A 100,893-nucleotide genomic window follows, 5' to 3' on the forward strand; every position below is an offset into this window, starting at 1 on the left:
AATAAAGGCAGCTTACTTGAATTAGGGAGCTTCAAAGGTGCTTTCACAAATCGGTTTATACCTTATTCCGACGACATTACGTGTGTCGAAGCGTCTGGTGTTGCCATGGCGGAAGCGAAACAAAAACTAGGTAATAAAGTAAATTTCATCAATGCTCTCTTCGAAGATGTTAATTTGCCGAAACGCTATGACAATATCGTATTGACCCATGTGCTGGAACACTTGGATGATCCTATTCGGGTACTGAAACGCATAAATGATGAGTGGTTAGCCGCCAATGGTCGACTGTTTTTAGTATGCCCAAATGCCAATGCCCCTTCTAGGCAGATTGCGGTAAAAATGGGCTTAATCACTCATAACTCGGCGGTCACTTCTGCCGAGAAAGAGCATGGGCACCGTTGTACATATACCCTTGATACCTTAGAAAGGGATGCTGTTGCTTCTGGATTACGGGTTGTTCATCGCTCGGGGATTTTTTTTAAGGCCTTGGCCAATTTTCAATGGGATCGCTTATTGCAGACAGACATCGTCTCCGATGATTATCTGGAAGGGTGCTATAAGCTCGGACAGCAATACCCAGATCTATGTTCAAGTATTTTCTTAATGTGTGAGGCAGGGAGTGGAAAATGACGATAGTTACCCGGCAATGACGTAAATCGGTTTGGGCTTTCTGAGCACTTTTTAGCCTCATTGGTCTGAGCGCAATTGGTGTAATCAGAACCCTTGGTGGAGGCAACTAAGATGTCGGCGAAGGGTGGTGACCAGTTACCGGTTGGGATATTGAGCGTTCGGAATGAGAATAGTAAAAAATACAGATATAGATATTTCAGAATCAAAGGGCAGCGAGCGCTTATTGCTCATTTTTTGTGCCGTCAGCACTACGTTTATTTTGGGTTGGTTGCTGAAATACAGCCGCTATGGGTTTGATTTTACGGATGAAGGTTATTATCTCGTCTGGATTTCCAATCCGTTCATGTATGGCTGGTCTACCACGCAATTCGGATTTTTATATCACCCACTTTACTGGCTACTGAATGGGAATATTGCGGCGCTGAGGCAGGTCAATATACTTATTACCTTTTGCTTGGCCTGGTTCTTAGTCTACGTTCTTTTTAAGAAGCTTGCGCCCAGTGGCTCATCGAAAGCACAGCGCTTAATCTTATCGGCAGGCTTTGCGACAGCCTCGTTAGTTTTCGTTGTCCCGTGGCTGCCTACGCCAAGCTACAACAGTCTTGCTCTACAGGCCTTGTTAGTGGTGGGGACGGGCTTATTATTGGCAGAATCTACCGCAACTCGTTCAAGTGTCGTGGGATGGATAGTGATTGGTGTTGGAGGTTGGCTTGGCTTTATGGCCAAACCCAGTACTGCGGCTGCGCTCGGCGTTTGTGTCGGCTTATATGCGCTGTTAGCTGGGAAATTAAACGCACGCCTGGCTTTTCTTTCATTGGTGTCAGCTTTCCTGCTGCTGGTGTTAAGCGCATTTATTATCGATGGGTCGATTGCTGGATTCATTGCCCGTTTGAAAATGGGGGCTGAACTTGCAGCACTTTCGGGTGCCGGCTACTCATTTGATCAGATAATGAGAGTAGATGACTTTCAATTAACTAGTTCAGAAAGGCCATTTTTGATTTTCATGGCTGTCTTTTCCTTTTTTGCCGCCTATTTCTTGGGTATGGCACGCCAGTCAATCAGGATTGTGGGGTTTGCGCTCTCATCTGTGCTTTTTATTGCAGTGATTGTTTTTGTCCTAGGTGTGAAGCCTACAAGCCTCCACTTTGGCCAATTTTCTGGTCTGACGTTTTGGGCTGTCCCGTTTTCGGCGCTAGCGCTCGCATTGCTATCGTCTCGGCAAAAGCTATTTTCTGATGTCCCGGTGTCACACTGGGTGCTTGCATTGGCGTTTCTTGTGTTTCCCTATGTCTACGTATTCGGCAGCAACGGAAATTATTGGCAATGGGCTAGCCCCGCCGCCATATTTTGGGTGCTTTTGGGCTTGATTGTGATTGCGTCCCTCGTGCCAAATAAAATAACATTTGCGATGCTTGTTCCGCTGGTTGGGGCCACTCAAGTTATTGTTACCTTGTTGCTGCAAGCAGGTTTCAACGCGCCATACCGGCAACCGCAGGCGCTACGATTAAATAGCCATCTTATTGACGTGGGAATGCCGGACTCGTTTCTTATGTTTTCCGAAGGGTATGCCAACTATATTAATGATGCGATCGAATCGGCGAAGCTAGGCGGCTTCGTCTCGGGAACTCCAGTTATTGATTTCACCGGCCAGTCGCCGGGGCTTTTATATGCTTTACGTGCGATAAACGTTGGATACCCTTGGATAGCGGGTGGATACCCTGGTAGTGCTAACGTTGCGAAGAGAGTGTTGCGTCATCTTCCTTGCGCAAAAGTTGTGGATGCGTGGTTGTTATTGGAGCCCAATGGGCCGCGCGCTATTTCTACAGATTTGCTTGACGATTTTGGGGTTTCTGTGCCGACGCACTATAAAGTCGTGGCGACATGGAAGACAGCAAAGGGTGCGGGAGGTTACCCGGAGCAACGTATTCAACAACTAGCCAAGCCAATTGGGCCAAGAGAGGTCGCTTTGCAGGCTTGTGACGCCGTACGAGGACACGGACGATGAACTGGCCTAACAACAGGATGAGTTACATCCGCACTGTTCCGTTGGCTATTGTGTGTGCGCTTCTATGCGCGACAATTTCTGTTGTCCTATGGGAAGCGAATCGTGGGCTTGCAATATTGGGCGATGAGGGCACTTATTTTTTAGCTGCGCGTTACCCAAGCGAAATCCAACAGAATGTATCGGCTGTTTTTTCATTCACAGGTGCTATGTTTCGTCTTGTGGATTATGACCCAGCTCTTTTTAGAGCATTGGGAGTGGTGTTGGTCCTCTTTTCTTCTTTTGTTTTCTATATTGGCTTCCTGAAGATAGTGACTGCGCTGTACCCTACAGCAATAAATATTAAATTTCTAAAATTTTATTCACTATTCTTTATAGCCACGGGCGGCATTTTACATTATCAATGGTCCTATCTTACGCCTAGCTATTACACTTTAACGGCCATTACCCTGAATCTGTTCTGCGGATTAGTTCTTTTGGGCTTGGTGTATTTGGAAGAAAAAAAGCTGACACTCGCGTATTTAGTGAGTGTTGCGGCTGGGTTCGTTTTCGGGTATACCCTTTTTTTTAAATTTACGACTGCCATGCCTTTGTTTTTTATGGCGATGATCCTAAGCTTGCTATGGAATAGGGTTGATTTCCCGCTACGAAGGCGATTCCTAATTGCTATGTTGCTCGGGTTTTTATTTTGGCTTGCTTTCTATTTTATTTTTGAACAAGCGCCCGTGCAGACATTTGAAATGTTTAAAGAGGGATGGCGTCTTTATCAAACACTTACTCTGCTTTATGATCCCGTAAAAAGGCTGTTAGCATACCTTGTGGATCTTTGGGTCTTACTTTATACCGCCATATTTTATTATTGGCCGTGTTATTTAATTCTTGTTTCAGGAGTATTGATTAAATACCGCTATAGAGAATTTAAAGACCCCGCTAAGCTATATACGTTTTCGTTTTCGTTTTCGTTATTGTTGACTTGGCTCGTTGTAATTGTCGCTTTGGTTGTGTCTTGGCATGACGGTGTGTTCGTTGATGTGTCTGATCGGCTGAAATCATTCCCGATCAATGGCCGAACCTTGTCTTATTTGGGATTTGAGCTTGGGTGGCTCTTGTTGCTAGGTGCCGTATATGTCTTTAATTCACCTCAAAGGAAATCCAAGGGCAACAATTTCACACATACTGGCCTACTGTGCTTGTTCTTGTTTTTAGCACCTATTGCGGGTTCGCTGGGAACCTCGAACCCTCTTTATAATGTCATCTCGTTTTATGCGGTTCCATGGTTTGGTGTCATCTATCTTTTGCTCATTTTACTGACCCTACATTATGGCAAAAGCTCAGCCTTGCTTGTCTTTGTGGTTGTGACAATGTGCGCATATATTTCCAGCCAAGTGATTCAAGGTAGTGTTTATCAGCCCGCGCAAATAAAACCTAGAACCTTATTCGAGCAGTCGATTGCTACATCCGTTGGTGATCCACCCTTCACGCTGATGCTTGATCGTGAAACGCATAATGTCATCCAGCAGCTTTCACTGGCTGCCAGGGCTAATGGATTTGTACCGGGCGGCGATATCATCGGCTTTGATCGGGTAGCGGGCCTTGTTTATGCCATGGGTGGCCGGTCTCCCGGGCATCCGGTCTTTCCATGTTGTTTTAGCGCAAGCTACAATAAGTACAGCGAAATAGCACTGAAGTTTTCGGATCTAGCTAGGCTGAAAAAAGCATTCATTTTGCTGGATGTGAAGCCCGGAGATCCGATTCCGGCCATATTGGCCAGCGCGGGTATTCACTTTCCTGACGATTATCGGCTAGTGGGAAGGGTGCAAGGCGTCGGGCATGTATTCTTGCTATATCGGCCAGTTAAAATGTAATTCGCGGGCCACTTTAGCGTCCCCAAAAATTAACGATGTTTTTTGCTTGACAGGATGACCAGATGAAAATTTCCTTTGTGATCCCTGTATATCACAACGAAGGTGCTATTTCCAAAACTCATGAAAAGATAAAATCAATATTTTCAACAGAGTTGGATCAGCACGAGTACGAAATTATTTTCGTGGATGATGGCTCGACAGATGGCTCGTTGCGTGAAATATTAGACGTTAGGGACACTGACGTGCACGTAAAGGCGGTAACGTTCACTAGAAATTTCGGTCAAATGGCCGCCATGCTAGCGGGCTTCAAAGAAGCCTCGGGAGATGCCATCATCAATATTTCTGCAGACTTGCAGGACCCAGTTGAGCTGATCCCGGAGATGGTGCAAAAATGGCAAGCTGGTTCGGAAATCGTCATTTGCCACCGGTCGGGGAGGGAGGACTCCCTCTTTTCGAAGCTTTACTCTTGGCTAGCTTATGGTGTGTTGCGCTTGGCGCTTCCTCAAATTCCGCCCGGGGGGTTCGATTTTGTACTGATGGATCGAAAAGTAATGGACGCGTTTAATTCCATTGATGTGCGGCATAGGTTTTTTCAGGGAGATTTGCTCTGGACTGGCTATCGAACCAGCTTTATTCCTTATGTCAGGCTGAAGCGAGAAATTGGAAAATCTCAGTATAACTTTTCCAAAAAGTTAAAAAATTTTTTGGATGCGGTTTTGGATGCGTCCAACTTGCCGATACGGCTCATTTCATTACTTGGGGTAGTAACGTCCTTTCTTGGCGTACTTTATAGTGCAAGCATCGTTTTCAGCTGGATGCGCGGTGAAACGCCATTCGCGGGGTGGGCTCCAATTATGATTGCGATTTTATTGGTGGGCGGCCTTATTATGGTGATGCTTGGGGTCATAGGTGAATATGTTTGGCGTATAAATGAAGAGGTACGGAAGCGTCCGAACTATGTTATCAGGGACAAGTTCTAATTGCTTATATGCTCATTGGGAAATTTTTTGAAAAATATTAGAATTGAATTCTCAAAGTTCACGATAGTAGGCGGTGTGAATTTTGTTTTTACGTTTGTTCTTTTTTATTTTTGCCTTCGAATTATTAAAATAAATTATCTTGTGGCGATAGTGCTTGTTTCGTTAGCCGGAATGGTTCTAACCTATTATCTTAATCATGTCTGGGTTTTTAAGCCCGAGCAAGAAGTTAGGTTTAAGGCACGATTTTTTAAATATGTCGTAGCTGGGTTTTCGTCAATTGGCCTGAATGTTGTTTTGTTGCATTATGTTGTAGTGGAAGTGGGGTTTGATCCATTTTTTGGCCAATTAGCGCTTATACCATTGATAGTTATATTTAATTTTTCGACCGCAAAATTCTGGTCTTTACGTAGCGGTTCGAGCTAAGAGCGTGATTTTGGTAGGACACCATCACAAGGGCATTATGATAAAGTTTGTTAAACTACGGCATTCAGGTCAAATCATTTTCTAATCTCAGCTGTTAACTTTCAATGAAAAATTTCGCTCTTATCGGCGCTGCTGGTTATATTGCTCCGCGCCACATGCAAGCCATCAAGGCTACTGGTAACGACCTGGTCGCGGCCATGGATCCCAACGATTCTGTGGGCATTATAGACAGTCACTTTCCCGATGCCGACTTCTTCACCGAGTTTGAACGCTTTGACCGCCACATCGACAAGTTGCGCCGCGCCAAGCATAGCAAGCGTATCGATTACATTTCCATTTGCTCACCCAATTATCTTCACGATTCGCACATGCGTTTTGGGTTGCGTTCGGGTGCTGATGTCATCTGCGAAAAGCCTCTGGTACTCAACCCGTGGAATATTGACGGTTTGCAGGAAATCGAACGCGATACGGGCAAAAAGGTCAACACCATTTTGCAGTTGCGTGTTCATCCGTCAATAGTGGCCTTGCGCGAAAAGGTTCGGAACTCGCCGCGCACGACGAAGCACGAGGTTGACCTAAGCTACATTACCTCGCGAGGCCACTGGTACTTGCAGTCCTGGAAGGGCGATTTAAAGAAGTCGGGCGGGATTGCTACCAATATTGGCGTGCATTTCTTTGACATGCTGCACTTTATCTTCGGCGAGCTGCAAGACAATGTAGTGCATTATTCGTCCGATACCAAAGCTGCCGGTTATCTCGAATACGAAAATGCGCGTGCGCGCTGGTTCCTGTCCGTTGACGTAGCTGATGTGCCCGACGCCCAACGTGCGGCTGGGCAGCGTACCTATCGGTCGATTACCGTAGATAACGAGGAAATCGAGTTCTCAGGCGGATTCACTGATTTACACACTCGTACCTATGAAGAGATTCTTGCGGGCCGCGGATATGGTCTAGAGGCTAACCGCACAGCCATTACGGCAGTCGCTACCATCCGCAATGCACAGCCGATAGGGTTGAAGGGTGATTATCATCCGTTCTTAAAGCGTGTCAGCAAATAACAGACGGAGTATTGGCTTGAGCTATTACCAGCACCCAAGCGCTATTGTCGATGATGGCGCTCAGATCGGGGAAGGTTCTCGTGTGTGGCATTTCGTTCATATATGTGGTGGTGCACGCATTGGTAAAGGCGTGTCTATGGGGCAGAACGTATTTATCGGCAATAAGGTTGTAATTGGCGATCATTGCAAAATCCAGAATAATGTGTCGGTTTACGACAATGTTACCCTGGGAGAGGGCGTATTCTGTGGCCCTAGTATGGTATTTACAAACGTTTATAACCCGCGTTCTTTGGTTGAGCGCAAAAACGAGTATCGCGATACCTTGGTGAAAAAGGGGGCGACCTTGGGGGCCAACTGCACTATTGTTTGTGGCGTGACTGTTGGCGAGTTCGCCTTTGTGGGTGCAGGGGCAGTGGTGAATGAGGATGTGCCCAACTACGCGCTAATGGTTGGCGTGCCAGCTAGGCAAATCGGCTGGATGAGCGAGTTTGGAGAGCGGTTGGATCTACCATTAGCAGGCTCGGGTAATGGGGTGTGTCCGGCTACTGGTACGCTATATGAGCTTGTAGACGGATTATGTCGCCGCGCCAGCAATTAAAGCTATTGCGCGGAAACAGCTTTGTTCGATCTGTTGGGGTGCTGGCCGGCGGCACTGCATTTGCTCAGGCAATTATGGTTCTCATTTTGCCAATTGTTACCCGTTTGTACACTCCAAGCGACTTTAGCATCTTGGCTGTATACGTGTCGTTGGCAGGAATTATTTCTGTTGCGGCGTGCTTGCGCTTGGACATAGCAATTCCAATGCCGAAATGTGAAGTCGATGCGATCAATTTGTTAGCTCTGTCTTTGTTGCTTGCTGGATTGATATCGGTGATTGTTGCTATACCTGTCGTTATTGCACCGAAGCAGATCGCGAATCTATTGGGGCAACCAAAAATTAGACCATACTTGTGGCTGTTGCCGATTGGGATATTTCTGGCGGGTAGCTATAGTGCATTGCAGTTCTGGGCTACACGGCAGAAGAACTTCACGATTATCGCGAGAACGCGTATGTCTCAAGCACTTGCCGCCGCCTCAGCCCAGATAGGCATGGGTTTGGCTGGCTTCTCACCACTAGGATTAATCGTTGGCCAAGTGCTTAACAATGGCATGGGTGTAGCCGGCCTTGGTCGAAAAATAGTATCCAATGATAAGGAGCTTCTGAAGGCGATTAGTCTTTCTGAAATGCGCCGCATGTTTAGTCGGTACGACAGATTTCCTAAATATTCAGCCATGGAAGCGTTAGCTAATAGCGCCGGGGTTCAGTTGCCGATGATCTTAATTGCCTCTGTTGCCATAGGTCCCGAGGCGGGATTTTTGGCATTGGCTATGCAGGTTATGCAGGCTCCTATGGCCCTTATTGGCAACGCTATCTCACAGGTCTATTTGTCAAAAGCTCCCGATGAGCGGCGGATGGGTTCATTAGGAAGTTTTACCACTACTATTCTCGGCGGGCTGTTAAAAACAGGAGTCGGCCCCTTGATTTTTGCGGGTATCGTTGCGCCCGACGTATTCGCTGTGGTATTTGGAGCTGAGTGGCATCGGGCTGGCGTATTGGTGGCGTGGATGACGCCTTGGTTTATTGTACAGTTTCTAGCGTCACCAATATCTATGGCATTGCACGTTGCTGATAGACAAGCAACTGCTCTCGTTTTGCAAATATTTGGTTTTTTTGTGCGGCTGATATCTGTGCTTTTAGCTGTTTATTTTTTTAAGGCATTTATTGCTGAAACGTATGCGGTGTCGGGTGTTATTTTTTACTCAGTATACCTTGCAATAGTGCTTCGCTCAGTTTCGGTTCGATGGACGGATCTGGCCCTTCAGCTGAGACGCAGTGGAATATATATTATTGGTTGGTGCATATTGGGCCTTTTATGTCAGTTGGCCATAAATGTTGTTATCCGGATAAGTTAGGGATAACACTGGTAATGGTATGCTGGTATGGATATGAAATTGAGCATTTCGAGTTTACCCACGCTTTGTGAGTGATTTTGGATGTCTTTGTTTTATTTTAATGAAAAATCTTTATAGTTAAAACTATGCAATTTATCGATTTGAAAAAGCAATATCAATTATTGCGTGAACCGATTAACGCTCGCATCCAAAAAGTCTTGGACCATGGTCAATACATTATGGGACCTGAAGTCCAAGAGTTAGAAGCGGTATTATCCGGCTACACTGGCGCCAAGCACTGTATTACAGTCGCATCTGGTACCGAGGCTCTCCTAATGTCTCTGATGGCCTTAGGCGTCGGTGCCGGTGATGAGGTAATTACGACGTCGTTTACCTTCGTTGCGACTGCTGAGGTCATAGTGCTTTTGGGCGCTATTCCTGTGTTCGTTGATGTGGAACCGGACACATGCAACATAGATGTTTCACAGCTAGAAGAAAAAATTACCCCGCGTACGAAAGCGATCATGCCGGTGTCCCTTTACGGGCAGTGCGGTGATATGGATGAAGTAAATGCCATTGCGTCTAAGTACAGGATTCCCGTAGTCGAAGATGCTGCTCAAAGCTTTGGCGCCACATATAAGGGACGGCTAAGCTGCAATTTATCGACTTTAGGGTGCACCAGCTTTTTCCCAAGTAAACCGTTGGGCTGTTATGGGGACGGGGGTGCCGTATTTACGAACGACGATGGTCTTGCACAGTCTCTGCGGGAAATTCGAGTCCATGGCCAGTCTTCACGATACTATCATACGCGGGTGGGTGTGGGTGGGCGGATGGATACCCTGCAATGCGCTGTCGTCTTGGGGAAATTTGAGCGTTTCCATTGGGAGATTGAGCAGCGAATAAAAATTGGTGCCCGCTATAAAAATATGCTGACAAAACTGTCGGGCCGTCTTGAAACAGTTGCTGTGCGACCAGATCGGACAAGTGTATGGGCGCAATTTACGGTAATGGTTCCCGATCGTGATGCGGTCATTAGGAAATTGAAAGACGCCGGTATCCCAACGGCAATCCATTATCCACGCCCCATTCATTCACAGCCTGCGTATGCGCATTTGCACGAAGCCGGGGTTGCCCCTGTGTCGAGTGATTTAGCTGCACGGGTATTCAGTCTGCCGATGCATCCGTATTTGGATGGCGAAATGCAGGATAGCATCGTCCATGCGTTGGGACAGGCGGTCGCATAAGTATGTTTGCTGAAAATGACTTGTCATTGCATTGAAACGTTGAAGTTTAACTGCGAGTTTGTAGATGTGGCATGGGTTGCGGGAGCTATGTAATTATTATAGGCGGGTTGTATCTTAATATCTTACTAAACTATTTATCGAACTAATACGAGCAGCTTCCTTCCGCTTATTTGAAAGTTTGGGAATTAATCTTGGCTAGAAAGAAAATATTAACTGTAGTGGGTGCAAGGCCTCAGTTTGTAAAGGCTGCTGTGGTAAGTCGTGCTCTAGCAGAATGGGGTGAAAATCAAGAGGTGCTTCTCCATACAGGGCAACACTTTGATGACAACATGTCGGCGATTTTTTTTGATGAGCTTGGAATCCCTCCCCCTACCTATAATCTTGGTATAGGAGGCGGTAGTCATGCGGCTAATACAGGGCGCGCAATGGAGGCTATCGAGCGGGTAATTAACGTTGAGTTGCCCGATTTCGTCCTTGTGTACGGAGATACGGATTCGACTCTTGCCGGAGCTCTGGCAGCAGCAAAACTCTCTGTGCCGATAGCGCATGTCGAGGCTGGCTTGAGGTCTTTTAATCGCCGGATGCCAGAGGAGATAAATAGAGTTCTCACCGATCATCTCTCGGCTGTATTGTTTGCGCCATCAGAGGCGGCGGTTATGAATCTTAGTAACGAAGGAATTCGAGGGGAGCGGGTGAGGTTGGTGGGGGACGTAATGTTCGACGCAGTCAAGTTGTTTGGAAAAATAGCTGAACAGCGGTCGAGTATTTTGGATCGGTTAGAGTTGCAAAAAGGCGGCTATATACTCGTTACACTGCATCGACAAGAAAACGTCGATGACCCAAAGCGCTTAGCCTCTATTATTCAAGGACTCTCACGTAGCCAGAGGCCTGTGGTGTTTCCACTGCATCCCAGGACTCGAAAACGTATTACCGAGTTTGGGATTGAATTGGATTCCCCTATACGGGTAATTGATCCAATAGGATATTTGGATATGATGTTACTAGAACGGAATGCCAGGGTAATTGCTACAGACAGTGGGGGTGTGCAAAAGGAGGCCTATTTTCATGGTGTCCCTTGCTTGACGTTACGTGACGAGACTGAGTGGGTTGAGCTTGTTGATATTGGCGTTAATCGGGTAGTGGGAGCCGATTCCAATGCTATAGGAAAGGCGCTGTGTGAGCATGAATTCGATTTTGCTCCTACCAATATTTACGGATCTGGGGTGTCGGCAGAGGAAATAGTTGGTTATATGATGCGTGCGATGAATAATGATTGAAACGAAACCGGCTAACAACATAGTGTTCCTTGTGCATTACTTCCCGCCCATCAATAGTTCGGGAGCAAAACGGGTGGAGGCAATGGCCAAGTATTTTGTGCAAGCAGGCCGAACCGTTACGGTTGTGACAACACGGAAGTCGGCAGCGGACGGTGCCTTTACAGAATTATTTCCCACAGGTGTGAATGTCTTGGAACTCGATTGGCTTGGACGTGTTGGCAAGTCAGTTGCGGGAAACAATGCCTACGAGCCGATGTATACAGGCAAGCCCAGTATAAAAAGGAGGATCAAAGGATTAGTAATGCGGTGGTTTGGGCAATTACCGGATCCCCGCCTCCCATTTGCCTTCGGCTTTCTTAGCCCATTTCTTGATCCTGCTGCCCGCCGTGCCCTTCGGTCTGCAAGCATCATAGTCGGCTCCTGTCCGCCATGGCCGATGCTGTTAGCAGCCCTGTTTGCCCATTGGCGTTTTCGTAAGCCAATTGTTTTGGATTATCGTGACCATTTTGGCGATTGTCATGAAATGCCGGGTTCAAAACGCGCGAAGTTCGTGGAACGATATGTGGATAAAGCATTGGCTATTAGGGCAGATGCCTTGGTTACTATTTCCGAGCCGATGGCCAAGTACTATTCACAATACAATCAGAATGTTACTGTGATTATGAACGGCTACGACTCAGATGCCTTGGCCGAAGCGAAACGCAGTTGTGGCTGGAGGCCACGGGAGGAAGGCCATTCTTTGGTCGTTCGATATTTTGGAATTATTTCTCCAGGCCGAGTGCCGAGAAATTTTCTATTGGCACTTTTTAAAACTCAGCAAGGAGGAAGATGTGACGTGGGTGCGGTGCGATTCGAGTTTTACGGAAACTGTGCCGTGCTTGAGAACGCTTTAAGAGAGAACTACCCATCCTTGCTCCCCATGTTTGTTTTTCACCCTGCGGTACCTTATAAGCAAGCGCTACAATTAATGGTCAGTTCCGATTATCTTATTTTTTCCGAGACCTCATCTAAAGATTCTCTGAGTGCCCAAGGTATCTTGACCACAAAATTATTTGAGTATATTGGATCCGGACGTCCCATAATCGCCGATATTGATCCGACTACCTTGGCAGGCTCGACAATTTTAGCTGCCGGTAATCATCATTTCGTTTCAGATCGAACTGAAGATTTTGAACATCTTCTCCTAGGCGAAGAGTTTTGGAAGCCAGCCTCTCCCATAGTTAGCTCTTTTGGGATGACACTATCACGTGCATTACAAGCGCAGCAATATCTGCATGTATTGGATTCCCACTGTAAAGGAAGCTAGTCTAATTCACCCGTAATCGTTCTCGCTGTGGTAAAAAATTTCCAACATATGGATAGGCTTGCCATTATTACACCTTAAAGTATACATTGTGGTTTTTATGAGTATGGTGGAAAAATTGTTACGCCACAAATTGCTGGGATTTTGGTCCCTGCCAGTTTTCATTATCTTTTTTATCATACCTCAAGCGTTCTTCGCTGCGCTTGGCTATGGTGATTATTTGTCTTTATTAATTCTCATCATTGCGCTTGTATCAATAGGTGGGTATTTATTTGGGGGGGGCATAGCACTCAGTATATTTCGAAAACGTATTTTGCATATTGATGGATGGCGGTCGATTATTTTTCATTTTCTTTTATTTCTATATTTATTTTCATATCTTTGTTTGTATATGAAATATGGTGGCGTGCCGTTTATTGATATGCTCGTTCGGGGAGGGAATTCCGACTTGATGCGAGCGGATTTCTATAAAAATCAGGAAGGGGTCTGGAAAGTTTTAACTTATTTCATATCAATTCTCAGTAAAGGTTTTCTCCCATTTGCAATAATAATTCTTTTTTGCATAAAGCGTCGAGTAAGTTTCTACCTCTACTTATTTGCATTTACGTTTATTTCGATTTCGGCGCTAGAGAAAGCTCCCGTGGTGTTCACTTATATCCCACTGCTATTGTTTACTTTTTTCAACGGGTACAAGAAATCGTTCATTATGTTTTCTTTTATAGCGGTCTTGGGATTTTCGTCAGTCTCGTTCGTAGCGCTTGGAAGCGATTTGGCGTTAAATGGAAATATTCAGGAAGGCCCAACCTATCTCGTTAGTTCAACGCACTCCGAGTCGCCTAAGCATGCACTATATACCCCTGCCCTTCCTGCAACAAAAATCAATGTTTCTTTGGCGGACGAGAAGAGCTATCAATTTTTATTCTATAATTTAGATAGTGGTAACAAAGTTGAGTACCTTATTAATAGGCTGATCTGGATCCCTTATGTTACGGTCTATGATACGGTATTGTATTGGCAGGAGAATTACAAGGGGTATGTATTTTTCTCCGTTAACCGCTATCTATCTATGTTGTTTGGCGATCGTTTTGCGGATCTTGAGAGACAGGTTTTTAGATTCCAGTTTGGCTCAGGAGAGGATACAACGGGCAATGCAAATGCGTCTTATATGGCTGAAGCGTACGTTGGATTTGGATTTCCGGGGATTATTATTTTTTCGTTTTTAATAGGAATGATTTTTGGTGGCACAGTAAGGACAGGAGTGTTGCCATTTATATATTCATTGCCAGTTATCGCTTTGGGGCTAATTAGCGCTTCGTTACTATCGACTCTCTTCAGTGGTGGGCTAATATTTTTTGTGATTTTTGTTTTCATTTTTAGCACACGCTTAAACCCGAATTCTGCGAATTATGCACCCAGAAATGAAATGCGATCCGAAATATAGCATTTTCTACACACAAATCAACTCCCAGACGGAAAAACCTAGTAATGAGCAACGATAACTATCGAATTTGTACCCATTGCATAATGGATACCAGTGATCCGAATATTGGTTTTGACGATCGAGGGAGGTGTGATTATTGTGTCAATTTCGAGCAGAATATTTTACCCGCTTGGCATACGGATCAGAGAGGTGAGAGTGAGTTGCTAGGGATAGCGGAAAAAATAAAAGCACAAGGCAAAGGAAAAGACTTCGACTGTATTATTGGGTTAAGTGGTGGTTTGGATAGCTCATATTTGACGTATGTTGCAACAAAAAAAATGGGGCTGAGACCTCTTCTTTTCCATGTTGATGCGGGTTGGAATACTGATCAGGCCGTTGGTAATATCGAGAAGCTTGTCGATGGCTTGGGGTTGGATTTATATACTGAGGTTATCAACTGGGAAGAGATGAAAGATTTGCAGGTCGCTTTTCTCAGATCACAAATTGCTGATCAAGATCTGCCACAAGATATTGCGTTCTTCTCCATGCTGTATAAGTTCGCGAAGGCGCATAAAATAAAATATGTTTTGACTGGCGGTAATTTTTCGACTGAATGTTGTAGGGAGCCAGAGGAATGGGGTGGCTATCTGGGTATTGATAAAACCTTAATCCACGATATACACAAGAAATTTGGTAAACGTCCTCTTAAAACATTTCCAATCGTCGACATACTGACTTATAAGCTTTACTACAAATATATTTTGGGTATGGAGGTCGTCAGGCCCCTGAATCTTGTTCCCTATATAAAAGAGGAAGCCGAAAAGGAGTTAGGGGAGCTTTTTGGTTGGCAGAAATTCCAGCATAAGCATCATGAGTCTCGATTCACTCGTTTTTACGAGGATTATTGGCTCCCTCGCAAATTTGGGTATGAGAAGCGGCGTGCTCACTTTTCCAGTCTTATCATGACAGGGCAAATGTCACGAGAGGACGCGTTGGTTCGTATCTCTAAGCCGGAATTGGATGAGCATTTTCTATCGCAAGAGTTTCGGTATGTGGCTAATAAGCTTGATTTATCTGAGATAGAGCTTCAGGAAATTTTCGAGGGTGAGAATAAAACATATAGAAATTATAAGAATAAGAAGTTTTTGATTGGGTTGGGTGCTTCGGTTATGCGATGGATAGGTTTGGAGAAGAGGTTCTTCAGGTGATAACAATCATTGATTATGGCTTAGGTAATATTTCTGCTTTCGTTAACACATACAAACGGTTGAATGTGGCTGTATCCGTTGCCAAAACTTCGGGCGACCTTATGGGTGCTACTAAGCTTATTCTGCCTGGCGTTGGTGCTTTCGACTACGCAATGTTACTTCTTAAACAATCCGGTATGCATGACGCCGTTAATGAGTTGGTAACTAGGCGGAAGGTGCCTGTCCTTGGGGTTTGTGTTGGCATGCAAATGCTTGCTTCTTCGAGTGAAGAGGGTTACTTACCCGGCTTGGGATGGATACCAGGCAGAGTGAGGAGGTTTGATGTGTCGTTGTTGCCTTATAGCACTCACTTGCCCCATATGGGTTGGAATGATGTTAAGCCGCTGGGTAGTACATCATTGTTTGCCCATCTAGAAAAGGACGCGCGTTTTTATTTTTTGCACTCGTATTATTTTGAGTGCGAACAGCGTCAAAATGTCTTGGCGCAAACCATATACGGCGACAGTTTTACCTGTGCAGTGAATCATGAAAACGTGTACGGTGTACAGTTTCACCCTGAAAAGAGCCACCATTTTGGCGCTCAGTTGCTAAAAAATTTTTCGGACTTATAAGCGTGCTGCGACCGAGAGTTATTCCATGTTTACTAGTTAGTGACAAAGGCCTAGTAAAAACCGTTAAGTTTGCGAATCCGAAGTATGTTGGGGATCCCATCAACGCGGTACGAATTTTCAACGAAAAAGAGGTCGACGAGCTTATTGTCCTTGATATTGACGCTACGGTTAACGGTGTAGGGCCGGATCTTAAAATGATAGAAAGGCTTGCTGCCGAGTGCCGGATGCCGCTTTGTTATGGCGGTGGGGTTAAAACGGTGGAGCAGGCAAGAGTCATTGTGGGTTTGGGGGTTGAGAAAGTAGCGATTAGTTCAGCAGCGCTTGATAACCCACAGTTAGTGGCTGAAATAGCCAAGGAGTTAGGTAGTCAAAGTGTGGTTGTGGTTTTAGACGTCAAGAAGAAAATGTTTGGGGCCAAGTACGAGATTTGGACGCACAATGGGAAGGTAAATACCCACAAAGGTCCCGCCGAGTTTGCAAAAAAACTGGAGGCACTTGGCGTTGGCGAAATTGTGCTTAACTCGATAGATAACGATGGGGTCATGAAAGGTTATGACATGGGCCTAGTGCAAGGGGTCAGAAGCGTGACTACCGTACCCATGTCGATTGTGGGTGGGGCGGGTTCCTTGGCCGATATCGGTGCGCTGATAAAGAAATTTGGCATCATAGGGGCTGTGGCAGGAAGTTTTTTTGTATTTAAGGGGGTTTATAAAGCTGTCCTTATAAGTTATCCAAGCCCAGTGGAAAAAGAAAAGCTTATTCTTTCTTCATGCCCTCACATTTCCAGTAACTGATGTTATTTAGAATAGGTAAACCATGTTGGAAACTAGTGCGAAATTGTTAATTACGGGAGGGACAGGCTCGTTCGGTAATGCCGTTCTTAAGCGATTTCTTAATACGAACTTGGCTGAAATTCGCATTTTTAGTCGTGATGAAAAGAAACAAGACGATATGCGTAGGCACTACTCTAGTTCGAAGATCAAGTTTTATATTGGCGATGTGCGTGATTACCACAGCGTTCTCAACGCGACTCGTGGGGTCGATTACGTCTTTCATGCCGCTGCGCTAAAGCAAGTACCTTCCTGTGAATTCCATCCTATGGAAGCGGTAAAGACGAATATCCTTGGCGCAGAAAACGTGTTGGAAGCTGCTGTTCAAAACAGTGTAAAGCGTGTGATTTGTCTTAGTACGGACAAAGCAGTCTATCCGATTAACGCCATGGGCATTTCCAAAGCCATGATGGAAAAGGTTATGGTTGCTAAATCGCGTAGCGCCGACGACAGTAAAACGATTATCTGCGGTACTCGTTACGGTAACGTTATGGCCTCGCGAGGCTCGGTCATACCTTTGTTTGTCGAGCAGGTTCGTGCCGGTATTCCGCTGACAATTACCGACCCGCACATGACACGCTTCATGATGACGTTGGCGGATGCCGTTGATCTGGTTTTGTACGCGTTTGAACATGGTAATAATGGGGACCTGTTCGTACAGAAGGCGCCGGCTGCTACAGTTGAGACTTTGGCTAAAGCATTGACGCGCTTAATGGGTAAATCCGATCATCCAATTAATATTATTGGCACTCGCCACGGAGAGAAGTTATACGAGGCCTTACTGAGCCGTGAAGAAATGGCTTCAGCTGAAGACATGGGTGCCTACTTCCGTGTGCCCCCTGATTTGCGCGATCTGAATTACGGTAAATACGTTGAATATGGCGAGGAGAAAATTTCGCGTAGCGAAGATTACAATTCGCACAACACTCAGCGTCTGGACGTCGCAAGCATGGAACAATTATTACTTAAACTTGATTTCATGCGTGCTATTCAGCGTGGCGAGCGCGTAGCGCCTGAGGAGTGATCCTATGAAGGTGCTTATTACGGGGGCGGATGGTTTTGTTGGGAAAAATCTGGTCGCGCATTTGTCTGAGCGTGATGATATCGATGTATTCAAGTTTACGCGTGCAAACAGCATAAATCAGCTTAATGATTGGCTGCCTCAGGTCGATTTTATTTTTCATTTGGCGGGGGTAAACCGTCCATTGGATCCAGTAGAATTCGAAACGGGTAACGTGGACTTTACTCGTACACTTTGCGAGGCGATTGCTGCTACAGGCAACCCAATCCCTGTTTTATATACATCTTCCAGCCAGGCGGAATTGGACAACCCCTATGGTGTAAGCAAATATGGCGCTGAACGAGCCTTGCTTCGACTTGCCTCGATTAGCGGCTCAAAGGTGCATTTACTACGTTTACCCAATGTGTTCGGAAAATGGGCACGCCCCAATTATAATTCGGTGGTTGCTACCTTTTGTCATAATGTAGCGCGTGGCCTTCCTATCCAGATTAATGACCCGTCCGCCAAAGTTACACTAGTTTATATCGACGATGTGATTGCACATTTCGTTGAAGCAATGGACGGTAAGGTTGCTGGAGATAGTGCGATCGCGGTCCAGCCTCAGTACACCATAACGGTGGGTCAGCTGGCTGATCAATTGGCCGTTTTTCGTGATAGCCGGACCACATTGGTTACTGATACGGTCGGAATTGGTCTGACGCGGGCGCTTTATGCCACCTATATAAGTTATCTACCGCCCGAGCGCTTTTCGTATCAGGTACCCAAGTACAGCGACCCGCGAGGCGTATTTGTAGAAATGTTAAAGACCCGGGATTCTGGGCAATTTTCTTTTTTTACTGCACATCCAGGTATTACGCGCGGCGGCCACTATCATCATTCAAAGACAGAAAAATTCCTGGTTATAAGGGGTAAAGCGCGCTTTGGATTTCGTCATATCGTAACGGGTGAATCTTTTGAGCTTTGTACATCTGGCGAAACTCCGGAAATTGTGGAAACAGTGCCAGGCTGGACTCACGACATTACGAATATAGGTGAAGGTGAAATGATTGTGATGTTGTGGGCCAACGAAATTTTTGATCGTGCCCGTCCTGATACTTATGCGTGCCCGGTGTGAAATGAAGAAAATGAAAGTAGCTACTGTGGTGGGAACCCGACCGGAGATCATTCGGCTGTCGAGGGTAATCGCCAAACTGGATCAGTATTGTGATCATGTGCTAGTGCACACAGGGCAAAATTATGATTACGAGTTAAATGAGATTTTTTTCCAGGATCTAGGTATACGCAAGCCCGACTTTTTTTTAAGTGCTGCCGGTGCTAGCGGCGTCGAAACCATAGGCAATGTCATCATTGCTGTGGATAAAGTATTGGCCGATATACAGCCGGAAGCTCTATTGGTACTGGGCGATACCAATAGCTGCATGGCCGCTATCTCTGCTAAACGGCGGAAAATCCCGATTTTCCATATGGAGGCTGGCAATCGTTGCTTTGATATGCGCGTGCCCGAAGAGATTAACCGTCGAATAGTTGACCATACGGCTGATATAAACCTGACCTATAGCGATATTGCGCGCGAATATTTATTGCGTGAGGGCTTGCCGCCGGATAGGGTGATTAAAACGGGTAGCCCGATGTTCGAAGTGCTTGACTATTATCGTGAGGGTATTGATGGGTCAGATGTTTTGAGCCGTTTGGAACTTGAAGACCGTAAATTCTTTGTGGTTAGCGCTCATCGCGAGGAAAATATTGATTCGGATAGAAATTTTCTTAAGTTGGTTGATGTGCTCAATACGGTCGCTACCGAATATGATTACCCGATCATTGTTTCGACTCATCCGCGCACTCAAAAGCGTATTGATATGTTGGGTGTTCAGTTTCACGAACATGTACGTTTGCTTAAGCCGCTGGGATTCAAAGACTATAACAAGTTGCAGGTAACGGCCAAGGCAGTGCTCTCCGATAGCGGTACTATCTCTGAAGAGTCTTCAATCCTTAATTTTCCCGCGCTGAATATTCGTGAGGCGCACGAACGTCCCGAAGGTATGGAAGAGGCGGCGGTAATGATGGTGGGGCTAGAGACCGAGCGCATTATGCAGGCCTTACAAGTTCTTGATAGCCAGCTTCGTGGTGAGGAGCGTTCTTTGCGTTTGGTAACTGATTACAGCATGCCGAATGTTGCCGAAAAGGTCGTGCGAATTATTCATAGCTATACTGATTATGTGAATCGAGTAGTTTGGAAAAAATAAATTGAAAATAGCTTTAGTGACACAGTATTTTTGGCCTGAGTCCTTTGTTATTAACAATCTGGTTAAAACGTTGGTGATGCAGGGCCATACCGTCGAGGTCTTTACGGGTAAACCTAATTATCCCGATGGTGCTGTTTTTCCTGGCTACATAGCACATGGCTGTATTAATGAGTCTTTTGAAAGTACGATTCCGGTGCATCGGGTACCGTTGCGTCCACGAGGGTCTGGTGGCGCCAAAAATCTGTTTTTGAACTATTTATCTTTTGTCTTTAACGGGCTGTGGTATTTTCCGCGAATGTTCAAAGGGCACTCGTTTGATGTGATTTTTGTATTTACTTTATCACCGATCACTTCGGTTATTCCGGCGATTTATCTAAAGTGGAAGCTTAAAAAACATCTAGCGATCTGGGTACTGGATCTTTGGCCAGATAGCTTAAGTGCAACTGGGTTTATTCGTAATAAATTTATATTATGGATGGTGGGCTGCTTGGTACGTGGTATTTACGCATGTGCCGACACCATTTTGGTGCAGTCGTATGCTTTTATAACATCTGTGTCGCGTTACGCTAATCCGGACAAGCTTGTTTATTACCCCAGCTCTCATTTGGATGTGGGTATACAGCCTCTGGAAAATACTAGCGTACCAACTGAATTGTTAGCTATGCTGAGCAGTTGTTTTTGCCTTGTTTTTGCGGGAAATCTGGGAACAGCACAGGCCGTGGAAACGTTGGTCGGTGCTGCTATGCGTTTAAGCCATTTGCCGGACTTCAAGTTGGTGCTGGTGGGCAGCGGAAGTATGTCAAATTGGCTTGAGCAGCAGAAGGCAGAGCATGGCTTGGAAAATTTGGTGTTGGCTGGGCGCTTCCCACCGGAAGACATGCCACAGTTTTTTCAACGTGCTAAAGGGCTGTTAGTGTCCTTGAGACGGGCCGAGATATTTGCTCAAACCGTACCGGGAAAGGTTCAGTCGTATTTGGCCGCGGGCCGGCCTATTATTGCCTCGCTGGATGGCGAAGGCGCCCGTATTGTAGATGAATCGGGTGCGGGGCTGAGCTGTCCTGCTGAAGATATCGAAAAGCTGGTGGCTTGTATCGAGCGTCTGTATAACTTATCGCCGGTAGAGCGGGAGTCTATGGGCCACGCGGGCCGTGCTTATTTTCTTGAACACTTTGAAATGACTAAGCAAAGTCAACGGTTGATCGAAATATTAGAAGCCCGGATTAGTCAATAGGTCCCGTTTAGTAAGGCATGGTAGTGGATATACTGTTCCCGGCTTGTTTGATAGCGTATTTGGCTGTTTTGGCTTTGTCTATTTACGCATTTAAATAAGAATTATTTTTTGGAACACGCTTATGACGCTGTGGTGGCTATTTATTAGTGCGGCCGGCATTTCTTTGGTTTTTACTGGTGTCATTCGTCGCTATGCACTGGCCCATAGCGTTATGGATATACCTAATGAGCGTAGTTCTCATACCGTTCCTACCCCTCGGGGCGGGGGTGTGGCCATTGTTGTTAGTTTTTTGTTTTTGCTTATTTCTCTGGGCGCTGCCGCATATGTTGCTTGGGTTTATGTATTAGCCTTGCTCGGCACGGGGGCATGGGTCGCTTTTATTGGCTTCTTAGACGACCGGGGCCATATCCCGGCAAAGTGGCGTTTGTTGGCCCATTTTGTCGGGGCCGCGTGGGCTCTGTATTGGCTAGATGGTTTGCCATCCATTGCGGTTTTTGGCATAACGCTAAATTTGCATTGGATCGGGCCTATCCTGGCAGCGTTTTATCTGGTCTGGATGTTAAATCTGTATAATTTTATGGATGGCATCGATGGTATTGCCAGCATTGAGGCTATCTGTGTTGCATCGGGCGGCGCCACACTTTACGTTGTTATAGGCCACTCTCAAGCGGCAGCAACGCCTGCATTACTTGCTTTTGCGGTGGCAGGGTTTTTGGTTTGGAATTTTCCGCCAGCCAAGATTTTTATGGGCGATGCAGGTAGCGGTTTTCTTGGTATGGTGTTGGGCGTCTTGTCTTTGCAGGCAGCGTGGGTTGCGCCGCAGTTATTGTGGAGCTGGCTGGTTTTGTTGGGGGTGTTTATTGTGGATGCGACCCTAACCTTGTTTAGGCGCCTGCTTCGCGGTGACAAGGTGTACGAGGCGCATCGCAGCCATGCCTATCAATACGCATCACGTAAATACGGTAGACACCTGCCAGTGACTTTGGCTGTTTTGGTCATTAATATTGCGTGGCTTTTTCCGATAGCGTACTTAATCGCCGTTGGCATTCTGGAAGGCGTGATAGGAATAGTGGTCGCTTATATCCCTTTACTTGTTATTGCTGTACTGCTTCGGGCGGGGCAACTGGAAGTATTGTCAAAGAATTAATAATTAAATATAAAACACCTGTCTTGATGCCCGAAGTTAACTAAAATAGCGGTTGTTAACACTTAAATAGACTTTAACAGCATGCGAAAGAGTAAATTGGTGGTTGTTGGCGCGGGCGGCCATGGTAGGTCCGTTGCGGAAGCAGCCATGCTCGGCGGTTCGTGGCAAGAAATCGTATTTGTAGATGATGCATTTGCGCAGCAAAAATCATCTGGACGATGGCCTATTGTTTCAGATACGGCACATTTGCATACCGTAGTCTCGGCTGGTGATAACGCGGTCGTTGCCATAGGTAATCAGGCGACGCGGATGCGGTTGTTTCAACGATTGGCTGATCTTAAAGCCATGTTGGTGACGGTTATTCACCCCAATGCATGGGTTAGTGCCGACGCAGCGGTTGGGGCTGGCACGACTATTATGGCCGGCGCCGTGGTTGGTACGCATGCCACGGTGGGGTGTGGTTCAATCATTAATGCTAATGCAACAGTGGATCATGATGTCTGTCTGGGCGAGTTCGCGCATCTGGGCGTGGGTGTTTCGTTGGCTGGGGGCGTTGTTGTGGGGGATCGTGCCTGGCTGCAGGCTGGGGTCAGTGCTGGGTATCACGTAAAGGTTCTGCCTGATTCGGTCATTGAATCAGGCGCTGCATTGAAAGTTGATCTTTGATTACACTAGGTGTGTGACGTTTGGGTAGGTGCTGTGGGATGCTATCGATTCATACCGGAATACGGTTGTATTTTGAACAATAATTTGATGAAAGGTAGTTTGCTGTCATGGCTTTAAGTACCGGGTTTCGCTCTACGCTTGTATTTCTGTTTGATGTGATGGCCGTGATAGTGGCATGGGCCGGAGCCTTCTTGATTCGCTTTAATTTTGACTGGCCGATTCCCTTTGATCATGCCATTTGGCTGGGGGTTTTGCCTTTGGTATTGGCACAGCTCATTGCTTGCCAGTGGGCCGGTTTGTATCGAGGCATGTGGGTTTTTGCCAGCCTACCCGATCTTAAACGGGTGTTAAAAGCCGTTTTTATTTCGGCGGCAGTATTGTTGTTATTTACTGTCTTGACGCGCGATTATGTGCTGATCCCGCGATCCATTGTCTTGTTATACCCCTTGTTGCTGTTGCTTATTATGGGGGGCGGGCGCGCCGCCTGGCGTATGTGGAAAGAGCACCGCCTATATGGCAATGTACGTGGCAAGGGGAAGCCGGTTGTGGTAGTCGGAGCGGGCACTGCGGGGGCCATGCTGGTGCGCGAGTTGGGTCGTAGCGCAGAATGGCAAGTGGTTGCGTTAGTGGATGATGATCAGTCTAAATGGGGGCTTGAAATTTCCGGTCGTCGGGTTGAAGGCGGTAGCGACAAATTGGTGGAGATACTACAGCATTACAACGCCAGTCATGTGATTTTGGCCATGCCATCGGCCAAGGCCGAGGCCCTGCAGCGGGTCACTAGAATTGCCAGCGAAGCGGGTGCGCACTTGTTTACGGTACCTGGGCTGGGCGAGCTAATGAGCGGGCGGGTAGCGATTAACATGATGCGTCCGGTAAAGATCGAAGACTTGCTTGGGCGTGAGTCGGTGCATATCGACAATGACCATGTACAGGCCATGCTTACCGGTAAACAGATTCTGGTAACCGGGGCTGGCGGGTCAATTGGCAGCGAGTTGTGCCGGCAGTTATCCCGATTTTCGCCTGCCTGTATTGTGTTGTTTGAATCCAGTGAATTCGCGCTATATATGATTGAACAGTGGTTTGCGGAGCATCGCCCCGAAATAAAAATTCTTGCGTTGGCCGGTGATGTAAAAGATGTGCAGCGATTAACCGAGATTTTTACGGACATGCACCCCGACGTGGTATTTCATGCGGCAGCTTACAAGCATGTACCTCTGATGGAAGTGGACAATGCGTGGCAGGCGGTGCGCAACAATGTGCTGGGTACCTTGAATGTGGCAGCGTGCGCACAGCGTTTTGGGGCCGAGCGTTTCGTGTTGATTTCTACCGATAAGGCGGTGAATCCGACCAATGTGATGGGTGCCACCAAACGGTTGGCCGAAATGGTTTGTGAGGTATTGCACTGCCAAGGAAACGGTAATGGTGCGCGGTTTCAGATGGTGCGTTTTGGCAATGTGTTGGGCAGCACTGGCAGCGTTATACCCAAATTTCAAGCCCAAATTGCCCACGGCGGACCGGTTACGGTTACCGACCCCGAGATCACTCGTTATTTTATGTCCATTCCCGAGGCGGCTCAGTTGGTGCTGCAGGCTGCGGCGATGGGGAATGGTGGCGAAGTGTTCGTGCTGGATATGGGCGAGCCCGTCAAAATCGTCGATATGGCGCGCAACATGATTCGCCTTTCAGGGTTTACGGAAGACGATATCCGCATCGAGTTTACAGGGCTGCGCCCTGGCGAAAAACTGTACGAGGAACTATTGGCTGATTCTGAAGAAACGTTGGAGACTCCCCACCCCAAGTTGCGCATTGTTCGTTCGCGTTCGGTGCCTGCAGGTTTCTATATGGAATTGCAAGAATGGCTGGCGGGTTTGGATCCAGTGCCAGATGATTTGGTTCGCCACCAGCTGAAGCACTGGATTCCTGAATATGAGCCGATGAAAGCCTAGGAAAATTAGAATAGCCTTCTATTTTGTATTATTAAGAACCTTTAAACATTTGCCGTATAAACACAATAAATATACCTAGTATTCCTCCCAAAATAACTCCTAAGGCCAATACCAACGTTTTCTTAGGCTTGATAGGATCTTCGGGTGCCGTGGCGGCTTGGTCAATAATGGCCACTGATAAGTGTTGCGGGTTCAGATCTATGCTTTGCAGTAGTGCTTGTTTTTTAAGTAAGTTGGGCAGTTCGACAATGTATGGGTCGTCGCTGGTGCGTTTTTCCAACAAGTTGAGCTCGGCTTGCAAGGCTTTGGCGCCACGTAAATACATGGTAGAACCTGTATATGAGGTAATCAGATTGCCGGTGATGGATGGATTTTCAAGGCCAATAGACTCGGCCAGAGTCAACGCTTCTTTCAAGCGGGCTATGTCATTTTGACGATCGACTTTGGCATTTTTGCGTAGTATGGCAATTTGGTCTTGAGTGCTTTGAAGACGTAGATGGATAGCGCTGCTTAAATTATTTAGTAGTTGTTTTTGTGTCGCCTTAAGAGCTATTTGCACATATTGGTTAGCCCAGTTAGAAATAGTTTCCGGATTTGTGCCTTCCAGCGTTAATTTCATGCGGCCGCCGTCTTCCGGTTTCTTGGGTAGGTTTATGACCAGTTCTTTATTGAAGCGCGTCCACAAAAGTTCTTGTGTGGCGCGGTCTCTGGCGTTGGACTTCGCAGGTAGATAGGTGTTGGTAAAGAACTGTTGACGCAAGGTCGTTGATGCCACGTGGCGCAAAAATGTATTGTTCGACTCTTCCGAAGTGAGTATGGGCACGGCGTTATCGGTACTCCCATTCGCTCCACCAGTATTCCCAGTGTTTCCAGTAACTCCAGTAACTGCTGGCCCAGAAAGCTGGTTGGCCATGTTATAGCTGGCTAGGTCGCTTGACGTGGGCGGCAGGGTTTGTACTTGGGTTTCATATATGGGTGTGCTTAAAAATGCGTAGGCTGCCGCAATACAGGTAACTATTAGCGTAGTTAGAACAATTAGCAGCTTGGATGCCCAAAGTGTTTGCACCAGTTCACGCAAATCGATTTCGTCTGATGGGTAAGTTTGGGATACGTTTTGTTCCACGCAATGCTCCGGTGCTAGGTTGGTTGAGAGAGGTGGCACCCACGAGGGGTGCCGCTACAAAGACGTCCGACGTGGATTTTCACAGCTGAAATATTAACCGATACGGCAGGAACGGCGCCAAACTACCCGGTGACTCATTGAGGAAATTACGAAACATAAATGTCGCCGATGCTAGGCCAAACACACAGAGGGCTAGTTTGACTGGCCGATCCAGCTTTTGGCCGGAGGAACCGTACGCGCACAAAATAGCAAGAGGCACGACAAAACCTAGAAGGTCCAGCAGCCGCACACCGGCATAAGACACCTGAACGGTCCCGAAAAATAGTATAGAAAAACCTATACTCAGGCTCAGAAGCCTCATGCGCAGATCTCTTGGCAACTGCCCTCGCCAAACCCCGCACAATAGGATAGCCACCCCAATGATGCTGGATAAGCCGCTCAAATGGGACGGGGCGGCAAAATTTGTGTATGAAGCCAGCCGAAGCGACAAATAACCGGCCGAGACTGCAACGATCAGTGTCACTAACACCGCAGCAGACAGCAGAACTCCTAGCACCAACTTTCTTGACCATGGCCGCAACGCCGCCACCAGGAAACCCAGCGAAAACGCCAACGAGTAATGGCACAGCAGTCCGGCTACACCCAATGCACCGACCCCAGGGCCGAACGTCCGCGACCTGCGGAATTGCTGCACCGCCAACAGCAGCAGGATAGATGCAAGGCCGATACGCAGGGCATTCATCGTGTAGCTAAAAGAAAAGGCCGGCATGAATACTGCCAGCAGAAAATACTGTTCATCCTCATCCGCGCGGTATACATATATCCACAGCAGCAAGACAGCCACGGCCGCCACCGCTCGAACGACCATCGCATCGTTGGCCAGGAACCATTGCAGGCACCGCATTAGCAGGGCAAATAGCGGCTCGACGCCTGCCAAACTCGGGCCTGCACGAAGAGCAGCCGAGATCCCTTGGTAGGTGATCGTATCCGTTCCCGTGGGCCCGCGCAATATCGCAATGGCGCCTATAACCAACACCGCCAGGGCACAATAGACCTTGCCCCGCTCTCGGTCCATGCGCGATCCCGCCAGCATCGCGTAATTGAATAGCCATCCGGCAATGTAAATCATCGGCTCACCTGCTATGCCTGTGTTGCCAGCTTTCGCACAGGCGATTGAGGAAGACTGTCGTCCGACGCGGCAAGCAGTACGTCGCTACGCCTCGCAACAAGCCCGCCGTCGCTATCAAGCTGAAATCATAATGCTTCAAGATCAGCAGAATTCGACTGCGAATCTGGGTTTTGCGCTTACGGCTGGATATACTGTCCGGGTCGATGATGTACTCAATGAGTGCGCATGGCAGATTATCTGTACGATACTTGCCTACAATTTTGAAAAACAAGGCCAGATCCTCCGCGGCCGGGTATTCGGTTGGATAGAAACCCACGTCCTGCAGCACCCGGGATCGCATCAAGATTGATGGGTGGACAAACGGCGAATTCAAAAAAATCTTCCGTCGAATGGATGCCGAATCGACGGGGGGTCGCGACGTGAAGAGCGGCTGCCCCTGTGGGTCAACATAATTCGCCCAACTCCCCAGCAACGCGCAATCCGGATGCGCTTGCATAAAGGCATGTTGGCGCGCCAGGCGGTCGGCGATGCAGCGATCTCCGCAGTCCAGCCGGGCAATATAAGGGTACTGATCGACGCAGCGTTCCAGCCCGGCATTCAGGGCATGTTCAATGCCCTGGTTTGCCGGTAAAGTAATCAGTTCAATCGACAGGGCGCCATCATACGAAGACAGTACTGAAGCCGCAGGGTATTTCGCGCTGCCGTCATCTACGATCCACACATCGGGCCGCAGGCTCCCTGCCTCGACCGAGGCCAGGGAGTCCAGCAAATCGTCGCCCGCATTGAAATACGGGATCAACAGGCAAACATCCGATCTGGGCAAAAGCAGAATCCTGAAAACTAGGGTGGGGGGCTCTGAGTTGCAAGCTGGGTACGTCGATATGTGATGTAGCCCAGGATGATCCGTAGGATCAGCATGAGCGATTCGGTACACAAGACGCAAAACGCCACATTGTAGGCTGACAAAGCCCCCATGGTCCACACACTGCCTAGCAGCGTTATATGCACCAGGCCCGCTGCCACGAGTGTGTGGTTGGCGATATGGGGTCGCCCTAGCGCGGCAAACAAGGGGTAGCCCAGTACCATCCCCAGCGTCGATACCGGCACAGTTGCAAGGAAAACGTATAGTACAGGGACCGCCGACGCGTAGGATGCCCCAAAAGCCAGTTGCACAACCTCTGGGGCGAACCAGGCAATAACCCCGCAGCCGGCTACCATGACGCCCGTCATGGTCGGCACAATTTTCCATAGGACCCGCACATCGCGGCTATTAGCCAGCGAGGGGTACAAGGCTTGGCTTACCGGGCCTCCCACGCTTTGGCCCGCCTTATAGATCTGTTCGACCGCGGTGTACAGGCCGGCCTGCATCAGCCCTGCAGCGCCGATCACAATGGCGTTGGCAGACGTATACGCGGCAAAGGCAAGCCGTCCCCAGAAATACCCGGCCGTGTCGCGTAGGACTTTCAGTCCGCCATGCAATGACATACCCATGGGGTGATATCCCAAGCTGTGCATGGTGTACAAACCAATACCCATTCCCAGACCATTGGCCAGGGCCAGCGACGCCAGCACCCAGACCCCATCGCCCGCCTGTCGGACCAGTACGAACACCGACACCATGAATGCCAGGCGCACCGCTACCATGTAGAACGCATAGGCCTTCATGTGTTCCAGCCCCTGGAATAGCCACACGGGCTGGTAGGCCTGTGCCACTACCGTGAGCCCGGCAAATATGAATAATGAGGGATACGGCCGATACGCCGGCAGGCAGGCTAGGGCGAACAGGGCCAGCAAGGCGCCCGCAACCAGTAGGATCTTTGCGCCATGAACATCGGCGATGATCTGCTGTATCTTGACTGCCTGGTCCCGATTCAGGGACACCTCGTAAGTCGCCGACACGGAAAACCCATAGTCGGTCAGGGTAAAGGCCAACTGCGTGGCCGCCATCACCGCCATGACCGCACCGTATTCGGATACCGGCAGAACCCGGGTCAGAAACGGGATGATTGCAAGGTGGGCGATATAGGTACTGATCTGGTAGGAAAATAGCCAGCCGGTGTTTCGCACCAATCGGTAACGCAGGAGTTTATGCAGTATCGATTTCAACGCTAGTACGCGCCTTTGCGTTTCAGTACTACGTTAATCGTCTTGAACAATATGGCAATGTCGTTCCATAGGGACCAATTTTTAACGTACCATGCGTCGAAATATACCCGGGTCTCGTAATCCACGTCGTTGCGCCCGCTTACCTGCCAAAGGCCGGTCATCCCAGGGTTGGCTAGTAAATAATAGTCAACGTTCTCCGCGTATCGTTCCAGTTCCTCATCGATAACCGGCCGTGGCCCCACAAGGCTCATCTCGCCTTTCAGAATATTCCACAGTTGCGGTAATTCGTCCAGGCTGGTTTTGCGCAGGAAAGCACCAATAGGTGTGTTGCGTGGGTCGTCTTTCAGTTTGAAGTCTTTTTCCCATTCGGATTTGGCTTGTGTATCGGTGGCGAGCAGTGCGGCTAGCGCCTCGTCCGCGTTCGTGACCATGGATCGGAATTTAAGGCATTTGAATTTACGCCCATTGCGCCCCACTCGCTCGTGGCGGTACAGCGGGCTGCCGCCGTCGCGTGCGATAAGTATCGCCAGGGTTATTAATAATGGCGACAGCAGGATGGCGATAGTCAGCGAGCCTAGAATGTCGAATATTCGCTTTTGGATGCGTGCCGTTAGTTTGGTCAGGTTGTTGTTGATTCTAAGGATGAGCACTTCGTGGCTGAAGATGAACGACATGTCGGTGCTGTTTAGTGGTATGCCTCGCGTGGTCGGGATGACCGATACCGAGCGGCAATCGCGCACAGTAAGATTTTTGATCCATAGTTCGCGTTGTGCTTCTTCTTCGTATTCCACCGCTACGAAAAATTGGGTGTGTCGCGGGTCGATGCTGGCCCATAGCAGTGCTTCGTCGCTGATGACCGGTACATTGAACAGAGAATCCGGGTGGTGTTTGCCGTTGGCAAAAAAGTATTGCACATCAAAGCCAAGGTCTTTTTCGCTTTTAATGGCCAGATAGGCGTCTTTCGCGTTTTTGCCGGCGCCAATGATCACGCTTTGTTTTTGCCATAGCCCGAATCTAAAGAGCGCCTTTTTGGCCCAGTATCGTGCCAACGGCAACAACACTATGATAAAGGACCATGCAAATACCCAGATATATCTGGAAAGTTGCCATTTGGAAAAGGCGACTATGGCCAGGTCGATAATGGCAAAAATAGCGATAGTGCGTAACGATTCTTTTAATTCGAACCAGAACGGCTTTCGGTAGGTGTAGTGGCGCAGGCGCACGGAGAACCATGCGATGCATGCCAGCGAAAGCAATAGATGCGCCACGAACCGGGATTCAACTTCGCCTTTGGGTATATAGTTGTACAGGTTGCCCCAAAGCAGGTAGACCAGGCCGGCGGAAAGGAAGAGCCCGGCATTGAAAGAGATGAAGTCGGCCGCCGCCAGTATGGTTGCCGCCGGGAATGCGGCTTTACGAGTTGCTTTCATCGGGCCTTGTCAAGATTTTGGTTTGGGATATAGCCTTGGGTGTAGCCGGTAGTTTAGTAGGCTTTTGCTCAGCTTATACTATCGCGACTTTAGAATTGGTGTATGGGCGCTGTTCGCCGATAACTCTGGCTGATTTACTTTTCACCACAAAATAAATACTTTATAACTATGAACGAAAGCGCTTTAGACAATAGATTTCTGTCCTTGACGGTTTCTTTCGCGGTATTTCTGTTTTTTTCATGCATGCTGGCGGTGCCTGTCGGCTACACCGTCGGTCCGGCGATTCTGTTAATAACCAGCGTGTATGTCTTGAGCAAACGGCCGCGTCTGGATCTTTCTTACGAAGATAAACGGCTTGTTTACCTGCTGCTGGTGGTTTTTCTGGTGGCGCTGTTTATGTATGTCTATCATGCCAATCGGGTTCGCAGCCTGGACTTGCCCAGCCGTTATGTGTTGGCGGTGCCGGTTTTGTTCATGTTGCTGGGTAGGTCGCCGCGTCTGTCGTGGTTATGGGCCGGGTTGATCACAGGTTGCGTGTGTGGTGCGGCGCTGGCGCTTTGGCAGGCGGTGGCATTGGGCCTACATCGGCCTTCGGGTTTTACCGGCGTTATTCAGTTTGGCGACTTGGGTTTGGCGATGGGGGTTTTCTGTGTAGCCGGGTTGTTTTGGGCGGCAACGCAGGCGCGGTACGCGCGACAATGGCAACTGGCACTGGTGCTTGGCGCCGTTGCGGGCGGGTGTGTTTCGGTTATATCGGGAAGCCGCGGAGGCTGGATAGCGCTTCCGCTGGTACTTGTGCTATTTCTTGTGGCGTTTTTGAATAGGCAGAATTTGGCGCGCGCGATGGGCTTGGTGCTTGTTTTGTGTGCGGGTTTGGCGATTCTGGTGGTAACTGTACCAAGTTTAAAAACACGTTATACCCAAGCCGTATCGGACGTGCAAAAGTTTGACGATGGTGTTGCCGACACATCGATAGGGGCGCGGCTGGCACTCTGGGATGCTCTTTTCATAATGATTCCGCAAAAGCCTGTTCTGGGCTGGAGCGAAAAAGACTACCACATTGAACTTAAGCGTCTGGTGGCAGAGAAAAAGGCCAAACCCGTGATTTTGCAATTGGCTAATACCCACAACAATTATCTGGAGCTTTGGGTCTTTCAGGGTTTCATCGGCCTGCTGGCCGTTTTGGCCTTGATGTTTGCTGCGTTCTGGTCTTTTTGCCGGCGATTGAGATCAGATAATATGGCCGTGCGGGTGATGGCCGTGTGTGGCGCCTCTTTGCTGGCCTGTTATGCCGTGTTTGGCACGTCGCAGGTTATTTTAGGTCGCAACAACACCTTGCTATTCTTTTTGGTCTCGTTGGTGGTGTTTTGGGCCTGTATGCGCCGCGAAGAAAACAAGGATCGCCGCGCTCTAACATAGCGAGCCCGGCCATTTCCCTACCTATGCATATACTTCATATTACCGAGGCGTTGGGTGGGGGGGTCCTGAATGTTGTCCAGCAGGTGGCAACGCGCCAGACGGAGGCCGGCTTGTCGGTGACTGTGGCTCATTCAGTGCGTTTCGATACTCCCGACGAGCTTGTTTTATCGGAAATGTTCCCCAGCCCGATACGTCGGGTTATCGTTCCGATGGCCACGAACGTTGCCCCCTATCAAGATATGAAAGCGGTGTGGCGCCTTGTACGCGTTATCAGGAAGCTGAACCCTGACGTCATTCATTTGCATTCGTCCAAAGCAGGTGTTTTGGGCCGGATTGCTTGCCGGTTGGCCGGGAAACGGGAGCGTTGCTTTTATAGCCCCCATGGGTTTTCGTTTTTGCGAAAAGACGTTAGCGGGTTCAAACGGGCGCTTTTTGTATTTTTTGAGAGGGTAGCCGGGCGTTTTGGCGGGACGACGATTGCGTGCTCGCCAAGCGAACTGCAGTTGGCGTTAAACACGGCCCGGCACCGCGGAGCCGTTTTGGTTGAAAATAGCATGCCGGCAGGGTTCTCAGGTGAAGCAACGGGAAGCGCCGGGACGGATTTTGTCGTTTCAACTTCGGGCCGTATTTGTTTTCCAAAAAATCCGTCGGCGTTTTGCGACCTTGCGCTTGCTTTCCGAAACGATTCAGTCAGCTTTTTGTGGATCGGCGATGGTGAGCTTAGAGCGCAACTATCGTCGGGGGGCAGCCTTCCGGATAATCTGAAAATAACCGGGTGGGTATCGAGAGGCGAAGCGATTGATTATCTTAGGGGTTCAGACTTATTTGTCATGACGTCCCTGTGGGAGGGGATGCCGCTGGCCCTGATTGAAGCGCAGGCGCTGGGCCTTGCCGCAGTTGTTCCGGATGTTGAGGGTTGCAAAGACGTTGTGATTGACGGCGTTACAGGTTTTGTTTGTGCGGATGTGGCTGATATGAAGAGAAAAATCAGCTTGCTGAAATCGGACGCCGAGTTACGCAAAAGGATGGGGAAAGAGGCGCGTGAACAGGCCTTTAAGCGGTTTTCGCCCGAACGCATGCATCAGGAACTGATGGCTGTTTATGGGCTGCCTTGCGGGGATCGCTAGTTAGCTCTTAGAGGTGTGTAGGGGCAGCCCTTGTGGCTGCCATTTTTTTACGTAATGATGGCACCCACAAGGGGTGCCGCTACAAAAGCTGGTGTTTTGGGGCTGAGGGGTCGCTGCGTGGTTTGGTGATTTTAGCGCTGGGCTTTTGGGGGCGGGATTGGGGCGGGTGGCAGCCACAAGGGCTGCCGCTACAAAAACGTATCCGTCGCGCATGTAGCGGCACCCCTTGTGGGTGCCAGGTTTGTTGCTAAACCCTAATGGTTTTCCCTCTAAATCTAAATAAACATATCAAAATACGTCGAAACATTTCATACTCCGGTTGTCACCAACGTGACTTTTCTATCTACCGGAGGAAACAATGACGATTCAGTCTATATCGATGTTGCCGTTGGACGAAAGTGGGGCCCAGGCAGCGGATGGAAGCAGACGTTTGGCGCACACGCCGTTGGCGTCGAGGTGTTTGTGGGGTGTGGTGGCGGCGGTCGGCCTGTCGTGCCTGGGGTTTGGCGATATTGCGGCGGCCAAGCCGCTGGCCGAAGGCGAGCATAAGCGCAAGGACGAACCTTTATCGGTGGTGATGTGGTCGCCGCCACCCGACGAAGCGGAGCTGATCATGACGGAGGCGCAGTGGGGAGATCCCGGTGCGCCTTTTGTTTTCTCGGGCGACACCTTGCGTACGGGAGGTTCGTTTGAATCGCGCCGCGACATCGGGATTGGATCGCAGGCGTTGATTAATACCTATGGCGATTCGGTCCTGTATTTAAGCGGCACGGTTCGCAGTGAATCCGGTTCGCGCCAAAGTCTGGCCAAGCTGGGGGCGGGCGCACTTTGGTGTTATCGGGGGCAAACACTTACGCGGGCAACACCTTGCTGCTGCAAGGCGGTCTGCACGTGGCTAGCGACAGTGCTTTGGGCGCGCCGTTTGGAACGCTGCATGCCAATACGGGCACCGTCTTGAGTTATGCGCCGGGTGTGACGGTGATGAATGGCTTGCAACTGCAGGCAGTGGATATAGGCACGCGCGTGCCGGCCGGTTCGTACTCGACCGTGACGCCGCTTGATTATGCCGATAGTGTGCAGCTAATGGTCAATAGCGGCGAGGCGACTCAGCTGGGTACGATGGCGGGCTCGGCGCCTTTGGTCAAGCAGGGGGCGGGGCGCCTGCGTCTGGGCGGCGATGTGGCGGCGTATTTCGGTACGGCGACCGTCAACCAGGGCACGCTGGCTGTGGACCGGTATTTTTCGGGATCGGTGCAAGTCAATGAGGGCGCGCGGCTGCAAGGGACAGGCGTGGTGGGGCCGACGACTATTCAGGCCGGTGGCGTTTTGGCGCCGGGAAATAGTATTGGCGCGTTGACGGTGCAGGGCGATTTGGTGTTCAAGCCGGGCGCCCGTTTCGAGGTGGAGGCCACGGCACTGGGAGCGGCGGATTTTGTGCAGGTGACGGGCCGCGCCTTGCTTGATGGCGATCTGGTAGCGCTGGCGCAGGCAGGCGATTGGCAGGCCAGCACGCGCTATACGGTGCTGCGTGCCGAGCAGGGTTTGGACGGCAGCCGATTTGCGGCGGCGAGCAGCAATTTTGCGTTTTTAACCCCCACGTTGGCGTATGACGATGAACAGGTGTTTTTAACGCTGGCACGCAATGACACGGCGTTTGACGAGGTGGCGCAAACGCCTGTTGAAGATGAGGTGGTCAAGGCCTTGGAGGCCGAGGACGGCGCCGTAGCGCCGGCGCTGTACGACAAGGTGGTGGTGCTGGATAGGCTAGGAGCGCGGCAGGCATTTCAACAGTTGTCCGGGAGTTGGGCGGCGTCGGTGCGATCCGGTGTGATCGACGATAACCGTTTTATTCGGGAAGCGGTGTTCGAGCATGCCCGTCCTTTGTGGCCGGCAGGCGAGGGTGTGTTCGGGTCTACGGGGCCGAGTGGGCGGGCGTCGGAAGCGGCGCCCGGGTTCTGGAGCCATGCGTTTCATTCTTCGGCCGATCGTGCGGGTTATGGCGGTACGCCGGCGGATCACCGCGATATTCAGGGCGTGGTGCTGGGTGCGTGGCAACCGGTAGGCCGGAACTGGAGTCTGGGTGGGTTCTTCGGCGCGCAGCAAAGCCATTTGTGGCGCGATGCCGCCATGGCCGGGGCGCGCATTCGTAGTGTGCATGCGGGCTTGGCTTTGGCGGGCGAGGAGGGCAACTGGCGTTATACGCTGGGTGCAGTGCACACCTGGCACCGCGTTCAAAGCCGTCGCACGGTGGCGGTGGGAGGGCTGAACGATGGGTTGCAAAGCGCCTATGGAGCGGGCGCAACGCAGGTGTTTGGGGAGGTGTCGTGGCCGTTCGGTCTGGGTGGCTCGGGCTCTCGTTCAGCCTCTGTGGCTATCGAACCTTTCACGCGTTTGGCCTGGGTGGATGTCCGCACGCAGGGTTTTGCCGAGCAAGGCGGTGCGGCGGCGTTGGATGTGCGGCCGGCGCATCAGTCGGTGTTGTTTTCTACGTTGGGGTTGAGGGTTACACAGCCGATTGAAACGGTAACGGGGGCTGCCCAGGTGCATGGTCTGCTGGCGTGGCGCTACGCCAGTGGCGATGTGGCTTCGGTTTCGCGGCAAAGTTTTAGAGGCGGCGCCAGGCATGTGGTTTTCGAGTCCGAAGGCCAGCCTGTTGCGCGCAGTGCCTGGTTGTTCGAACTCGGCCTCCAGGCGCGTTTGGCCAAAGGCGTTGATGTGGGCATTGCCTACGCCGGCCAGTTCGCCCGTGGTTTGCAAGACCACGGTGCTAGGTTAAGTTTGACCTGGGCGTTTTGAGGGGCGGGTGCGTTGTAGCGCCACCCCTTGTGGGTGGCATTTTTACGCAATAACCTGAATCCCGTTTAACAAAAATGCCACCCACAAGGGGTGGCGCTACAAAATGGCGGCCATCAACGCCGCGACGAAATTTCTTTGCCATCGCCATTAATTCTTTGATATGATATCTGTGATCACAGATGGTGGGCAAGATTAATAGAACGGAATGGTCGGAGATTAAACAATGAACTTGAACGGCAAACGTGTCCTGATAACGGCTGGGGCCAGTGGTATTGGCCTGGAAACAGCGAAGAAATTCAAGCTCTACGGAGCGGAGGTGTTTGTCTCTGACATTGATTCGATTGCCCTGGCCGCGCTGAAAAGCCAGGATAGCTCGTATCACGTTGCTGTGGCGGATGTTTCATCTGAAGCCGATGTACGGAGTTTGATGGGCGAGGTGAAAAAAAAGCTGGGCGGCCTGGATGTTCTGGTGAATAACGCAGGGATTGCAGGGCCGACCGGTCCGGTAGAAAAAATCGACAAGGCGGATTGGGACAAGACGTTTGCGATCAATATCGCGGGACAGTTCCTGTGTGTGAAGTATGGTTTGGACATGTTGCGTGCGGGAAAGGCACCTTCAATCGTCAACCTATCGTCGGCGGCGGGCCGCTTGGGTTTTGCGGGCAGGTCGCCTTATTCGGCTTCCAAGTGGGCGGTGGTTGGTTTTACCAAATCGCTGGCGATCGAGCTGGGCCCGGACGGCATCCGTGTTAACGCCATTTGCCCCGGTGCGGTGGACGGCCCCCGGATTCAGGCGGTGATAGCAGCCAAGGCGAAAATGATGGGCAAGCCTGCTTCCGAGGTCGAAGAGGGTTATAAGCAGCAGGCTTCGTTGAACCGGATGGTGACAGCTGAAGATATTGCGAATATGGTTGTGTTCGTAGCGAGTGATTTGGCTAAAAATGTTTCGGGGCAGGCTTTGGCCGTTGACGGCAATACCGAAAAACTGCTTTGATTCCATGGCACGACCCCGTACGGTGTCAATGAAAAAGGAAAGCATCTTGAAAGTAGGGATTATTGGTGCAGGCTTGATAGGCCGTTCCTGGGCCATTGTGTTTGCGCGGGCTGGCCATGAAGTGCAACTATGGGATAAGGATAGCCGGGTCGTTAGTGGGGTACGTGACCTGATTGCGACGCAGTTGGGTGTTTTGAGCCAGCATGATCTGTTGGTTGACCAACAGGCAACCTTGGCGCGTATCCAGGTTTTCCCCGAGATTGAAGCCGCCGTGGATGGCGCCGGTTACATTCAGGAAAATCTGCCTGAAAAATTGGAAATCAAAAAGGAAATCTTTCAGATGCTCGATGAGCTGTGCCCGCGGGAAACCGTGTTGGCAAGTTCGACGTCCAGCATCCCGGCGTCCTTGTTCTCCGCGGCATTGTCCAATCGGCAACGTTGTGTCGTGGCGCACCCCGTCAATCCGCCCCATTTGATTCCGTTGGTGGAGGTGTGCGGTGCGCCGTGGACCAGCGAACAGGTGGTTCAGCAGACGATCGCTTTGATGGACAGCATCAAGCAAAGGCCTGTGCTGTTGAAAAAAGAAATTGAAGGCTTTGTGTTGAACAGGCTGCAGGGTGCTGTGCTCAATGAAGCCTTCAAGCTGGTCAAGCATGGCTATATGTCTGTCGATGATGTGGACACGACCATTAAAGATGGGCTGGGTCTGCGATGGGCCTTTATGGGGCCGTTCGAGACTATCGACTTGAATGCGCCCGAGGGCCTCGCTGATTATTGCCGCCGGTATGGCGGCTTGTATGAGTCCATCGCCGAGCAGCAGTCCGTTGTAGAGCCTTGGGCCGAATCGCTGATACACGACGTGGCGGCTCAACGCGAACAGGTGCTGCCGCGCGACCAGCTTCAAGAGCGGGCCGACTGGAGAGACACGAAGTTAATGGAACTGGTCAGTTTCAAGAACAAAGCAAACCTTGGCAAATAGGAGCAAAAACATGGCGCATAAACGCAAAGTAATTATTACCTGTGCCCCAACCGGCGCAATTCACACCCCCAGTATGTCGCCTTATCTACCCGTGACAGCCGCTGAAATTGCCAAAGCAGGCATCGATGCGGCCAAAGCGGGAGCGGCCATTATTCATTTGCATGCGCGTGATCCGAAAGACGGCAAGCCGTCGCAGGACCCCGACTTGTTCAGGCCTTTTTTAGAGCAGATCAAAAAACATACCGACGCCATTATCAACATTACAACGGGCGGCAGCCCGCATATGACGGTTCAGGAACGCATGCGCCCGGCCCTTGAGTTCAAGCCCGAGGTGGCGTCCTTGAATATGGGCTCGATGAACTTTGGGTTGTTTCCCATGCTGGAGCGGTTTAAAGAATTCAAGCATGACTGGGAGCGGGAGCATCTTGAAAACAGCCGCGACCTGATCTTCAAAAATACCTATCGGGATATCGAAGCGATCCTCACTGCGGGGAACGCCAATGGCACCCGGTTCGAATTTGAGTGCTACGACATTAGTCACTTGTATAACCTGGAGTATTTTCATCGTCGAGGCCTGGCCAAAGCGCCTTTATTCGTGCAGTCCGTATTCGGTATTTTGGGCGGCATTGGGCCGCATCCTGAAGATCTCATGCATATGCGCCGGACGGCGGATCGCTTGTTCGGAGACAACTATCAGTGGTCGATTTTGGGGGCCGGCAAAAACCAGATCCCGTTGGCGACGATAGGCGCCGCCATGGGTTCGCACGTCAGGGTCGGTTTGGAAGACTCTTTGTGGATAGGCCCGGGACAACTCGCGGCATCGAGCGCAGAGCAGGTGCAGCGGATTCGCACCGTTCTGGAGGCGTTGAACTTCGACATCGCAACACCCGATGAGGTGCGCGAAATTCTAAGCCTGAAGGGTAAAGACAACGTTAATTTTTGAGCTCTGATGGCATTTCGCTTTCTGGCCGCCGTCTTTATTCGTCGGCCAGAACGTTTTTCTTCAGGATCAACTCACTGGCGCTCATTAAGTCTGATACCAAAGCGGCCTCGGCGGCATTGGGGTCTTTTTTTCGTATGGCGGAAATCATGTTTTTGTGGTGAATTTGGGCTTCCCTGTTGGTTAGGCGGTCTGTATTGATAGCCAAATCGTAATTCAAGACCGGGCCAATTTGCAGCCAAAGGCTTTCGATCATTTTTACAAGAGCAGGCATGTTGGACGCGCGGTAGATGGCAAAGTGCAAATTTTTGTTGAACTTTACGGCCGTCTTTCCGTCGGGGTCTTGCTTTTGCCGTTCCAGCTCGAATAGCTGTTCGTATTCGCCCATTTTTTTGAGCTCTGCCGCAGATCGATTTATGGCCGCTTTCGAGATGGCTAACCCTTCGAGACTGATCCGTATGGTTCTCAGTTCCAGAAAACGGCTCTTGGTCATGAGGGGAACCCTGATGGCGCGATTGGGCAGGACTTCCAGTGCGTGCTCGGCAACCAGCCGCCCGACCGCTTCGCGTACGGGCATGGAGCTTGTGCCGGTAGAGTCGGCTAACCCTCGCAGGCTGAACCGCTCGCCCGGCGTTACTTGTCCTGCGATTAAGAGATCCTTTAATTCTTCATAGACTTTGTCGGAAAGTTTGCTTTTGTCTATCTTTTTTAGTCTATCGCTCAGGTTCATAGGGTGTCCGGAAGTTTGCATTGACGCTAATTCAAATCATGTGTATTCTGTGATCACAGATCATACATTGATGTTGCCGATTTGAAAATAATAAATATTTAAGCTGTTGTTTTATAAACAGATTTATAACCTAAATGGAGACTTTAAATGCAAATTCATAGGAAAAATCTCACAATTTTATTGTCGTGTCTATCGCTGGTAATGGCGGCGGTGCCGTTAATGGCAAAGGCGGCAACCGCCAAGTACAAAATCTATTTGAGTATGAGTTACATCGGCAATGATTGGCAAGCGGAAGCCGCCAACATGGTCAAGGCCATGGCGCAGACTCCGGCTCTTAAAGACAAGGTTCAACTGGAAGTGCAGGTAGCCGGCCCAAACGCGCAAAAACAAATACAGCAAATCAATGCCATGGTTCAGGCGGGCGCCCAAGCCATTGTTGTCTATCCGATTTCCCCCACGGCTTTGAATCAAGTTATAAAAAATGCATGTAGCAAGGGCGTAAAGATTTTTGCTTACGATGGCGAGGTCACCGAGCCATGCGCCCATAACGTTACGATCGATCAGAAAGAAGCGGGAACCGTTACCGCCCAATGGCTGGCTAAGAAGCTGGATGGGAAAGGCAACGTTGTGATGATTACGGGTGTTCCGGGAACGTCTGTAGACAAGCAAAGAACCGAGGCCGCAAAGGCCGTATTCGCCAAATACCCGGGTATAAAAATCGTGGGCGAAACTCCGGGGATGTGGAGCCAGGCCGTCGCCAGAACCGAGCTCTCAAAATTAATTGCCGTCCGCGGCTGGGACAAGATAAATGGCCTTTGGATGCAGGTGGGGTGCTATACCGCCAATGCCATGCAGCTGGAGTCCGGCCGCAAGGCCAAAGACCTTCTGCCCTGCGCCGGAGAAGGCTCTAATGGCGGGCGAGTTCAGATGCTGCCGGTGGGTACAAAAGTAGACGGTGCGCACGGCAGCTATGCCCCCCAAGGAGCGCAACGTTTTTCTTATGCGTCGCCTCCTTATTCCGGCGCGTTGGCGCTTAAGCTGGCTGTAGAGGCTCTGGATGGCAAGACCGTGCCTAATAGGGTCACGCTTCCTTTGCCGCAAATAACCAATGCCAACGTTAAGCTGTGCACCAGCGGCAGTTGGAGCGACATGAAAAACGGATGCAATACGTTTCAGCCGGCCAGCGTTAAGAACCCTGGATGGTTTGCATCGATTTATTCAGATCAGACCGAAGGTTTGGGATTAAACGCGGCGTTAAGCGCCAAGCCCGATTCATCAAAATAATAGTGCGTTGGCCTTGGGGGCGTTGTCCCCCAGGCCTGTTCAATGGGTACCCCTCCTATGAATCAAAATGCCAGCGCCTTGCGCCTGACGCATGTGTCCAAAGAGTTTGGCCCTGTAAAAGCCGTTATTGACGTTTCCCTGGAAATCAGGCAGGGGCGCGTGCATGCTTTATTGGGAGAAAACGGCGCAGGCAAGTCTACGACGCTAAAGCTATTGTCAGGCTTGCTGATGCCTTCTTCCGGAAGCATTGAGGTATTCGGGCACGAGCAGACGCTGGATTCTCCCACTGTCGCCCAGTCATTAGGCATACAGACAGCTTTTCAAGAAATGACCATGCTGCCTGATTTGTCTGTCCTGGATAACATGCTCTTGCCGCGCGCCCTAACCGGGAGAACCGGGATGCTGCAGCGGTCGGTCCTAAAGAAATCCATCGCACAACACTTCGAGGAGCTTGATTTCGACTTGCCCTTGAACCTCCCGGTTGGCCGGTTGGATTTGGCGATCCAGCAAAAAATTGAGATTGCCCGGGCCGTGTATCGAAACCCGAAAATATTGCTTTTGGATGAGCCGACTTCGACGCTGTCCAGTTCGGATGTTGTCTGGCTAGGCGGCATTATCGAGAATTTGAAAAGAAAAGGCGTAACGGTCATATTCATCTCTCATCGCATGAGAGAGGTCAGGGAGTTTTGCGATGACCTATCCATTTTAAGAAATGGCGCGCATGTTTCTACGCGGCCGGTCAGCGATTATTCGGATGATGAGGTCATCGAGTTGATTGTTGGCCGCTCGATATCGCAGGTGTATCCGAAGAAGGACGGGTTGGCGATTGACCAAAGCAAGGTTGTATTGGAACTGCAGGACATCAATGCGGGAAAGTTAAGTAACCTGAATATAGGTCTGCACAAAGGCGAAATTCTGGGTATAGCCGCCTTGCAGGGTATGGGGCAGCTGGATGTTTTCGAAATATGCTTTGGTATTCAGCAGCCTGAAAGTGGGGCGTTGCTTATCGATGGGCAGGATGTGGCTCTTTTTTCTCCCAAAGATGCGATTCGGTCTAATGTAGGAATAGGTTTTGTGCCGGAAGATCGCAAGACTGAAGGCCTTTTGCTCAATCAAAGTGGGTTGAAAAACGCCTCTTTACCCGTTTTGCAGCGGTTCAAAAAACGCGGCTATATCGATCAAGCGGATGAGGCGCAGTCCGGGGCCAAGGTATTCGACCGAATCGAATTAAGCCGGCGCGCGCTGTGGATGGACGCCAGCTCTTTTTCGGGCGGGAATCAGCAAAAAATCGTCATTGCCAAATGGCTGCTGGCTAATAGCCGGATCTTGTTGTTGTTCGATCCGGCGCGAGGCATCGATATTGGCACCAAGCATGAGCTATACCAGTTAATGGTCAATTTCACCAAGCTGGGCGGGTCTGTATTGTTCTACTCCACCGAGATATCGGAGGTCGTCAATATGAGCGATCGTGTTCACGTGATGTACCGCGGGAAAATAAATAAAACATTGGACGGCGCCGATATTACAGAGACCAACATTATGGAAGCGGCAATGGGTGACGCCAAAGAGCGCAAGGGTCTGGATTCATGACTCGCGACTCCATGGAATATACGGTGTTTCAAAGGTATGGGAGCGTATTTGCGGCATTGCTGGTGTTGATAGTGTTGCTTCTGGTGGTGGTGTCGCAAGGCTCGGGAAGCTTTAGCTATTTTGACGTGGCCTTGCTTTCGAGCGGTGGCGCTACCTTGGCTTTGGCCGCCGTGGGCGCAACCCTGGTGATCCTGACCGGTGGATTCGATTTATCGGTTGGGGCGATTATTTCCCTGGTCAATGTGGTTGTCGCCTTCGGAGTTATTCCGGAGAATTCCGGCTTTAGCCTTGTGTATGCCGTATTTTTGTCGCTTGCCGTTGGCGCATTTTGCGGCCTGGTAAACGGCATTTTGGTTGCCTATTTAAAACTGCAGTCTATTGTTGTTACCCTGTCGACCATGTTTATTTGGCAGGGCGTGGCCTTGTTGGTGATGGACGCCCCCGGCGGGCACGTTCCGGGGGCTGTAAGCGAAACCCTGATGGGTGATTTCATTCCCGGCTTGGTGCCGGTGTCCCTGCTCTTGCTAGGGCTGTCCATGCTGTTGTGGTGCTGGATAAAAAGGACGCCATTCGGTTTGCATATCTATGCAATAGGCGGCCATCTGGAATCGGCAAAAGCCGTTGGAGTCAATGTCGGCCGCACCTGCTTTTATACCTATGTCCTGGCGGGCGCCTTTTATGGTCTGGCGGGGCTATTCCTTAGTGCGCAGACAGGGTCGGGCGATCCCCTGGTGGGCAACTCCCTGCTGCTTTCCGTGTTTGCTGCGGTGGTCGTAGGTGGCACCCGCTTGGGCGGCGGAAAAGGGGGCCCCCTGGGTTCAATCATTGGCGCTTACGTGCTGATGATCATTGTGAATATTTTGCTGATATTGAATATATCCGCCTACTTCTCCACGATTGCCCAGGGATGTGTACTGATATTTGCGGTGTTGCTAGGTTCCCTGGGCAAGGGCTCCACGTTCAACTTGTTTGTTAAGTCGTCTATTGGGCGAGTCATCGCTTATAAGCGGGGAGCTTTGGTTTCTCAAATCGACCAACAAGATAGAACCTTAAAAATAGAGCCAACGCCTGATTCCGGGCAGTTTGAAAAAATCACCTTCTTTAGAAAATACAAAAAAGATATCCGATATTCATTGCCGGCGCTGATCTGTTTTTTTGCGGTGGTGATAGCAACCCAATTTTTCCTGGGCCGTAATATCTTTGAATGGTCGTATTGGAACGCACTGATTGTTTTATCGACCTTCCTGATCGTTTTGGCCCTGGGACAAGGCGTCGTTATTTTTACCGGCGGCCTGGATTTGTCGATTCCATGGACGATTGGCCTGACCGCTATTTTATTCACCAGTTGGAGCCTGGGCTCCAACCATTCACTGCTTTATGCGTTACCGCTGGTTTTGCTGATAGGGGCGCTCATTGGCTTGGTCAATGGCTTGATGGTGGCGGTGCTCGGCATCTCTCCCATTGTGGCCACATTGGCATCGAATGGCATTTTGCAAGGCATTGCCCTGATTTACTCAGGAGGAACCACCAGCGGTTTCCCCCCTCCCTTGGTGGGCTGGTTGATGACCGGCAAAGTGCTGGGAGTCACCCCTATTGTTTTGTTTTTGCTGATATTCATCGTTTTTTCTGTCTATCTCTTGGGCAAAACCTCATTTGGCCGCCATGTCTATGCCGTAGGCAGCAATCAGTTAGCGGCTTATTTATCTGGCGTGCCTACCAATAGAACCCTGGTGCTTGTGTATATATTGTCCTCGGTGTGCGCGGCGATTGTGGGCGTGTTGTTAACCGGATTTTCCGGCCAGGCGAGCTTGGGTATGGGAGACGATTACCTGTTGCCGTCGATAGCCGTGATTGTGGTGGGCGGCGGGTTGATCACCGGCGGCCGGGGGCATTATTTGGGGATTCTGGCGGGCGTGTTGTTGCTGACGGCGTTGCAAGCGCTCCTGGTCGGCAGCAATTTGCCGTACGCGATTCGTCCTATCTTATTTGGAGCCGTCCTGCTTGCCGCAGTGGCGGCGTTAAAAGAAAAGCCGGTAGGTTGATTTCGTTCATTTGTCATGGGCCAGGATTTTTTTCGTTTTTAGACAATCAAATTTTGGCCATGTTAAGGAGGCATCTATGAAGATTGATATTTTGGTCGACGTAAAAACGACCCTGGGCGAGGGGCCATTGTGGGATGTCGACGAACAGCGCTTGTATTGGGTGGATAGCGCCGATGGCCGGATATTCCGGTCGACAGCCGACGGCCGCGAGCTACGGGCGTGGCAGGTTCCTGAAAAAATTGGATCCATGGCTTTAAGAAAAAATGGCGGCGCGGTCGTTTCCTTGGCTAGAGGTCTGCATTTTCTTGATTTTCGGTCCGGCCTGCTGGATTTGATTATCGATCCTGAGCCCAACAGCCTGAACAATCGATTGAATGACGGCAAAGTCGATAAGCAAGGGCGTTTTGTAGTTGGTAGCATGGATACGAAAGAAGAGGGCCCCAACGGTGCGCTATACCGCCTCGACCCCGATCTTAGCCTGCATACCCTGGATACGAATATCATGGTTTCAAACGGTCCTTGCTGGAGTCCGGACGGCAATACTTTTTATTTTTCCGACACCTGGTCGGGCGATATATGGGCCTACGATTACGATCAAAAGACGGGCGGCATTTCCAATAAGCGAACGTTTACATCCCTTCAAGGTAAAGCATTCAAGTCTTCGGATGGCGCCACGGTCGATGCGGAGGGCTATCTTTGGAACGCGCAGGTCTATGAGGGAAACCTCGTTCGCTACGCTCCGGACGGGTCTATCGATAAAGTCATCCCCATGCCCGTGAAAAATGTCACCAGCGTCATGTTCGGCGGACCGAACCTGGATATCCTGTACGTAACGTCCATGTCCAGGCCGCCTTTGCCCAGATTCCCTAAAGACAGTGTTTTAGGTGGAAGCGTTTTTGCAATTACGGGTTTGGGAATAAAAGGGCTGCCTGAATTCAGGTTCGCCGGATAGGCATGAGTTGGTTGTAGCGGCAGCCCTTGTGGCTGCCATTTTTTTGTAGCGCCACCCCTTGTGGGTGGCATCTTTGCTAAACGGGATCCGGGTTATTGCGTAAATGGCAGCCACAAGGGCTGCCGCTACATAATAAGGTGCCATTAATTCAAGGCGCTATTAATCGACCTAGGGCGCCATTAATCGTGCGGGTGCGGATGCTTGTGGATAGGATCCACCCAATACACGGTTTCGGGTTTTTCGACGGCGGCGATGTCCAGGTTGATGACGACGGCTTCGTTGTCGCTGCGCACCAGCACGCATTCCAGGGGCTCGTCGTTGCTGGCGTTCATTTCCTGGTGTGGGACGTAGGGAGGCACGTAGATGAAATCACCCGGGCCGGCTTCGGCGGTGAATTCCAGCTGATCGCCCCAACGCATGCGGGCGTGGCCGCGCACAATGTAAATGACGCTTTCGAGCGCGCCGTGATGATGGGCGCCTGTCTTGGCTTTGGGGAAGATGGTGACGGTGCCGGCCCATAGCTTTTGCGCGCCGACACGCGCGTGGTTGATCGCCGCGGCGCGGTGCATGCCCGGCGTTTGTGCGGTGTTGGTGTCCATCTGGTCGCCCCGAATAACGCTGACCCCTTCGGTGCGCCAGTCTTTGTGTTGTGTGTCCTCGCCCATGAATTCCTCCGCGAATGGCTAACAACCATGATACCGCACGATTCAGGGCGTTTGGGTTTCGTCTTTCAGGATGGCTTGCAAAAACAAACGCGTGCGCGCTTCTTTGGGGTTTTTGAAAATCACTTCGGGTACGCCCGCTTCGATAATGCGCCCGCCGTCCATCACGACCACGGTGTCGGCCACTTCCTTGGCAAAGCTCATTTCGTGGGTGACGACCATCATGGTCATGCCTTCTTTGGCCAGCAGTTTCATCACCTGCAGCACCTCGCCCACCAGTTCGGGGTCGAGCGCCGAAGTGGGCTCGTCGAATAGCATAACCTTGGGTTCCATGGCCAGCGCCCGGGCGATAGCCACGCGTTGCTTTTGGCCGCCCGACAGGCTGGCGGGCATGGCGGAGGACTTCTCGGCCAGGCCGACCTTGGCCAGCAGCGCCTCGCCCAATTGTTCGCTTTGCGCCGCGCCCATGCCACGCAGAGTTCTGGGGCCGATGGTGACGTTATGCAAGACGCTTAAGTGCGGAAACAGATTGAACGATTGGAAGACCATGCCGACCTGGGTGCGCAGGCGATTCAGGTCTTTCTCGGCCAGCATGGCGCCGTTGTCGGTGAGGCGCTGGCCGCAGATGTCGATGACGCCTTGCTGGGCGATTTCCAGGCCGTTGCAGCAGCGCAGCAAGGTGCTTTTGCCCGAGCCGCTCGGGCCGATGACCACCACCACTTGCGATAGATCGACTTCCAGGTCGATGCCTTTCAGAACCTGATTGCTGCCGAATGACTTATGCAGCTGGCTTATTTTGATCATGGCGGGGGCGGTCATTGCACCATCCCTCCGGCTTTAAGACGCGTTTCGATATGGCGCAGCACCAGGGTGGTGGCCGTTGTCATGATCCAGTACACCACAGCGATGACCAAGTAGGTTTCCAGCGAGCGATACGACACGCTGATGATTTTTTGTCCTTCATGCATCAGGTCGTGGATGGTGACCAGCGACACCAGGGCCGAGTTTTTGATGAGCGCGATGAATTCATTGCCGAGCGGCGGAATCATGCGTACGAACGCCTGTGGCAAAATGATTTTCAGCATGGCCTGGGTGGAGGACATGCCCAGCGACCGAGCCGCCTCGGTTTGACCGCGGTCGACCGATTGAATCGCGCCGCGCACGACTTCGGACACATACGAAGCCGAATACATGCCCAGGCCCAGCATCCCGCAGGCAAAGGCCGGGAGCAAGATGCCAAAGCGCGGCAGGCCGAAGAACCAGATAAAGAGCTGTACCAGCAAGGGCGTGCCGCGAAAGCACGACAGGTAAACGCTGCAAAACCAGTAGGTGATTTTGCGTTGCGGATTCAGGTGGCCGATGCCGATCAGCAGCCCCAGCAGGCACGACAGAAGCAGTGCGCACACCGTCACCTCGACGGTAACGGTGGCGCCTCTGAAGAGCGATGTCCAGTCGGCCAGGACCGGGGTGAAATCAAAGTTCATTTGGCGCTGGCTTCAAACCACTTGTTGACGATTTTTTGGTAGACGCCGTTGGCCTTGATGCGCTTTAGGGCTTCGTTAAAGCTCTTGGTCAGCTCGGGTTGCGCTTTGCTGACGGCAATACCGTATTCTTCGGTGGTGATTTGCTCGGGCAGAACGGTCAAGGTGGGGTTGTGTTGCGCGTAAAGCTTGGCGGCCGGTTTGCCGGTCACCGCTGCGTCGGCGCGGCCGACCTCGACCAGGTTGAACATTTCTTCGTTTTTCTCGACCTCGACGCGCACCACTTTCGGAAAGCTATCTTGCAGGAATTTCACCGATTTGGTGCCGACCTGCACCGAGACTTTCTTGCCGTCCAGGTCTTTAAGCGTCTTGATGGGGCCGTCTTTCTTGGTTAGGACAACCAGGCCGCCGGCGTAATACGGGTCGGTGAAATCCACCACTTTCTTGCGCGCGTCGGTAATGTAAATGGCCGACATGGCCGCATCGGCCCGGCCTGACACGATGGCGGGAATGAGCCCTTTGAAGTCGATATCGGTCCAGGCTACCTTTTTGCCCATTTCCTTGGCCAGGGCTTCGGTCAGCTCAATATCGAAACCGGTGCGCTGCCCCGCCTGGGTAAATTCCATGGGGGGAAACGTGGCGTCGGTTACAACGCGGATGGTGTCCGAGGCGGCGTGTCCAACTGCCGCGAAACTGCCCAGCGTTACGGCGAGCAGCGCGGTTAATAAGGTTTTGCGGGATGTCATGAAAACTCCTTGTGCGCGAGGTGGAAATACGGAATTTCGTAAGCTTAGCGAGATTTTGCGTTATTGCACTATTTGAAGCTTAAAAAAGTGCCGATATGGGAAAAACCCCTAGATACTTGCCGTTGGCGAAGAAACGTACCCGTCGCTATGTAGCGGCAGCCCTTGTGGCTGCCATTTTCCCAAAATATGGAATCGTCTTGATCGTCACGGTTTTGCCACCCACAAGGGGTGGCGCTACATGATTCACGGGCAGGTCTTTGTAGTGGCTCCCTTGTGGATGCCAAAAATCATTATTCTTCGCGCAGAACCTGTTCGGCGGTGGCCAGGGGTAGGCACAGGGTCATGGTTTTGATGGGTGACTCGATGAAGCCTCGGGAACGATAAAAGCGCCTGGCTTGTTCGGACAGCGCGTGCACCAGCAGCGCCGAGACGCCGGCGATTTCGGCCGCCTGAATCGTGCGTAGGATGGCGTCGCGCAACAGAGCGGTACCTATGCCTTTTTGATGGTGGTCCTTGTGGATCGCCAAGCGGCCAAGAACCAGGACCGGAATGGGATCTGGCCGGTTGCGCCGCAGGGCGCCTGGCACTGCGCCATGGCCGATTGCTCCGGCCGCCAGGCAGTAGTAGCCAATGACGGCCTGGCCTTCGCATACAACATAGGTACGTGATGATCCATTGGCTTGATTTTTGGCGGCGCGCCGCTTTAACCACTCGTCAAGCGACGGCTCGCCACTGTCAAAGTCGGCAAGCTGATGAGAACCAGCAAGCGGCTCCGGCGTTGAAATCATCGCCGCGGCTTCCACGGAACGGGCGCTTTCATCGTGCGGCGCAGTCGGTCGGAGGGCGCGGGCGGCGTATCGAGCATTGCCTGAAATGCCGAAAAGCCTTTGGCGTCGAGTGCAAAGTACGTCTGGTCGAGCAGCACATCTTCGGCCTCCCGGCAGGCCGCTTCCAGCATGAACTCCGAGCGGCTACGCCCGAGCCGGTCGGCGGCCTGGTCAATCAGATCACGCTGGCCGGCTTTGGCTCGAATGCTGATGGTGACGGGTTCTTGGGTGGGTGATAGGGTATGCGCCATATATTACCTTTTTGTAGTGCATATGTATTACAGCACAAAAGCATATCTGAGGATTGCGCGGCGCGTAATCGTGAATTATGTAGCGCCACCCCTTGTGGGTGGCATTTCTTTTAAGCAAAAGGAGTGTTGCTTGCACAGATGACAGGCACAAGGCCTGTCGCTACATGATTCATGCAACGTTTTTTTCGTCTTCATCGTCAGTGATATGGCAGCCACGAGGGCTGCCACTACATAATTCACGGGTACGTATTCGTTAAAAATTGATCGGGTTTTCGCGATCCAGCGACCATTGCGCCGGATTATTCGCAATGTAGGTACGGATCTGCGTCAGGTTGGATTCGTTTCGAATGACATGCTCGTAGTAGTTAGGCTGCCAGAGCCGGCCTTCGAACGATGGCCAGTGTGACGTTTTTACATTATTGATATATCTAAGGGTGGACAAAGATTTGAACGCCCCGACTATATTTCCTATTGTGTGTGGGCCTTTTGCACGGATATGGCCGCTACGCGGGTCATCGCCTACGGGCAGGGCCAGGCCTTTTTGAGAGAACGGAAATGCGTGCCTCGGCGGGGAAATGAACAGGATGCCGTGGATGTGATTGGGCATGATCGTGAACCCGTCCAGCGCGAGATCAGGAAAGAGCCTTGGCAGTGTTTCCCACACATCGGCGACCATAAGGCCGGCATTGTTGGGACGCATCTGGCCGTTTTCGATTTGGCCGAATAACAGCATCCGGTGGTGGGTGCATAGGGTGATGAAATACGCGCCCGCTTGCGAGTAGTCGTAGCCCGGCAAGCGCGGCGGGCGGTGCCGTGAGTGGGCGCGGGGTGCCAAGGGCGTTTCGTTTTTGATCGTGGGAGTGTGCTGCGCCATGACAAGTCCTTCGAGCGAGTTCCGATGATGAAATCGAAGGTATCACGGGATTGGCGGTAGTTCATCCGTGAAGGGATGTTTGTGTCATGGGGGGATCTATGGTGTGTGGGGGATGGCAGCCACAAGGGCTGCCGCTACGGCGGGGTTTGTGAAATTGCAATATGACGATGGCACCCACAAGGGGTGCCGCTACATGTGGCGGGCACGTTTTTGTAGCGGCACCCCTTGTGGGTGCCATTCAAACCCACGCGCCTATTGTTTGGCGAACACCTGTTCCGCAGCGTCCAGCGTGGCCTGGATAACGGCATCGTCGTGCGCGGCCGAGACGAAGCCGGCTTCGAACGCGGAGGGCGCAAAATATACGCCTTTGATGAGCATGGCGTGAAAGAACTTTTTAAAGCGCTCGACATTGCAGCTTGATGCTTCCGCGAAACTGGTGGGTATCCGTTCGCTGAAGTAGATGCCGAACATGCCGCCGATGTGGTCGGTGCTAAGGGCGATGCCGGCGGCTTCGGCGCGATCGGCGATCCCGTCGGCCAGCTTTTGGGTTTGCGCACCCAGGCGCTCGTAAAAGCCGGGTTCGGACAGCAGCTTAAGCGTCGTCAGGCCGGCGGCCACGGCCACCGGATTGCCCGATAGCGTGCCGGCCTGGTAAACGCCGCCCAGTGGTGCGATGTGTTCCATGATGTCGGCGCGGCCGCCAAAGGCGCCTACCGGCATCCCGCCGCCGATGATCTTCGCCAGCGTGGTCAGGTCGGGCTTGATGCCGGTCAGTCCTTGTACGCCTTGTGGCCCAACCCGAAAGCCCGTCATGACTTCGTCAAAAATCAGCAGCGCGCCATATTGTGTGCACAGAGTGCGCAAGCCCTCGAGGAAACCCGGCACGGGCTGGATCAGATTCATGTTGCCGGCTATGGGCTCGACAATAATGCAGGCGATATCGGTGCCGTGCAGCTTGAACGCGGCTTCGACGCTATCGAGCTTGTTGTAGTCGAGCACGAGGGTATGCTGAATGAATTCGGGGGGGACCCCCGCCGAGGTTGGGTGGCCGAAGGTAAGCATGCCTGATCCCGCTTTGACCAGCAGGCTGTCGGCGTGGCCATGGTAGCAGCCTTCGAATTTAATGATTTTCGAGCGGCCCGTTACGCCGCGCGCCAGGCGTATGGCGGTCATGGTGGCTTCGGTGCCCGAGCTGACCAGGCGTACTTTCTCGATGGACGGCATGCGCGCCACAATGGTTTCGGCAATCAGGATTTCGGCTTCGGTCGGCGCGCCAAATGAAAGCCCGTCGACGGCGGCCTCCTGTACGGCCTTAACCACTTCCGGGTGCGCGTGCCCAAGTATGGCGGGGCCCCACGAGCCGACGTAGTCGATGTAGCGGACGTTGTCGGCATCCCACAAATAAGGGCCTTGCGCGCGCTTGATAAAGCGCGGCGAGCCACCCACGGATCGAAAGGCCCTGACAGGCGAATTGACCCCGCCGGGAATGGATTGACAGGCGCGTTCGAAGAGTTCGGTGTTGCGAGACATGGCGATTGGGCTCTAAAGATGGAATAGGGTGATGCTATAGCATAGCAAGCTTGCTGTTTATTCTCTATTTTGATTGTTGATGTGGCAGCCACGAGGGCTGCCGTTACATGCGACAGGTGCGGATATTGGGACCATGGCACCCACAAGGGGTGCCGCTACATGAGCGGCAGGTACGTTTTTGATGAACGACTGGTACGTATTTGTAGCGGCACCCCTTGTGGGTGCCATCGTCCCAAAGAACCATCGCCCCAAAAACGCCCCCTACCCCCGCGTTTCGAACAGATCCCGGCAGCGGCGGGCTGTAGCTTGTATGTTTGAGGCGCCGAACAGGCCGCTGATCAGGGCGACGCTGTCGGCGCCGGCACGAATTACGGGTGCGGCGTTGTCGGCCGTCAGGCCCCCTATGGTCACCACGGCCGCGCGTGGAGCGGCACGATCACCCCGCATCCGGCCTGCCCGGGTACGTTCTGCCAGCATCCGCCCCGCGCGGATATGGTCGAGCGTGGCGCGGACCGCGTCGGGCTTGACGCTGGAGGGATACATGGCGCCGAATGCAATGTAATCGACGTCGGCGGCCAGGGCTTGTTGGGCCAGCGCAGGGTCGTTGTAGCAGGAGCAGCCCAGAATTTTGTCGGGTCCCAGGGCTTGCCGCGCTTCGATCAATGCGCCATCTTCGCGTCCCAGGTGGGCTCCGTCGGCATCGAGCGCCAGCGCCAGGCGCCAGTCGTCGTTGATAATGAATACGACGCCTAATGATTTGCACGCTGCGGCCAGCGCCCGCGCCTGATATTCGCCTTCGCGCCGCGTGGCGGTTTTACGGCGCCATTGCAATGCCACCATGCCGCCGGCGGCGGCGGCCCGGACGGCGGCGATCAGCCTTTGCGTGTCGCTCCACTCGGGGGTTATGCCATACAGCCCACGTGGGAATCTAAGCGGCGTTTTCATGTTCAAGAGGGCGATCGGTTGATTAACGGGTGACCCATGCCGGGCTGGAACGAATTTGCGGCGAGCGGCATCGCTTGTTTGATCGCCGCCTCGACAGCCTGTGGAGCGTCCAGCCCCATGGCCAGTTGGCAGGCCACGGCACAGGCCAAGGGGCCGTCGGCATCGTGCAGCCGGGCGGCAGGCGCTTGCCAGGCCCAATTGAAGGTTTCGTTTTCCTGCCCTTGCAGCAAGTAGGCGCTTTGGCCGGGGCGAATGGGGGCCGCCGTGCTTAACACCCATTTGGCGCCGCATTGCAGCAGGGCCTGCGCCGGAGATGCCGCGTCGATGGTGGACAAAAGGCCCTCGGCTTGCCATTGCACCATCAGGTTATGGTCGGCGATGACGATATCTGTCTGGGGCAGCAAGAGTTCCAGCGTTGCGCTCAACACGTCTTCGGAATCGATGTCTTCCAGCGCGGCCTCGTCGGGCCAGGCGGTTAGATGCAGAACCAGAGGCACCTGGTTGTAATCGGCGGCGATTTGCGCCAGCGCGCTGACCGATTCCGGTGTGTAAAGAGGGCCTATTTTTATGGCCTGCACGGCCATGTCTTCGAGCAGGCAGCGCGCCTGGTCGTCGATCAGTTCAGGCGCGACAGGCTGGATTTCTTCAATTCCCACCGTGTCCTGGACGCGGATGGCTGTCAGGGTGCTTAGCGCGTGGCATCCCAGCGTTGCGCAAGTAACCGCATCGGCGGGCAGGCTACTGGACCCACTGGGGTCGAAAGGGCCGAAAATAAGAACTATTGGGAGGTTTGATGCTTGCACAGAATACCGAATCGCAGAAGTAGGCAACGAACTTTGGTTATGATCAAAGTAATTGCTATTGGGTTTAGTAAGATAGACCCCATTCTAATAGAAGCGCTCAAAGACCGTTGGTTTTTGGGCTTGAAATTCTCAGTGAGTAACAAAACATGCGTACATGGATGTGTTTGATTTGCGGTTGGATATATGATGAGGAAGCGGGCGTGCCCGAAGAAGGGATTGCACCGGGCACGCGCTGGGAAGATGTTCCACCTAACTGGGTTTGCCCCGAGTGCGGGGCACGCAAGGAAGATTTTGAACTGATTGAAGTTTAATACGTCAAACAGAGGTCACAGGAGACGAGTCATGGAACCATCCGCGAGGCAGGCCCACAGCAGCAATAGCGGTAATTTGGCTCAACAGTTTCTTGTGGCCATGCCCGGCGTGGTTCAGGGGAATCTGGCCGATACCGTCATTTATGTGTGCGAGCACACCGACCAAGGGGCCCTGGGGCTGGTCATTAACCGGCCTACGGACCTGACTGTGGGCGGTTTGCTCGAACGCATCGACCTTGATTCGTCTTTGGAAATCGGCCCTATCAAAGATACACCCGTGTTTTTCGGCGGCCCGGTGCAAACCGACCGCGGCTTTGTGCTGCATGTTCCGGTGGGCGAATACGGGTCCAGTATCCGTTTGGGCGAGATGGCCCTGACCACGTCGCGCGACGTACTGCAAGATGTCGCGCAAGGGCACGGGCCGACGCGCATCCTGATTACGCTGGGGTATGCGGGGTGGGGCGCAGGCCAGCTGGAAAGCGAAATGGCGCAAAATGCCTGGCTTAACGTAACGGCCTCGGAAGGGGTTCTGTTCCATACCGCACCCGAAGATCGCTACGTGGCAGCCCTGCGTCTGTTGGGGATCGACCCGCTGATGCTGGCCGGCGACGTGGGCCATGACTGAAGAAACCCTGCTGGCGTTTGACTACGGGACAAAAAAAATAGGGGTGGCCATCGGCAATACGCTGACCCGGCAGGCCCGGCCCCTGGAAATCTTAACGCCCATCACACGCCAACAACGTTTCGCGGCCATAGGCCGGCTGCTGGCCGAGTGGCAGCCGCAACGGGCGATTGTCGGCCTGCCGCTGACAATGGAAGGCGGCGAGCAATACGCATCGCTGCGCTGCCGGCGGTTCGCCCACCAGTTGCATGGCCGCTTCGGAATAATGGTCGAACTGGTCGACGAGCGCGGCTCAAGCCTCGAAGCGCAAGATATCCTGGGCAGCAATGCCGCCGACGACGCGGTCGCCGCGGCCGTTATCTTGCAGCGCTATTTCGATACGCTGGGTTGAGGGGTCTGGTTCTTGCGTAGATGGCACCCACAAGGGGTGCCGCTACCTATTTCACGGGTAGGTTTTTGTAGCGCCATCCCCGTAGTTTTTGTAGCGGCACCTCTGTAATTTTGTAGTGGCACCCCTTGTGGGTGCCATTTCGACGAACAAGGCGGTATCTATCAAGGCATGTCACAATTACGGGCCTTAAGTTATGTCGCGTCCGAACGTTATATAGCGTGTCATGACGCAGCATCCCTTGATTTCTCGTTGTTATGTCGAGTTTGCCTTGTTAAAGAGACCGATTTGAGCGTTTTGTTATTTTCCGTACGGGCGATTTGCGTGTTTGTCTGGATTATTCTGGGCTTGCTATCCGTGGTGTGCATATTTCCGATTGCGCCTTTATCGGTCAGGGCGGCCATGAATCACCGCTGGTCGCAGGTTTTGATGTGGCTTTGCGGAGTGCGTGTGCGGATATTGGGCGAACCCGTTCTGGATGGAGCGGCCCTTTGGGTGGCCAACCATGTTTCCTGGGTCGATATCTTTGTTCTCAACAGCGTGCGCCCGATGTCCTTTATCGCAAAAAGCGATATCCGGCGCTGGCCCCTTATCGGCTGGTTGGTGGCGGGAGCCGGCACCGTGTTCATAGAACGCGGGCAGCGTCAGGCGGTCAGGCTGGTGGGCGAACAAATGAAGACCCGTTTCGAGCGCGGTGACGTGGTGGGGCTGTTTCCGGAAGGAACCACCTCGCCGGGATTCGACGTAATGCCCTTTCATTCCAGCCTGTTCGACGCGGCATTGCGCGCCCATGTCGATATCCAGCCGGTAGCGCTGAGGTTCCTGCATCGTGGGCGGCGCAGCGACTACGTGGCGTTCGTGGGAGAACAGAATCTGATACAGAACCTGTGGTGTTTGCTGGGTACCACCCAGGTCGTTGTGGAGGCCGAGTTCTTGCGAGTCATGGACACTGGGCTTTGCCAGGAGATGGGCCGCAGCAAGGTCTCGTCGCAAGCGCACCGCGCGATTCGCGATGCGGTCAGGTCTTTGTAGAATCTGTTTTGATGGTGAAAAGCATGGCACCCACGAGGGGTGCCGCTACATGAGCGGCGGGTAGGTTTTTGTAGCGGCACCCCTTGTGGGTGCCATCGGGGTTCTATAAACACCGCCTTGGTTCTCGACCACCTGGCAGCCACAAGGGCTGCCACTACATTAGCAGCGATCGCGTCAATCAAATTCACCGGCGGCCCCTCAAACATCCACCACGCGAGCGTCGTGGGCGGTCAAGGTAGGGCAGGCGACTCGGGCACGCCGCGCGGATGAGCTGCTTTGGGGAGGCAAGGGGCGCACTGTTTGAGCAACGGTTTTGACCCGTCCAGTGGACGGGTCATGTTGCGAGTTTGCGCACCGCCCCAAAGCAGCTCATCCGCGTGGGAAGTTCTGGCGTAGCCAGAACCGTGCACGTCGGAGCCTGACCTACCTTGACCGCCCACGATGCGGGGCTAGAAGGTTTATGCGGCATAGGGCGTATCAAAAGAATGCTACGTGCAGCGAATGCCACCCACAAGGGGTGGCGCTACAGGGTGCCGCTACGGGTGGCGGAATAACTAATGTTCCGTCGGATTCTGATATTGCGCGCAACCGACCTGCACGACTTTGTGGTCGGACAGGCGCAGGGCGGTCAGCTTGCCGCCCCAAATACACCCCGTATCCAGGCAAATAACATCCGGCCGCAGCAGCAGGCCCAGCGTCGACCAATGGCCGAACACAATCGTATCGTCGCGGATAGCGCGGTTGGGAACATCGAACCAGGGCATCAACTCACCCCCGTGGCCCGGCGGCCCCTTTTGCGCAAACTCCATATGGCCGCGGCTATTGCACATCCGCATACGCGTTAGCGCATTGATAATCACACGCAAACGCTTGCTCCCGTTATACGCATCTTTCCATCGCACCGGCTCATTGCCGTACATCTTCTGCAGCAGGCTTTTCCAGTCCGGTCCGCGCAATGCCGACTCCACCTCCGCCGCCAGCGCCAACGTTTTGTTGACGCTCCACTTGGGCAGCACCCCCGCATGCACCAACAGATGATGATGCGCATAATGGGCCATCGGCCGGCGGCGCAGCCAATCGATCAAGCCGGCCGAATCGGGCGCTTCGAGTATGCCGTTGAGCGTATCGGATTTACCCGGCTTTTTAATACCTGCCGCCACGGCCAGCAGATGCAGGTCGTGATTGCCCAGTACCGCGATGGCCCGCTCCCCCAGGCTCATGATAAGCCGCAGGGTGCCCAGCGAGTTCGGGCCGCGATTGACCAGATCGCCCGCAAACCAGAACTGCGCGTCCGGATTGCCGGCGATCTCCGGCTGAGCCAGTAGTTCCGCCAGCGGCGAACAACACCCCTGGATGTCGCCGATGATCCAGATATTGGATTTATTGCTCATACAGCTCGTTTGCTCCACGGCCAGCGCGCCTGGCTGAAACGGCGCACCCAGTGCTGGTTTTCCATTAACGTAAGCACGCCCAGCGCCAGCCCCAGAACGGCCAGATTAGGCACCAGGGCCGTTACCCACGGCGGCCATTTGCTCAGCATCCCCACATTCAGCGCCAATTGATTAAGCATGAAGAACCCCACGCCCAGCAATATGCCCACGAACACTTTGCTGCCGACCCCGCCGCGGCGGGTTTGCATAAAACCGATGGGCGCGGCAATCGTCATCATGACAAGCAGGGTGAACGGATAGGCGATCTTGCGCCACAGCGCCACCACTTGGCGTTCGGTTTGCAGTTTGTTGGCGTGCAGGTACCCGATGTAATCGAGCAGATCCCTGATCGACATGCGTTCGGGCGTAAGAATGCGGGCAATCAGGCGCTGCGGCGTGAGCGTTGTGGGGATGCTTGTCTCAGGCAGCGACCGGATATGGGATAACGGCTGGGCCGGGGTCTGAACGTCGGCCAGTGCGATTTTGGAGCTGTTGTCGATCTGGGTTTCGACGACATCGTCCAAAATGAGCTGGCCATGGCTGAAGTGCCCATTCTTGGCTTGAGTGAAGGAGGTCAGTTCCTGGCCTTTGCGAAATTCGTACAGGGTAATGCCCGAGACGCCGCCGATAGCCAACAGCCGGGTAATGTTGATGACGCGGGTACCCCCGCCTGGTGTGGGTTCTTTGAACCAGTAGCCGCTATTCAAGCGCCCGCCCTCGGAGCGCCCCAGCAGCACTAAATTGGCTTCGCTGGACTTTACCTCCGCCGCCGGAGTGACCACTTCGGACAGTATAAAAGCGCCCACCACCATCGGGATGGTGACGACCCAAAGCATGCCCAGCAGTTTCAGGCCGCTGACCCCCGAAACCCGCAAAATAACCAGTTCATTGCGTTGTGCAAGCCCGGCCAGCGCCAGCACGGCGCCGATGAGCAAGCCTATGGGCAGCAGGTCGTACAGGCGCGTCGGGAAGGCCAGGACTTGCAGATAGAACAGGCTGAGCAAGGTAAACTTGGGGCCGATATTATCCAGGTCGTCGATCAGCGCAAAAAAGGTGAACAGCCCCACCAGCGCGATCAGCACCACGGCGGTGGAGCGATAGATTTCGCTGGCTAGGTAGCGGCGGGCGGTATTCATCGTGAACGGTTTCTTGCCTGGAATAAAAGTGAATAGCGCAACCTATAAATATAGGGCGATAGTATCAGTGTGCCGCTATTATAAGGAGTGTGGCACGGCCCGAAGGAGGCCTACGGCACATCAGGCAGATCGACCCGGCGCATGCGCAGTTCGATCGTGTTGGCGCGAGACCTCAGGTAGGCGGTGTTGCGGTGGCTGTCGTAGTACGCCGGGTTGGGCAGCATGGCGGCCAGGCGGGCCGACTGATAGCGGTTCAGCGCGCGGGCGTCGATATGAAAGTAGTGCTGCGCCGCGGCCTGGGCCCCGAACACCTGGCCGCCCCATTGGGCGACATTCAAATACAGTTCCAGAATACGCTCTTTGCTCATGACAAATTCGATCATATAGGCCAGCACAAGTTCCTGGCCTTTGCGCAGGTAAGAGCGCGATCCCGACAGGAACAGGTTTTTCGCCAGCTGCTGGGTAATGGTCGAGCCGCCGCGACGTTTGCTTTTGCCCTCTTCGGCCTGGAGCTGGTTGTATTTCCAGGCTTTGCGGATGGCGTCCCACTCCACGCCGTCGTGGTTGGTGAAATTGGCATCTTCCGAGGCGATCACCGCGCGTTTCAGCGTGGTATTGATCTCTTTATAAGGCACCCATTGCTGTTCCAGCGTGGCCGCGGGGTTCGATGCGCGCAGTTCGGTGAGCGTGGCGCTCATGAAGGCGGTGCTGCCGGGGTTCTTGAAATTGAACCACACGACCATGATGAACAGGCCCAACTGATAAAGCAGCAGGGCGCCCACGCCCGTCAGGAACGCGACGCGCAGGATTTTATGTCCGCCGGATTTGCGCGCCGCCATGATCTTTATGTGTGCTGCAGCTGTTGGCGCAGGGCCGCCAGCACAGGTTCGATTTTGGGCTGTACCCGGTGCCAGATGGCGAAGCTGGCGGCTGCCTGGCCCACCAGCATGCCCAGGCCATCGGCCAGCACGCTGGCCCCATGAGCGCGGGCCTGCCGCAGGAAGGGGGTGTCCTGGGCGCCGTACATCATGTCGTAGGCCAGCGCGCCGGGCGCATACAGCGTGTCGGGCAGGTTCAGTGTGCCGCCTCCCAAGCTGCTGGAAGTTGCATTGATGACCACATCCCACTGCCCAGCGATGGCGTCCAGCGCGCCGGCTGAAAGCCGTTCGGCGCGCCGGGGCGCGAGGCTTATGGTCCGCTTGTGCAGTTCGTGCGCGCGTTCCGCGCTGCGGTTGGCGATGTGCAGTTGCGCGCAGCGCGCTTGCAGCAAGGGCAGCAGCACGCCTTTGGCCGCGCCTCCGGCGCCCAGCAGCAGCACTTTCCTGCCCGCCAGCGTGACGCCCAGCCGGCGGATATCGCTTAGCAGCCCGACGCCGTCGGTATTGCAGCCATGCAAGCGGCCGCCGGCCATCCACAGCGTATTGACGGCGCCCGCCAGTTGCGCGCGGTCGCTTAAGTGTTCGGCCGCCAGCGCACACGCGGCTTCCTTGAAGGGCAGCGTCACGTTCAGCCCCCGGCCGCCGCCGGCAAAGAATTGCTCGACCGTGCCGGTGAAGTCGTCCAGGGGAGCCAGGATGCGTTCGTAGTGCAGGGCAATGCCGGTTTGCCGCCCAAACTGCTGGTGGATGAAGGGCGAGCGGCTGTGCTCGATCGGGTTGCCGATGACGGCATAACGGTTTTCTGGGGCGGCGGAAGTCACGGCGTATCGGTATTTAACTGGTTATTGATGAAGTGCCAGGTGCGTGTAATGGCCAATACATCGTTTGTTTTGGCCACGGCCGGCGGTAAAGGCGGAAAAGGCGCGGCCAACTGCACAATGCGTTGCGCGGCCAGGTTCAGGACCGCGTGTTCGGACGGTTGATTCATTTCGACGCGCAGCAATTGGCCGTCGCGCCCGATATAAACCGTTAGCTGCAGTGTGCCATGAATTTTGCCGCGCGCCTCGGCAGGGTAATGCTCGGTCCCGAGCAGCTCGATTTTTTTGCGCCAGGCCTCTACATACTGGGCGTAGTCCGACGCGGCGGTCGATGGGCCCACGAACTGTTGCCGCGGCTGGGCGTTGTAGCGGTCGATCCGCTCCTTCAGGGCGCTGATCTGGGCGTTGAGGATCAGGCTTTCCTGATTGCGATTATCGTCGCCCGGGTCGGTCGACTGCTCGAACAGATCCGGGTTTTTCCGGGCCAGCAGGGCTTTTTGCCGGGATTCCAGCTGCGTGTAAAGCTGCTGTTGTTCGGCCTCGAGCTCTGCCTGGCGCTTGCGCAGGGCTTCCAGAACCTGCTGGTCGGCCGACTCGGCCACGGTACGGGGCAGGGGCGACGCCGCGTAGCCCGCATTGGCCTGGCCGCCGCCGTTGATCTGATTTTGCGCAAGGAGCTGCGGCTTGGCCGGCGCCGATTCCGTTTGAGCATTGACCAGCGTTACTTCGAGGGCGCTGGAGGCAACGGGAGCCAAAGCCCGGGACGAGAAATGAATGGCCAGCACCGCCGCGTGCACGCATAGCGACAGCAAGAGCGCGATGCGCAGATGGTCGCTGCGCGGCTCGGCGGGCGCAGGCAAGAACGCAAGAGGCGCAGGAATGTCAGTCACTTCTTCAAGCCTTGGCAGTTACGCTGCCTTAATTATGCCGCGACCGTGTCCAGGTAGCGACAGTCCAGTTCAAGCGCCAGTTCGTCGAACCCCATGATTTCCAGATTGACGATTTGCCCGCGCTCCAGCTCCGGTAGTGTGGCCACCCTGATAACCAGGGGCGCGCAGGACAAACGCACCAGATCGTCGCGCAGGACGCTGGCTTGCACGTTGCGCAGGCCTTGTTGCTGCAGCCAGCGCAGGCACCAATAGCGTTCCATGGCGTTCTGGAACTCGTTCCAGACGGCGTATTGCGCGTCGAACGCACCGATGATGGCGAACAGATCGGCGTCTTTGGGCTTGAAGGGGGCAACCAGGCGCGCCGACACGCCATGCTCGGCCGCGGCCAGAATTTGCCACTGGTTGACCAGGTCGACGTAGCGGCGCAAAGGCGAGGTGCACCACGCATATTGCGCAACGCCGATGGCCTCGTGCGGCAAGGCCTGGGTGGACATGCGCACGCGGCCCATCTGTTGCGAGCGGTAGATGGCGGGCACGCCATGGTCGGCCAGCAGGCCGCCCCAAAGATTGTTGGTCAGTATCATGTACTCGGCCACCAGCCTGTCCAGAGGCGCGTTGCGGCGCCGCGCGATCAGTTGCACGGGGGTGTCGGGATCGTGCGGCGAGCCTTGCAACGAAAAGGAATAATCGATGCGATTATTGTTCTCGGGCTTGCCGCGCACCAGGTCGCGCTGCGCGCTCAGGCGCTGGGCCAGTTGCCACAAGGGGCGCAGCCAGTGCGCGTAGGGCAGTTCGGCCTGCGGGTCGTTCAGGGCTTCTTCGGTGATGAGGTCGTCGAGCACATCGTGACGCAGGTTTTCACGCACCTGTATGCGTTCCAGCCGCGTTTCGGTCGACACTATCTCGCCCGTGTCCAGCCGCGCGTTAACGTATAGAGACAGTACGGGCCGAGTCTGGCCGGCGTTGAGCGAAAACGCCTCGATCAGCTCATCGGGCAGCATGGGGATTTTCTGCCCCGGGAAATACACCGTCGACATGCGCGCGCGGGCCAGTTTGTCCAGATCGTTGCCGCGTTGCACCGCCAGGCCGGGGGCGGCAATATGGATGCCGACCCGTACGGTCGTGTCGTCGATGTGTTCGACCGACAGGGCGTCGTCGATTTCCGTAGTGCTGCTGTCGTCGACCGAGTAGGCCTCCACTTCGGCCAGGGGAAGGTTGGCGCCGATCTCGGGCAGCTCGACCGGGGCGAAGCCGCATCCTTTGGGGAAATGGGCCGATAGAAACCGGTGCTGGTGCAGGGCCAGTGCGTGGGGCCAGGCGCCCAGCTTGAGCAGCAGCCGCTCGGGGCTGGTATTGAGTTGCGTGACGGCTGCGTCGAAGGCTTTCCACTGCTGCGAATTTTTGTCCGGCCGGGTCAGCAGGGTATTGGCCGCTTCGGCGATCGGCGCGGGCAGCACGCCGCCTATCATCTGGTCGATCCATTCCTGTTGCTGATTGAGCTGCTTTTGCTTTTTCTCGATGGCCGCCAGGGCCGCCGCCAGAATCTCGGGCGGCGCGGGCCGGTAGCATCCCTTGCCGCGCCGGTGAAAGTACGCGGGGGCGCTGCTCAGCGCAAAAATCAGCGCGGCTTTTTCGATGGCGTCGGGTGGGTGGCCAAAATATTCTTCGGCAAACTGGGTGGCTTCGAACTCTTCTTGCGGGGTGCATTCCCACAGAAAGTCGATCTCGAAGGTGGCGGCCAAGGCATGGGCCTGGGCAAGCAGGGCCGCAGGCGCCGGTTGCTCAAATTGGAAGAGCACGGCGGTGGTTTTTATTTTGCTGCGCTTGCCCGATTCGGATTCGACCTGCAGGCTTGCGTCGCTTTGCGAAAAAATCTTTTCAGCCTTGAAATTTCCGCTGTCTTCATACAGAACGTACATAGTGACCTATTTGTGCTTTTGTAGCGGCAGCCCTTGTGGCTGCCATCGTTTTTACTGAAATATTCTAGCCCCGCAGCGTGGCCGCTCAAGGTGGATCGGGCTCTGACGTGCACGGTTCTGGCTGCGCCAGAACTTCCCGCGGGCAGAGCCTGCTTCGGGGCGGCGTGCGAACTCGCGGGGCGAATAGCCCACTGGGCTATTCGCAAGCGTCCCGCTCAAACAGCGCACGCCTTGCATCCCCGAATCAGACCCTGCCCGCGGCGCGCCCGAATCGCCCGCCCCACCTTGAGCGACCACGCCGCTAGACTGGTGAAAATGGCAGCCACGAGGGCTGCCCCTACACTCGCTGCAGGTACGTATTTTGTAGCGGCACCCCTTGTGGGTGCCACCGGTCATCGTAACTACCTTCAGGATGAACCCAGCGCAAAATCCAGCACCTCGGGCAGCCATTGCTCGAAATCGGCCATGCCGTGGTCGCTGCCTTCAATAATATGGCCGCGGCTGCCGGTGTACCAGTCGGCCATTTCGTGCCAGTCCAGCACTTCGTCGCCGGTGGCGGCCAGCAGAAAATAGCGTTGCGGGTGTGCCGGGCGGCCTACGGCCATCTCGGCCAGCTCGTCGACGTAGGCCGGCAGGAAGATAAAGGGTTCGTCTGAATGAAAGAGCGTGTGTTCGCCTACCTGGGTGGCCAGATCGCGCGCGGCATACACCACGGGGTTGAGCAGTACGGCCCGGCATTTCCATTGTTCGGCCAGGCAGGTGGCGTAGTAGCCGCCCAGAGAGGACCCGATCAGGGTCAGGTCGTGGGCTACGTCCAGGCCTTGCTCGGCTTGCGCCTGCTCGATAATGTGGCGCACCTTTGCCAGGCTGCGTTCGGGGCTGGCCGGCAGTTGCGGGCAGACCCATTCGTGCGCCAGGCCGCGGCTTTGCAGGGCCTGCGCGACAAGCTGGGCCTTGAAGGATTTGGGGGAAGAACGGAAACCGTGCAGGTACAGAATCATGGGGCGCCTCGCGCGGGGCCGCTATAAGCGGTCCAGGAGTTTTTGGTGGATGCCGCCGAACCCGCCGTTGCTCATGACCAGGATTGTATCGCCGGCCTGGGCGGCGGCGGCAATGGCGGCGATCATGGTGTCCAGATCGTCGTAAGCCTTGGCTCGTTCGCCCATGGATGCGAAAACCTGCTTCGGGTCCCATCCCAAGGCATGCTTGCCGGCCGTGGCGCCAAAGCAGAATATCAGGTCGGCCGCCTGCAGCGCGGCGGGCAGCCTGGCGGCCATGGTGCCTAGCTTCATGGTGTTGGACCGCGGTTCGAGCACGGCCAGTATCCGTCCCGCACCGACTTGTTTGCGCAAGCCCTGGAGCGTTGTGGCAATGGCCGTGGGATGGTGGGCGAAATCATCATAAACGGCAACCTGCCTGACCGTGCCGCGCAATTCCATGCGGCGTTTGACCCCCGCAAAGGCGGATAACGCCGCCAGGCCTTCCTGGGGGGGTACGCCGACATGCTCGGCCGCGGCCAAGGCGGCCAGGGCGTTCAAGCGGTTATGTTCGCCGCCGAGATTCCAGCCGATGGCGCCCAGGGCCTGCCCGTTGTGAACCACGTCGAAATGGCCGTCGTCGGCGTCGGCCCTGACTACGGCTTGCCATGCCCCGTGGCCGCCGAAACGGACCAGCGGCGTCCAGCAGCCGCGATCCAGCACGCGGTCGATGGCTTCGCTGCCATCGGGGGCAATAATGCGCCCTTGTGCGGGGATGGTGCGCACCAGATGATGGAATTGGGTTTCTATGGCCTGCAGATCGGGGAAGATGTCGGCGTGATCGTATTCCAGGTTGTTCAGAATGGCGGTGCGAGGCCGGTAATGAACGAATTTGGAGCGTTTGTCGAAAAACGCCGTGTCGTATTCGTCGGCTTCGATGACAAACAGCGATTGCCCCGGTTGATAGCGGGCCGACACTTTAAGATCGCGGGCGATGCCGCCGACGAGGAAGTTGGGCTCGCGCCCGGCGTGTTCCAGTATCCATGCCAGCATGGCGCTGGTGGTCGTTTTGCCGTGGGTGCCGGCGACGGCCAGGACATGCTGGCCGCGCAGGATATGCTCGCCCAGCCATTGCGGGCCGGACGTGTACGGCAGGCCCTGGTTCAGTATGGCTTCCATTAACGGATTGCCGCGCGTGACGACGTTGCCGATAATGAACAGGTCGGGCCGCAACTGGGCTTGCTCGGGCCCAAAGCCTTCAATAAGCTTGATGCCTTGTTCTTCAAGCTGTGTGCTCATGGGGGGGTAGACGCCCGCATCGCAGCCGGTGACTGTGTGGCCCGCCGCACGGGCGATCAGCGCCAGGCCGCCCATGAATGTGCCGCAAATGCCTAGAATATGTAGGTGCATAAAACTCTCCAGCGGCCATTGTAAAGGCAGCGCCGCGGGGCTGCTGCCCGCGGTTTGCGCGATGCTATGATTAGCCAACCGGCAATCACCACATAAATGGGATCATCATGAAACGGCGAGCTTTTTTACGCCACGCAATGCTATGGGCGGGTGCTGCCTGTAGCGCTACGCCTTATTGGGCGCTGGCCGACGACTTCGGCTCTGTTGGCCTGTTTGACCGCAGCTTTCCCGATCCCGAGGGCGCGACGCACCCCATGTCGGGGTGGCTCGGCAAGCCCGTGGTGATGAATTTCTGGGCGACGTGGTGTCCGCCTTGTGTAAAAGAAATGCCCGATCTGGACGCTTTGCATAAAAAATACCCGACCGTGCAGTTTCTGGGAATGGGTGTGGATACGGCCAGCAATATCCGCAGTTTTATCCAGAAAACCCGGGTTTCCTATCCTTTGCTGGTGGTGGGCCACGACGGCATACGGCTGATGCGCGATCTGGGCAACCAGGTAGGAGGGCTGCCCTTTACGGTGGTTTTCGACGCCAAAGGGCACGCGATCCATCGCGTTCTGGGCGAAATCAAGCCGGCCGAATTCGAGCCGGTCGTACGAGGCCTGTCGGTCTAGTTGTTCTCTCCGGCCCGGGTATGGCGATTTTGCAAGATTTTGCAAATCATGGGCGTTTAATGGACAAATAGCGGTTTTTAGCGTAAAAAGCGTTCTATCGAATAAAGAGCTAATAGGCTATGACGCAACAAATCCTGGTTTTGCACGGTCCCAACCTCAATTTGCTTGGAACGCGCGAACCCGAGGTCTATGGGCGGCAGACGCTGGGCGACATTAACGCCAATCTGCAGCAAATCGCCGCCCAGGCGGGGGCGGTGTGCAGTGTGTTCCAAAGCAATCATGAAGGCGAGCTGGTCGATCGCATTCAGAAGGCCGGCGGAGACAAAGTCGATTTCATTATTATCAATGCGGCGGCGTACACTCACACCAGCGTCGCCTTGCGAGATGCCCTGGCGGCCGTGGCGATTCCATTTGTCGAAGTGCATTTGTCCAATGTTTATAAGCGCGAATCGTTTCGCCATCATTCCTATTTATCCGATACGGCGCGGGCGGTGGTAGCGGGGTTGGGCGCGTTTGGCTACGAGGCGGCATTGCGCTACGCCCTAAGCAGCTAGGAGCTGTCCGGCGCGGGCGGCCTGTTTTTTTACTTATTCAACGTTTGCTTTCGCAGTTTTATTGCGTGAAGCCATGTCATGGGAAGTTTGTATGGACCTGAGAAAACTGAAAACCCTGATCGACCTGGTGGCCGAATCAGGCATCGCCGAGTTGGAGATTACCGAAGGCGAGGGCAAGGTCAGAATTGTTAAATTTTCGCAAACCTTGCAGCCGGTGCCCATGAGCTATGCGGCGCCCGCCGCGCCTGTGGCGGCCGCTGCGGCTGCCGCAACGGCGGCCCCGGTGCCGGCCGTGCCCGCCGGGCATCAGGTCAAGGCGCCGATGGTGGGGACGTTCTACCGTTCACCCACCCCGGGCGCATCGCCGTTTGTAGAGCTGGGGCAGAGCGTCAAAGAGGGCGAGCCCTTGTGCATTATCGAAGCCATGAAGCTTTTGAACGAGATCGAGGCCGACAAATCGGGCGTGATCACCGAAATCCTGGTTGAAAACGGCGAACCCGTTGAATATGGTCAACCCCTGTTTGTAATTGGCTGAACCGATGTTTGAAAAAATTCTTATTGCCAATCGCGGCGAAATTGCCTTGCGCATACAGCGCGCCTGCCGTGAACTGGGCGTTAAAACAGTGGTGGTGCATTCCGAGGCCGATCGCGACGCGATGTATGTGCACCTGGCCGACGAGTCGGTATGCATAGGCCCGCCGGCTGCCCGGGACAGCTACCTGAACATGCCTGCCCTGATCTCCGCGGCCGAAGTCACCGATGCCGAGGCGATTCATCCGGGCTACGGGTTTTTGGCCGAAAACGCCGATTTTGCCGATCGGGTTGAAAAAAGCGGCTTTGTTTTCATCGGCCCCAGCCCAGCGTCGATACGCCTGATGGGCGACAAGGTCAGCGCCAAGCACGCCATGATCGAGGCCGGCGTACCGGTCGTGCCGGGGTCGGCGGGCGCCTTGCCCGACGATCCGCAGGAAGTTTTGCGCATTGGGCGCGAGGTGGGCTACCCGGTCATTATCAAGGCCTCGGGGGGCGGCGGCGGGCGCGGCATGCGGGTGGTGTACACCGAAGCGGCCTTGCTCAACGCCGTGACGATGACGCGCGCCGAAGCGGGCGCCGCGTTCAACAACCCGGAAGTCTATATGGAGAAGTTCCTCGAGAACCCGCGCCATATCGAAATCCAGGTACTGGCCGATGGCGGGCGTAATTCGATCTGGCTGGGCGAGCGCGATTGTTCCATGCAGCGGCGCCACCAGAAGGTGATCGAGGAAGCGCCGGCGCCAGGCATTCCGCGGCGGCTCATCGAACGGATCGGCGAGCGTTGCGCCGAGGCCTGCCGCAAGATCGGCTATCGCAGCGCCGGGACGTTCGAGTTTCTATTTGAGAATGACGAGTTCTATTTCATTGAAATGAACACCCGGATCCAGGTCGAGCACACCGTAACGGAAATGATTACCGGGGTCGATCTGGTGCAGCAGCAGATCCGGATTGCCGCCGGCGAGAAATTCCTTTTGCGCCAGCGCGATATCCAGATTCGTGGGCATGCCGTCGAGTGCCGCATCAATGCGGAAGATCCGTTCAAGTTCACCCCCAGTCCGGGGCGCATTACCAATTGGCATGTGCCCGGCGGCCCCGGCGTACGCATGGATTCTCATGTGTTCACCGATTATGTCGTGCCGCCCAATTACGACTCGATGATCGCCAAGCTGATCACCTATGGCGATACGCGCGAACAAGCTATTGCACGAATGGAAATTGCCCTGTCGGAAATGGTGGTGGAAGGCATACGCACCAATATCCCCTTGCATCGCGAGTTGATGCAGGATGCGCACTTTCGCGAAGGCGGCACCAGCATCCATTTTCTTGAGCACAAGCTAGCGCAGCGTCCTTAAGCCCTGTGTCACAGCCTTCGGCGCTGCGTGGCCGAGCCGGGGCGCGCCCGGGTTTTTACTGGAATTATTATGCGTGAACTCGTCCTAAGCTGCCGGGAAGACCAGGCCGAGGCGCTGTCGGACGCCTTGCTCGAGGCGGGCGTCCTGTCGGTTTCCGTGGAAGACGCCGATAGCGATACCGATGCCGAGCAGCCCTTGTTTGGCGAGCCGGGCCTGGAACCCGAGATTCAGGCATGGCGGCGCAATCGCGTTGTCGCCCTGTTGCCCGATGGCGCCGATCCGCAGCAAATTCTGGAGCAGGTGGCGGCGGCGTTAAGCGACCCCGTGGCGCCCGGCTGGCTGGTGCGCGAGGTGCCTGATGCCGATTGGGTGCGGCTCACGCAGGCGCAGTTCGGACCGATTAAAATTGGCGAACGCATCTGGATTGTGCCCAGCTGGCATCGGGACGACCCCGGCGTGCCGCCCTCCGGCCCACGGGCCGCCGCGGGCGACGGGCCGATTCATATCGAGCTCGATCCGGGGCTGGCGTTTGGCACGGGCAGTCATCCCACGACGCATCTTTGTCTGGAATGGCTGACCGAGCACGTGCGGGGTGGCGAAACGTTGCTGGATTACGGTTGCGGCTCGGGCATTTTGGCGATTGCCGCCCGGCTGTTGGGGGCGGGCCGCTGCTGGGCGGTCGATATCGACGAGCAGGCGGTGGACTCTACCCGCTACAATGCCCAAGTCAACCAGGTTGTGCTGGAGGCCATGCTGCCCGATGCGCTGGCCGCCGGGCAGACTGAGCTGGTGGTGGCGAATATATTGTCCAACCCTTTGAAGGTGCTGGCGCCCATGTTGTCCAATCGGGTGGCGCCGGGCGGCCGGCTGGCCCTGTCGGGTGTTCTGGAGAGGCAGGCCGATGAGGTGGCCCAGGCCTATGCGCCGTGGTTGGCCCTGCGCGTATGGCGTGCGCGCGACGGGTGGGTGTGTTTGCACGGACGCCGCAATTAACGAATGATTTCCGTTTATGGATTTAAATACGCAATGCCCTCGATGTGGCACAGTATTCGCAGCTAGCCTCGAGCAGTTGCAACTGCGCAAAGGCTATATCCGCTGCACCCATTGTGCGTATATTTTCGATGGCTTCGAATCCGCCGTGGCAGGCGATGCGCCAGTTGCCGAGGCGCCACCCGCCGCGCCGGCTGCTCCGTTTACATCGGGCGTCAGGCCCAGCGTCGTGCGCCAGCGTTCGGCCTCCGACCCTCGCGGCACTGCCCCAGCCGCCTATGTGCCGGTTGAGCCCGAGGGCGCGCGCCCGCCCGCAACACCCGCCTTTACGATCTCGTCGGCACGCTCTGCGCCGCGCAGCACGCGCACCGAACCCGTTGTGGAGATGCCCGAGCCCGCGGGCGCCGCGCAGGATTCGCGGCCGGAATCGTTTTATATCGATGGTCCTGCCAGCCCTCCCGAATCGTCCGCCATTTATGTCGACCCGATTGCCGGTGGAGAGCGCGCCTCGCCTCGTTTGCCGGAATTTCTGGATAGCCGTTACGAGCGCCGCGCGGGCTTTGCCCGGGTGTTTTGGGGTGCCTTGCTGGTGATTGGCTTGGCGCTTTTGGCCGCGCAACTGGTTTATGTCTACAGGGCGCAAATTGCCGCCCAGGCGCCCGTTTTCCGCCCGATCCTCACCGAGGCGTGCGTGCCGCTTAAATGCGATGTGCCTTATCCGCGGCACATTCTGCGTATTGCCATCATGAATTCGTCGTTGCGCACCGTGACCAATGGCGCCAATGCCAACCCGGATGTCAGCCAGATGATGCTGCAGGTCACTTTGCGCAATACGTACGACAAGCCCCAGGAGTGGCCCACCCTGACGCTGGATTTGATGAATTTTTCGGGTGTGCTCGTGGCGAAAAAAAATATCCCCCCGCAAGACTACCTGACGCCCGAAGCCTTGAAAGGGCCGTTTGCCGCGGGCAGTGAAATTGTGGTGGCTGTGCCGGTAAGCGTGACCGGATTCAAGATTAATGGTTTTCAACTAGGTAAGTTTTTTCCTTAAAGGATTGGAATGTCTGCAACGGTATTAGTGTGTGGTTCGGTTGCCTTCGATACGATTGCCGTGTTCGAAGGGCGTTTTAAAGAGCATATTCTGGCCGATAGCATACAGTCGCTGAGCGTCTCTTTCTTCGTTCCGTCCATGCGCAAGGAATATGGTGGTTGCGCCGGGAATATCGCTTACAACCTGAACCTGCTGGGAGGCCATCCGGTGCCGGTGGGCACCGTGGGCGGCGATGCGCTCGATTACCTGGCCCATATGAAAACCCTGGGCATAGACACGAGCCGGATCCGCGTCATTGCCGACATGTTTACGCCGCAGTGTTTCATTACGACCGATCTGGATAATAATCAGATCGCGTCGTTTCACCCCGGCGCCATGACGCGTTCGGCCGAGAACGATCTGACCGGCGTGCCCGCTGCCTGGGGCATTGTGGCGCCCGATGCCAAAGAGGGGATGTTTGCGCACGCCCGGCGTTTGCATGCCGGCGGCATTCCGTTTGTTTTCGATCTGGGCCAGGCCATGCCCTTGTTTTCCGGCGATGATATCAACGAGATGCTCACTCTGGCGCGGATTCTCACGGCCAACGATTACGAGGCTGGTATTGTCGAGCAACGGACCGGGCGCAGCATGCAAGAGATTGCGCAGTCCCTGCAGGCTGTTGTCGTCACGCGTGGCGCCCAGGGCGCCACTTTGTACACCCAGGGCCGTAAAACGACGATTGAACCCGTCAAGGTCGAAACCATTGTCGACCCCACCGGCTGCGGCGACGCGCATCGCGCGGGCCTGCTGTTCGGTTTGACGCAAGAGTGGGATCTGGTCGACGCCTGCCGTCTGGCCAATGTGATGGGTGCGTTCAAGATTGGATCGCGCGGGCCGCAAAACCATCGTCCCAGCCGCAGCGAAATCAGCGGCTCTCTGAAACAACATTATGGCTTGACTCTGCTGGATCAAGCCGTGTAACGTCCCTGTATTGCTCTGTTACGCAATCCGTCCATCGCTGGTTGGGTGAAAAACAAAGCTTTGGTTTTGGATTGTTTCAGGGATCTTTGCGCAGGGCTGTTTCTTGCCTCGAGGTTTGGTTATTGTTCACAGCGCTTCGGGCACCGGAGCAATGCCGCCCGTCGATGGCGGCTTCCAGGGAGTTTGTTTCATGAATTCAATTTATTCCTCGTCGCTTCGTGTGCGCAGCTATCGCCTGATGTGTGCGGCGGCTCTTGCAGGGTCGCTCGCGCTGCTGTCGGGTTGCGCCAACGATAGTGCGTCCAGCTCGGTCTATAGCTACGGCCAGGCCCAGCGTGAACAGATCGTGCGCAACGGCACGGTGGAATCGATACGCCCCGTCACCATCCAGCAGGGGAACTCGGGGGTAGGGATGGTGGCCGGCGGCGTGTTGGGTAGCGTAGCGGGTAGCGCCATTGGCGGCGGAGGCCGACGCTGGGGCGGAGGCTGGGGTGGAGGCAGTGCGCTGGGCGCTGTAGGCGGGGCCTTGGTAGGCGGCCTGATCGGCAACGCGATTGAGAATCAGACGGGTAAAACGCAGGGGCTTGAAATTACGGTGCGCTTGGATAACGGCGAAACCCGAGTTGTCGCTCAAGGTGCCGATACGTACCTGGCACCCGGCCAGCGCGTGCGCATGATCAGCGGCAACGGGCCTACGCGTGTCGTGCCTATGCAATAGGTAGTGCCACCCCTTGTGGGTGGCATTCGCTGCACGTGGCATTTTTTCGTATTAACCCTATCCGCTAAAACCTTCTAGCCCCGCGGCGTGGGCAATTAAGGTGGAGCGGGCTCTGACGTGCACGGTCATGGCTGCGCCATGACTTCCTGCGCGCAGAACCGGCTTCGGGGCGGCGTGCGAACTCGCGGGGCGAATAGCCCACTGGGCTATTCGCAAGCGTCCCGCTCAAACAGCGCACGCCTTGGATCCCCGAAGCCGGCCCTGCACGCAGCGTGCCCGAATCGCCCGCTCCACCTTAATTGCCCACGCCGCTCGCACCATTGAAAATGGCAGCCACAAGGGCTGCCATTGCATGATTCGCGGGTATGTTTTGTAGCGGCACCCCTTTTGTAGCGGCACCCCTTGTGGGTGCCATTTGGCGATCAGGCCTTATCGCGCCTAAACACCAAACACGTGCCTAAACACCAAACAAAGAAAAGGCCAGGTGCTCCAGCACCATCATGCCGACTTGCGCCAGGACCAGCAGGACGAGCGGCGAGAAATCTATTCCCCCCAGATTAGGCATCGCGCGGCGGATCGGATCGAGCAAGGGAGCAGTTAGCGTGTGCAGCACGGGCATGACGGGCGCGAGCGGATTCACCCACGACAGAATGGCTTGTATCAACGTAAGCCACAGTACCAGATTCAAGGCCCATTTAAGCATCGTAACCAGGCTGGCCAGCAGGGCGGGCAGCAGGCTGGCGGGTGGCGGCAAACCGCCTGTCAGTGCAACCCAGGTCAGCAGCAACAACAGAAATGCCGTTAGCCAGCACGCGAGCAGGCTGGGCCAGTCGAAGCGGCCGCCGGGGCTGACGACTTTGCGAATCGGAACCACCAGCCAATCGGTCAGTCGCAGCACAGCCTGCGAATAGGGATTGAAGGGATGAAGCCGTATGGCGTACATCCAGGCGCGGATGACCAGCGCGATGCCGAACAGGCTGAATGCGATGTTGATAATGAAGTGCAGGCTGTCGCTGAACATGGTGGACTTGCCCCGTATTTTTCGAAGCCACATTGTCGCATGACTCAAAACCTTGCGGGCATAAAAAAACTGCCCGATGAATCATCGGGCAGTTTAGGTGGCCGGGGCTGCGTTACGGCTTGTGTTGCAGGCCTCCGGCCTTTTTTCAGCTCGAAGCTGTCTGTGTCGTTTGACTTACGGGCGGGTGCCCGTAGGGAACGGCCAAGCAGCAACAGGATTGACAGCTTTTTTAACAGCGGGGGCAGCAGTGGTTGCTTTGCTGGCCTTGGCAGCCGCTTTTACGCTAGGCTTTTTTGCGGCAGCCTTTTTGGCCGGCGCTTTTTTGGCAGCGGCTTTTTTGGCGGCTGGCTTTTTAGCGGCGGCTTTCTTAGCAGCAGGCTTTTTGGCGGCGGCTTTTTTAGCCGGAGCTTTTTTAGCAGCTGCTTTCTTGGCGGCCGGTTTCTTGGCTACTTTTTTAGCAGCGGCTTTTTTGGCCGGAGCTTTTTTAGCAGCGGCTTTCTTGGCCGGTGCTTTTTTGGCGGCTACTTTCTTGACGGCTACTTTTTTAGCGGGAGCTTTTTTAGCAGCTGCTTTTTTGACAGCTGCTTTCTTCGCGGGTGCTGCTTTTTTAGCGGCCGGTTTTTTTGCGGCCTTTTTGGCTGTTGCCATAATAAAACTCCTTGAGTTCGTGTTGTTTAGAACATCCACCCATTTGATATGGCCCCCACAAAAAGGGTGCGACCCATCTCAAATGGCGCAAGCGTACGAAGCACTTTGTACTTCGTACGCCTAGAGTCTAACGTAAGCAGTCACTCAACTCCAAGCATTATTCCCAGCTTAATGCTCCGCCGGTCTGATATTCGATCACTCGGGTCTCGAAAAAATTGCGTTCTTTCTTCAGATCGATCATCTCGGCCATCCATGGAAATGGATTTTCTTCTTGCGCAAAGAGCGGTTCAAGACCGATTTGCTGGCATCGGCGATTGGCGATAAATCGCAAATATGATTTGAACATCGACGCGTTCAAACCAAGCACGCCGCGCGGCATGGTGTCCTCAGCGTAAGCATATTCAAGGTCTACAGCCCGACTGAACAAATTGCGGATCTCTTCGCGGAACTCGTTTGTCCACAAATGCGGGTTCTCGTGTTTGATCGTATTGATCAGATCGATGCCGAAATTGCAGTGCATGGATTCGTCGCGCAAAATGTACATGTACTGCTCGGCGGCGCCCGTCATTTTATTTTGGCGGCCCAATGCAAGTATTTGCGTAAAACCAACATAAAAGAACAAACCTTCCATCAGGCACGCAAAAACAATGAGCGATTTAAGCAGTGTTTGGTCGGCTTCGGGTGTGCCGGTTTTGAAATTTGGATCGGCAATGGCGTTGATAAAGGGGATCAGAAATTCGTCTTTGGCGCGGATCGAAGGGATCTCGTTGTAGGCGTTGAAAATTTCCGATTCGTCCAGATCCAGGCTTTCGACGATGTATTGATAAGCGTGTGTGTGGATCGCTTCTTCGAAGGCCTGGCGCAGTAAAAATTGCCGGCACTCGGGGGCGGTGATGTGCCGGTAAGTGCCCAGCACAATATTGTTGGCGGCCAGCGAATCGGCGGTGACGAAGAAACCCAGGTTGCGTTTGACGATGCGGCGCTCGTCTTCGGTGAGGCCGTTGGGGTTTTTCCAAAGGGAGATGTCGCGCGACATATTGATTTCGGACGGCATCCAGTGGTTGGCGCAGGTCGCCAGGTATTTATCCCAGGCCCATTTGTATTTGAAGGGGACCAGTTGATTGACGTCGGTCTTGCCGTTGATGATGCGCTTGTCGGCCGCGCGCACGCGCCCGGCGCTGTCGCCCGGTTTGGCGGCGGCAGCCGGCGTTGGGATGGCCGTGTCGACGCTGCCTGTGGCGGGCGCCGCGCGGTGAGTGGAGGGGGCGGCAGGCGCTGCCCCCGTGGCGGGTGCCGCGGAGGGTACAGAAGATTCTTCCCAGTTCAACATAATGGTGTTCCTATTCGTTTATTGGCAGACTTCGCATTCTTCGAAGCCTGCGTCGCCCGGACGCATGGTGCATGCGGCACCCACGACCTCGGCTTGGGGTAGCCCGCCAGCCTGACTGGACTGTTGCGCGCCGCCGCTGGATACGGCGTTGAGTTCGCCGCCGCGTCCGGTGGATTTCTCGGCATTGGTGGCGCTGCTCGAGCGCAGGTAGTAGGTGGTTTTAAGGCCGCGTACCCAGGCAAGCTTGTAGGTATCGTCGAGCTTCTTGCCCGACACGCCATTCATGAAGATGTTGAGCGATTGGGACTGGTCGATCCATTTTTGGCGACGCGCGGCGCATTCAATGATCCAGCTTGGGTGGATTTCAAATGCGGTGGCATAGAGTTCGCGCACGTCGCCCGGGATGCGGTCGATGCGCGCCAGGCTGCCGTCGAAGTATTTCAGGTCGGCGACCATGACTTCGTCCCACAGCTTGCGTTCTTTCAGGTCGCGTACCAGGTAGTCGTTGACGACGGTGAATTCGCCCGACAGGTTGGACTTGACATACAGGTTGCGGTAGTTGGGTTCGATGCAAGGCGATACGCCGATGATATTGGCGATGGTGGCCGTGGGGGCAATGGCCACGCAGTTCGAGTTGCGCATGCCGTATTGGTGGATGTGGCCGCGCAGCGACTCCCAGTCCAGCGTGCTGCTGTCGTCGATTTCGACGTAGCCGCCGCGCTCTTCGCGCAGCATTGCCAGGGTGTCTTGCGGGAAAATGCCGCGATCCCACAGCGAGCCCTTGAAGCTGGAATAGTGACCGCGTTCGGCCGCCAGCTTGCTGGAAGCCCAGTAAGCGTAATAGCAGACGGCCTCGGTTGAGCGGTCGGAGAATTCCACCGCGCCGTCGGAGGCGAAGGGCACGCGCATCAGATGCAGGCAATCCTGGAAGCCCATGATGCCCAGGCCGACCGGGCGATGGCGGACATTGGAATTGCGCGCCTTGGGTACGGCGTAGTAGTTGATGTCGATCACGTTATCGAGCATGCGCATGGCGATGTTGATGGTGCGCTGGAGCTTGTCGTGGTCGAGCGAGAACTGGCCGTTGGCATCTTGCTTAAGATGAGCCGCCAGGTTGACTGAACCCAGGTTGCACACCGCCACTTCGGTGTCGCTGGTGTTGAGCGTGATTTCGGTGCACAGGTTGGAGCTGTGCACGACGCCCACGTGCTGCTGAGGCGAGCGGATGTTGCAAGGATCTTTGAAGGTGATCCAGGGGTGGCCGGTTTCGAACAGCATCGACAGCATCTTGCGCCAGAGCGCCATGGCCGGAAGTTTTTTGTACAGCGGCAGTTCGCCGCGTTCAACCTTTGCTTCGTAGCCGATATAGGCTTCTTCGAAGGCGCGGCCGTATTTATCGTGCAGATCGGGCGTGTCGGAGGGCGAGAACAGGGTCCAGTCGCCGTTTTCCATGACGCGCTTCATGAACAGGTCGGGTACCCAATTGGCCGTATTCATGTCGTGGGTGCGGCGCCGTTCGTCGCCGGTGTTCTTGCGCAGCTCGAGGAACTCTTCGATGTCGAGGTGCCAGGTTTCCAGGTAGGTGCAGACGGCTCCTTTGCGCTTGCCGCCCTGGTTGACGGCAACGGCTGTGTCGTTGACGACTTTCAGGAAGGGCACGACGCCCTGGCTTTCGCCGTTGGTGCCTTTGATATGGCTGCGCAGCGCCCGCACCGGCGTCCAGTCGTTGCCCAGGCCGCCGGCGTATTTCGCCAGCAAGGCGTTTTCTTTGATGGCGTCGTAGATGCCGACCAGATCGTCGGACACGGTGGTGAGGTAGCACGACGACAGTTGCGAGTGCAGGGTGCCGGAATTGAACAGCGTTGGGGTGGAGCTCATGAAGTCGAACGAGGACAGGACCTCGTAGAATTCGATGGCCCGATCTTCGCGATTGATTTCGTTAAGCGCCAGGCCCATGGCCACGCGCATGAAGAATATCTGGGGCAGCTCGATGCGGCGACCGCGTACATGCAGGAAGTAGCGGTCGTAAAGCGTTTGCAGACCCAGGTAATTGAATTGCTGGTCGCGCTCGGCTTTCAGCGCGCGGCCCAGTTGAGGCAGGTCGAATTGGCCCAGCTTGCTGTCGAGCAGGCCGTTTTCGATACCTGTTTTGATGAATTCGGGAAGATATTCGGCATAGCGGGTGGCCATGTCGGCTTGCGAGGCTTCTTCGCCCAGCACTTCCTTGCGGATGGTATGCAGGAGCAGGCCGGCGGTGACTTGGCTGTAGGCCGGGTCGGTTTCGACCAGCGCGCGCGCCGAGAGGATGGCGGATTTGTAGACTTCGTCGACGGGAATGCCGTCGTAAAGATTCTTGACCGTTTCTTTAAGGATGGCGTCGGTGTCGATCAGGTGGGACAGGTTGCGGCCGGCTTCGGCGATGGTTTCGCGCAGCTTTGCCAGATCGAGTGGGCGTTTTACGCCGTTGTCGGTGACGTTCAGGGTGCTGGGTTCGGACGGGGCCTGGGCTTGGCCGGCCCGGCTGCGTTCCTGTGAACGTTTTTCGCGGTACAGCACGTAGCTGCGGGCGACGTCGTGTTCGCCTGAACGCATGAGCGCCAGTTCGACCTGGTCCTGGATTTCTTCTATATGGAAGGTGCCGCCGCTGGGGCGGTTGCGCACCAGTGCGCCCACGACCTGCGCTGTGAGGCTTTCGACCAGTTCGCGCACGCGTGCGGACGCGGCGCCCTGGCCGCCGTTGACCGCCAGGAAGGCTTTGGTCATCGCGATGGCGATTTTTCCGGGTTCGAAGCCGACGACCGCGCCGTTGCGGCGGATGATATGGAAGCCATGCCATTGACTGGTGCTGGAGGCATCTGACGCGGCTTGGGTCGGGGCGGCGGTGTGGGTAGCGTCGGGCCGTTGCTCGGTAGTTTGTGTAGTCTGCATGAATGCTCCTGAGAAAAGGCGGCATGCCCTGCGCGGCATGCCCGGGATTTTGTTTTCTAAGTTGTTTTGGGTGACGTTAGCGGTATAAAAAGGACCGCTTTAGTAGTTTTTCAGGAAAGTAAGCGTTTTTATCAAAAACCACTATATATTGTGGTTGACTCGCTTGTCTAGCACTAATTGTAGTGATTGATTTGGCACTAGGCAAGCGAAAACAGGGCTTGATTTAATTTAAATTATGGTACCCGAAAAAGGTGTGGCCGGGGTGGGTGGCGGCACCTGCCCTGTTCTGTAGCGGCAGCCCTTGTGGCTGCCATAATCGTTGAGAACCGTCGCTATATTTTTAGAACGCCGATGGCAGCCACAAGGGCTGCCGCTACAAAACGTATCTGTCGCTAATGTGCCGGCATCCCTCGTGGCTGCCCCAGGCGCTCTTGCAGAACTTTGAACTTGGCCTGGTATTGTTCGACGTTGGCCATTTTGATGTGGCCGTAGCCGCGCACCATTTGCGGCAATTCGGCCAGCGCCAGCAGTGTTGCGAAATTTCCTTCGTCAAGTTTCTCGAGTGCGCCTAGAATTGCCTGGCGATAGTCGTCGATCAGTCGACGCTCCATCTTGCGCTCCGCGCTGTATCCAAAAACGTCCAGCCAGGAGCCGCGCAGGGTTTTGCAGCGTGCCAAAACGGCGAGTACCTTTTCTGTGCCCTGTCCCAGGCTTATCTTGCGCGGAATGCCGGTGGCCGGGTCGCGGCGCGCCAGCAACGGGGGCGCCATGTGGAATTGCAGCGTAAAGTCGCCTTCGAATTGTTCGCTTAGTTCGCGGCGGAATTCGCCGTTGGTAAAGAGGCGCGCGACCTCGTACTCGTCTTTGTAGGCCATCAGTTTGTGCAGGGCCTGCGCCACTTTGGCGGCCAGCACCGGCTTTGCATTGGGCCTGCAGCGCTGTTCGGCGGCGAGCACGGCATCGACGACGTCGGTATAGCGCTTGGCGTAGGCCGCGTTCTGGTAGGCGTCGAGGTCGGCCCGGCAGCGTTCGACGATTTTAGCGAGCGGTTCGGGGAAATGAACCACCACCGCGTGGGCTTCGGGCCGGGCCAGTTGCGCGAGTGCTTCGGGTTTGTGGGCGAGCATGCGCCCGGCTTTGAAAGCCGCCTGGTTGGCCTGTACCGCGACGCCGTTCAACACAAGCGCCTGGTCGATGGCCGCCGCGCCAACGGGGATTGCGCCGCTTTGCCAGGCAAATCCCAACATCATCATATTGGCCATGATGCTGTCGCCGAACAGCCGGGTTGCCAGGTCGTGGGCGTTGATCATTTGGGTCGTTGAATCGCCCGCCGCCGCGCGGATGGTTTTTATGAGGCGCTCCGGGCTGAGGTCGACGTCCGGGTCGCGCGTGAGTTCGGCGGTAGGCGCCAGGTACGTATTGAGCACCGTCAGCGTGTGCTGGCGTTTCAGCGCGGCGAGTGTTTTTGGATTCGATGCGGCCACAGCGTCGCAGAAAATCGCCACGTCGGCTTGTTGCGCGTCGATGCGCACTGCGCCCGTGGATTGTGCGTTGTTGGATAGACGTATGTGGCTGATGACGGCGCCGCCTTTTTGCGCCAGTCCGGTGATGTCCAGTATTGACGCGGCCCGGCCTTCCAGGTGCGCCGCCATGGAGAGAATCGCGCCGACGGTGACGATGCCGGTTCCACCGATGCCGACCGCGATAATGTTGCAGGCGTCCGAACAGGTTTTGAACGCGGGCTCGGGCAGGTCGCCGTCCAGCCCCTTCCAGGGGTCTCGGTCCGGTGTCTCGCGGGTTCCTTTACGCGGCGTGCCCCCCAGGACGGATACGAAACTTGGGCAGAATCCGTCTACGCAGGAGTAGTCCTTGTTGCAGCTGGATTGATCGATGGCGCGTTTGCGGCCAAAGGGTGTTTCGACGGGCGTCAGAGACAGGCAGTTCGATTGCGTACCGCAGTCGCCGCAGCCTTCGCACACGGCGGTATTGATGAACAGCCGCCGCGCCGGGTCGGGAAAGGTTTTCTTTTTGCGGCGCCGGCGTTTTTCGGCCGCGCATACCTGGTCGTGGATCAGGACGGTCACGCCTGCGACCTCGCGCAGTTCGCGCTGCAGCCGGTCCAGGTCGTGGCGATGGTGGACAGCCACGCCGGCCGCGAGCGCCACGCCGCGATATTTCTCGGGCTCGTCGGTGGTGATCACGACGCGTTTCGCGCCTTCGCCGAGCATTTGCTGGCAGATTTGCGGGACGCTGATCGATCCGTCCACAGGCTGGCCGCCGGTCATGGCCACGGCGTCGTTAAACAATATCTTGTAAGTGATATTGACGTCGGCGGCGATAGCCTGACGAATAGCCAGATAGCCGGAATGGAAGTACGTGCCTTCGCCCATATTTTGAAAGACGTGCGGCGTGCGTGTGTAGTGCGACAGGCCGATCCAGTCGGCGCCTTCGCCTCCCATTTGTGTCAGGCCGCTGGTGTTCCGGTCCATCCACGTGGCCATGTAATGGCAGCCCACGCCCGCCATCGCCTGGCTGCCTTCGGGGACTTTGGTCGAGGTATTGTGGGGGCAGCCCGAACAGAAATACGGGCGGCGCGTGAGTCCGCTGGGTTCGGTCGCGGCCAGGGAGGGCCATTCGCATTCGGGGCTTGGCAGCTCGATATGCGCGGTTTGCGCCAGCCAGCGCCGCAGCGCGCCGGCGACAAGCGCCGGGCGCAGTTGTCCGGCTGCGGGCACCAGCACTTCGTTTTCGAGATCGCGTTTGCCGGCTACGGTGGCACGATCGGGTTGGTTGAATAACAGATCCTTGATCTGGCTTTCGATGACAGGCGCCTTTTCTTCGATCACCAATATGTGTTTCAGACCCTGGGCGAAAGCGCGCAAGCCGGCTTCGTCGATGGGCCAGCTCAGGCCAATTTTGTAGTGGCGCAATGCCGGCAGCGCCTTGTCGGGATGCGCGTCGCGCAAATTTTTTAGGGCATCCAGCGTGTCCAGATGTGCCTTGCCGCTGGTGATTAGGCCTAAGGTGGCGGTGGGCGCCGGGTCGATCAGACGGTCCAGACTGTGCCGGCGAGAGAACGCTTTGGCGGCCTGCAAGCGATCGGCCATGCGGTTTTCGATGGCCGGTGTGAGAAATTCTTTGGCGCTGTATTCGAGACCTGCATCGTTGATGGAGCCTTGATCCGCAGAGAAACCGGGCACCGGCTGAAGCTCGAAGGAGCGTCCGCTTTCCACGGTTTCGGTGCTTACCTTGAAGGCTACCCAGGCGCCGGAATAGCGCGAAAGCGCCCAGCCCCACCGACCAAAATATTCGTATTCTTCGACCGAAGCGGGGTGCACGATGGGGATGCCTAAGGCCAGCAATGACGTTTCACTCGCGTGCGGAATGGACGATGAGGCGGCCGTGTGGTCGTCGCCCACGATCAATAAAACGCCGCCGTGGCGGGAGGCGCCGGCGGCATTGCCGTGGTGGAGGGCGTCCCCGGCGCGATCCACGCCCGGGCCCTTGCCGTACCACATGGCAAATACGCCATCCACGGTGCGGTCGTCGCGTACGCCCGCTTGCTGCGTGCCCATGACAATCGTGGCGCCCAGGTCTTCGTTGATGGCGGGCAGGAAGGTGATCTGGTTTTCATCCAGCATGGCTTGGGCGCGCCACATGGCAATATCCACGCCGGCCAGCGGCGAGCCTCGGTAGCCGGTCACGAATCCGGCAGTATTCAGCCCTTGTTCCCGATCGGCCCGGCGTTGAGCCAGAACCAGGCGCACCAGCGCCTGCGTGCCGGTCAGAAAAACCCGCCCTTCGGTCCGGGTGAAATTATCGCTGAGCTGGTATTCGTAGCGGCACCCCTTGTGGGTGCCATCATCAGGCGTAGGGGTTGACATGGAAAACTCCTTCAATCACATCATGATAGAGTTTCAAACATGCCGTTTTATTGCTTATTCGTAGCGTAAAATCCCTAGTATTTGAAATAAACGTTTCGTTTTGATGGTATTTTCGGTAATCGGTTGGGGTTTGGATGGCACCCACAAGGGGTGCCGCTACAAAGTAAAGGACACTCAATATGGATAAGACCGATATAAAAATCCTGCAATGCTTGCAAAAGGATGGCCGTGCTTCGGCTCAACAGCTGTCCGAACAGGTGGGTTTGTCGGCGGCGCCGGTGTGGCGGCGTGTCAAGGCGCTGGAAGCCAGTGGCGCGATACAGGGCTATTACGCCAAGGTCAGCCGCCATAAGGTGGGGTTGCCCGGCTGCATGTTTACGCAAATCAGCCTGGAGCGGCATTCCGCCGCGGTGGTGGAAAACTTTGAGCGTTCGGTGCGTGATGCGCCTGAAATATTGGAATGCTATGCGGTGACAGGCGATGCCGATTTCTTGCTGAAGATTCTGGTCCAAAGCCCTGAAGCCTACGATAGTTTCCTGCACCGTTTTTTGTTTAATCTGCCCGGCTTGCGGCAAACCCGCACCATTGTCGCCTTGCGCGAAATCAAGCATGAGGTTCAGCTGCCGCTGTAGGGTTTGTTGCGGCGTTGTTTGCCACCCACAAGGGGTGGCGCTACATTAGCGGCCAGTGGGTATTTAGCGACCGGCGGGTATTTGTAGCGGCAGCCCTTGTGGCTGCCATGCCGGCCATCACGACCGCATTTGCAGAAACCTACCAGCGCAGGAAAAACATGGCTTTGGCTAGAAAAATAATGCCTATCATGTGGGCGAACACGCTGTAGTGTATGCGGCGGAAGTGGCGGGACTTGAGCAGGCCTTTGCTGCTTAGCGTGATGGCGCTGATGAAATGGATGAGCACGCTGATGGCGAGCACGATCTTGATGGTGAGCAGGGTGCCGAAACTGCTGGCGAACGGGTGGGCCAGCACGGAACGGTAGTTCCAGGCCATGGCAATGCCTGCGCCATACAGCGCCAGAATGACGAAGGGCATGAATTTGCGGGCTCGGCGGCCGATGGCGACTTCGACCTGTCGCATCGCATCGACGGGCACGTGCTTGCGTATGCCTTCGAGCATCAGCACTTCAAAAAACACCGTGCCCACGAAGATGAACGCGGCAAACAGGTGGATGAGAATCAGAACGGAATGACTCATGTTGGGATGGCTCCTGCCTTGACAGACTCGTTGCGCACCGCTTCCAGAGGTTTGTCGGACTGGCGTTGCGCATGATCAATGTATACCCGGCAGGCTAAAATCGAGCCTTAAACCTTGCTGGCAATAAGGATCAATCTATACCCTGCAGATGGGAATCAAGCCTTGAATTCCTTTGGCAACGTGGGCCGAACCGTCCGTGCCAGCCTGCGTCCTGTAGGGTCTTTCTGCTACGATAATCGGGTTTCACACCCTATGGTTCGAGTTGGAGTTTTTATGTTTAGCCGTCGCAATCCTGTTTCTTTTTTAAGCATCGCCGCGGCGGCTTTGCTGGCCGGTTGCGCGTCGAAGGCGCCGCCGCCTGCGGCGCCGGCCAAGCCCGTCAGTGTGGTGTGCAAGGCTGTTCCGGCCAACAATCCGCTGGTGGGCGTCTGGCTTAGCGTGCGCAAGGAAAAAGGCGTTGTGGGCGAAATGCGTACGCTCTTTACCTTTAAGTCCGATGGGACCATGGATTATGCCGAGCAATTAAAGCGCGGCCGGCAACCGCCGCAGGGCCTGAGCGAGTCGGGCTGCTGGAACCGGGCGTCGCAAACCCTGTTGGTGCGCACCACTCAGTCCAACGGCGTGCCTGTCGACCTTAACGATCCCATCTATGTCAATCGCTATGCCATTGTCTCGCAGATGGGCAAGACGCTGGTGCTAAAAGGCACAGACGGCACCCTCACAGCCCGCCGCATGCCTGACGGCTATCGCCTGCCGTTTTAAGGCGTTTGCGGTCTTCGGTGCGGGGATTTTGGCACCCACAAGGGGTGCCACTACAACAAGTGCCACGGATGGGTGCCGGTTGCCGCGCGGTTTAAAGCGCTGCGAGGCGCGCCAGCACGGTTTCGCGGCCCAGCAGGGTTAGAACGGCGTCGATGGCAGGCGTTTGTTTTTGGCCCGTAACGGCCAGCCGCATCGGGATGCCCAGCTTGCCCATTTTGATTCCGTGGTCGGCCAGAATGGCATGTATCAGCTCAGCCAGGGCGGGCGTCGTCCACTCGGGCAGGGCCTGGGCGCGCCGGGCAAAGTCTTGTAGCACCACACGGGCCGCGTCGTCCAGATGTTGCGCCACGAGTTCGGCGCTGGCGGGCGTATAAGGCGTGCAGAACAGCATGGCGCCTTCGGCCAGTTGCTTGAGCGTTTCGGCGCGATCCTTCAGCAACCCCATCACGGCGGCCAGGTCGACGGCTTGCGGATTACCGCCCAGGGCCTGGATACGCGGCGCCACGCGTGCGGCCAAGTCTTCGTTGGTGCTTTGCTTTATGTAGTGGGCGTTGACCCAGTTGAGTTTTTTGGGGTCCCACTGCGCGGCCGATTTGCTGAGGTGGCGGGTATCGAACCATTCGATCAGCTGTTCGCGGGAAAACAGCTCGTCGTTGCCGTGGCTCCAGCCCAGGCGCGCGAGGTAATTGATCATGGCTTCGGGCAGATAGCCATCGTTGTCGTATTCCATGACATTGACGGCGCCGTGGCGCTTGGAGAGCTTTTCGCCATCCGGGCCGAGTATCATCGGGACGTGGCCGTATTGCGGCGGGGTGGCGCCCAGCGCGCGTAAAATGTTGATCTGCCGCGGGGTATTGTTGACGTGGTCGTCGCCGCGCAATACGTGGGTGATTTTCATATCGCGATCGTCGACGACGACGCAGAAGTTGTAGGTGGGCGTGCCGTCTGGCCGGGCAATGATCAGGTCGTCGAGTTCGGCGTTGTCGAAGCTGATGGGGCCTTTGATCAGGTCGTCCCAGGCGGTGACGCCTTCAATTGGATTTTTGAAGCGCACCACGGGTTTGCGCCCCGGAGGCACGGCCGGCAGGGTTTTGCCGGGTTCCGGGCGCCACGTGCCGTCGTAGCGCGGCTTCAACCCCAATGCGCGGGCTTTTTCGCGCATGGCTTCGACTTCCTGGGGTGTGCTGTAGCAGTGGTAGGCGGTTCCGGCTGCCAGCATTTGGGCAATGACTTCGCGGTAGCGGTCCATGCGCTGCATTTGATAAAACGGGCCTTCGTCCGGGGCCATGCCCAGCCAGGCCATGCTGTCGAGAATGGCCTGCACGGCCTGGGGCGTGGAGCGTTCAAGGTCGGTGTCTTCGATGCGCAGCACAAAGATGCCTTGGTGGTGGCGCGCGAAGGCCCACGAAAACAAGGCTGTGCGCGCACCCCCCAGGTGCAGGAAGCCGGTGGGCGATGGGGCAAAGCGGGTACGGACAGCCGATGTAGTGGACGATGTCATGGTTTGTGTTTAGGCTTGGGCGTGGCGCGATGGAATTTTGTTCGCGCCGCAATTTGTGGCAATCCGGTATTTTAGAGTACGGATTCATTTTTGTTAAAACTGTGAGCATGTTGCGACATCGTTTGGCCGCTTTGTTCGAGCCGCAGTCCCTGCTGGTGCTAAGCGACCAGCCGCTGCCGATCGAGCACGATTTGCCTGAATCCCTGAAGGGTTCGGCCACGTTCATAGCGGTTCAGGCCGGCCGGCCTATCGTGCTGGCCGGCGTGTCGGATTCGTCTGGCCCGAGGCTGGAGCTGGCGCTCGTGTGTATCGCGCCCTCGCGCTTGCCCGAGGTACTGGAAGCCCTGCGGGTCTTGCGTCCGCGGGCTCTTGTCCTGCTGCCCGTCGACCCTCCGTCGACTGATCCGCTCGAAGATATGGCCTATTGCCGAGCATGGGCGCGCATCAATGATTGCATGGTTCTGGGGCCGCGCTCGTTTGGCGTGCAGCGCCCCCATCTGGGGCTGAACCTGAGTCGCCAGGCCCATATCGCCCAAACGGGGCGGGCTGCGCTGGTGACGCAATCGCGCTCGATTGCCGCGGCGGTTCTTGACTGGGCCGCGGACGTGAACCTGGGATTTTCCGCCGTTATCTCTTTGGGTGACGAGTCGATGATCGATGTGCCGCAGGTGCTGGACTACCTGGCCATGGATCCGCACACCGACAGCATCGCGCTTTATATAGACGACGTTGCTTCGGCGCGCGCGTTTACCAGCGCCTTGCGCGCGGCCTCGACCGTCAAGCCGGTCATTGTGCTCAAGGCCGGACATCACCCGCCCGGCATGGGGCCTTTGCACGATGCCGTATTCAATGCCTTGCTGCGTCGGGCCGGCGCGGTGCGGATCAGCTATTTCGTCCAATTGTTTTCGGCACTGAAGGTGTTGGGCTATACGCGGCGTCCGCGCGGGCGGCGCATCGCCCTTTTGTCCAACGGCCGGGGCGCGCCGCAACTGGCCCTGGATATCATGGGGCCCGATAGCGCGGTATTGCGTGCGGATTTGTCGCGGGCCTCGTTGAATGCTTTACAAGCCTTGCTGGAAGAGGGGGCGGAAATCCGGAATCCGGTAGTGACCCATGCGGCCTTGCTGCCTGAAACCATCCGGCAGATTCTGGCCGTGCTGGCTGCTGACGCGAGCGTTGACGGCGTACTGGTGCTGTTGTCGCCCGATCCTCTGACGGACATGGCCGCCGTGGCGCGACAGCTGGCGGCCATCACTCACGACGCTCGCAAACCGATTATTACGTGCTTTATGGGCGATGCAACCATGCGGCCCTTGCGGCATCTGCTGGACGACGCCGGAACCCCGGCCTTTCGCACGCCCGAAACCGCTGTCCATGCCTTTAGTCTGTTGGCGTCCCATCATTACAACCAGACTTTGTCGCAGCAAATACTGCCTCCCGAGCCCATGGACCAGCCGCCGCGGCTGTCCGAAGCCCGCGCCATTGTGCGTGCCGCGCGCGATAGCCGGCGATTGGCGCTCACGCCAGGTGAATGTCAGGACCTCTTCGATTGTTTCAATGTCCCCATACGGTACGAGGCGCAGGCCAAGGACGGTTCGAACGGGGCCCTCGATGGAGCGGCTCCCATGGCCATCCGCGTGCAGCGCGATCCGCGGCTGGGGCCGTACATCCAATTCGGTTCGGGCGGGCATGGGGCGCTGGTTTCAAGCCAGGATCGCGGTATAGATCTGCCGCCGCTCAACAGCTATCTGGCGCGCCAGTTGGTGGAGCGCAGCGCGCTATGGCGCCGCGTACTGTCGCGGCAAATGAGCCCTCAGGCCGAGGTGTTGCTGCACGACTCGCTGGAGCGGATATCCAATCTGGTCAGCTTGCTGAACGATATCGAGACATTGCTGATCGATCCGCTGTTTGCCGGCACGGCGCAGCTGGCGGCTGATTCGGTCAGCATCCGCCTGACGGCGGCGACCGCCCTGGTATTGCCCGAAACATCGGGCTACCCGCACATGGCCATACACCCTTATCCGGCGCGCCTGGTGCAGCCCCAGTGCTTCAAGAATGGCGACCCGTGGATGATGCGGCCCATCCGGCCCGAGGACGCCGAGCCTTTGCAAACCTTTGTGCGCGGTTTGTCGGATGAGTCGCGTTATATGCGGTTTGTGTCGATGCTGCGCGAGCTTACGCCCCGCATGCTGGCGCGTTACACGCGCATCGATTACGACCGCGAACTGGCTCTGGTGGCGACGGTCCAGGTTCCCAACCCCGAACATCGCGGCCATCCGCATGAGCGGATTATTGGCTTTGCCCACTATTTGCGCAATGCCGACGGGCGCGGCGCCGAGTACGCGCTGGTGATCGGCGACGACAGCCAGCGCCGCGGATTGGGGGCATGTTTGATGAGGGGGCTGATTGAAGCGGCACAGGTGCAAGGGCTGACCTATATCGAGGGCGTAGTCCTGGCCACCAATCACGCCATGCTAAGCCTGATGACGCATCTGGGTTTTCGCAACGATAGCGAAGAAGATGACCCGACGATGCGGCGGGTGTGGCTGGATCTGGGCGAGAGCCGGGATACGAACCCGTGAATCATGTAGCGGCAGCCCTTGTGGCTGCCATTTTTGTTAAACGGGATGCAGGTTATTGCGTAGATGGCACCCACAAGGGGTGCCGCTACAACAAGGCGCCGCTATACCAACACCTTGCGCAGGAACGCGGCGATATCGGCGATTTCTTCCAGGCATACCGAATGGGGCATGGCATAGGTTTGCCAACTGACCGGGTAGCCGGCGGCGCTTAGCGCGGCATACGCCGCTTGGCCGCGCGCGATGGCTACGACCGGGTCTTGCGTGCCGTGCGCCAGAAAAATGGGCGTGTCCTGGTTGGCCGGCAGGCGCTCGGCGTCGAAGCGGCCGGCGAGCGGCAAATAGCCCGACAGGCCCATCATGCCGGCCAGCTTTTGCGAAAACCGCGGGCCGGTGTACAAGGTCATGGCGCAGCCTTGCGAGAAGCCGGCCAGGACGATGTGGCGCGATTCGATGCCGCGCTGGTTTTCGCGAGCGATCAGCGCCTCGATGGCGCGTTGCGAATCGCGGAATCCCGATTCATCCTCCCGCTGGACCGAGCCCATGACGTAGATGTCGTACCAGGCGCGCATGGACATGCCGTTGTTGACGGTGACCGGACGGATGGGGGCGTGGGGGAAAACGAAGCGAATGGCCGGCGCGCCCTGCAAACGCAGTTCGGGCACGATCGAGGCGAAGTCGTGGCCGTCGGCGCCCAGGCCGTGCAACCAGATGACGGCGCGGGTCGGGTTGGGCGCCGTTTCGATTTCGACGCAGTCCAATAGGGGAGAGTTCATTCGGTTTCCGTAGGTGTATTCAGTGTTTTGAGGGCTTGGAACAGCGCGCGATAGTGTTTTCGCTGCGGATCCTGGCCTTGAACCAGGGTGGTGTTGTGCGCGGCTTCTTTGCGGCCGGCGCGAATCAGGGTGCGCAGTTGCTGAATATCGGCCTGCGGGTATTCAGCCAGCAATCGGGTCAGTGCCGTATCGTCGGCCAGCAGCATGTCGCGCAGGGTTTCGATCCGGTGCATGGCCGCGGTGACTTCGCGCGAACCGTTCTCCCAGATGTCGAGCTGCCGGCGAATCACGTCTGCCTCGGCGTCGCGCATCAGCTTGCCGACATAATGGACCTGGCGCCGGCGGCCTTCGCGGGCCGTGGTGCGCTGCGCTTCGCGGATGGCGTCGTAGAGCTTTTCGGACAGCGGCAGTTGCTTGAGCTTGTCGGTGGGCAGATCGATCAGTTGCTTGCCCAGGTCCAGCAAGGCCAGCATGTCGCGTTTTACCTGCGATTTGCTGGGGCGGTCGTAGCCGTTGTCGGAGTCTTCGGTAGCGTCGGGGGGCATGGGGAAACGTGAGTGTTCAATAATTGGCTATGATAACGGATTGAAAGAGCTGCAATGAACCCACATCCCACATCCCATTTATCCATTCCCGAAAATCAGGCGCGTTTTCGCGAACTGGTGCAAGAAGCCTTGCGCGAGGCCCGGGCGGTTGGCGCCTCGGATGCGGCCGTCGAAGTGTCCGAAAGCTGCGGCTTGTCGGTGTCGGTGCGCAATAACGATCTTGAAACGGTCGAGCAAACCCGCGACCGGTCGCTGGACCTGACCGTTTTTGCCGGCCAGCGGCGCGGTTCGGCGTCGACGTCGGATTTTTCCGCCGCGGCGCTGCGCGAAACGGTCGAAGCGGCCTGGCACATCGCCCGCTATACGGCCGCCGATCCGGCCGCCGGCCTGCCCGAGGCCGATTTGCTGGCGCACGATTACCCCGATCTTCAGTTGCATTATCCCTGGGATATTTCCGCCGATGGCGCGGCCGAGCTGGCACTTTCGGCCGAACGCGCGGCACGTGCAACCAGCCGCCTGATCACCAATACCGATGGCGCTTCGGTGGACACCTACGAGGGGCATTTTGTGCTGGGCAATAGCCGCGGCTTCATGGGCGGCTATCCCTATTCGCGCCACAGCGTATCGGTGGCCCCGATTGCCGGGCGCGGCGCTCATATGCAGCGCGACTACTGGTATACGTCCGAGCGCAACCCCGCGCTGTTGGCCGATGCGCAAGCGGTGGGGCGCTATGCGGCCGAGCGCACGCTGGCCAGGATGTCGGCGCGCCGCATTAAAACGGGGCGCTTCCCGGTGCTGTTCGAAGCGCCTATTGCGCTGGGTTTGCTGGGGGCGCTGGTGCAGGCGACCAGTGGCGGCGCCTTGTACCGGAAAGCCAGTTTCCTGATGGATTCGCTCAATACCCAGGTGTTGTCCGATCATCTGGATATATCCGAAAACCCTCATGTGCCCGGGGCCATGGGCAGCACTCCTTTTGACGACGAGGGTGTGCGCACCCAGCCGCGCAAGGTCGTGTCAGGTGGCTTGTTGCAGGGTTATTTCCTGTCGAGCTACACGGCGCGAAAGCTGGGCATGCAAACCACCGGCAACGCGGGCGGTTCGCACAATCTTGGCCTGACCTCTCGCCTGACCCGGCCCGATGACGATTTTCGGGCCATGCTGAAAAAAATGCATCGAGGATTCCTGGTGACCGAACTGATCGGGCAGGGCGTGAATTATGTCACTGGCGATTATTCCCGCGGGGCTTTCGGCTATTGGGTCGAAAACGGCGAAATCCGTCACGCGGTTCAAGAGGTCACTATCGCGGGCAACCTGGCCGAGATGTTCAAACAGATTGTTGCGATAGGCGCGGATACGAGCGTTCGCGGGTCGAAATCGACGGGCTCGATCCTGATCGAACAAATGGCCATCGCCGGGACATGAGATAGCCGTTTTCCCACGCCAACCATCTGTGTGTCCACGAGGAGAGTGTCAGCAATGCAGCGTCGTTCGTTCCTGAAGAAAGCGGGTTTGAGCGCGATGGCAGGGTCGGCCGCCGTTGCCGCTCCGGCGTTTGCGCAAAGCAACCCCCAAATCCATTGGAAAATGACGTCCAGCTTCACGGCTTCGCTGCCGGTGCTGTTCGGTTCGGCGCAATTATTCTGCAAAATGGTCGAAGAAGCCTCGGGCGGCAATTTTTCGATCCGCCCATATCCGGGCGGCGAGCTGGTTCCGGCGCTGGGTGTGATGGATGCCGTGGGTAATAAAACGGTCGAGTGCGGCCAGACTGCTTCGTATTACTACTATGACCAGGATCCGGCATTCTGCTTCGATACCGCCGTGCCGTTTGGCTTGAATGCGCGCCAGATGAATTCCTGGATGTTCGAGGGCAATGGCATGAAGCTCACCCGTGAAATGTTTGCTCCACGCCATATCGTCAATTTCCCCATGGGCAATACCGGCACGCAAATGGGCGGCTGGTATCGCAAGGAAATCGGCACCGTCGCCGATCTAAAGGGCCTGAAAATGCGTACGGCCGGGTTTGCGGGCGAAGTGCTTTCGCGCATGGGTGTGGTGCCTCAGCAAATCGTCGCGGGCGATATCTACCCGTCGCTTGAAAAAGGCACGCTGGATGCGGTCGAGTTCGTAGGCCCGGTCGACGATGAAAAACTGGGTTTCAACAAGGTGGCCAAATACTACTATTACCCGGGCTGGTGGGAAGGTTGCGCGCAGGTGTCGCTGTATGTGAACGACGAAGCCTACCATGGCCTGCCCAAGCCTTATCAGGCTTTGATCGACATGGCCAGCCGCCATGCCGGCGTGCAGATGCTGGCCAATTATGATGCCAACAATCCGGCCGCCCTGCGCCGCCTGGTCGCCGGTGGCGCCGTGCTCAAGGCCTTCCCGCGTGAAGTCATGGACGCCGCCTACTCGGCGGCCCATGCCGTGTATGCCGAGTTTTCCGCCAAAAACCCCTTGTTCAAGAAAATGCACGATAGCTATATGGGCTTTCGCGACAATGTGGTGCCATGGTTTCGCGTCGCGGAAGGCTCTTTTGACAATTACATGGGCATTGTTCTGGCGAGCCGCAAGAAGTAAGGTCCGGACCTAGGTTTGAGGCCCTACGGGCAACGCTGTTGTTTTCAGGCGCTTATGTTATGATAGTCAGCTTTCCTTACTGTTTGTTTGCACGGGCGAAGTACAACGCTTAGGCGATCCATGACTTCAAGCATGGGGTGTAAGGGGAAAAAGCGAAAGCAACGCCGGGGTTGATATCAGCGCCCGGCGATCGACTTACTATTATTAGGAACCATCATGAAGACCTTTGTGGCCAAGCCGCATGAAGTCAAACGTGACTGGTACGTGATTGACGCCCGCGGCAAGGTCCTCGGTCGTGTGGCCAGCGAAGTCGCACGTCGTTTGCGCGGCAAGCACAAGCCAGAATTCACGCCCCACGTTGACACCGGCGATTACATCGTCATTATCAATGCTGCCGATGTCGTTGTTACCGGCAACAAGTCGCAAGACAAAAAGTACTATCGGCATTCGACCTATCCAGGCGGCATCTCCGAGACCACCTTCGAGAAAATGCAACAGCGTTTTCCTGGTCGCGCAATCCAGAAAGCGGTCAAAGGCATGTTGCCCAAAGGCCCTCTTGGTTACGCCATGATCAAGAAGCTCAAGGTTTACGCAGGCGCAGAGCATCCTCATTCTGCTCAGCAGCCCAAACCGCTGGAATTCTAAGGATAGATCATGATCGGTAACTGGAATTATGGAACTGGCCGCCGCAAAACTTCGGTGGCTCGCGTGTTCCTCAAAAAAGGGTCGGGCAAGATTGTTGTCAACGGCAAGCCTGTTGATGAATATTTTGCTCGTGAAACGGGCCGCATGGTCGTACGTCAGCCGCTTGAACTGACAGGCCATCTGGAATCGTTCGATTTTCACATCAATGTGCATGGCGGCGGCGAAAGCGGCCAGGCCGGCGCAGTGCGTCACGGCATTACCCGTGCGCTGATCGATTACGACGAAACGCTTAAGTCTTCGCTCAAGCAAGCAGGGCTGGTGACGCGCGATGCGCGTGAAGTAGAACGTAAGAAAGTCGGCTTCCACAAAGCGCGACGCCGCAAGCAGTTCAGCAAACGCTAATGCTTTACGGGCTGCTTGCAGCCTGGCGCAACAAAAAGCCCTGGCGTTTGCCGGGGCTTTTTCATGGATGACAGGCACAAGGCCTTTCACGACATGATTCACGGGTGCGTATTTGCGTCGATGGCAGCCACAAGGGCTGCCGCTACATGAGACGCGGCTACGTATTTGTAGCGGCACCCCCTGTGGGTACCAAAGTGAGCCGCAGGTACGTTTTGTAGCGGCACCCCTTGTGGGTGCCATTTGCGACGGGCACGGACGCCCGCTTGTGGCGAAAATTATCCTGGCGCGGCCGCGAACGGTGCGCGTATGTGGATGCTTTGTTGCATAATTGAAGTTCAAAAATCATTTTCTGGAAAATTCATCATGACTGCGGCGGTAGCTTCTCGGATCAAGGTTGGGATTGTGGGTGGCACGGGTTACACGGGCGTGGAATTGTTGCGCCTTTTGTCCGAGCACCCGCAGGTCGAACTTACGGCGATCACCTCGCGCAAAGAAGACGGCATGCCGGTGGCCGATATGTTCCCCAATTTGCGGGGCCGGGTGGCCCTGCGCTTCCAGACGCCCGATGCCGCGGCGTTGCACGACTGCGATGTCGTGTTTTTTGCGACCCCGCATGGGGTTGCCATGAGCCAGGCTGAAGAGCTGCTCGGGCATGGCGTGCGCATTATCGACCTGGCGGCCGACTTCCGCTTGCAGGACACCCGGGTGTTCCAGGACTGGTACAAGATGCCGCATGCCTGCCCGGCGATCCTTGCGCAGTCGGTATACGGCCTGGTCGAGCTGAATCGCGCCAAAATTGCGCAGGCAAAAGTGATCGGCAATCCGGGTTGCTATCCCACTACCGTTATTCTGGGCCTGGCTCCACTCATCGAAGGCGGCAAGCGCCTGGTTGACGCCTCGCATATTATTGCCGACTGCAAGTCGGGCACGTCGGGCGCCGGCCGCAAGGCCGAGGTCAGCACTTTGTATTCCGAGGCGGGCGACAATTTCAAGGCCTACGCGGTCAAGGGGCATCGCCACCATCCTGAAATTACCGAGCAGCTCAACATCCTGGCGGGAGGGCCGGTGGGGGTTACATTCGTGCCCCATCTGGTGCCCATGGTGCGGGGCATGTTTTCTACGCTCTACGCGCGCATTTTGCCCGAGGCGCTCGATACCGACTTTCAGGCTTTGTTCGAGCAGCGTTACGCCAACGAGGCCTTCGTCGATGTCATGCCCGCGGGCAGTCTGCCCGAGACGCGTTCGGTGCGCGCCTCGAATTATCTGCGCATTGCCGTGCACCGGCCCGAAGGCGGCGACCAGTTGGTGATACTGGTGACTCAAGACAATCTGGTCAAAGGGGCGTCGGGTCAGGCGGTTCAAAACATGAACCTCATGTTTGGCCTGCCCGAAGATATGGGCCTGACGCATCTGGCCGTATTGCCTTAACACCTGCTTACCGCGCCGCGCGGAACTTGCGCGGTGCCGGAGGGTCTGTATTTCATGAATGATATTCATGCGGTCGGATCAAAAGCGGCGGCGCTGGGCAGGCCGACGACGGGCCGGTGGAAAAACAGGCTGGGACTCTTCCTGGCTCTTGTCATCGGCGTGGCTGTGGGGCGCTACGTCTTGCACGACCAGGCCGAGGGGCAGTTGGCCCAGTTTAAGGCGCAGTTTGAACAGGCCGTGACGCAGGGGCAGACCGACCTGAGTGCGGCGCAGGCCAAGGCGGACCTTCTGAGCGGCCAGTTGGCTGTTGAGAAAAGCACGCGCACGGGTCTGGAGGCGACGCTGCAAAAGACGCAGGACGATCTGGCCCGGGCGCGCGATCAGTTGGCGTTTTACGATCAGTTGTTGCCCGTCGGCCCCAAGGGGACGATAAGCGTGCGTGCTTTCGAGGTGCGTTTGCAGGGCGCCACCTTGCGTTATCGGGTGTTGCTGATGCGTAATACGTCGGGCGACGCCCCATTCCGTGGTCAGATGCAGTTTATGGCGACAGGCGTGCTGCGTGGCAAGCCGGTTCAAATAAGGCTTGAGCCGGCACAGGCCGACGCCGCACATGCGTCAGCGGGCAAGTCCGCCGCCGAGGGTGAATTTGCGCTGAAATTCGACGAGTTTGCACGCAGCCAGGGCTTGCTGGCCTTGCCCGATGGCTTTGTACCCGAGACTGTCACGCTGAGCATTTTAGAGGGCAAGACGTTGCGCGCATCCAGCAGCGCCAAAGTGGCGCCTGCCGATTAATTCAGCGCGCTTGTGTTATCGTTGTAATAGCTTTCCGCTTGTTTTGGAGTCTCAAATGAATACCCTGACTGAATCTGTCGATCTACAAGCACCGCCGACTCCGATTTTGTTTACCGATGCAGCTGCGGCCAAGGTTAAAGACCTGCTGGTTGAAGAAGGCAACCCCGAGCTCAAATTGCGCGTATTTGTGCAGGGAGGCGGGTGCTCCGGCTTTCAATACGGCTTCACATTCGATGAGACCGTGAACGACGACGACACGACCATCGATAAGGAAGGTGTGCAGTTGCTGGTCGATCCCATGAGCTTCCAGTACCTGGTAGGCGCCGAGATCGACTACAAAGACGATATTGAAGGGTCCCAGTTCGTTATCCGCAATCCGAACGCCAATTCAACCTGCGGCTGCGGGTCTTCGTTTTCGGCGTAAATTCTCGGTGAAAATGGCACCCACAAGGGGTGCCGCTACATTATTCACCGGTAGCGTTTGTAGCGGCAGCCCTTGTGGCTGCCATTTTATTTTATATACCGGCACCCCATCTACACCGGGTACCGGCACCCCAGAATATTGGGATGGCTGGCGCCGGTGACCTCCGGCAATCCTGCCGGATAGGCTTGGTCGTGGGCTTGCGCCAGCCACGCAAAGGCCAGCGCCTCTACCAGTTGTACCGGAACACCCATACGGTCGGTTCGGTACACGGGTCGCGCCAATAGCTGCTCCAGCTCGTGCACCAGCCCCAGGTTCAGGGCGCCCCCTCCACACACCAGAACTTCGCGCGTTGCGGGCGCATGGCGTTCGATGGCTTGCGCAATGCTGTGGACCGTCAGGCTTTGCAGGGTGGCCTGCACATCGCGATCGGCGATATTCTCGGCCCTGAACGGCGCCAGGCCCCGTTCGAGCCAGGCACGGTTAAAGAGGTCGCGGCCGGTTGACTTGGGCGGCGGCAGGTCGAACCAGGGCTCCTGGCGCAGTAGGGCTTCGAGCAAGGCCGGGTGAGTCTGGCCGCCGGCGGCCCATTGCCCATTGGTGTCGTAGGCCTGTCTGGTTTTTTCCTGGCACCAGGTATCGAGCAAAACATTGGCGGGGCCGGTATCGAAGCCGCGCACCGGCTCGCCCGGATGCAGCACGGTTACATTGGCGATGCCGCCCAGATTCAGAATGGCGCGCGGCTGGTAGCTGCTGAAAACGGCCTGATGAAATGCCGGAACCAGCGGCGCGCCTTGCCCGCCCGCCGCCACGTCGCGCGTACGGAAATCGGCGATGACGGCAATACGGCTAAGTTCGACGAGTAGTGCGGGAGCATTGATTTGCAGGGTATAGCCCGCCGCCGGGTCGTGTCTGACGGTTTGCCCGTGCGCACCTATGGCCTGCACGTCGCCGGCGCGCGTTTGGCCCCGTTCAAGCAGGGCGTGCACGGCTTGCGCGTAAAGCCGCGCCAGCGCGTTGCCCGCCAGGGCCGCTCGCGTCAGCTCGTTGGGGCCGCTTCGGTTCAGAGCCAGAAACTCTTGACGCAAGGATTCAGGCATGGGCAGCGAGATGTGTGCACGAATTTGCGGATGACCCGGGCGGCTGAGATCGGCCAGCACGCCATCGACCCCGTCGGTGCTGGTGCCCGACATCAGCCCTATGTACAAAGAGTGAGAGACCATTGGCGGGCTCCTCGCTTGAATGGATAGCGTTTCGTCGAAGCGGCTGCTTCAGCGCTGGGCGATCTGGATGCGTTGGCTCTGCAGGTCGGCCAGTAAGTGTATCTGTTCTTTATAGCCGGCCGCTGCGCGTTCAAAGGTTGCGCGTTCAGGGCCTTCGAGGGTATGAGCCATGGGCAGACTGGCCGACAGTGGGTCGACCGGGTGATTATCGATGCGGAATTCGTAATGCAGATGCGGGCCGGTGGCCCAGCCGGTCATTCCTACATAGCCTATAAGCTCGCCCTGTGTGACGTGCTCGCCGCGTTTCAAGCCCGCCGCAAACCGGCTTTGATGGGCATATAGAGTGGAGTAGTGTTGATCGTGCCGGATGATGATGACGTTGCCATAGCCGTTTTGTTGGCCGATGAATTCCACGGTGCCGTCCGAGGTAGAGTGGATGGGGGTGCCGCTGGGCGCAGCGTAGTCCACTCCCATGTGGCCGGTCCAGGTGCGGTGCAGCGGGTGCATGCGCATGCCGAAGGTAGAGCTGATGCGTGTAAATTTAAGCGCCGTGCGCAAAAAAGCGCCTTTCAGGCTATGCCCGCTGAAATCGTAGTAGCCCCCTGGGCCCTGAGCGGGATCGAACCAGACGGCTTCGTAGTCGTGGGTCCGGTTGATGAAGTCCAGCGCCAGTATGCGGCCCGTGCCAACCTCTGCGCCGTCGTGCGAATACGCCTCGTAGACAATGCGAAAGCGATCGCCGCGGCGGAGATCTTGCATGAAGTCGATTTTGCTGCCCAGGATATCGGTCATCTGCAGGGTGATGGCGTCGGGCACTCCGGCGGCATCGGTAGCGCCGAATAACGAACTGGTGATAATCCCTTCGGCCATTCTGATTTGCCGATCGGCCGCGGTGCTGCGTTCAGCGGCGATAAACCTGCCCGCGCCGGCCGGTTTGATTTCCAGCCATCGGGACACATAGCGGTCGCCTTCATGGGTGCCGGGCGTGTGGTTGTAGCGCAGCCAGACCAGATCCCCTTTCTGGTCGAGCGCGGCCTGCAGGGTGCGCCCGGGTTGCAGCTTGTAGATGGCGCGCGCGTTTTTGTCGTGCGCGAGGAATTGTTGCAATTCAGGCTCTTGTATATGCAGGCGTTGCAGCAGGGCCGACAAGGTGTCGCCCGCGCGGATTTGGGTTTCGCTGATGAAAGGCTGGTCAAAGCCGCCGGCCGGGGCCGGAAATGGCGTGGGCAAGGCAATGTTTTGCCGCGCGGCATGGATCAGCGGCAGTTCGGTTACGGTGTCATTTGGGCTGACCACGGCCAGCGCTGCGGCGGCGAGGAATAGTCCCAGAGCCACAAAAACCAGGCCATTTCTAAGGTAAACAGGGGTGCGAAGGTGGGCAGGGTGCGTGCCTGCACGGAATGAAGGGTTTTGGGTCCCTTTTATAAACATAAAGCTAAAACCTGGTAAACGCGTTTCGACGAGAGGGCTCGAAGGAGGCTAACGCTTGTGCATGGGTGCCCGCGGGTTTGTCCAACAGGCACTTTGATAAGATGGCGGTGCGAAGCGGCGAGATGCCGGCCCTGTTTGCGTGCAGGGATTCCGTTCGCACGTTATCCTAACGTACTCAACTCGAATTTTCGAGTAATTTTTTGTTATTTTCTACTAATACGGTTTGTTATGTCGCCCACCGAGTCCTTGCTTAGCCCCGAAGTTGAAGCCGATCTGCGTATTGCAAAAAGAGGTTGCGACGAGTTGCTGGTTGAAGCCGAATTTGTAAAGAAGCTGGCCCGCAGCCGTGTGACGGGGACTCCGCTGCGCATCAAGCTGGGCCTGGATCCCACCGCTCCGGACATCCATCTGGGCCATACGGTGGTGCTCAACAAAATGCGGCAACTGCAGGACCTGGGGCATACCGTCATTTTTCTGATTGGCGACTTCACCTCCATGATCGGCGACCCCAGCGGGCGCAATGTGACTCGCCCGCCGCTGACGGCCGAGCAGATCCAGGAAAATGCCAAAACCTATTACGCGCAGGCCAGCCTGGTGCTGGACCCATCCAAAACCGAGGTTCGTTACAACTCCGAGTGGAGCGACCCCTTGGGGGCGCGCGGCCTGATACAGCTGGCTTCGCGCTACACGGTGGCGCGCATGATGGAGCGCGAAGATTTCACGCGGCGCTTCAAGGGTGGGATTCCTATTTCGGTGCACGAATTTTTGTACCCGCTGATGCAGGGCTACGATTCGGTGGCACTGAAGGCCGATCTTGAACTGGGCGGCACCGATCAGAAGTTCAATTTGCTGGTCGGACGCGAATTGCAGAAAGAATACGGGCAAGAGCCCCAGTGCATACTGACCATGCCCTTGCTGGAGGGCACCGATGGCGTCGACAAGATGTCAAAATCCAAGCACAACTATATAGGTATTTCAGAGACGCCCGAATCGATGTTCGGCAAGCTGATGTCGATTTCCGATACGCTGATGTGGCGCTATTACGAGCTGCTGTCGTTCCGTTCGCTGGATGAAATAGAATTGTTACAACATCATGTGAAAGAGGGGCGCAATCCGCGCGATACTAAAGTTTTGCTTGCGCAGGAAATTGTGGCGCGTTTTCATTCGCAACGCGCCGCCAACGATGCCCTGGCGCAATTTGAAGCGCGGTTTCGCGACGGCATCCTTCCCGAGGATATGCCCGAAATCCATATCGGCGTCGCGCCTCTGGGCATACTCAAGGTTTTGCGCGAAGCGGGGCTGGTGGCTTCGGGCGCCGAGGCGCAGCGCAACGTTGAGCAGGGCGGCGTACGGGTCAACGGCGATCGTATCGAGGACAAATCGTTGGAGTTGGGTGTGGGTACTTACGTTGTGCAGGTGGGCAAGCGCAAGTTTGCCCGCATTACGCTAAACGGTTAGTGGGTTCATTGGGGAGATAGTTCATGAAGCTTACCAGTACGTCGATTTCCGACCAGAAAATGATTCCGGAGCGCAATGCGTTTGGCCGAGTGGATGCGGCGGCGCATGTGGCGCTGGCGGGGAATCTTAATCCTCAACTGGCCTGGTCGGGCGCACCGGCCGGCACACAGTCGTATGTGCTGATTTGCTGCGATTCCGATGTGCCGAGCAAGCCTGACGATGTGAACCAGGAAGGGCGGGAGGTGCCGGCTGATTTGCCGCGTGTCGATTTTTACCATTGGGTGTTGGTGGATCTGCTGGCCACTACGACTGAGATTGCGGAGGGCGCTTATTCGAGCGGGATTACGCCTCGTGGGAAGAGCGGCCCGATGGCGCCCAATGATGCGCGTCAGGGGATTAATGACTATACGTCGTGGTTCGCGAGCGACGGGGATATGAGCGGGGATTATTTTGGCTACGATGGCCCGTGCCCGCCGTGGAACGATTCGATTCTGCATCATTACCGTTTTACGGTGTATGCGCTGGATATCGAGCATGTGCCGCTGGAGGGCCGTTTTGGGGGGGCGGAGGTGCTAAATGCCATTCAGGGGCATATCCTGGCGCAGGCCTCGCTGACCGGGGTCTATACGCTGAATCCGCGGTTGGTGGAAGCGTAGCGCCAGCGGGTAACGCCCTGTGGCGCTACCCGTACCGTCACCCGCGCCACCCGCGCCACCCGTAGCGCCACCCCTTGTGGGTGGCATTCGCTGCACGCGGCGTTCTTTTGATACGCTCTATGCCGCATAAACCTTCTAGCCCCGCATCGTGGGCGGTTAAGGCGGTTCGGGCTCCGACGGTCACGGTCATGGCTTCGCCATGACTTCCCGCGCGCAGGGCCGGCTTCGGGGCGGCGTGCGAACTCGTGGGGCGAATAGCCCACTGGGCTATTCGCAATCGTCCCACTCAA

91 protein-coding genes (1 of these 91 running past the window's edge) are annotated in these 100,893 nt (G+C 55.3%); 56 read left to right on the plus strand and 35 right to left on the minus strand.

Features of this window, described 5'->3' with window-relative positions:
• The 22 genes from EDC26_RS07905 to EDC26_RS08010 form a co-directional block, all read left to right on the plus strand.
• Positions 1–630 carry the 3' portion of a class I SAM-dependent methyltransferase gene (locus tag EDC26_RS07905; protein WP_132581245.1) on the plus strand. The gene continues 120 nt to the left of window position 1, outside the view, so the window shows 630 of its 750 coding nt (coding positions 121–750); its start codon lies beyond the left edge, outside the window; its stop codon occupies positions 628–630.
• Positions 631–793: 163 nt separating this feature from the next.
• Positions 794–2,635 (plus strand): hypothetical protein, encoded by a 1,842-nt coding sequence (locus EDC26_RS07910; protein WP_132581247.1) that lies wholly within the window; start codon positions 794–796, stop codon positions 2,633–2,635.
• Positions 2,632–4,497, plus strand: coding sequence for a hypothetical protein (locus EDC26_RS07915; RefSeq protein ID WP_132581249.1), 1,866 nt, complete (start codon positions 2,632–2,634; stop codon positions 4,495–4,497). The genes EDC26_RS07910 and EDC26_RS07915 overlap by 4 nt, the downstream gene beginning before the upstream one ends.
• Before the next feature lie 62 nt (positions 4,498–4,559).
• Complete coding sequence (locus tag EDC26_RS07920) at positions 4,560–5,477, plus strand: glycosyltransferase family 2 protein (protein ID WP_132581251.1); 918 nt, start codon at positions 4,560–4,562, stop codon at positions 5,475–5,477.
• 27 nt (positions 5,478–5,504) lie between these two features.
• Positions 5,505–5,900: a GtrA family protein gene (locus EDC26_RS20575; RefSeq protein ID WP_165930955.1), complete on the plus strand. Its 396-nt coding sequence runs from the start codon at positions 5,505–5,507 to the stop codon at positions 5,898–5,900.
• Between the two features lie 104 nt (positions 5,901–6,004).
• Positions 6,005–6,958 (plus strand): Gfo/Idh/MocA family protein, encoded by a 954-nt coding sequence (locus tag EDC26_RS07930; protein ID WP_132581255.1) that lies wholly within the window; start codon positions 6,005–6,007, stop codon positions 6,956–6,958.
• A 16-nt stretch (positions 6,959–6,974) separates the two neighbouring features.
• Positions 6,975–7,556 (plus strand): UDP-2-acetamido-3-amino-2,3-dideoxy-D-glucuronate N-acetyltransferase, encoded by a 582-nt coding sequence (wbpD, locus tag EDC26_RS07935; RefSeq protein WP_132581257.1) that lies wholly within the window; start codon positions 6,975–6,977, stop codon positions 7,554–7,556.
• Positions 7,535–8,911, plus strand: a complete 1,377-nt coding sequence (locus EDC26_RS07940; protein WP_132581259.1) for an oligosaccharide flippase family protein — start codon at positions 7,535–7,537, stop codon at positions 8,909–8,911. The genes wbpD and EDC26_RS07940 overlap by 22 nt, the downstream gene beginning before the upstream one ends.
• 125 nt (positions 8,912–9,036) lie before the next feature.
• Entirely contained in the window at positions 9,037–10,134 is a 1,098-nt protein-coding gene (locus tag EDC26_RS07945) for a DegT/DnrJ/EryC1/StrS family aminotransferase (protein ID WP_132581261.1), read from the plus strand.
• Between the two features lie 191 nt (positions 10,135–10,325).
• Positions 10,326–11,411, plus strand: coding sequence for a non-hydrolyzing UDP-N-acetylglucosamine 2-epimerase (gene wecB, locus EDC26_RS07950; protein ID WP_132581263.1), 1,086 nt, complete (start codon positions 10,326–10,328; stop codon positions 11,409–11,411).
• Positions 11,404–12,717 carry a glycosyltransferase gene (locus EDC26_RS07955; RefSeq protein WP_132581265.1) on the plus strand — a complete coding sequence of 438 codons (1,314 nt, stop codon included), beginning with the start codon at positions 11,404–11,406 and terminating at the stop codon, positions 12,715–12,717. The genes wecB (EDC26_RS07950) and EDC26_RS07955 overlap by 8 nt, the downstream gene beginning before the upstream one ends.
• Positions 12,718–12,814: 97 nt before the next feature.
• Positions 12,815–14,155, plus strand: a complete 1,341-nt coding sequence (locus EDC26_RS07960; RefSeq protein ID WP_132581267.1) for a hypothetical protein — start codon at positions 12,815–12,817, stop codon at positions 14,153–14,155.
• A 44-nt stretch (positions 14,156–14,199) separates the two neighbouring features.
• Positions 14,200–15,342 (plus strand): N-acetyl sugar amidotransferase, encoded by a 1,143-nt coding sequence (locus EDC26_RS07965; protein ID WP_132581269.1) that lies wholly within the window; start codon positions 14,200–14,202, stop codon positions 15,340–15,342.
• Positions 15,339–15,953: an imidazole glycerol phosphate synthase subunit HisH gene (gene hisH / locus EDC26_RS07970; RefSeq protein WP_132581271.1), complete on the plus strand. Its 615-nt coding sequence runs from the start codon at positions 15,339–15,341 to the stop codon at positions 15,951–15,953. The genes EDC26_RS07965 and hisH overlap by 4 nt, the downstream gene beginning before the upstream one ends.
• Before the next feature lie 2 nt (positions 15,954–15,955).
• A complete protein-coding gene (locus tag EDC26_RS07975; RefSeq protein ID WP_132581273.1) occupies positions 15,956–16,747 on the plus strand; it encodes an AglZ/HisF2 family acetamidino modification protein in 792 nt (263 codons plus the stop codon).
• A 22-nt stretch (positions 16,748–16,769) separates the two neighbouring features.
• Complete coding sequence (locus EDC26_RS07980; protein WP_132581275.1) at positions 16,770–17,807, plus strand: polysaccharide biosynthesis protein; 1,038 nt, start codon at positions 16,770–16,772, stop codon at positions 17,805–17,807.
• 4 nt (positions 17,808–17,811) lie between these two features.
• Positions 17,812–18,918, plus strand: a complete 1,107-nt coding sequence (wbjC, locus tag EDC26_RS07985; RefSeq protein WP_132581277.1) for a UDP-2-acetamido-2,6-beta-L-arabino-hexul-4-ose reductase — start codon at positions 17,812–17,814, stop codon at positions 18,916–18,918.
• Between the two features lies 1 nt (position 18,919).
• Positions 18,920–20,047 carry a non-hydrolyzing UDP-N-acetylglucosamine 2-epimerase gene (gene wecB / locus EDC26_RS07990; RefSeq protein WP_132581279.1) on the plus strand — a complete coding sequence of 376 codons (1,128 nt, stop codon included), beginning with the start codon at positions 18,920–18,922 and terminating at the stop codon, positions 20,045–20,047.
• A gap of 1 nt (position 20,048) precedes the next feature.
• The gene (locus EDC26_RS07995) at positions 20,049–21,278 is read left to right on the plus strand and encodes a glycosyltransferase family 4 protein (protein ID WP_132581281.1); all 1,230 of its coding nucleotides are present in this window, start codon (positions 20,049–20,051) and stop codon (positions 21,276–21,278) included.
• Between the two features lie 121 nt (positions 21,279–21,399).
• Complete coding sequence (locus EDC26_RS08000; RefSeq protein WP_132581283.1) at positions 21,400–22,425, plus strand: MraY family glycosyltransferase; 1,026 nt, start codon at positions 21,400–21,402, stop codon at positions 22,423–22,425.
• 81 nt (positions 22,426–22,506) lie between these two features.
• Entirely contained in the window at positions 22,507–23,091 is a 585-nt protein-coding gene (locus EDC26_RS08005; protein ID WP_132581285.1) for an acetyltransferase, read from the plus strand.
• A gap of 107 nt (positions 23,092–23,198) precedes the next feature.
• On the plus strand, positions 23,199–25,040 hold the full coding sequence (locus tag EDC26_RS08010; RefSeq protein ID WP_132581287.1) for a polysaccharide biosynthesis protein: 1,842 nt from the start codon (positions 23,199–23,201) through the stop codon (positions 25,038–25,040).
• Between the two features lie 31 nt (positions 25,041–25,071).
• On the opposite strand, the gene EDC26_RS08015 is transcribed toward EDC26_RS08010, so the two are convergent.
• The 5 genes from EDC26_RS08015 to wbaP all read right to left on the minus strand — a co-directional run bounded on the left by EDC26_RS08015 (position 25,072) and on the right by wbaP (position 30,828).
• Positions 25,072–26,163 carry an LPS O-antigen chain length determinant protein WzzB gene (locus EDC26_RS08015; protein WP_165930956.1) on the minus strand — a complete coding sequence of 364 codons (1,092 nt, stop codon included), beginning with the start codon at positions 26,161–26,163 and terminating at the stop codon, positions 25,072–25,074.
• Between the two features lie 79 nt (positions 26,164–26,242).
• Positions 26,243–27,292 (minus strand): EpsG family protein, encoded by a 1,050-nt coding sequence (locus EDC26_RS08020; RefSeq protein WP_132581291.1) that lies wholly within the window; start codon positions 27,290–27,292, stop codon positions 26,243–26,245.
• A 4-nt stretch (positions 27,293–27,296) separates the two neighbouring features.
• The gene (locus EDC26_RS08025) at positions 27,297–28,115 is read right to left on the minus strand and encodes a glycosyltransferase (protein ID WP_165930957.1); all 819 of its coding nucleotides are present in this window, start codon (positions 28,113–28,115) and stop codon (positions 27,297–27,299) included.
• Between the two features lie 17 nt (positions 28,116–28,132).
• Positions 28,133–29,398: an oligosaccharide flippase family protein gene (locus EDC26_RS08030; protein WP_132581295.1), complete on the minus strand. Its 1,266-nt coding sequence runs from the start codon at positions 29,396–29,398 to the stop codon at positions 28,133–28,135.
• Between the two features lie 2 nt (positions 29,399–29,400).
• A complete protein-coding gene (gene wbaP, locus EDC26_RS08035) occupies positions 29,401–30,828 on the minus strand; it encodes an undecaprenyl-phosphate galactose phosphotransferase WbaP (protein WP_132581297.1) in 1,428 nt (475 codons plus the stop codon).
• Positions 30,829–31,032: 204 nt separating this feature from the next.
• Here wbaP and EDC26_RS08040 point away from each other — a divergent pair, with 204 nt between their 5' ends.
• From EDC26_RS08040 to kce, 6 genes are all read left to right on the plus strand, one after another.
• A complete protein-coding gene (locus EDC26_RS08040; protein ID WP_165930958.1) occupies positions 31,033–32,247 on the plus strand; it encodes an O-antigen ligase family protein in 1,215 nt (404 codons plus the stop codon).
• 23 nt (positions 32,248–32,270) lie between these two features.
• A complete protein-coding gene (locus tag EDC26_RS08045) occupies positions 32,271–33,374 on the plus strand; it encodes a glycosyltransferase (protein WP_279432680.1) in 1,104 nt (367 codons plus the stop codon).
• 891 nt (positions 33,375–34,265) lie between these two features.
• Positions 34,266–36,170 (plus strand): autotransporter outer membrane beta-barrel domain-containing protein, encoded by a 1,905-nt coding sequence (locus EDC26_RS08055; RefSeq protein WP_132581305.1) that lies wholly within the window; start codon positions 34,266–34,268, stop codon positions 36,168–36,170.
• Positions 36,171–36,393: 223 nt separating this feature from the next.
• The gene (locus EDC26_RS08060) at positions 36,394–37,164 is read left to right on the plus strand and encodes an SDR family oxidoreductase (RefSeq protein ID WP_132581307.1); all 771 of its coding nucleotides are present in this window, start codon (positions 36,394–36,396) and stop codon (positions 37,162–37,164) included.
• Between the two features lie 46 nt (positions 37,165–37,210).
• Positions 37,211–38,143, plus strand: coding sequence for a 3-hydroxyacyl-CoA dehydrogenase (locus EDC26_RS08065; protein WP_243700834.1), 933 nt, complete (start codon positions 37,211–37,213; stop codon positions 38,141–38,143).
• A 10-nt stretch (positions 38,144–38,153) separates the two neighbouring features.
• A complete protein-coding gene (gene kce / locus EDC26_RS08070) occupies positions 38,154–39,086 on the plus strand; it encodes a 3,5-dioxohexanoate:acetyl-CoA acetone transferase (RefSeq protein ID WP_132581311.1) in 933 nt (310 codons plus the stop codon).
• A 34-nt stretch (positions 39,087–39,120) separates the two neighbouring features.
• Here the strand turns inward: kce and EDC26_RS08075 are convergent, their stop codons facing one another.
• Entirely contained in the window at positions 39,121–39,813 is a 693-nt protein-coding gene (locus EDC26_RS08075; RefSeq protein WP_132581313.1) for a GntR family transcriptional regulator, read from the minus strand.
• A gap of 147 nt (positions 39,814–39,960) precedes the next feature.
• Between EDC26_RS08075 and EDC26_RS08080 the strand changes: the two genes are divergently transcribed.
• The 4 genes from EDC26_RS08080 to EDC26_RS08095 all read left to right on the plus strand — a co-directional run bounded on the left by EDC26_RS08080 (position 39,961) and on the right by EDC26_RS08095 (position 45,681).
• Positions 39,961–41,097, plus strand: a complete 1,137-nt coding sequence (locus tag EDC26_RS08080; RefSeq protein WP_165930961.1) for a sugar ABC transporter substrate-binding protein — start codon at positions 39,961–39,963, stop codon at positions 41,095–41,097.
• 42 nt (positions 41,098–41,139) lie between these two features.
• Positions 41,140–42,687 carry a sugar ABC transporter ATP-binding protein gene (locus tag EDC26_RS08085; protein ID WP_243700835.1) on the plus strand — a complete coding sequence of 516 codons (1,548 nt, stop codon included), beginning with the start codon at positions 41,140–41,142 and terminating at the stop codon, positions 42,685–42,687.
• Positions 42,684–44,729 carry an ABC transporter permease gene (locus tag EDC26_RS08090; protein ID WP_132581315.1) on the plus strand — a complete coding sequence of 682 codons (2,046 nt, stop codon included), beginning with the start codon at positions 42,684–42,686 and terminating at the stop codon, positions 44,727–44,729. The genes EDC26_RS08085 and EDC26_RS08090 overlap by 4 nt, the downstream gene beginning before the upstream one ends.
• A 76-nt stretch (positions 44,730–44,805) precedes the next feature.
• Positions 44,806–45,681, plus strand: coding sequence for an SMP-30/gluconolactonase/LRE family protein (locus EDC26_RS08095; RefSeq protein ID WP_132581317.1), 876 nt, complete (start codon positions 44,806–44,808; stop codon positions 45,679–45,681).
• Between the two features lie 179 nt (positions 45,682–45,860).
• Here the strand turns inward: EDC26_RS08095 and EDC26_RS08100 are convergent, their stop codons facing one another.
• From EDC26_RS08100 to thiD, 10 genes are all read right to left on the minus strand, one after another.
• Entirely contained in the window at positions 45,861–46,346 is a 486-nt protein-coding gene (locus EDC26_RS08100) for a cupin domain-containing protein (protein ID WP_132581319.1), read from the minus strand.
• Positions 46,347–46,388: 42 nt separating this feature from the next.
• Complete coding sequence (locus tag EDC26_RS08105; protein WP_132581321.1) at positions 46,389–47,162, minus strand: amino acid ABC transporter ATP-binding protein; 774 nt, start codon at positions 47,160–47,162, stop codon at positions 46,389–46,391.
• Positions 47,159–47,827, minus strand: a complete 669-nt coding sequence (locus EDC26_RS08110) for an amino acid ABC transporter permease (protein WP_132581323.1) — start codon at positions 47,825–47,827, stop codon at positions 47,159–47,161. Before EDC26_RS08110 ends, EDC26_RS08105 begins: the two co-directional genes overlap by 4 nt.
• Complete coding sequence (locus EDC26_RS08115) at positions 47,824–48,570, minus strand: transporter substrate-binding domain-containing protein (protein WP_132581325.1); 747 nt, start codon at positions 48,568–48,570, stop codon at positions 47,824–47,826. Before EDC26_RS08115 ends, EDC26_RS08110 begins: the two co-directional genes overlap by 4 nt.
• Positions 48,571–48,860: 290 nt before the next feature.
• Entirely contained in the window at positions 48,861–49,358 is a 498-nt protein-coding gene (locus EDC26_RS08120) for a GNAT family N-acetyltransferase (RefSeq protein ID WP_132581327.1), read from the minus strand.
• On the minus strand, positions 49,355–49,648 hold the full coding sequence (locus tag EDC26_RS08125; protein ID WP_132581329.1) for a type II toxin-antitoxin system TacA family antitoxin: 294 nt from the start codon (positions 49,646–49,648) through the stop codon (positions 49,355–49,357). Before EDC26_RS08125 ends, EDC26_RS08120 begins: the two co-directional genes overlap by 4 nt.
• A 253-nt stretch (positions 49,649–49,901) precedes the next feature.
• Positions 49,902–50,522 (minus strand): transposase, encoded by a 621-nt coding sequence (locus tag EDC26_RS08130; RefSeq protein WP_132581331.1) that lies wholly within the window; start codon positions 50,520–50,522, stop codon positions 49,902–49,904.
• Positions 50,523–50,774: 252 nt separating this feature from the next.
• On the minus strand, positions 50,775–52,052 hold the full coding sequence (hemL, locus tag EDC26_RS08135) for a glutamate-1-semialdehyde 2,1-aminomutase (protein WP_132581333.1): 1,278 nt from the start codon (positions 52,050–52,052) through the stop codon (positions 50,775–50,777).
• A 261-nt stretch (positions 52,053–52,313) separates the two neighbouring features.
• Positions 52,314–52,997: a thiamine phosphate synthase gene (gene thiE / locus EDC26_RS08140; RefSeq protein WP_132581335.1), complete on the minus strand. Its 684-nt coding sequence runs from the start codon at positions 52,995–52,997 to the stop codon at positions 52,314–52,316.
• 2 nt (positions 52,998–52,999) lie between these two features.
• Positions 53,000–53,800, minus strand: a complete 801-nt coding sequence (thiD, locus tag EDC26_RS08145) for a bifunctional hydroxymethylpyrimidine kinase/phosphomethylpyrimidine kinase (protein ID WP_132581337.1) — start codon at positions 53,798–53,800, stop codon at positions 53,000–53,002.
• Between the two features lie 146 nt (positions 53,801–53,946).
• Between thiD and EDC26_RS08150 the strand changes: the two genes are divergently transcribed.
• The 4 genes from EDC26_RS08150 (at position 53,947) to EDC26_RS08165 (ending at position 56,153) form a co-directional block, all read left to right on the plus strand.
• Positions 53,947–54,111: a rubredoxin gene (locus EDC26_RS08150; protein ID WP_132581340.1), complete on the plus strand. Its 165-nt coding sequence runs from the start codon at positions 53,947–53,949 to the stop codon at positions 54,109–54,111.
• A 31-nt stretch (positions 54,112–54,142) separates the two neighbouring features.
• Positions 54,143–54,736, plus strand: coding sequence for a YqgE/AlgH family protein (locus EDC26_RS08155; protein WP_132581342.1), 594 nt, complete (start codon positions 54,143–54,145; stop codon positions 54,734–54,736).
• Positions 54,729–55,124 (plus strand): Holliday junction resolvase RuvX, encoded by a 396-nt coding sequence (gene ruvX, locus EDC26_RS08160; protein ID WP_132581344.1) that lies wholly within the window; start codon positions 54,729–54,731, stop codon positions 55,122–55,124. The genes EDC26_RS08155 and ruvX overlap by 8 nt, the downstream gene beginning before the upstream one ends.
• A gap of 285 nt (positions 55,125–55,409) precedes the next feature.
• Positions 55,410–56,153 carry a lysophospholipid acyltransferase family protein gene (locus tag EDC26_RS08165; protein WP_425012440.1) on the plus strand — a complete coding sequence of 248 codons (744 nt, stop codon included), beginning with the start codon at positions 55,410–55,412 and terminating at the stop codon, positions 56,151–56,153.
• A 554-nt stretch (positions 56,154–56,707) separates the two neighbouring features.
• Here the strand turns inward: EDC26_RS08165 and EDC26_RS08170 are convergent.
• From EDC26_RS08170 to mpl, 8 genes are all read right to left on the minus strand, one after another.
• Complete coding sequence (locus EDC26_RS08170) at positions 56,708–57,544, minus strand: symmetrical bis(5'-nucleosyl)-tetraphosphatase (RefSeq protein WP_132581348.1); 837 nt, start codon at positions 57,542–57,544, stop codon at positions 56,708–56,710.
• Positions 57,541–58,719 carry an LPS export ABC transporter permease LptG gene (gene lptG, locus EDC26_RS08175; protein ID WP_132581350.1) on the minus strand — a complete coding sequence of 393 codons (1,179 nt, stop codon included), beginning with the start codon at positions 58,717–58,719 and terminating at the stop codon, positions 57,541–57,543. Before lptG ends, EDC26_RS08170 begins: the two co-directional genes overlap by 4 nt.
• A 110-nt stretch (positions 58,720–58,829) precedes the next feature.
• Positions 58,830–59,558, minus strand: a complete 729-nt coding sequence (gene mtgA, locus EDC26_RS08180; protein WP_132581352.1) for a monofunctional biosynthetic peptidoglycan transglycosylase — start codon at positions 59,556–59,558, stop codon at positions 58,830–58,832.
• 5 nt (positions 59,559–59,563) lie between these two features.
• A complete protein-coding gene (gene aroE, locus EDC26_RS08185; RefSeq protein WP_132581354.1) occupies positions 59,564–60,418 on the minus strand; it encodes a shikimate dehydrogenase in 855 nt (284 codons plus the stop codon).
• Positions 60,415–61,296, minus strand: coding sequence for an energy transducer TonB (locus EDC26_RS08190; RefSeq protein WP_425012455.1), 882 nt, complete (start codon positions 61,294–61,296; stop codon positions 60,415–60,417). The genes aroE and EDC26_RS08190 overlap by 4 nt, the downstream gene beginning before the upstream one ends.
• Before the next feature lie 41 nt (positions 61,297–61,337).
• On the minus strand, positions 61,338–63,224 hold the full coding sequence (locus tag EDC26_RS08195) for a ribonuclease catalytic domain-containing protein (protein ID WP_132581358.1): 1,887 nt from the start codon (positions 63,222–63,224) through the stop codon (positions 61,338–61,340).
• 407 nt (positions 63,225–63,631) lie between these two features.
• Positions 63,632–64,225 carry a YqiA/YcfP family alpha/beta fold hydrolase gene (locus EDC26_RS08200; RefSeq protein WP_132581360.1) on the minus strand — a complete coding sequence of 198 codons (594 nt, stop codon included), beginning with the start codon at positions 64,223–64,225 and terminating at the stop codon, positions 63,632–63,634.
• 21 nt (positions 64,226–64,246) lie between these two features.
• A complete protein-coding gene (mpl, locus tag EDC26_RS08205) occupies positions 64,247–65,611 on the minus strand; it encodes a UDP-N-acetylmuramate:L-alanyl-gamma-D-glutamyl-meso-diaminopimelate ligase (protein WP_132581362.1) in 1,365 nt (454 codons plus the stop codon).
• A 107-nt stretch (positions 65,612–65,718) separates the two neighbouring features.
• Between mpl and EDC26_RS08210 the strand changes: the two genes are divergently transcribed.
• The 8 genes from EDC26_RS08210 (at position 65,719) to EDC26_RS08245 (ending at position 72,384) form a co-directional block, all read left to right on the plus strand.
• Positions 65,719–66,225 carry a TlpA family protein disulfide reductase gene (locus EDC26_RS08210; RefSeq protein WP_132581364.1) on the plus strand — a complete coding sequence of 169 codons (507 nt, stop codon included), beginning with the start codon at positions 65,719–65,721 and terminating at the stop codon, positions 66,223–66,225.
• 119 nt (positions 66,226–66,344) lie between these two features.
• Positions 66,345–66,779 (plus strand): type II 3-dehydroquinate dehydratase, encoded by a 435-nt coding sequence (gene aroQ, locus EDC26_RS08215; RefSeq protein WP_132581366.1) that lies wholly within the window; start codon positions 66,345–66,347, stop codon positions 66,777–66,779.
• 91 nt (positions 66,780–66,870) lie between these two features.
• Positions 66,871–67,314: an acetyl-CoA carboxylase biotin carboxyl carrier protein gene (gene accB, locus EDC26_RS08220; RefSeq protein ID WP_132581368.1), complete on the plus strand. Its 444-nt coding sequence runs from the start codon at positions 66,871–66,873 to the stop codon at positions 67,312–67,314.
• Positions 67,315–67,318: 4 nt separating this feature from the next.
• The gene (gene accC, locus EDC26_RS08225) at positions 67,319–68,665 is read left to right on the plus strand and encodes an acetyl-CoA carboxylase biotin carboxylase subunit (RefSeq protein ID WP_132581370.1); all 1,347 of its coding nucleotides are present in this window, start codon (positions 67,319–67,321) and stop codon (positions 68,663–68,665) included.
• Between the two features lie 69 nt (positions 68,666–68,734).
• A complete protein-coding gene (prmA, locus tag EDC26_RS08230; RefSeq protein WP_132581372.1) occupies positions 68,735–69,658 on the plus strand; it encodes a 50S ribosomal protein L11 methyltransferase in 924 nt (307 codons plus the stop codon).
• Positions 69,659–69,674: 16 nt separating this feature from the next.
• The gene (locus tag EDC26_RS08235; protein ID WP_132581459.1) at positions 69,675–70,706 is read left to right on the plus strand and encodes a zinc-ribbon and DUF3426 domain-containing protein; all 1,032 of its coding nucleotides are present in this window, start codon (positions 69,675–69,677) and stop codon (positions 70,704–70,706) included.
• A gap of 9 nt (positions 70,707–70,715) precedes the next feature.
• Positions 70,716–71,666 (plus strand): carbohydrate kinase family protein, encoded by a 951-nt coding sequence (locus EDC26_RS08240; protein WP_132581374.1) that lies wholly within the window; start codon positions 70,716–70,718, stop codon positions 71,664–71,666.
• A 190-nt stretch (positions 71,667–71,856) separates the two neighbouring features.
• Positions 71,857–72,384, plus strand: a complete 528-nt coding sequence (locus tag EDC26_RS08245) for an outer membrane lipoprotein (protein WP_132581376.1) — start codon at positions 71,857–71,859, stop codon at positions 72,382–72,384.
• Between the two features lie 457 nt (positions 72,385–72,841).
• On the opposite strand, the gene EDC26_RS08250 is transcribed toward EDC26_RS08245, so the two are convergent.
• The 5 genes from EDC26_RS08250 to EDC26_RS08270 all read right to left on the minus strand — a co-directional run bounded on the left by EDC26_RS08250 (position 72,842) and on the right by EDC26_RS08270 (position 82,195).
• On the minus strand, positions 72,842–73,405 hold the full coding sequence (locus tag EDC26_RS08250; protein WP_132581378.1) for a YggT family protein: 564 nt from the start codon (positions 73,403–73,405) through the stop codon (positions 72,842–72,844).
• Between the two features lie 174 nt (positions 73,406–73,579).
• Positions 73,580–74,053 (minus strand): histone H1-like DNA-binding protein, encoded by a 474-nt coding sequence (locus tag EDC26_RS08255; protein ID WP_132581380.1) that lies wholly within the window; start codon positions 74,051–74,053, stop codon positions 73,580–73,582.
• A gap of 157 nt (positions 74,054–74,210) precedes the next feature.
• The gene (locus EDC26_RS08260; protein WP_132581382.1) at positions 74,211–75,383 is read right to left on the minus strand and encodes a ribonucleotide-diphosphate reductase subunit beta; all 1,173 of its coding nucleotides are present in this window, start codon (positions 75,381–75,383) and stop codon (positions 74,211–74,213) included.
• Between the two features lie 18 nt (positions 75,384–75,401).
• Positions 75,402–78,311 carry a ribonucleoside-diphosphate reductase subunit alpha gene (locus EDC26_RS08265; protein WP_132581384.1) on the minus strand — a complete coding sequence of 970 codons (2,910 nt, stop codon included), beginning with the start codon at positions 78,309–78,311 and terminating at the stop codon, positions 75,402–75,404.
• A 392-nt stretch (positions 78,312–78,703) separates the two neighbouring features.
• A complete protein-coding gene (locus tag EDC26_RS08270) occupies positions 78,704–82,195 on the minus strand; it encodes an indolepyruvate ferredoxin oxidoreductase family protein (RefSeq protein WP_132581386.1) in 3,492 nt (1,163 codons plus the stop codon).
• A gap of 179 nt (positions 82,196–82,374) precedes the next feature.
• On the opposite strand from EDC26_RS08270, the gene EDC26_RS08275 reads away from it, so the two are divergent.
• Entirely contained in the window at positions 82,375–82,827 is a 453-nt protein-coding gene (locus tag EDC26_RS08275) for an Lrp/AsnC family transcriptional regulator (RefSeq protein ID WP_132581388.1), read from the plus strand.
• Between the two features lie 139 nt (positions 82,828–82,966).
• Here EDC26_RS08275 and EDC26_RS08280 read toward each other — a convergent pair whose 3' ends face one another.
• Positions 82,967–83,407 carry a CopD family copper resistance protein gene (locus tag EDC26_RS08280; protein ID WP_132581390.1) on the minus strand — a complete coding sequence of 147 codons (441 nt, stop codon included), beginning with the start codon at positions 83,405–83,407 and terminating at the stop codon, positions 82,967–82,969.
• A 273-nt stretch (positions 83,408–83,680) separates the two neighbouring features.
• Between EDC26_RS08280 and EDC26_RS08285 the strand changes: the two genes are divergently transcribed.
• The gene (locus tag EDC26_RS08285; protein WP_132581392.1) at positions 83,681–84,169 is read left to right on the plus strand and encodes a hypothetical protein; all 489 of its coding nucleotides are present in this window, start codon (positions 83,681–83,683) and stop codon (positions 84,167–84,169) included.
• A gap of 91 nt (positions 84,170–84,260) precedes the next feature.
• Here EDC26_RS08285 and gltX read toward each other — a convergent pair whose 3' ends face one another.
• A complete protein-coding gene (gltX, locus tag EDC26_RS08290; RefSeq protein WP_132581394.1) occupies positions 84,261–85,670 on the minus strand; it encodes a glutamate--tRNA ligase in 1,410 nt (469 codons plus the stop codon).
• A 107-nt stretch (positions 85,671–85,777) separates the two neighbouring features.
• Here gltX and EDC26_RS08295 point away from each other — a divergent pair, with 107 nt between their 5' ends.
• Positions 85,778–88,252, plus strand: coding sequence for a bifunctional acetate--CoA ligase family protein/GNAT family N-acetyltransferase (locus EDC26_RS08295; RefSeq protein WP_132581396.1), 2,475 nt, complete (start codon positions 85,778–85,780; stop codon positions 88,250–88,252).
• 101 nt (positions 88,253–88,353) lie between these two features.
• Here EDC26_RS08295 and EDC26_RS08300 read toward each other — a convergent pair whose 3' ends face one another.
• On the minus strand, positions 88,354–89,025 hold the full coding sequence (locus tag EDC26_RS08300) for an alpha/beta hydrolase (protein WP_132581398.1): 672 nt from the start codon (positions 89,023–89,025) through the stop codon (positions 88,354–88,356).
• Positions 89,022–89,570, minus strand: coding sequence for a ribosome biogenesis factor YjgA (gene yjgA / locus EDC26_RS08305; RefSeq protein WP_132581400.1), 549 nt, complete (start codon positions 89,568–89,570; stop codon positions 89,022–89,024). The genes EDC26_RS08300 and yjgA overlap by 4 nt, the downstream gene beginning before the upstream one ends.
• A gap of 54 nt (positions 89,571–89,624) precedes the next feature.
• Between yjgA and pmbA the strand changes: the two genes are divergently transcribed.
• The 7 genes from pmbA to erpA all read left to right on the plus strand — a co-directional run bounded on the left by pmbA (position 89,625) and on the right by erpA (position 95,838).
• Positions 89,625–90,992, plus strand: coding sequence for a metalloprotease PmbA (pmbA, locus tag EDC26_RS08310; protein ID WP_132581402.1), 1,368 nt, complete (start codon positions 89,625–89,627; stop codon positions 90,990–90,992).
• 54 nt (positions 90,993–91,046) lie between these two features.
• Positions 91,047–92,147, plus strand: coding sequence for a TRAP transporter substrate-binding protein (locus EDC26_RS08315; protein ID WP_132581404.1), 1,101 nt, complete (start codon positions 91,047–91,049; stop codon positions 92,145–92,147).
• Between the two features lie 216 nt (positions 92,148–92,363).
• The gene (rplM, locus tag EDC26_RS08320) at positions 92,364–92,792 is read left to right on the plus strand and encodes a 50S ribosomal protein L13 (protein ID WP_132581407.1); all 429 of its coding nucleotides are present in this window, start codon (positions 92,364–92,366) and stop codon (positions 92,790–92,792) included.
• A gap of 9 nt (positions 92,793–92,801) precedes the next feature.
• Positions 92,802–93,194 (plus strand): 30S ribosomal protein S9, encoded by a 393-nt coding sequence (gene rpsI / locus EDC26_RS08325; RefSeq protein ID WP_132581409.1) that lies wholly within the window; start codon positions 92,802–92,804, stop codon positions 93,192–93,194.
• Positions 93,195–93,557: 363 nt separating this feature from the next.
• Positions 93,558–94,622, plus strand: a complete 1,065-nt coding sequence (gene argC, locus EDC26_RS08330) for an N-acetyl-gamma-glutamyl-phosphate reductase (protein WP_132581411.1) — start codon at positions 93,558–93,560, stop codon at positions 94,620–94,622.
• Between the two features lie 54 nt (positions 94,623–94,676).
• Complete coding sequence (locus tag EDC26_RS08335; protein ID WP_132581413.1) at positions 94,677–95,414, plus strand: DUF6776 family protein; 738 nt, start codon at positions 94,677–94,679, stop codon at positions 95,412–95,414.
• Between the two features lie 55 nt (positions 95,415–95,469).
• Positions 95,470–95,838 (plus strand): iron-sulfur cluster insertion protein ErpA, encoded by a 369-nt coding sequence (gene erpA, locus EDC26_RS08340; protein ID WP_132581415.1) that lies wholly within the window; start codon positions 95,470–95,472, stop codon positions 95,836–95,838.
• A 110-nt stretch (positions 95,839–95,948) separates the two neighbouring features.
• On the opposite strand, the gene EDC26_RS08345 is transcribed toward erpA, so the two are convergent.
• Positions 95,949–97,058 carry an anhydro-N-acetylmuramic acid kinase gene (locus EDC26_RS08345; RefSeq protein WP_132581417.1) on the minus strand — a complete coding sequence of 370 codons (1,110 nt, stop codon included), beginning with the start codon at positions 97,056–97,058 and terminating at the stop codon, positions 95,949–95,951.
• Between the two features lie 48 nt (positions 97,059–97,106).
• On the minus strand, positions 97,107–98,393 hold the full coding sequence (locus EDC26_RS08350) for a peptidoglycan DD-metalloendopeptidase family protein (RefSeq protein WP_425012451.1): 1,287 nt from the start codon (positions 98,391–98,393) through the stop codon (positions 97,107–97,109).
• A gap of 324 nt (positions 98,394–98,717) precedes the next feature.
• Between EDC26_RS08350 and tyrS the strand changes: the two genes are divergently transcribed.
• Together tyrS and EDC26_RS08360 are read left to right on the plus strand one after the other, a co-directional pair.
• The gene (tyrS, locus tag EDC26_RS08355) at positions 98,718–99,947 is read left to right on the plus strand and encodes a tyrosine--tRNA ligase (RefSeq protein WP_132581421.1); all 1,230 of its coding nucleotides are present in this window, start codon (positions 98,718–98,720) and stop codon (positions 99,945–99,947) included.
• Positions 99,948–99,970: 23 nt separating this feature from the next.
• Positions 99,971–100,603 (plus strand): YbhB/YbcL family Raf kinase inhibitor-like protein, encoded by a 633-nt coding sequence (locus tag EDC26_RS08360; RefSeq protein WP_132581423.1) that lies wholly within the window; start codon positions 99,971–99,973, stop codon positions 100,601–100,603.
• Positions 100,604–100,893: the final 290 nt, after the last annotated feature.

Source organism: Paralcaligenes ureilyticus, assembly GCF_004346225.1.
GTDB lineage: Bacteria > Pseudomonadota > Gammaproteobacteria > Burkholderiales > Burkholderiaceae_B > Paralcaligenes > Paralcaligenes ureilyticus.

What these genes read in the sequence shown, in the direction of transcription:
- EDC26_RS07920 (WP_132581251.1), top strand. Translation starts at nt 4,560, where the DNA reads ATGAAAATTTCCTTTGTGATCCCTGTATATCACAACGAAGGTGCTATT.
- EDC26_RS08130 (WP_132581331.1), bottom strand. Translation starts at nt 50,522, where the DNA reads ATGGCGCAGCACACTCCCACGATCAAAAACGAAACGCCCTTGGCACCC.
- accB (WP_132581368.1), top strand. Translation starts at nt 66,871, where the DNA reads ATGGACCTGAGAAAACTGAAAACCCTGATCGACCTGGTGGCCGAATCA.
- accC (WP_132581370.1), top strand. Translation starts at nt 67,319, where the DNA reads ATGTTTGAAAAAATTCTTATTGCCAATCGCGGCGAAATTGCCTTGCGC.
- EDC26_RS08245 (WP_132581376.1), top strand. Translation starts at nt 71,857, where the DNA reads ATGAATTCAATTTATTCCTCGTCGCTTCGTGTGCGCAGCTATCGCCTG.
- EDC26_RS08110 (WP_132581323.1), bottom strand. Translation starts at nt 47,827, where the DNA reads ATGAACTTTGATTTCACCCCGGTCCTGGCCGACTGGACATCGCTCTTC.
- EDC26_RS08250 (WP_132581378.1), bottom strand. Translation starts at nt 73,405, where the DNA reads ATGTTCAGCGACAGCCTGCACTTCATTATCAACATCGCATTCAGCCTG.
- tyrS (WP_132581421.1), top strand. Translation starts at nt 98,718, where the DNA reads ATGTCGCCCACCGAGTCCTTGCTTAGCCCCGAAGTTGAAGCCGATCTG.
- wbaP (WP_132581297.1), bottom strand. Translation starts at nt 30,828, where the DNA reads ATGAAAGCAACTCGTAAAGCCGCATTCCCGGCGGCAACCATACTGGCG.
- EDC26_RS08265 (WP_132581384.1), bottom strand. Translation starts at nt 78,311, where the DNA reads ATGCAGACTACACAAACTACCGAGCAACGGCCCGACGCTACCCACACC.
- EDC26_RS07910 (WP_132581247.1), top strand. Translation starts at nt 794, where the DNA reads ATGAGAATAGTAAAAAATACAGATATAGATATTTCAGAATCAAAGGGC.
- lptG (WP_132581350.1), bottom strand. Translation starts at nt 58,719, where the DNA reads ATGAATACCGCCCGCCGCTACCTAGCCAGCGAAATCTATCGCTCCACC.
- EDC26_RS08270 (WP_132581386.1), bottom strand. Translation starts at nt 82,195, where the DNA reads ATGTCAACCCCTACGCCTGATGATGGCACCCACAAGGGGTGCCGCTAC.
- EDC26_RS08170 (WP_132581348.1), bottom strand. Translation starts at nt 57,544, where the DNA reads ATGAGCAATAAATCCAATATCTGGATCATCGGCGACATCCAGGGGTGT.
- EDC26_RS08285 (WP_132581392.1), top strand. Translation starts at nt 83,681, where the DNA reads ATGTTTAGCCGTCGCAATCCTGTTTCTTTTTTAAGCATCGCCGCGGCG.
- EDC26_RS08200 (WP_132581360.1), bottom strand. Translation starts at nt 64,225, where the DNA reads ATGATTCTGTACCTGCACGGTTTCCGTTCTTCCCCCAAATCCTTCAAG.
- aroQ (WP_132581366.1), top strand. Translation starts at nt 66,345, where the DNA reads ATGACGCAACAAATCCTGGTTTTGCACGGTCCCAACCTCAATTTGCTT.
- EDC26_RS08345 (WP_132581417.1), bottom strand. Translation starts at nt 97,058, where the DNA reads ATGGTCTCTCACTCTTTGTACATAGGGCTGATGTCGGGCACCAGCACC.
- EDC26_RS08115 (WP_132581325.1), bottom strand. Translation starts at nt 48,570, where the DNA reads ATGACATCCCGCAAAACCTTATTAACCGCGCTGCTCGCCGTAACGCTG.
- EDC26_RS08045 (WP_279432680.1), top strand. Translation starts at nt 32,271, where the DNA reads ATGCATATACTTCATATTACCGAGGCGTTGGGTGGGGGGGTCCTGAAT.
- wbjC (WP_132581277.1), top strand. Translation starts at nt 17,812, where the DNA reads ATGAAGGTGCTTATTACGGGGGCGGATGGTTTTGTTGGGAAAAATCTG.
- EDC26_RS08295 (WP_132581396.1), top strand. Translation starts at nt 85,778, where the DNA reads ATGTTGCGACATCGTTTGGCCGCTTTGTTCGAGCCGCAGTCCCTGCTG.
- EDC26_RS08060 (WP_132581307.1), top strand. Translation starts at nt 36,394, where the DNA reads ATGAACTTGAACGGCAAACGTGTCCTGATAACGGCTGGGGCCAGTGGT.
- EDC26_RS07965 (WP_132581269.1), top strand. Translation starts at nt 14,200, where the DNA reads ATGAGCAACGATAACTATCGAATTTGTACCCATTGCATAATGGATACC.
- rpsI (WP_132581409.1), top strand. Translation starts at nt 92,802, where the DNA reads ATGATCGGTAACTGGAATTATGGAACTGGCCGCCGCAAAACTTCGGTG.
- ruvX (WP_132581344.1), top strand. Translation starts at nt 54,729, where the DNA reads ATGACTGAAGAAACCCTGCTGGCGTTTGACTACGGGACAAAAAAAATA.
- EDC26_RS08010 (WP_132581287.1), top strand. Translation starts at nt 23,199, where the DNA reads ATGGCTTTAAGTACCGGGTTTCGCTCTACGCTTGTATTTCTGTTTGAT.
- EDC26_RS08210 (WP_132581364.1), top strand. Translation starts at nt 65,719, where the DNA reads ATGAAACGGCGAGCTTTTTTACGCCACGCAATGCTATGGGCGGGTGCT.
- EDC26_RS08155 (WP_132581342.1), top strand. Translation starts at nt 54,143, where the DNA reads ATGGAACCATCCGCGAGGCAGGCCCACAGCAGCAATAGCGGTAATTTG.
- EDC26_RS08315 (WP_132581404.1), top strand. Translation starts at nt 91,047, where the DNA reads ATGCAGCGTCGTTCGTTCCTGAAGAAAGCGGGTTTGAGCGCGATGGCA.
- EDC26_RS08080 (WP_165930961.1), top strand. Translation starts at nt 39,961, where the DNA reads ATGCAAATTCATAGGAAAAATCTCACAATTTTATTGTCGTGTCTATCG.
- EDC26_RS07915 (WP_132581249.1), top strand. Translation starts at nt 2,632, where the DNA reads ATGAACTGGCCTAACAACAGGATGAGTTACATCCGCACTGTTCCGTTG.
- wecB (WP_132581279.1), top strand. Translation starts at nt 18,920, where the DNA reads ATGAAGAAAATGAAAGTAGCTACTGTGGTGGGAACCCGACCGGAGATC.
- EDC26_RS08105 (WP_132581321.1), bottom strand. Translation starts at nt 47,162, where the DNA reads ATGACCGCCCCCGCCATGATCAAAATAAGCCAGCTGCATAAGTCATTC.
- EDC26_RS07955 (WP_132581265.1), top strand. Translation starts at nt 11,404, where the DNA reads ATGATTGAAACGAAACCGGCTAACAACATAGTGTTCCTTGTGCATTAC.
- thiE (WP_132581335.1), bottom strand. Translation starts at nt 52,997, where the DNA reads ATGAAAACGCCGCTTAGATTCCCACGTGGGCTGTATGGCATAACCCCC.
- hemL (WP_132581333.1), bottom strand. Translation starts at nt 52,052, where the DNA reads ATGTCTCGCAACACCGAACTCTTCGAACGCGCCTGTCAATCCATTCCC.
- EDC26_RS08125 (WP_132581329.1), bottom strand. Translation starts at nt 49,648, where the DNA reads ATGGCGCATACCCTATCACCCACCCAAGAACCCGTCACCATCAGCATT.
- pmbA (WP_132581402.1), top strand. Translation starts at nt 89,625, where the DNA reads ATGAACCCACATCCCACATCCCATTTATCCATTCCCGAAAATCAGGCG.
- EDC26_RS08260 (WP_132581382.1), bottom strand. Translation starts at nt 75,383, where the DNA reads ATGTTGAACTGGGAAGAATCTTCTGTACCCTCCGCGGCACCCGCCACG.
- EDC26_RS08255 (WP_132581380.1), bottom strand. Translation starts at nt 74,053, where the DNA reads ATGGCAACAGCCAAAAAGGCCGCAAAAAAACCGGCCGCTAAAAAAGCA.
- EDC26_RS08360 (WP_132581423.1), top strand. Translation starts at nt 99,971, where the DNA reads ATGAAGCTTACCAGTACGTCGATTTCCGACCAGAAAATGATTCCGGAG.
- EDC26_RS08095 (WP_132581317.1), top strand. Translation starts at nt 44,806, where the DNA reads ATGAAGATTGATATTTTGGTCGACGTAAAAACGACCCTGGGCGAGGGG.
- EDC26_RS07980 (WP_132581275.1), top strand. Translation starts at nt 16,770, where the DNA reads ATGTTGGAAACTAGTGCGAAATTGTTAATTACGGGAGGGACAGGCTCG.
- kce (WP_132581311.1), top strand. Translation starts at nt 38,154, where the DNA reads ATGGCGCATAAACGCAAAGTAATTATTACCTGTGCCCCAACCGGCGCA.
- EDC26_RS08280 (WP_132581390.1), bottom strand. Translation starts at nt 83,407, where the DNA reads ATGAGTCATTCCGTTCTGATTCTCATCCACCTGTTTGCCGCGTTCATC.
- EDC26_RS08085 (WP_243700835.1), top strand. Translation starts at nt 41,140, where the DNA reads ATGGGTACCCCTCCTATGAATCAAAATGCCAGCGCCTTGCGCCTGACG.
- yjgA (WP_132581400.1), bottom strand. Translation starts at nt 89,570, where the DNA reads ATGCCCCCCGACGCTACCGAAGACTCCGACAACGGCTACGACCGCCCC.
- EDC26_RS07945 (WP_132581261.1), top strand. Translation starts at nt 9,037, where the DNA reads ATGCAATTTATCGATTTGAAAAAGCAATATCAATTATTGCGTGAACCG.
- EDC26_RS08195 (WP_132581358.1), bottom strand. Translation starts at nt 63,224, where the DNA reads ATGTACGTTCTGTATGAAGACAGCGGAAATTTCAAGGCTGAAAAGATT.
- EDC26_RS08240 (WP_132581374.1), top strand. Translation starts at nt 70,716, where the DNA reads ATGTCTGCAACGGTATTAGTGTGTGGTTCGGTTGCCTTCGATACGATT.
- prmA (WP_132581372.1), top strand. Translation starts at nt 68,735, where the DNA reads ATGCGTGAACTCGTCCTAAGCTGCCGGGAAGACCAGGCCGAGGCGCTG.
- EDC26_RS08075 (WP_132581313.1), bottom strand. Translation starts at nt 39,813, where the DNA reads ATGAACCTGAGCGATAGACTAAAAAAGATAGACAAAAGCAAACTTTCC.
- EDC26_RS08120 (WP_132581327.1), bottom strand. Translation starts at nt 49,358, where the DNA reads ATGATTTCAACGCCGGAGCCGCTTGCTGGTTCTCATCAGCTTGCCGAC.
- gltX (WP_132581394.1), bottom strand. Translation starts at nt 85,670, where the DNA reads ATGACATCGTCCACTACATCGGCTGTCCGTACCCGCTTTGCCCCATCG.
- EDC26_RS08005 (WP_132581285.1), top strand. Translation starts at nt 22,507, where the DNA reads ATGCGAAAGAGTAAATTGGTGGTTGTTGGCGCGGGCGGCCATGGTAGG.
- erpA (WP_132581415.1), top strand. Translation starts at nt 95,470, where the DNA reads ATGAATACCCTGACTGAATCTGTCGATCTACAAGCACCGCCGACTCCG.
- EDC26_RS08100 (WP_132581319.1), bottom strand. Translation starts at nt 46,346, where the DNA reads ATGGGCGAGGACACACAACACAAAGACTGGCGCACCGAAGGGGTCAGC.
- EDC26_RS08020 (WP_132581291.1), bottom strand. Translation starts at nt 27,292, where the DNA reads ATGATTTACATTGCCGGATGGCTATTCAATTACGCGATGCTGGCGGGA.
- EDC26_RS07960 (WP_132581267.1), top strand. Translation starts at nt 12,815, where the DNA reads ATGAGTATGGTGGAAAAATTGTTACGCCACAAATTGCTGGGATTTTGG.
- EDC26_RS08300 (WP_132581398.1), bottom strand. Translation starts at nt 89,025, where the DNA reads ATGAACTCTCCCCTATTGGACTGCGTCGAAATCGAAACGGCGCCCAAC.
- rplM (WP_132581407.1), top strand. Translation starts at nt 92,364, where the DNA reads ATGAAGACCTTTGTGGCCAAGCCGCATGAAGTCAAACGTGACTGGTAC.
- mpl (WP_132581362.1), bottom strand. Translation starts at nt 65,611, where the DNA reads ATGCACCTACATATTCTAGGCATTTGCGGCACATTCATGGGCGGCCTG.
- EDC26_RS08150 (WP_132581340.1), top strand. Translation starts at nt 53,947, where the DNA reads ATGCGTACATGGATGTGTTTGATTTGCGGTTGGATATATGATGAGGAA.
- EDC26_RS08090 (WP_132581315.1), top strand. Translation starts at nt 42,684, where the DNA reads ATGACTCGCGACTCCATGGAATATACGGTGTTTCAAAGGTATGGGAGC.
- mtgA (WP_132581352.1), bottom strand. Translation starts at nt 59,558, where the DNA reads ATGGCGGCGCGCAAATCCGGCGGACATAAAATCCTGCGCGTCGCGTTC.
- EDC26_RS07930 (WP_132581255.1), top strand. Translation starts at nt 6,005, where the DNA reads ATGAAAAATTTCGCTCTTATCGGCGCTGCTGGTTATATTGCTCCGCGC.
- EDC26_RS08275 (WP_132581388.1), top strand. Translation starts at nt 82,375, where the DNA reads ATGGATAAGACCGATATAAAAATCCTGCAATGCTTGCAAAAGGATGGC.
- argC (WP_132581411.1), top strand. Translation starts at nt 93,558, where the DNA reads ATGACTGCGGCGGTAGCTTCTCGGATCAAGGTTGGGATTGTGGGTGGC.
- EDC26_RS08000 (WP_132581283.1), top strand. Translation starts at nt 21,400, where the DNA reads ATGACGCTGTGGTGGCTATTTATTAGTGCGGCCGGCATTTCTTTGGTT.
- EDC26_RS07940 (WP_132581259.1), top strand. Translation starts at nt 7,535, where the DNA reads ATGTCGCCGCGCCAGCAATTAAAGCTATTGCGCGGAAACAGCTTTGTT.
- EDC26_RS08335 (WP_132581413.1), top strand. Translation starts at nt 94,677, where the DNA reads ATGAATGATATTCATGCGGTCGGATCAAAAGCGGCGGCGCTGGGCAGG.
- EDC26_RS08235 (WP_132581459.1), top strand. Translation starts at nt 69,675, where the DNA reads ATGGATTTAAATACGCAATGCCCTCGATGTGGCACAGTATTCGCAGCT.